The sequence below is a fragment of the Sphingomonas plantiphila genome (genome assembly GCF_046000505.1).
GTDB classification, from domain to species: Bacteria; Pseudomonadota; Alphaproteobacteria; order Sphingomonadales; family Sphingomonadaceae; genus Sphingomonas; species Sphingomonas plantiphila.
On record NZ_JBELQC010000001.1, the window covers coordinates 113,397 to 227,293 of the forward strand.

The window sequence follows — 113,897 nt, forward strand, 5'->3', positions numbered from 1 at the left end:
GCGCATCGTCCTTTTCGTTCGCACGCTGTGCCGCGGCGCGGCCCTGCACCCGTTCGACAAAGGCGACAAAGGCGTCGCGCTTGGGGATCGTGCCGAACTGCGTCCCCCAGGAGAGATGCGCCCCGACATACAGGTCCGCTGCGGTGAAGTGATCCGCCGCCAGCCAGCCGTCACCCGCCGCGGTGACCGCCGCTTCCAGCGTGTCGATCGTCCGCTCGAAATTGCCGAAGCCGAGCATTCCTTGCTTCTGCGGATCGGCATTGGCGTCCCATCCCATCGCCTTGCTCGTCACCGCCTGTTCCAGCGGGCCTGCCGCGAAGAACAGCCAGCGATAATAGGCGCCACGCGCGTCCACCGGCGGCGTCAGCTTCGCTGCCGGAAACGCGTCCGCCAGATAGGCGCAGATCGCCGCGCATTCGGTCACGACGACACCGTCATGGACGATCGTCGGCACCTTCCCCATCGGGTTCACCGCCAAGAATTCGGGTGCCTTGTTCGCCCAGTCGACCACAACCGTTTCATAATCGGCACCGGTCTCTTCGAGCATCCAGCGGGCGATGCGCCCGCGCGACATGGGGTTGGTGTAGAGCGTGAGCGTCATCGTCTTCCCTCCGAGTCGGACAGGAACATAGTAGGAACGATCCGCGCATGCGGGTCAAGCCGATTCACAGCGACTTGAACGTCTCCAGCAGGCGGCCCCACGCCTTTTCGGCCTGCGCTTGGTTGTACACCTGGCTGTCGGGCGGGCACCAGCCGTGCATGGTGCCGTCATAGACCTCCACCTCGGCAGGGAGGCCGGCATCGGCGAATGCCGTGCGCACCAGCACCTTTTCCTGCGAGTTGCGCGCGTCGTCATTCTCCGCAACCGCGACCAGGAAGCGCGCCTTCATCCTGGGCACCAGCAGATGCGGGCTGTCGGGCTTGTCGGTCGCGAGGCCGCCGCCGTGGAAGGAGGCGCCGGCTTTCACGCGCGCGGGCAGCGCCGCGGCGGTGCGCATCGTGAACGGGCCGCCCATGCAATAGCCGGTGGTCCCGGCGCCGCGCTTCGCGTCGACTTCCTTCTGCGTGTCGAGCCAGCCGAGATAGGCCGTCGCATCGCTGACGACCGCCTCTGGCGTGAGCAGCGCGCGCCATGGGCCGATCTTGGCGCGCACCTCAGGGTCAGCAAAGCTCTCGCCCGGCTTCAAAAACTGCCCCTTTACCGAACGGTAGAAGGGGTTCACGGTCAGCACCGCATAGCCCGATTGCGCCAGCCGCTCGCCCATCTGGCGAAAGGCCGGCCGCATTCCCATCACATCGGGCCACACCAGCACCGCCGGATGCTTGCCGCTCGTCGGTGCGGCGAAATAGCCGTCCGCCGTGCCATGCGGCGTCGCGAAGCTGACGTCGCGGCCCTTCACCGTCTTGGCATTGGCCGGAGCCGGCAACAACGCGGCAAGCCCCGCAGCGCCAGCCATCGCGCCGAAATCGCGGCGCGACACGCCCTTGAGGAACTTCTCGTTGTCGGCGTTGGTCAGATCATCGCACATCGCGTCGCTCTCCAGATTCGCGTCCCCGGCGGCGTGAGGCTAGCCTAGCGCGCGGCGCGATACCACCAGACGCCGTCGCGATCCTCGCGCACCGCCCGCCCCTCGACCTCCAGCCGGCGCAGATGCGCGAGCGTCTCGCCGCTGGCGAGGCCGAGCATGTCGCCCTCGATCTTGCGCCGGAACATGCGTCCGAAGCAGTCGACCGCGCGGCGCGGTTCGGTGAGATGCGCGTGCAGGATGTCGAGCCGCTTGAGATGCTCGTCGCGCAGTGCCGCCAGCCGGATATGCAGGCCGGTGAAGGGCTCGCCATGCGCGGGCAGGACGAGCAGGTCGGCGGGCAGGTCCATCAGCCGGTCGATCGATGCGAGCCAGTCGCCCAGCGGGTCGGCCTCGGGCTCGCTCACGCCGAGCGAGACGTTGGAGCTGATCCGCGGCAATACCTGGTCGCCCGCGATCAGCACGCCGTCGGCGGCGTTCCACAGGCAGGCGTGCTCGGGGCAATGGCCCGATCCTACCACCACCTGCCAGGTCGCGTCGCCGATCGCGATCCGCTCGCCATCGACGATGCGGCGATAGCCGAGCGGCAGCGGCGCGATCATCCGGCGCATCCGCCCGAAGCCCTTGCCGAACGCTGCGTCGATCTGCGCCTCGTCCCAGCCGGCCGCGCGCCAGAAGGCGATCTGTTCGTCGGGCACGTCGTCGTGCGCGTCGGCGGTCAGGACGCGGATCGTCAGCCACTCGCCGCGCGTCATCCAGATGCGCGCATCGAAGCGGCGCGCGAGCCATCCGGCGAGTCCGGTATGGTCGGGATGGAAATGGGTGCAGAGCACCCGCCCCGGCGGTCTTGTCGCCAGCGGCTCGGCGGCGAACAGCGCGCGCCATGCAGCGACCGAGGGGTCGACGTTCAGCCCGGTGTCGACAATCGTCGTCGTCTCGCCATCGTCGAGCAGCCAGCAATTGATATGGTCCAGCGGGCCGGTCATCGGGATGCGGACCCAGTCGACCCCGGGCGCGATGGCCACCGCCTCCCCGACGGCGGGGACCCGTCCGCCCAGCGGATAGGTCAATCCGCGATGGCTGGTCGCGACGAAGCTCTCGTCGTGGCTCAGCGACGCGTCGGGAGAAAATTCGGGATCGACCATACCCGAACCATTGACGGCGCGGGACCCGCTTGTCGAGTCCGCGCGCCGTCAGGATACCCAAACACCGAAAACCGGTGGCGGATCAGCTCTTGAACAGAGTGTCGCGATCGTAGTCGACGCTCGGCTCGCCCTCGCGCGAGGCCGCCTCGCGCTCGGCGCGGAGCTGCTCGAGCAGCGCCTCGCGGTCGCCCTCCAGCCGCGCATCGACCACCGGCGCCTCAATCCCTGCAGCCTTCGCCGCCTTGGCGACCGCAGCGTCCAGCTCGCGCTGGCTCGTCAGGCCCAGCGTCACCGGATCCTTGGGCACGATATTGGCGATGTTCCAATGGGTGCGGTCGCGGATCGCGGCGATGGTCGTGCGCGTGGTGCCGATCAGCTTGCCGATCGCGCCGTCGCTGATCTCGGGATGGTTGCGGATGATCCAGGCGATGCCGTCGGGCTTGTCCTGACGCTTGCTGACCGGAGTGTAGCGCGGACCCTTGGTCCGGCGCACCTGATCGGGCCCCTTGCTCATCTTGAGGCGGTAATCGGGGTCGGCCTGGCCCTTCTCGATCTCCTCCATCGTCAGCTCGTGCGCGCGGACCGGATCGCGACCGGTCAGCTTGGTCGCGGCGGTATCGTCGGCGATCGCCTGCACCTCGAGGATGTGAAGCCCGCAAAACTCGGCGATCTGGTCGAACGAGAGCGCGGTATTGTCGACCAGCCAGGAAGCGGTCGCGTGCGGCATCAGCGGCTGGGCCACGTCAAAGTCTCCAGAAACAATAAGGGCCGCCCTCAACGGGCGGCCGATCACACCCTGTGATTTAGGCGCATGGGGGCCGCTAGGCAAGCCTTTTGGCCCCGGAACCGCGTCCGGTTGCCCTGCGGAAGATCGGAACCTAGACTCGGCTCGGGCGTCCTGAAGCGCACCAATGGATTATTTCAGAGAGGAGCATCCATGAAACGAGTCTTTCTTCCGCTCGCCGCAGTTGCCGCGCTCGGCCTCGCCGCTTGCAGCGACAAGGCACAGAACGAGACGGCTGAGGCAGCCGAAGCGATCGGTGCAGACGCCAATGCGACGATGAGCGAAGCGGCCGACGACGTCGAGACCGCGACCGACAGCGCGCTGGGCGCCGCCGAGAATGCCGCCGACAGCACGGGTGCGGCGATCGAGCAGGGTGCCGACAATGTCGGCAACGCGGCGGACGCCGCCGAAGACGAACTCGACAACTGATCCGTTCGGGGCCGCCCGCCGGCGGCCCCGTTCACACCCCGGGGGGTTCCATGCGCGCTATTCTGATGTTGCCGCTGCTGGCGCTTGCGGCGTGCAATTCGACCGACGATACGACCGCCGTCACCTCCGGAGAGGCTGCCGAACTCAACCAGGCGGCCGCCACGCTCGACATCAACGCTACCGAGCCCGACCCGCAGGACGGTCCCGCAGCGCCCGACGATCCCGAATAATTGGACACGCCGGACCGGCTTGACGCCGCCAGCGGGCGGTGAAAGCCTCGTGCGTGCGCGTCGTGCGCGTCCGGAGGCCGTGATGAACCATGTCGCTGCGTATCGCGATCGGGGCTATGCTATCGTTCGGGGCGTTTTCTCAAAAGACGAAATCGAGCGGATCGGCGACGCCGTCGATGCGGTTCATGCCGAGGGGGTCGCGCATGGCCGACCGTTCCGTCACGGCAACCTGTTCTACAACGTCCGCGCCAATGACGACGGCACGCCGATCGTGCCGATGGTGCAATGGCCGTCCTATCACAACCGCGTGCTCGATTCGGTGCGGCTCGATCCGCGCTGGCTCGACCTGCTCGCCCCGCTGATCGGCACCGATCTCAAGCAGATCATCAACCAGCTTCACTGGAAGGCGCCGGGATCGAAAGGCGATTTCGCATGGCACCAGGATTCGCGTTTCCGCAAGCCGGACGCCGCGTACCGCAATCTGGGCGAGTCCTACATCCAGACCGGTCTCGCGATCGATCCGCATACGCGGGAGAGCGGCGCGATGCGGATGATCCCCAACAGCCACCGCGCCGGCCCGCTCGCGCTCGATACCTCGACCGAGGTGCTGGGGACCGAGATGAGCGACGACTGGCTGCGCGACGCCGGGATCGACCCGTCCGATGTGATCGACCTGGAGATGGAGCCGGGCGATATCGCGATGTGGAACCCATATCTGGTCCATGGATCGGGGCGCAACAGCGCCGACCACCAGCGCCGCCTGTACATCAACGGCTATGTCCGCGCACGCGATTGCGACCGCGGTGAATGGGCGTTTCGCGATGGCAAGCCCGTCCCGCTCGGCCCCGAACCCGCGCTCGTCCATTACGAAGATTTGCGCGCGAAGCCGGAGCCGCATTATGTCTAGAATGGTGCGCAGCTGCGCTGAAGCGGTACCGGCCCGCTCCCCCACCCGGCCACCCCTCGACAGTGTATTCTATGGGTGGCCGGGTGGGGGCGCGGGTCGGTGCCGAGTCACGCTATCGGCATAACGCGATGCGCTTGCGCCAGTTCGAGATTTTCCACGCCGTCTATGTCCACGGGACGATCAGCGCGGCCGCGCGCGCGCTCGGCGTATCGCAGCCGTCGGTGTCCAAGACGCTGCACCATGCCGAGGACAATCTCGGGTTCCGCCTGTTCCAGCTGTCGCGCGGGCGACTGGTCCCGACCGATGAGGCGCACGCGCTGATGCGCGAGGCGGGCGACGTGTTCGACCGGTTGAACACGCTGCAGCAGACCGCGCGCAACCTCTCCCACTCGGGCGGGGGGCATATCCGACTCGGCATCGTTCCCAGCCTGGCGCTCGACATCGTACCGCAGGCGATGGCGCTGTTCCGCCGCGACTGGCCGCGCGTGACGTTCGAGGTCCACACCCATCACCATGACGACCTCGTCCGATCGCTGATCGAGCGCGAGCTCGATCTCGCGATCGCCTACACCCCGCCCCCGCATCCGCGCCTGACCCGCCAGGTGCTGGCGGAGGGCGAACTGGTAGTCCAGTTCCCCGAGGGCGAGTTTTCCAATCCGGGCCCACGCTTCCCGCTGGAGCTGCTCGCGGACCGCGACGTCATCGGCGTTGCCGCAGCCGGCCCGATCGGCGCGGTGCTGACCGAGGCGGCGCGCACGCGCGGCATCGTCTTTCGCGAATCGGTGTCCGTACAGACGTTTTTCATTGCCGCGCGGCTCGCGCAGCTCGAGCGCGGGGTTACCGTGATCGACGAGTTCACGGCCCGCGCCTGGCGCGCGCCGGGGTTCACGTCGCTGCCGACCAACCCGCCGCTGCGCTTCACGATTTCCTGGGCGACTCTGGAGGAACGCCAGCCGTCGCGCGCCGCTCGCCAATTCCTGCGCACGCTCGAGCAGGTTCTGGTCGAGAATCGCGAAAAAGCATAAACGCAGTTTATACCCATCGGCTGTTTCGATGATTTTCTTGCGCAGCGCGCACGATAACTTCCCCGAATGCGCCGCGATTGACATTCTCGTTCAGCTCGCGCCGGGGGAGAACCAGTCTGACTACGCGCCGCACCTTTGCGAGGGCCACCAGCATGAATGCTGCGCAGGAGGTGATCGTCCTTGGCGCCGGGGTGGTCGGCATGGCGACGGCGCTGACGCTCGCCGATCGCGGGCATCGCGTGACCGTGGTCGATGCGGCGCGCGGCCCCGGCCTCGGCACGTCCTTCGCCAATGGTGCGCAGCTCAGCTATGCCTATACCGACGCGCTGGCGAACCCGGCGACCTTGTCGCAGGTGCCGCGCATGCTGTTCGGCCTCGACAGCGCGTTGCGCTTTCACCTGCGGCTAGACCCCGACTTCCTGCTGTGGAGTCTCGCCTTCCTCCGCAATGGGTCGGCTGGGCGCTTCCGGCAGAATACGATCGCCGGGCTGGAACTCGCAGCAAGATCGCGGGTCGCGCTTCAGGCGCTGACGGCGCGGCACGGACTGGATTACGGCCATGCCGTCCCCGGCAAGATCCACCTGTATCGCACGCAAACCGCGTTCGCGGCGGCACGCGCGATGATGACGCTCAAACAATCGAACGGCATCGACCAGGCCGTGCTCGACCCCGAAGATACGGTCGCGCTGGAACCGATGCTGGCGCCGGTGCGCCATGCGATCGTCGGCGCGCTGCACACCCCGGGCGAGGCGGTGGGCGACCCGCATCGCTTTTGCGTCAGCGCGCACGAGGCGTTGATGCGGGCCGGTGGCAGCGCCTGTTTCGACACCCGCGTCGCGACGCTCTCTGCCGATGGCGCACGCCCGGCGATCGTCACCGGCGATGGCAGCCGGATCGCCGCCGACCGCATCGTGATCGCCGCCGGGGTGGAGGCGCCGCGCCTTGCCCGCCAGCTTGGCGTGCGGCTGCCGGTGCAGCCGATGAAGGGCTATTCGATCACCGCGCCCCCCGGCTCGGCAGCGCCGAGCGTCAGCGTCACCGACGTTGCCAACCGGGTGGTGTTCGCCCGGCTGGGCAACCGGATGCGGATCGCGGGGCTGGCCGAACTGGGCAATCGGGACACGCGCGTCGATCCCAAAAGGCTGGGTGCGCTGATCGAGAGTGCGCGTGCCGCACTGCCCGATGCGGCGGATTATGGCGCGATCGAATCGAGCTGGGCGGGACTGCGCCCGATGACGCCGAACTCGCTGCCGATCACCCGGACGATTGCGCCCGGCGTGATCGCGAATGCGGGCCATGGCGCATTGGGCTGGACCTATGCGGCCGGTTCGGCAGAACGCGTCGCGGAGTTGGTCGAGGGGAGCGGCTGAAGGCGCACAGACGTCCGGCCAATACAACTGGGACTTCAGGGAAGGGGTACAACAATGAAATCGATCCGGATTGCCAGCTTGATGGGGAGCATCTCGCTGCTCGCCACCGCCACTGCCGCCATCGCGCAGGACGCGCCGCAGACCGCCGCCGACGTTCAGGACCAGACGACCGAGGAGGTCGTCGTGATCGGATCGCAGATCAAGGGCGCCGATGTCGCCGGCGCGCTGCCCGTCACCGTGCTCAACGAGGACGATATCGCCGCCGTCGCCGCGACCAGCGGTGACGAGCTGTTCCGCTCGATCCCGCAGGCGGGCGACGTCGCCTTCAACGAAAGCCGTGACGCAGGCGGCATCAACGATGCGCGCGGCGACACCGCGTCAATCAACCTGCGCGCACTCGGCACCGGCAACACGCTGGTGCTGCTCAACGGCCGCCGCATGGTGCTGCACCCCGGCACGCAGAGCGAGAATCTGGTGCCCGTGCAGAGCGTCAACACCAACGCCATCCCGGTGATGGGCGTGCGCCGGGTCGAGGTGCTGCTGGACGGCGCGGCCGCGATCTACGGCTCGGACGCGGTCGCGGGCGTGATCAACACCGTGCTCAAGGACAATGTGAAGGGCATCCGCGCCACCGCGGAGCTGGGCTTCACCGAGAATTCGGGCCAGATCGAATATGAATTCGCGTTCGAGGCCGGGCACAGCTTCAACGGCGGCAATTCGAACATCTCGCTGTTCGGATCGTACAACCATCGCGACCCGCTCTATGCCCGCGAACGCCGCAACTCGCGCTCGGCGGACATGCGCCCGCTGTTCGTCGGCACGCCGTGGGAAGGCAATACCGATTTCGACAACACATCGGTCGATACGCCCTGGACCGAGGTCTATTATCTGCGCCCCGACCTGTCGCGCGCGGCATCGGGCAACACGGTCACCATCCCGCGCATCAACGGGACCGCGCTCGCGACCTCGACCACCGGATCGTTCCATGTCCAGCCCGACACCAACGAGGGCTGCATCGCGCCCGGCCAGGCGCCCGGCACCTGCTGGGACAACAGCACGCTCGCGACGACCGGGTCGGACCGTAACCTGCGCTATGACGTCAATACCGAGCGCACGATCCAGGGGCGCAACGACCGCATCAACCTGTTCGGCTTCTTCAACCACGATTTCGGCACGGGCATCGAGCTGTTCGCCGAAGCGGGCTGGTACCGCGCCGACTATCAGGCGTTCCGCGACCAGGAGACCAACCTCACCAGCCAGCGGCTGATCCTGCCGGCGACGGCCTATTGGAACCCGTTCGGGCCGGTCGGCAGCCCGAACCGCATTCCCGGCCTGACCGGCGTTCCGGCCGCGGGCGCGGCGGTCGAGATCAACGACTATCGCCCGATCGATGCCGGGCCGCTGCGCGTCAATGTGCGCAACGATACGATCCGTGCGCTTGCCGGGCTGCGCGGCGAGGTGCTGGGCTTCGATTTCGACAGTGCGCTGCTCTATTCGCGGGCGCGCACCAACGACACCATGTACCAGCCGAGCATGACGCTGTTCCAGGAGGCGCTGTCGCGCACCGATGCGTCGGCCTACAACCCGTTCAACGGGGGCGATCCGCTCAATCCGTCGCGCTATGACAGCACGCGCAATCCGCAGAGCACGATCGACAGCTTCATGGTCGATGTGTCGCGCATCAGCACCACCGAGCTGATGATGGCCGACCTGAAGCTCAGCAAGAACGACCTGTTCACGCTGCCCGGCGGGCGCGTCGGTATGGCGACCGGGGTCGAGGTGCGGCGGGAGACCTTTGCCGACGATCGCGACGACCGGCTCGACGGTACGGTGTTCTTCACCGCGCTCGACGGGTCGAGCAACGGTTCGGACGTGATGGGCGCCAGCCCGACGCCGGACAGCTCGGGCGCACGCAACACCATTTCCGCCTATCTCGAATTCGCGGTGCCGCTGGTGTCGCCCGAGATGGACGTGCCGCTGATCCGCTCGCTCGACCTGCAGCTGGCCGGGCGCATGGAGGCGTATCAGGGCTTCAATACCGTGGCGAAGCCCAAGGTCGCGCTGTCCTGGTACCCGGTCCGCAATCTCCAGCTGCGCGGCAGCTGGTCGCAGGGCTTCCGCGCGCCCAACCTGCCGCAGCTGTTCGAACAGGGCATCCAGCGGTCGAACACGCGTACCGACTGGGTGCGGTGCGAAGCCGATCTGCGGCTCGGCCGGATCACCACCTTCGCCGACTGTACCGACCTGTCGGGCCGCAGCCAGGGCGTGGTCAGCAACCGGTCGGGCAGCCAGGACCTGACGCCGGAGGAATCGGACAACCTCTCGCTCGGCGGCACGTTTCAGCTCAACATGGGCAAGCTCGGACGTCTGACCTTCACCGCCGATTACTGGGAAATCCGCCAGAAGAACGTGATCGGCCTGCTCGGCGATTCGAACGCGATCGCGCTCGACTATCTGCTGCGTCTGCAGGGATCGTCCAACCCCAACGTGCAGCGCGCCGCGCCGACGCAGGAGGATGTCGACGACTTTGCCGGCAGCGGCATCGCCCCGGTCGGCGAGATCATCCAGGTGATCGACAACTATACGAACCTCGCGCCGCGTTCGGTGCGCGGCTATGACCTCGGCGTCTATTATCAGGTCAAGAATACCGGGATCGGCGATTTCAGCGTTCGGCTGAATGCGGCACGCCTGCTCGAATTCTACCAGACCCCGGGCGAGGGATCGGCCGTCCAGGCGTTGATCGAGGCGCAGGAAGCGGGCAACATCAACGGCTTCATCAACATTACCGGCGGGCAGAATCTGATCGAGGAGAATGGCCGTCCGAAATGGCGGGCTTCGGCCAGCGTCACCTGGCGATACAACGGTTTCGGTCTCGGCTATTATGGCGGCTATGTCGGTGAGGTCACCGACACGTCGGCGTCGCTCGCCGACGGGACGCGCTATCGGGTCGACGACTATATGACGCACAGCCTTTATGCCCAGTATCAGGTCGATGGCGGGCCGATGGACAGCCTTCGCCTGCGCGTGGGCGCGCGCAACATCTTCAACACGCTTGCCCCGCTCGCCGACAACAGCAATGGCTATATCGGCGATCTGTACAGCAACCGCGGCCGCCAGATCTATTTCTCGGTCAGCAAGAAGTTCTGATGCGCCGCGCCGTTCGCGTCCTCGCGGCCCCGCTCCTGCTCCTGCCGCTCGCGGCAGGGCACGAACGGGCCCCCGCCCCCGCCCCCCGCATGATCGACATGATCATCGCGGGCGGGCAGGTCATTGACGGGACCGGTGCGCCGGCACGGGTTGCCGAGATCGGCGTGAACGGCGACCGCATCCTCTATGTCGGCGAGCGTCCGGAGGGGGTGATCGCGCGCCGTACCATCCTCGCCCGGGGGCTCACCGTCACCCCCGGCTTCATCGATCCGCATACGCATAGCGGCGCCGACGCCCGCGCGCCGGAAACTGCCCGGCGCCAGCTCGCCAACCATCTGCTCCAGGGCGTCACCAGCATCGTCATCGGCAATGACGGCGGCGGCGACACCGATATTTCCGGGCTGTTCGCCCGGCTCGCCGCCAACCCGACCGGACCGAACGTCGCCAGCTTCGTCGGCTTTGGCGAGATCCGCCTCAAGGTCGTCGGCACCCGCGACCGCCCCCCCGCCGGGGTCGAGGTGCGCCGCATGCAGCTGCTCACCCGCCGCGCGATGTGCGACGGCGCGCTCGGCCTCTCCGCCGGGCTCTATTACGCGCCGCAGAGCTTCGCCAAGACCAACGAGGTCGCGCTGCTCGCCCGCATCGCGGCGCGCCATGGCGGCATCTACGAAACGCATCTGCGCGACGAGGGCAGTTCCTCGATCGGCCTGATCCCCGCGATCGACGAGGCGATCGCCATCGCCCGGATCGGCAAGCTCCCGCTGCACATCGCGCATATCAAGGCGCTCGGCGCCGATGTTCAGGGCATGGCGCCCAAGGTCATCGCGCATATCCGCGCGGCGCAGAAAACGGGGGTGAAGATCACCGCCGATCAATATCCGTGGGAAGCGTCCAGCACCTCGCTCGCCGCCGCGCTGGTCCCGCGCTGGGCGCAGGATGGCGGTGCGCCCGCGATGGTGGAGAACCTCAAGAGCCTCGCCCCCCGCCTGCGCACCGGCATGGCCGAGCAGTTGCGCATCCGCGGCGGCGCGAATGCGATCCTGCTGGTGCGCGGGCCGCATCAGGGGAAGCGGCTCGACGCGCTTGCCGCGCAGTGGAAACTCGATCCGCTCGACGCCGCCGCCCGCATCCTGATCGCGGATCCGGGGACCAGCATCGCAAGTTTCAACATGACCGAGCGGGACATCGACGCCTTCGCGCGCGAGCCGTGGGTCGTCACCTCGTCGGACGCCACCAACGGGCATCCGCGCCGCATGGGCAGCTTCGCGCGCGGCTGGCGCCTGTTCGTCCGCGACAAGAAGCTGATGACGCCCGAACGCTTCGTCCAGCGCTCCTCGGGCCAGACCGCGGCGATCCTTGGCCTTCCCGATCGTGGCATCCTTGCCCCCGGCAAGTTCGCCGACATCGCGATCCTCGATTCCGCCGACTATTCCGAACGCGCCACCTATGACCGGCCCGACGAACCCTCGGCAGGGGTCCGCTATGTGCTGGTCAATGGCCACCTTGCCGTGGACAAGGGCAGGCTGACCGGCACGCTTGCCGGACGCCCGTTGCCAAAGCCGCGCCAACCCGAATGGAACTGCCCCGCATGACCGAGACGACCGCACCCGAAGCGTCCGAAGTCCCCGAGCGACGCGGGCCCGTCCGCCGCGCGTTCGGCTGGTGGTTCGGCGTCGCGCTGTGGAAACGCATCCTCGCCGCGCTCGTTCTCGGCGCGGCGGTGGGCGTCGCCTGGGGTGAGGGCGCGACCGCGATTGGCTGGATCGGCACCTTGTTCGTCCGCCTGATCCGCATGCTGGTGGTGCCGCTGGTATTCCTCACCATCGCGTCGGGCGTCGCCGCGCTCGCCGATCCCAAGCGGCTCGGCAGCATCGGCGTGAAGACGCTGGCGATGTACGTCTTCACCACTGCGCTGGCGGTCACCACCGGTCTGATCGTGGCCACGCTGATCGCCCCCGGCCTTGGCGCCAGCTTCGCCGGGGCGGTGCCCAAGGCGATGGGCACGCCGCCCGACACGGCGCAGATGTTCATGGAAATCATCCCCGACAATCCGATCGGCGCGATGGCGGAGGGCAAGACGCTCGCGGTGATCTTCTTCGCCGTGCTGGTCGGCGCGGGCGTAATCGCGGCGGGCAAGGGCGCGGAGCCGGTGCGCCAGTTCCTCAACGCCGGGTCCGAAGTCATGCTGCGCATCGTCGGCTTCGTGATGGAGACCGCGCCGTTCGGCGTGTTCGCGCTGATCGCCGTCGTGATGGGCACCACCGGCCCGTCGAGCTTCATCGCGGTGCTCAAGCTGGGCCTGTGCGTAGTCGTCGGCTCCGCGATCGTCACATTGCTGATCCACGGCCTGATCGTGGTGCGGCTGATGGCGTGGCTTTCGCCGCTGCCTTTCTTCCGCGGCATCGCCGATGCGATCATGGTCGGCTTCTCGACCTCGTCCAGCTCTGCCACCCTGCCCGTCGCGATCCGCGTCGCCGAGCGCAATCTCGGCGTGTCGCCCCCGGTCGCCTCGACCGTGCTGCCATTGGGCGCGACCATCGGCATGGACGGCGCGGCGATGTATGTCGCGATGCTCACGCTGTTTTCGGCGCAGGCGTTCGGCGTCGACCTGTCGATGGCCGATTATCTGGTGATCGCCGCCACGACGACGATCGTCGCGATGGGCGTTGCGCCGGTCCCATCGGGATCGCTGTTCGTGCTCGCAGCCGTACTTCACGCGATCGGCATCACGCCCGAGCAGACCGCGATCGTCGTCGGCTTCATCCTGCCGTTCGACCGCATCCTCGACATGATCCGCACCATTCCCAACGTCACCTCCGACCTGTCGATCGCCACCGCGGTCGCGCGCTGGGAAAAGGAGATGGACGTGGCGCGGTACAATTCGGCCGATGATGTCTGAGGCAAATCCCATTCCTCCCCCAGCTTGCTGGGGGAGGTGGCAGCGCGCAGCGCTGACGGAGGGGCCGCCCCGCAGAGGGCGGAATGTGCCGAACTGCCAACGGCTGTCTGCGCAGCCGCCCCTCCACCACCCGCTACGCGGGCGGTCCCCCTCCCCTGCGATGCAGGGGAGGAATTGATAGAGATGCCTCATGCTCCTGCGTAAATTCACCCTCGCCCTCGCCGCGTTCGGCCTCGCGCTTCCCGCGCCGGTGCTGGCGCAGAGCAAGCACCTCCTCGAATATCCCTCCATCCACTCCCCCATCGTCGGCACGCGCGGGATGGTGGTCAGCCAGAACGAGATGGCGAGCGAGGTCGGCGCGCAGATCCTGCGCGATGGCGGCAATGCGGTGGACGCGGCGGTCGCAGTCGGTTTCGCGCTCGCGGTCACCCTGCCCCGCGCCGGCAATATCGGCGGCGACGGCTTCATGACCATCTATGACGCCAAGTCGAAGCAGGTCCGCGTCATCGATTTCCGCGGGGTCGCCCCGCGCGCGGCGACCCCGGCCATGTTCGTCGACAATCGCGGCAAGGAGCGCGCGATCGCATCCTATGGCTATCTGGCGCCCGCCGTCCCCGGCACCGTCGCGGGACTCGAACATGCGCACAGGAAGTGGGGCAAGCTGCCCTGGGCAAAGGTGGTCGAACCCGCGCTCCGCCTCGCCCGCGACGGGGTGAAGCTCACCGCCGACGAAGCCTTCGTTTTCGGCTGGGGGCGCGAGCGGCTGAGCAAGAGCGCGTCGGGCAAGACCGCCTTCTACAAGCCCGACGGGTCGCTCTACGCCAAGGACGAAGTGCTCAAGCAGCCCGATCTCGCCTGGACGCTCGGCAAGATCGCTGCGGAGGGCGCCAAGGGCTTCTACACCGGCGAAGTCGCCCGCCGGATCGAAGCCGACATGAAGGCCAATGGCGGCATCGTCACCATGGCCGATCTCGCCGCCTACAAGCCGGTCGAGCGCGATCCGCTGGTCGGGAGCTATCGCGGCTATCGCATCTACACCCCGCCCCCGGCCAGCGCGGGCGGCGCGACGCTGCTCAACATGCTCAACATCCTCGAGCGGTTCGACATGAAGGCACTGGGACAGGGCAGCGCCGCCTCGCTGCACATCCTCGCCGAGACGATGAAGCTCGCCTATGTCGACCGCTATCGCGTGCTGGGCGACCCCGCCTTCGTCACCGCCCCGGTCAACGGCTTCATCTCCAAGGGCTATGCCGCCGAGCGCGCAAAGTTGATCGATCCCGCGCGCGCACGCCCCGCCGCGCAGGTCGCGCCCGGCGACCCGCTGCAATATGAAAGCCCGTCGACCACGCACTTCTCGGTCGCCGACAGCGCGGGCAATGTCGTCTCGACCACCTACACGCTCGGCTCGGACTTCGGATCGGGCGTGATGATCGCGGGCACCGGCATCCTGCTCAACAACCAGATGAACAATTTCAGCCACGAACAGGCCTGGGAAGCGCAACGCACCGGCGCGCCGCCGCCGCTCAACGCGATGGCCCCGGGCAAGCGCATGCTCTCCACCCAGATGCCGACGTTGGTGTTCAAGGACGACAAGCCGTGGATCGTCACCGGCACGCCGGGCGGGAGCACCATTCCGACCACGATGGTACAGGTGATCGTCAACATGATCGACTATGGCCTCAACGTCGACGAGGCGACGCACAAGCCGCGAATCTATCAGGGCACCACCGCGGCGCTGCGGGTCGAACCCAATTTCAACCCGGACACGGTTGCGGCGCTCGAGGCAAAGGGCCATCGCATCACCTCGGACGAAACCATGGGGAGCGCGCAGTCGATCATGCTCAGCGGGGACCTGTTCCTCGGTGCAGCCGACCCGCGTCGCCCCGGTGCAAAGGCGATCGAACCATGAAGCTGACCCGCGCCCATTTCCTGATCGCGCTTGCCGCGACCGGCCTTGCCGCCTGCGCCCCGCGCGGTGCGGTCGATACCGCCGCCCCTGCGTCGGCGCCGGCGATCGCGCCCGAGCGCCAGGCGTTCGTCGCAGCGGCGCACCCGCTGGCGGTCGAAGCCGGACTCAACGTCCTGCGCAAGGGCGGCAGCGCGGTCGACGCCGCCGTGGCGATCCAGGCGATGCTGAGCCTGGTCGAGCCGCAGAGCAGCGGGGTCGGCGGCGGCGCTTTCATGGTCCGCTACGACGCGAAGACCAGGGCCGTCACCGTCTATGACGGCCGCGAGACCGCCCCGGCGGGTGCTACGCCGGACATGTTCATCGGGCCGGACGGCAAGCCGCTCGGCTTCCGCACCGCGGTCCTGTCCGGTCGGGCCACCGGCGTTCCGGGCGTCGTCCGCATGCTGGCGCTAGCGCAGGAAAAGCACGGCAAGCTCGCCTGGCGCGAGTTGTTCGGGGATGCGGAGCGCACCGCCGTCAACGGCTTCACTGTCACCGATCGGCTGGGCCGCTTCGTCAATTCGGGCGGTCCGCAGGCCAATGCGCCCGACGCCTTGGCCTATTTCCGCAATGCCGACGGGTCGAAGATCAAGGCCGGCGACACGCTCCGCAACCCCGCCTATGCCGCCTTTCTCCGCCGGCTCGCCGCGCAGGGTCCCGACGCGTTGTACAAGGGCGAGACCGCCCGCCGCATCGTCGCCCGCGTGCGCGAGGGCGACCTCGCCAGCAGCATGACCGAGGCGGATCTCGCGGCGTACAAGCCGGTGGTGCGCGAGGGTCTGTGCAACCCCTATCGCAGCTATATTCTCTGCGCGCCACCGCCGCCCTCCTCGGGCGTAGGGCTGCTGCAGCTGATGGCGATGATCGAGCGGACCGATATCGGCGCGCGCGGCCCCAACGATCCGGTCGCCTGGGTCAAGTATGCCGAGGCGAGCCGGCTGATGTATGCCGACCGCGACGCCTATGTCGGCGATGTCGCGACCGTGCCGGTCAAGGGCATGCTCGATCCGGCCTATGTCGCCAGCCGTGTCGCGCTGATCGGCGATCGCGCGGGTCCGGCGCCCGAGGCGGGGACGCCGCCGGGCGCGGTCACGGCGCGGATCGACGCCACCAACGAAGTGCCCGGAACCTCGCACTTCGTCGTCATCGACGATGAGGGCAATGCGGTGTCGATGACCACCACGGTGGAGAGCTTCTTCGGCACCGGGCGCATGGTCGACGGCTTCTTCCTCAACAACCAGATGACCGACTTTTCGTTCGTGCCGTCCGGCCCGAACGCGATCGCCCCGGGCAAGCGCCCGCGCTCGTCGATGGTGCCGACCGTCATCCTCAATGGCGACCGCAGCCTCGCCGGTGCGATCGGTTCGCCGGGTGGCAATGCGATCCTGGGCTATGTGTCCAAGGCGCTGGTCGGGATGATCGACTGGAAGTTGCCGGTCGCCGACGCCATCGCGCTGCCCAACCTGATCGCGCGCGGGAGCAGCTTCAACGGCGAGGCGGACAAGTTCTCCCCGCAGCTGCGCGCGGCGATGGCGGCACGCGGCGTCACCGTGCGCGGCGGCACCGGCGAGGATTCGGGGCTGCACGGGGTGATGATCCGCAACGGCCGTTTCGACGGCGGCGCCGACCCCCGCCGCGACGGCGTCGCAACCACCATCACATTGCCAGCAAGGAAATAGGATGCGCCACCTGCTTGCCCCGATCGCGCTGATCGCCGCCCTCCCCGCCGCCGCCCAGCAGGTGACGGTCGAGGACGTCAGCTTCCTCAGCCGCGACGGCAAGACGCAGGTGAAGGGCTATCTGTTCAAGCCCGCAAATGCGCCCGAACAGGCGCCAGCGGTGGTGATGCTGCACGGGCGCGGCGGCGCCTATTCGTCGCTCGCGAAGGGCAAGTACGATGCCGCGACCCTGTCCTCGCGGCACAAGGCGTGGGGAAAGCTGCTCGCGCAGAACGGCTATGTCGCGCTGATGGTCGACGATTTCGGCGCGGTCGGCCACCCGTCCGGCTTTGCCGCCGGCACCTACAAGGACCGCCCGCCCGAGGTCGACGAGGTCAATTTCCGTCCGCTCCATGCCTATGGCGCGCTGCGCTACCTCCAGTCGCGCGCCGATGTGAACGGCGCCCGCGTCGCGCTGCTCGGCTGGTCCAACGGCGCCAGCGCCACGCTCGCAGCGATGGCCGACGACAAGCCCGGCGACATGCGCAAGATCGGCTTCGCCGCCGGGGTGGCGCTCTACCCCGGCTGTGGCCTCAAGAAGCGTTTCGCCAAGGATGGCTACAAGCCGTATCACCCCGTTCGCGTGTTCATGGGCACGGCGGACGAAGAGGTGTCGCCGAAACTCTGCGAGAGCTTCGTCGCGCGCAGCAAGGTGCGGGGCAGCGACATCGCGCTGCGCATGTTCGAGGGGGCGACGCACAGCTACGACACCCCCACCAAGTCGCGCCAGTCGGTCGCGGCGAACGTGACGGCCAAGGCCGCGACCGAAGCGGACATTCTCGCGTTTCTGGCGGAGCGGTTGAAGAACTGACGCAGATCACGCAGCATGTGCTCCTGCGAAAGCAGGAGCCCAGGGTTTCAAAAGGGCAGCCTTCCGTAACCCTGGACCCCTGCTTTCGCAGGGGATCAGCAGCCACCATGCTCAGCTTCCTTCGGTTACCCACCGCAACCCCCTTGCCCCGACTCCCCCCGATGCGCCAAAGCCATCCGCAATGACTGCCCGCATCGACATGGGACTCGACACGCGCGGCAACCCGGTTGCCGTCGATCTGGAGGAGTTGCTCGCCACGCGTCTGCTCGTCCAGGGCAATTCGGGGTCGGGAAAATCGCATCTGCTGCGCCGCCTGCTCGAAGGCAGCGCCGGCCTCGTCCAGCAGGTGGTGATCGATCCCGAGGGCGACTTCGTCTCGCTGGCGGATGCCTTCGGCCATATCGCGGTCGACGCCGCCGAATACAGCCTGACCGAACTCGCCCGCCTCGCCACGCGCGTCCGCGAGCATCGCGCCAGCGTCGTCCTCAATCTCGAAGGGCTCGAGATCGACGGCCAGATGCGCGCCGCCGCCGCGTTCCTCTCGGCGCTGTTCGATGCCCCGCGCGAACATTGGTATCCGATCCTCACCGTCGTCGACGAAGCCCAGCTCTTCGCCCCCGCCGCGGCGGGCGAGGTGACCGAGGAAGCCCGCCGCACCTCGCTCGCCGCGATGACCAACCTGATGTGCCGCGGCCGCAAGCGCGGTCTGGCCGGCGTGATCGCCACCCAGCGCCTCGCCAAACTCGCCAAGAATGTCGCCGCCGAAGCGTCGAACTTCCTGATGGGTCGCACCTTTCTCGACATCGACATGGCGCGCGCCGCCGACCTGCTCGGCATGGACCGCAAGCAGGCCGACACGATCCGCGATCTCGCGCGCGGCGAATTCCTCGCGCTCGGCCCCGCCATCACGCGTCGCCCGATCAGCGTGAAGATTGGCGCGGTCGAGACCGGCTCGCGCGCGGTCAGCCCCAAGCTGACCCCGCTTCCCACCGCCCCGACCGAGGACATGCGCGACATGCTCTTCGCCCCGGCGGCCGAGGACGAGGCACCCCCGCCCCCGCCGCCCGCTCCGGTCCCGATGGCCGACCTGATGCGCGCGGTCGCCACGCCCGCGCCGCCGCCGGTCCCCGACATGCCGGTGCTGGAGGAGGGCGAGCAGGAAGAGATTCGCCAGGCGATCCTTGCCGAGATCGGTGCCGAAGACAGCCGCGCGCCGCTCGCCACGGTGTTCCAGGATTATGGCGTGCGCTGCAAAATGCGCGGCGTCGATCCCGGCATGGACCTCACCCAGTTCCGCTCGGCGCTCGCGCTGGCGCGCGCCGGGATCACCGACACGAGCGGCTGGGACGACGCGCTCACCCTCGCCGCATCGCTGCCCGAGGAGATGCTCGCCCCCTTCCTCGGCATCGCCAAGGCCGCGCGCACGGGCGAGCCGTGCCCGTCGGACGCGCGCATCGCCGCGCTCTACGGCACCAGCTCGCTGGGTCGCGCCAAGCGGATGATGGCACATATCGAGGAGAAGGGGCTGATCGTCGCGCGCACCGATCTGTCGGGCAAGCGCAGCGTCAGCCTGCCGCATCTCGGCTGGACCACGGCGCCATCCTGGCCGGACCCGGCCAAGCCGCCCCCCGTCGGCCGCGCAGCGGTGCGTGCGGCGGAACGCGCGCGCAACGGCTATGGCTGACCCGCGCTAACGCCGCGCGAGCACCGCGATGCGATCGGCAAGGTCGTTGTCCCGGACGACCACAGCGTCGCGCGACCAGTTGCCGACAAAGGTGGTGCTGTCCTTGAAGCCGGGCGACAGCCACGCCTTGTTGCGCTCGATCACCAGGCCGGCCGAGCGGTGCTTCACGCCTTCCGGCGCGACGGCGATGATCGTGCCGTAATTGTCCTTCGCCGGCCCCTGCTCGAACGCGTTGCCCGCGATCCGCCCGCTCGCGCCATTGGACAGATCGATCGCATAGTTGGTGTTGCGGCCCATGCTGTCGTCGAAACTGGAATCGAGAATTTCGACTTGCGGCGCGCGCGCCTTCACATAATGGCCGCCGGTGCCGCGTTCGAAGCGCGACTCGACCACGCGCAGGCTTCCGTAATTGCCGATATAGATGGCGTGCGCGCCGTTGCCGGTCGGATCCTTGCCCAGCCCGGCAAAGGTCGATCGCTCGATCACGATGGTGCCGCGCGGGTCGCTCGCGGTGAGGATGCCGCACTGGCCGTCGATGAACATCGCGTTAGTGACATGGAGGTTTCCGGTCTCAAGCCGGATGCCCGCGCCGTTGCCGTCTTCGACGAGTGTGCGCATGAAGACGATGCCGTCGACGCGCGCCGCGCGACCGCGCAGCACCAGCGTCGCCTTGCCTTCGCAGATTGCGCGGTCGAACACCGTCTTTCCCGGGACCTGCGCGACATAGGTGATCTCGCCCGCCTCCTGCACCGCGCATTCGCCATAGCGGCCGGGGGCGATGCGGATCGTACCGCGCCCCTCGCCGATCGCCGCGACCGCCTCCTGCAGGCTGGCGAAGGATTGCCCGCCCTCGACGGTGAACGGGCCCTGCTGCGCCTGCGGCACGGCGGGAGCGGTGGTGGCGAGCAGGGCGGCGGCAAGGGCGATCATGCGCATAAAAAAGCTCCGGCGGTTTGCCGGAGCTTATGAATGCAGACCGTTAAAAAGCCCCTCCCCTTTGCGGGAAGGGGCTAAGTACGGGTCAGGCGTCGGCGGTTTCCTTCACCAGCGCCGCCTTGATCGCGTCGATAAAGGCGGGGATGTCGTCGGGGTTGCGGCTGGTAATCAGATTGCCGTCGACCACCACTTCCTCGTCGACCACGTCGGCACCGGCATTTTCCATGTCGGTCCGCACGCTCGGCCAGCCTGTCGCGCGCTTGCCGTCGAGCACATCGGCCTCGACCAGCAACCACGGCGCGTGGCAGATCGCCGCGACGGTTTTTCCGTCGTCGAAGAATTCCTGCACCAGATCGACGGTGGTTTCGTCCATGCGCAGCTTGTCGGGGTTGCCGACGCCGCCCGGCAGCACGAGCGCGTCATAGTCTTCGATCTCGACATCCTCGACCGTCATGTCGGGGGTGATCGTCGCGCCCTTCTCGCCGCCCTTCTCGCCCTGGATCGGATCGGTCTTGAGCGAGGCGAGCGTCACCTTCACCCCGGCATCGATCAGCGCCTGTCGCGGCTTCATCAGTTCCGATTCCTCGAACCCGTCGGTCGCGATCATCAGCACCCGTGCATTGGATAGCTCGGCCATCATTCGTCTCCTGTCTGTGGATATGCCCGTTCAACAGGTGCCGCGTTCACATGTTCCGGAACGATGCGACGGGCCGCGCATTCATCCGCCATGACGAGGCCGAAATGAGCGGAAGACTGCGCTATTGCGACGACGGGAAGCCGGGCATCACGCGCCGCAAGGTGCGCGGCGGCTGGGGCTATTGGGACAGCGACGGCAACCGCATCACCGACCGCGACGAGATCGACCGGCTGAACGCGGTCGGGCTGCCTCCGGCCTATCGCGATGCGTGGTTCTGCCCGCACGCCAACGGACACCTGCAGGCGACCGGGTTCGACGACAAGGGGCGCAAGCAATATCGCTACCATCCCGATTTCCGCGCCGCGCAGGAGGCCGCCAAATATGATCGCTGTGCCGATTTCGGCCACCGCCTGCCCAAGCTGCGCGCGCGGATCGAGGCCGATCTGCGCAAGCGCGCGCTGAGCCGCGAGCGCGCGGTCGCCGCGGTCGTGCGGTTGCTCGATCTCGGCCATGTCCGCGTCGGGAATGAAGGCTATGCCAAGGCGAACAAGAGCTTTGGCGCGACGACGCTGCGCAAGCGTCATGCGACGCTCAGCGCGCGGTCGCTCAAGCTCCAGTATCGCGCGAAGTCCGGCAAGATGCGTGAATTACGCATCACCGACGGCAGCCTGATCGGCTTCGTCAAGAAGTGCCAGGACCTGCCCGGCCAGCACCTGTTCGGCTGGCTCGACGATACGGGGCAAGCGCACCCCGTGACATCGACCGACGTCAACGACTATATCCGCGAAGCGATGGGGGATGATTTCACCGCCAAGCATTTCCGCACCTGGGGCGCGAGCGTCATCGCGTTCGAGACGCTGGCGGGTGCCCATGGATATGTCGGGCTCAAGACGATGCTGGAGCCGGTGACGCTGGCACTGGGCAACACGCCAGCGATCGCGCGCAAATCCTATGTCCACCCCGATCTGATCGCGCTGACCAAGGATCGCGCCGCGCAGGAACTGTTCCGCGAGACGCTGTGCCTGCCGCGCACCACGCGCTACCTGACCCGCGCCGAGCGCGGGCTGATCGCCTTTCTCGAGAGCGGCGGGATCACCGCCAAGGCTGCCTGAAGGAATTCAATGACCGTAAACAATAGCGCCGCCGTGGCCCAGAGGGCCGCATCGAACACGACCGATGCAGTTGAGGAGCAGACCCGCACCTTCTTTGCCGATGCCGTCACCTGGTTCCATTCGCACTGGCTCCAGATCCTGATCGCCGCCGCGCTCGCGGTCGGCATCGTCTTCGTGCTACATATCCTGCGGCGGTGGGGCATGCGCTTGTGCGAACGCTCGGAGGGGCCGGCCGGCTGGGGCACGATCATCGGCAAGGCCGTGGCGCGCACGGGCAATTTCTTCATCATCATGACCGCCGCCAAGCTGGTGTCGGGCTACGCCGCCCCGCCCGAGATGCTCGCCAAGACGATCGATTTCCTGTTCACCGTCGCCGCGGTGTTCCAGGCAGCGATCTGGGCGCGCGAGATCATCCTGGGTGCGATCGAGAAAAAGACCGAGTCGGAAAACTACCATGGCGAGGCACTGCTGTCCGCGCTCGGACTGATCCGCCTGCTCGTCACCGTCGCGCTGTTCGCGGTCGCGCTGGTGGTGGTACTCGACAATCTCGGCGTCAATGTCACCGGCCTGGTCGCGGGTCTGGGCGTCGGCGGTATCGCCATCGGTCTGGCCGCGCAGGGCATCTTCGCCGACCTGTTCGCCGCGCTGGCGATCATCTTCGATCGCCCGTTCCGCCGCGGCGACAAGGTCCAGTATGACGACACCGTCGGCGTGGTCGAAGGCATTGGCCTGAAATCGACGCGCATCCGTTCCTTCAATGGCGAGCAGCGGATCATCTCGAACAAGAACCTGCTCGACAAAGAAATCCAGAATATCTCCAACCGTGACCATGTCCGGATCAAGCTGCCCGTCGGCGTCGCTTATGAGACGCCCCCCGAACAGCTCGAGGCGATGCCCGACATGCTGACGCAGATCGGCGAGGAGGCCGGCGCGACCGTCGCACGCGCGAGCTTCGAGGATTTCGGAGACAGTTCGGTCAATTTCCAGCTGTGGTTCGACATTCCCGGCGACGACTGGCCGACCGCGCACAAGACGCGCGACAAGGTCATCATCGGCATCCTGCGTCGCTTTGCCGCCGAGGGCATCTCGATCCCGTTCCCGACGCAGACGACCTATACCGCCGATCCGCAGGGCAAGCTGATCCTGCCCTATCCGGAGGTGCAGCCGGTGATGCGGGTGGACAAGGAAGATGGCGAGCGCTGATTCGCGCGCGGCAGGACGATTTTAGAAGATCGGGTTTGTTCGACCACCACGCTTTCCCTTACGGCGCGGTCGAATTTGGCGGACGCAGTAGGCAACCCCTTGCCGTTGGCAGGGGGTTGCGCCTAGATGCGCCCGATCACCGCCTTGGAGAGCCGTCATGGCCGACACCGAACCGCAGGAAAGCGTCACGATCCAGGAACTCGCCGGTCGCACAGGCGAGGAGCGCGTGTCGGAGTGGGTCGAGGTCACGCAGGAGATGATCGACAAGTTCGCCGATGCGACCGGCGATCACCAGTTCATCCATGTCGATCCCGCGCGCGCCGCGATGACGCCGTTCGGCGGGACCATCGCGCACGGCTTCCTCACGCTGTCGCTGATGCCGATGCTCAGCAAACTGACCCCGCAGCCCAAGATCGCGGGAATGAAGATGGGCGTCAATTACGGGGGCAACAAGGTCCGCTTCCTGACCCCGGTACGCTCGGGCAGCCGCGTGCGCGGCCGCTTCAAGACGCTCGAACTGGTCGAGAAACGCCCCGGCCAGTGGCAGCAGACCGTCGAACTGACCATCGAGATCGAGGGGCAGGACAAGCCCGCCCTGATCGCCGAATGGATCAGCCAGCTTTTCGTCTAGACAATAACCGAAGGGATCGTCCGCATGCGTTCTGCCGTCATCGTTTCCACCGCCCGCACCCCGATCGGCCGCGCCTATCGCGGCGCGTTCAACGCCCTGCCCTCACAGACCCTCGCCGCGAAATCGATCGAGGCGGCGGTGCAGCGCGCCGGGATCGACGGCGCCGAGGTGCAGGACGTCGTGTTCGGCGCGGCGCTTCAGCAGGGGCACCAGGCCGGTAACATCGCGCGCCAGGCACTGCTCCGCGCGGGCCTGCCGACCAGCGTCGCGGGCATGTCGGTCGACCGCCAGTGCGCCAGCGGCCTGATGGCGATCGCCACCGCCGCCAAGCAGATCGTGGTCGATAACATGGACGTCACCATCGGCGGCGGCGTCGAGAGCATCAGCCTGGTGCAGACGCCGCAGATGCGCGTCGCGCCCGATCCCGAGCTGCTGGCGATGCACAATGACGTGTACATGCCGATGCTCCAGACCGCCGAGGTCGTCGCCGCGCGCTACAACATCAGCCGCGAGGTGCAGGACGAATACGGCTACCAGTCCCAGCAGCGCACCGCAGCCGCCCAGGCCGCTGGCAAGTTCGACGACGAGATCGTGCCCGTCACCGCGACGATGAACCTGGTGAACAAGGAGACCAAGGAGGTCTCCCAGAAGGAAGTGACGCTGACCAAGGACGAGGGCAATCGTCCGGAGACCACGCTGGAAGGGCTGCAGTCGCTCCAGCCGGTCGTCCCCAACGGCACCGTCACAGCGGGCAACGCGTCGCAGCTGTCCGATGGTTCGTCGGCCAGCGTGCTGATGGAGGAAAAGCTCGCCGAGAAGCGCGGCCTGACCCCGCTCGGCCGCTATGTCGGCATGGCGGTCGCGGGCACCAAGCCTGACGAGATGGGGATCGGTCCGGTCTTTGCGATCCCGGCGCTGCTCGACCGCTTCAACCTCAAGATGGACGATATCGGCCTGTGGGAGCTCAACGAGGCGTTCGCGGTGCAGGTGCTGTACTGCCGCGACAAGCTCGGCATCCCCAATGAGCTGCTCAACGTCAATGGCGGCTCGATCTCGATCGGCCACCCCTATGGCATGACCGGCGCGCGCTGCACCGGCCACGCGCTGATCGAGGGCAAGCGTCGTGGCGCGAAGTATGTCGTCGTGACGATGTGCGTGGGCGGTGGCATGGGCGCCGCCGGCCTGTTCGAAGTTCTCTGACGATTAACGATCCCGCCGCCGCCTCCCACGGGAGGGGGCGGCGGAACGCGACGTGGGCCTTCAGCCGCGCACCACGCCCACTTCGCTGAACGGCTTCGGCTCGACCGGGGGCACCGCGCTGTCGTTGAGCGCGCACTGCCAGATGCCGATATCGACCCAGCGGCCTTCCTTGAACCCGATCTCGCGCAGCTGACCGGCGCGGCGAAAGCCGACCTGTTCGTGCGCCTTGATCGACTGGTCGTTGGGGAGCGAGATCACGCCGATCGCCTGGGTGAAGCCTTGCGCGCGCAGCGTATCGATCAGCGCTTCGTAGAGCAGCCGTCCGACGCCCTGCCCCTGCACCGCGCCAGCGACATAGACCGACGTCTCGACGACATAGCGATACGCCGCGCGCTCGCGGAACTTGGTGGCATAGGCATAGCCGAGCACGCCGCGCCCCTCGCTGTTGGTCGCGACGATCCACGGATACAGCCCGTCCGATGCCTCCATCCGCCCCCGCATCGCGCGGGCGTCAGGCGGGTCGAATTCGAAGCTGACCGTACCGGTCAGGACATAGGGAGCGTAGATCGCGGCGATCGCCGCCGCGTCGCCCGGTTCGGCCGCGCGAAGCTGGATCACAGGCCCAGCTTCGCCACCACCAGGTCGATCAGCCGCGCGTCCGCAGCACCGGTGCCGCCCTGTCCCGGGCCGAAGGCGGCGCATTCGAGGCAGCGTGCCTGCATCGACGATGCGCCCGCGATCCGCCGCGCGTCGCCCAGCGCCTGTGCGAACACCGCACGCCGCTCCGCCGCGATCCGCGCGTAGAGATCGCCGCCGCTCTCGGGCGTCGCCTCTTCCTCCTCGTCGCCACCGCGGAAGAAGCCCGCCAGCAACTGCTCGAACCAGCCCGGCTCCTTTTCGAGATAGACGGCGTGCGTCTTCGCGGGATCGAGCTTGGCGCGCTTCGCCGCCTCGGCGATCGCGGCGTCGATATTGCCGAAGCGGTCGACCAGACCGAGCTGACGCGCGGTGCCGCCGTCCCACACGCGGCCCTGGCCGATCTCGTCCACCCGCTGCGGGGTCATCTTGCGCGACTGCGCGACGAGACCGATGAAGCGGCGATATCCGTCCTCGATCCCCGACTGAAGCACGCGGTCGAGCGTTTCGTTGGTGCCGCCGAACACATCCGGCTGGCCGGTCAGCGGCGTGGTCTTCACCCCGTCGGAGGTCACGCCGATCTTGGCGAGCGTATTCTCGAACGTCGGCAGGATGCCAAAGATGCCGATCGATCCGGTGATCGTATTCGGCTGGGCGAAGATCACATCGGCCGGGGTCGAGACCCAATAGCCGCCGCTCGCGGCCAAGCTGCCCATCGACACGACGACCGGCAGCCCCTGGCCCTTGGCCTGCAGGATCGCCTGGCGGATATGTTCCGACGCGAGCGCCGATCCGCCGGGCGAATCGACGCGCACGACCAGCGCCTTCAGCTTGTTCTCGGCCAGCCCCTTGAGCAGCAGGCCGGAGATGGTGTCGCCTGCCGCCGTGCCCGGGCCCGCCTTGCCGTCGACGATTTCGCCCGCGACGGTGATCACGCCGATCGCGTCGCCGGTCTTCGAAACCGGATTGGCCTCCAGCCAGTTGGCGAGCTTGATCGACTTGAAGCTGCCCGCCGGCTTGCCGCTGTCGACGCCCGCGATCTCCGCGACGCGCTTGCCGAACGCCAGCCGGTCGCCGACCTTGTCGACCATGCCGAGCTGCTGGTTCATCTTGGTGAAGTCGCCCTGCGCAGCGGCGACCGCTTCCGCGGGAGTGGTCAGCAGCGGCTCGATCCGCGCCTTGGGGCGCGCGGTCTTCACCGCATCCTTCCACTGTTCGAAGATCGCGCCGTACAGCGCCTCGTTCGCCTCACGCGCCTCGGGCGATTGCTGCGTCTGGGTATAGGGTTCGACCGCGGACTTGAACTTGCCGACCTTGTAGACGTGCGTGGTGACGCCCAGCTTGTCGATCAGGCCCTTGTAATAGAGCCGCGATCCGCCGGGACCGCTGAAGATCGTCCCGCCCATCGGATGGACCCAGATCTCGCTGGCGTTGGCGGCGAGCAGGTACGAGCTGTCCGAATAGCCCGTCGCATAGGCGAGCACCGGCTTCTTCGCGTCGCGCACACGGCGGACCGCTTCGGCGACTTCCTCGACCGCTGCGGGATAGCCGCCCATGAACCGGTCGAGATCGAGTACGACCACCTTGACGCGGACATCGTCCTTCGCCGTATCGAGCGCGCGGATGAGGTCGCGCATGCGATATTCGCGCGGCACTTCGCCGCCACCGATGCTGGCGAACGGGTCGGGCTGCGCCGGCTGTTCGACGATAGAGCCGTCGATCGCCAGCACCAGCGCGCCGTCCTTGACCGCGGCAGGATTGGGCTTGGCCGAGAGGAGCGCGAACAGCGCGCCGAAGAAGAACAGCATGAACAGCAGGACCAGGGCATCCTTGATGCCGACCAGCAGCTTCCATGCGCCGCGTACCAGTTTCACGTCTGACTTCTCCGAAATGCCCCGGGCAATTGACGCACAGGTAGGGCCTGGGGGCAAGCGAGTAAAGCCGCTGTATTAATAGAGTGATACAGAGCCGATCGCGCATCGCCGAACCATCCGGCTGATTCTTTCGGTCAGGCGGTCGCGAACCCGTTGACGCCCCGCATCGTCGCGCCCATATCGCCGCTGCTGGCACTCGCCTTGAGTGAGTGCCAACATCACTCAACCATCGTTCAGGAGAGCTCCATGAACTTTCGTCCGCTGCACGACCGCGTGCTCGTCCGCCGCGTCGAGGCAGAAGCCAAGACCGCCGGTGGCATCATCATCCCCGACACTGCCCAGGAAAAGCCGCAGGAAGGCGAAGTCGTCGCCGCCGGTTCGGGCGCCAAGAACGAGAAGGGCGAGGTCACCCCGCTCGACGTCAAGGCTGGCGACCGCATCCTGTTCGGCAAGTGGTCGGGCACCGAGGTCAAGGTCAACGGCGAAGACCTGCTGATCATGAAGGAAAGCGACATCCTCGGGATCGTCGGCTGACCTTATCTAGCTCACGTTTGTCATTTTCCAGATTTTGAAAGGGTTTCCATCATGGCAGCCAAGGACGTAAAATTCTCGCGCGACGCGCGCGAGCGCATTCTCAAGGGCGTGGACATCCTCGCCGACGCGGTGAAGGTCACGCTGGGGCCGAAGGGCCGCAACGTCGTCATCGACAAGAGCTTCGGCGCGCCCCGCATCACCAAGGACGGTGTGTCGGTCGCCAAGGAAATCGAGCTCAAGGACAAGTTCGAGAACATGGGCGCGCAGATGGTGCGCGAAGTGGCCTCGAAGACCAACGACGTCGCCGGCGACGGCACGACCACCGCGACCGTTCTGGCGCAGGCGATCGTGCGTGAGGGCATGAAGTCGGTTGCGGCCGGCATGAACCCGATGGATCTGAAGCGCGGCATCGACCTCGCGGTGGGCAAGGTCGTCACCGATCTGCAGTCGCGTTCGAAGCCGGTTTCGGGTTCGAGCGAGATCGCCCAGGTCGGCATCATCTCGGCCAATGGCGACAAGGAAGTCGGCGAGAAGATCGCGGAAGCGATGGAGAAGGTCGGCAAGGAAGGCGTGATCACGGTCGAGGAAGCCAAGGGTCTCGAATTCGAGCTTGACGTCGTCGAAGGCATGCAGTTCGACCGCGGCTATCTCTCGCCCTACTTCATCACCAACCCCGAGAAGATGGCGGTCGAGCTCAACGATCCGTACATCCTGATCCACGAGAAGAAGCTGTCGTCGCTCCAGGCGATGCTGCCGATCCTCGAGGCGGTCGTGCAGTCGGGCCGTCCGCTGCTGATCATCGCCGAGGATATCGAGGGCGAGGCGCTGGCCACGCTGGTCGTCAACAAGCTGCGCGGTGGCCTCAAGGTCGCAGCGGTCAAGGCACCGGGCTTCGGCGATCGTCGCAAGGCGATGCTGGAAGACATCGCGATCCTGACCAAGGGCGAAGTGATCAGCGAAGACCTGGGCATCAAGCTCGAGAGCGTCACGCTCGGCATGCTCGGCACCGCCAAGCGCGTCACGATCGACAAGGACAACACCACCATCGTCGACGGTGCGGGTGAAGCCGATGCGATCAAGGGCCGCACCGACGCGATCCGTCAGCAGATCGAAGTCACCACCAGCGATTACGACCGCGAGAAGCTCCAGGAGCGTCTCGCCAAGCTCGCCGGCGGCGTGGCCGTGATCAAGGTCGGCGGTGCGTCGGAAGTCGAGGTGAAGGAGCGCAAGGACCGTGTCGACGACGCGCTGCACGCGACCCGCGCCGCGGTTGAAGAAGGCATCGTCCCCGGCGGCGGCACCGCGCTGCTGTACGCGACCAAGGCGATCGACGGCCTGACCGGCGAGAATGAGGACCAGACGCGCGGCGTGGACATCGTCCGCAAGTCGCTGACCGCCCTCGTCCGCCAGATCGCGGCGAATGCCGGCCATGACGGCGCGGTCGTGTCGGGCAAGCTGCTCGACCAGACCGACACGTCGTTCGGCTTCAACGCTGCGACCGACACCTATGAGAACCTGGTCTCGGCCGGCGTGATCGACCCGACCAAGGTCGTCCGCACCGCGCTGCAGAACGCAGCCTCGGTCGCCGGCCTGCTCATCACCACCGAAGCGGCGGTGAGCGAGCTGCCGGAAGACAAGCCCGCCATGCCCGCAATGGGCGGCGGCGGCATGGGCGGCATGGGCGGCATGGATTTCTGATCGCGAACGGCCTGAGCCAAGCTTAGCTTGGCTCAGGACTCGTTCCGATCCGGACGGCGGGCGGCCGGTCTCCGGCCGACCCGACCGACGCGCCCCGGCTTTGCCGGGGCGGGATCAAAAGCCCGGCACCACACCGGACGAAAAAGGGCCGGGGAGGCGACTCCCCGGCCCTTCTTCATGCTCCGGCTACACGATACGCTACGCCTACACTCTCCGGAGCAGACGGAAGGCGGCAATCGCCTGTTCCATTCCGTCGACGTCCCCACCGCGCTCGTCGGCATGCGGGGACGGCATCAATACGCACCCGACGCTGTGGCGCGGCAGCTTCGCGCGCTGCTTCGCCGGCATGCTCGCCGCGACCGGGAGCCGCCGGCCGAAATCGCTGGGCACCGCATGCCGGTGATACCCGCTGCGCCACGCGACCCGATATTTGCGGGGCACCGAACGCCACGGTCCGTCCGCGCGCATCATGTCGCGCCCGCACCGGGTGCAGCGGGTGAAGAAATACCCCTCGTTCCACACCGGGTCATCGCCCGGTTGATGCCCGATCAGATGGCAGAACTGTGCCATGTCCCCGCCCCCGCTTACTGGAGCTTCGTCGCGGAATGGGCCAGCGCGACGAGATTGGGGTCGTTCGACTTGAGCGCATCCTCGAGCGACCAGATCTCGAACGTCTCGCCCATGCCGACGAACAGCGCGGCATGGGCGATGCCCGCGACGGCACGCGCCCAGCCGGGCAGCTTCACGAATTCGTTGGGGCGCCAGAATTCCTCGCAGAAACCGAACAGGCGGCGCGACGTGGGCGGCGGCGCGGGGATTTCGCGCGGGGCCGGCTCGCCATCGAAACGATGGTCGTCGCAGGCCATGGTCAGCTGCTGCCACCACTGCACGCTCGATCCGACGAGGCAGGGCAGCGTGGCATGCAGACCCAGAAAGATGCTGGGCCCGTCATTGTTCACATTGCGGCGCACGAACGCGGGAAGCCGCACCAAGCCATTTGCCTTCACTGGTAAGATGCAATGCCCGACATAGGGCACGACCCCGCCGAGCGGACGCGCTCGCGCCGGGCGTGCCGGCGGGGCGGGGGCGAAACGACCATCGGAAGGCGCAAACAGGCTGCGGTCGTTCGCCACGGCCTGGCGAGGCCACGGCGTCATCCGACCCAGCTGGGTGGAAACCGCATTCGAACGCTCGGACGCAACATTACGCATCGACACTCTCCGTATCCGACTCACCGCATCAACAAGCACCTTTTGTCCCGATTCATGGTTAATTCGCGATATCGGGATTCTACGATCCGAGAATCTACAGTTTCGGAACAGACTAAAGCTGGCGCACCCTTCAAATAACCTTGATAGAAATAACCTTATCTTGTTGCACCTACTACGGTTACCGCAAGATTATTTATTACGCATGTTCATTGTCGAACAATTCTATTCAAGTTAATTCATACTAAAATCTAGATTTTCAGCTCAATACGAATCCGCCCGTCTGCGGCCCCGCACTCTCGCGGAAACCGTTTTCCACGCGGCGGCAGTGCTAGCTGAGTCCACGAGTCGCGACTTCTGAGCATGCGTGCGGGAGCCCCAAATCGCCCGCCCGCCAGTCACCCCGGTCCGAGATCCTCCAAGTATTAGAGGCGCCATTCGAAATGACGACCGCAGTTGCGGCGAGGCGTAAGAAAATCGATTCCGGCGGCGCCGCGCGAGCTACCGGAAATTTAACGCTTCGTCGCTAATCCGGCGCCCGTGACCCGGGCTCTGGAGTGGCGATGACTGCGGCGACTGCCATCGATCTATCGCATGCGCGCGCGCTGCCTGCGCGCCTTGTGCCCGAATTGCCGACCGCCGATGCCGAATGGCTGCGGCTGCATCCCCTCGCGCAAAAGCTCTCCGAAGAATGGGAGGCGCTGGCCGCCGACGCCGCGGAACCCGACATCTTCACCCGGCGCTGGTTCGCCCAGGCGGGCGCGAGGCATCTGGCACCCGAGCACGTCCGGCTCCTCGCAGTCCGCCGCGACGGGCGTCTGATCGGCCTGATGCCGGTTCATCAGGACGGGCGCTACGGTCGCCTGCCGCTGCGGCACAGCGTGAACTGGGTTCATTATCACTGCTTCCTGGGCGCGCCGCTCCTGCGCCGGGGGGAAGAGGTCGCCGCGTGGTCGGCGATCCTCGCCGCGCTCGACGCCGATCCGGACGCGGGCCAGTTGCTCCACCTCACCGGCCTGGTCGAAGACGGCCCCGTGCATCGGGCACTTGTCGAGGCGGCAGCCCGCGCCGGGCGCCCCTGCGATACCGTCCACCGCATCGAACGCGCGATGCTCGCCAGCGATCTGGCGCCCGACGCCTATTATGCGGCGATCGTGCGTAAGAAGAAGCGCAAGGAAATCGCTCGGCTGCGCACCCGCCTCGCCGAACAGGGGCATCTCGAGACGCGCCGCCTGGCTCCCGACGACGCGCCCGATGCGTGGATCGAGGCGTTTCTCGCGCTCGAACATGCCGGGTGGAAGGGCGCGGCCGGATCGGCGCTGGCCGGCACCCCGCAGACCCGCGAATTTTTTCGTGAGGTGGTGACGGAGGCACACCGTGCGGGGCAGCTCGACTTCCTGCGCCTGGATCTCGACGGCGCCCCGATCGCGATGCTGGTCAACCTGCTCGCCGCGCCCGGGGCATTTTCGTTCAAGACCGCCTATGACGAGCGCTACGCCCGCTTCTCGCCGGGCGTGTTGCTCCAGATCGAAAATCTGCAGATCCTCGCGCGCGGCGATATCGAATGGGTGGACAGCTGTGCCGTCCAGAATCACCCGATGATCGACAGCCTGTGGGCCCAGCGCCGCGCGATCATCCGCGTCACCGTGCCCCTTGCCGGCCGCCGTCGCCGCCTCGTCTTCACCGCCGCCCGCGCGCTCGAACGCGCCGCCGCAGCGCTGCGCGGCCTGCGCCAGCGCCGCAGCGCCTCGACCCTGGAGGATTCCGAATGAAGCCTGTGTTCGACGCCGACGCACGCGCCGCCTTCGCCGCGCTCTATCCTGAACGGCCCGGCACGATCCGTCACCGGCTGTGCGGCCATCCGCTGTTCGAACTCGACGAGTTGGTCGCGCTGTCGCAGCGCATCCGCCCTGTCGATGTCGAGCAGAATCTCGCCAACCTGCCGATCGGCATCGATCCCGCGGACATCCGGCACAATGGCCTCTCGGTCGAGGACTCGATCCGCTCGATCGAGCAGAACGGGTCGTGGATGGTGCTGAAGTTCGTCGATCAGGATCCGGTGTATCGCGCGCTGCTGGACGAGGTTCTCGATGAGATCGAGCCGCTGGTGGCGACCCGCACCGGCGCCATGCTCAAGCGCGAGGCGTTCATCTTCGTCTCCTCGCCCGGCGCGGTCACCCCGTTCCACATCGACCCCGAGCACAATATCCTGATCCAGCTGCGCGGCGAGAAGGTGATGACGGTGTTCCCCGCCGCCGATCCCGAACTCGTCCCCAGCCACCTTCAGGAAACCTTCCATGAGGGCGGCCATCGCAACCTGCCGTTCCAGGACAGCTTCGCGGCAAAGGGGACGCCGATCCGGTTGACCCCCGGCGACGCGATCTACGTCCCGGTCAAGGCGCCGCACTGGGTGCAGAATGGCGACGCGATGTCGATCTCGCTCTCGGTCACGTGGCGATCGGAGTGGAGCTATCGCGAGGCCGATGCGCACGCCTTCAACCGGTTGCTGCGCAAGGCCGGGATGACCCCGGCCGCCCCCGCCCGCTATCCGCATCAGAATCTGATCAAGTCGCTCGCGTGGCGCAGCATCGCCAAGGCAAGGCGGATGACCGGCTACAGCGAATGACCGCGCACTTCCCCCTGATCGAGCCCGATAAGGCGCACCTCGAAACGGCCCTCGTCGCTTCGCTGGAGGCGTTCGCACATGACAGCGCGGGCGTGCTGGCGCGCGGCGTCCAGGCGGGACTGTACGATCGGGTCGACTGGCTGCGCGCGACCCGCGACCATATCTGGCCCGACAGCCCGTTCGTGGTGGCTTGCGCGCGACAGGGGGCCGATGCGCTGTGGCTGCCGCTGCGCGATTGCGGCAAGGCGCGCGCACGGAGTTTCGCAAGCTGGTATACGCTGGCGTTCGCCCCCCTCGCGACGCCCGGCTGCCCGGCCGACCTGCGCGCCGATTTGCTGGCGGCGATCGCGAAGCGCCTGCGCAGCCGGTTCGGCGCGATCACGCTGTGGCCGCTCGAACCCGAAATTTCGGCGGAGCTTCAGGCCGCGTTCCGCCGCGCGGGCTGGCTGGCGATCGAACGGATCGAGGCGGCCCATTGGGTCGCGCATACGCGGGGCGAGGATTTCGACGCCTACTGGGCACGCCGCGCATCCAAGCTGCGCAATACCGTGCGCCGCCGAACCAAGAATAGCGCGGTGGCGGTCGAGATTTACGAGACGTTCGATGCCGACGCATGGGCCGCCTATGAGACGGTCTATGCCTCGAGCTGGAAGCCCGCCGAAGGATCGCCCGCGTTCCTGCGCGCCTTCGCCGAACAGGAGGGGGCCGCCGGAACGCTGCGGTTGGGCATCGCGCGGCGCGACGGGCGGCCGGTCGCAGCGCAATTCTGGACGGTCGAGAATGGTATCGCGACGATCCACAAGCTCGCGCATCTCGAGAGCGAGCGCGAGCATTCACCGGGCACGCTGCTTTCCTATGCGATGTTCCGCCATGTCCTCGATCAGGATCGGCCCGACCTGCTTGATTATGGCAATGGCGATGAGCCGTACAAGGCGGAATGGATGGACGAACGCCGCGAGCGCTACCGTTTGCGCCTGTTCGATCTGCGGAGCCTGTCCGGGATTGCGGCCTGGATGGCCGCCGTGGGCAAGGCGGCCCGGAGCCGGTTCGGGCGCTGAACTCCAAGCACGAAGCGCATGGTTAACGGCTTGTTGACCCTGATCGCTGCACAGCAGGGCCGATGCGCGCCGCCCCGACCCATCTACCGCTGATCCTGCTGCCGCTCGCGCTGTTCGGCATCTTCTTCCATTGGCAGATCCTCGACATCGGCAATGTCGGCTGGCTGCTACACGGCAGCGACAATGGCGAGAACGCGCTGGGCCTGCACGCCTGGCTGCACGATCCCGCGCCGGGCTTCCTGCGCACCAGCCTGCTCGGCGCGCCCGAGGGGACCGGGCTGCTCTTTACCGACAGCAATCCGCTGCTCGCCCTGATCGCATTTCCGCTGCGCGGCGTGCTTCCCGCCGATACCCAGTTGATCGGGTGGTGGATCCTGGCCTGTCTGATCCTGCAGGTCGTGTTGGCCTGGCTGCTGCTGCGGCGCCATGCTCCCAACCCGCTGACCTTGTGGTGCGGCGTGCTGCTGCTGGCCGCGCTGCCGACGCTGTTCAACCGCTTCATCCATGTGAACCTGATGGCACACTGGCTGATCCTGTGGGCGCTCTGGCGGTTCGACGATCCCGCACGCTCGGGATCCAATCGTGGCTGGGCGGTGCTGATTGCGGTCACCGCGCTGATCCACAGCTACCTGCTCGTCATGGTCGGCGCGATCTGGGCCAGCGCGATGCTTGAGCGGCTCTGGAAGGACCGTGCCGCCGCTCCGCGGGTGCTCGGCGAGGGGCTGGCGATGATCGCGATGGTCGCGGCAGTCGCCTGGACCATGGGCGTGTTCGAATCGCACCGGCCCTCGGGAAATTACGGCGCGTTCGCCATGCCGCTCGATGCGCTGTGGAATCCGGGGGTCGACACCTATTCGGCATTTCTGCCGGCGATCGAACAACGCCCGGGGCGCGGGTTCGAGGGATTTCAGTATCTCGGCCTCGGCCTGCTGATCCTGCTTCCGCTCGCCGCGCTGGCGATCCGCCGCCTGCCCCGCCCTGCCCCCGATGCGCCGAACAGCCTGTCGCGCTATGTCTGGCTCGTCCCCGCATTGGTCGTGCTTACCCTGCTGGCGATCAGCAGCTATCCGGACCTTGCCGGGCGCATGCTGCCGCGCTGGCATCTGCCGCAGGAGGTCGCGAACGCGCTCGATGCGATCCGCGCCTCGGGAAGACTGTTCTGGCCGGTCGCCTATGTCGCCGTGCTGGCCGCGCTGCGGATCGCGTATCGCCTGCCCGATCGCGTCGCCGGGGTGGCGCTGCTGGCAGTGACCGTGCTGCAAGCCGCCGATCTCGCCCCGATGGCGCGTGCGGTGCGCAGCCAGACGATCGCGGCGGTGGCAGCGCCGACCTTTGCCCGCACGCGCGCGCCGGAATGGGATCGGCTGGTCCGCCAGTCACGCGACATTGCGTTTGTCCCGGCCGACGTCACCCGCGACCTCGCGCTGTTTCAGGAAATCGCCTGGCGCGCGGCGCGCGCGCAGGTGCCGGTGCGCAGTGTCTATGCCGCGCGCGCTTCGATCGAAGCCGAGCGGAGACAGGCGCGCGAGACGGCAAGCTTCCGCGCCGGAACTCTCGTCCCCGGCCGCCTCTACGTCCTGATCGACGGCGAGCCGGTTCCGCCCCGGCTGGTCGGCAGCGCATATCGCCTCGACGGCGTTGCCGTCATTTTCCGGGCTGATCCTTCATCGCCTCGATGATGCGCTTCACTTCCTGGCTGCGCCCGCGGGGCAGGATCAGGACGTCGTCGCCATCGACCACCACGATCAGGTCGGTCACCCCGACCAGCGCGATCCGCTTGCCCGCGCCCGCCCGGACCAGACAATTGACCGCGTCGATCGCCACGACATCGCCACGACAGGCATTGCCCTGTCCGTCGCAGTCGCTGATCGCGTGCAGGGCGTCCCAGCTGCCGACGTCCGACCAGCCCATGGCGACGGGGACCACCGCGACCTGCGCCGCCTTTTCCATCACCGCGTAATCGATCGAGTCGGACGGCGAGCGCGCAAATTCGGCGGAATCGGGCAAGATGCGGTTTCCCTCGCGGATCGCGCGGTTCATCGATGTCTGCGCCGCCGCCACGATCTCCGGCGCATGCTCGGCGAGCGCGGCCAGGAAGATATCGGCGCGGAACAGGAAGATGCCGCCGTTCCACACATGGTCGCCGCTCGCGACCATCGCCTCGGCGGCGTCGCGCGGCGGTTTTTCGACGAAGCGCGACACCTTGTGCACGCCGTCGCCGATGGCTTCGCCGACCTGGATGTAGCCATAGCCCGTCTCGGGGTGATCCGGCGTGATCCCGAACGTCACCATCCACCCCTCGGCCACCTTGGGCATCGCCGCTGCGATCGCGGCATGGAAGGCGGGGATGTCGGCGATGACATGGTCGGACGGCATCACCAGCAGCGGCGTCGCGCCGCCCCCCGCCGCCACCGCCGCCAGCGCGATGGCGGGGGCGGTGTTGCGCCCCATGGGTTCGAGGATCACCGCCTGCGGCTCGGCGCCCGTCTGCTCCAGCTGTTCGACGATCATGTCGGCATGCAGCGCATTGGCGACGATGATCGGCGCGGCGAACCCGGCATCGGACGGCGCCCGCCGCGCGGTGAGCTGAAGCATCGTCTCTTCGGCGGTCAGCGGGAGCATCTGCTTGGGTCGCTCGGGGCGCGACATCGGCCACAGCCGGGTCCCGGCACCGCCGGAAAGGATCACGGGCACGATCGCATCGGTACGGGGCATCAATACCTCTTTTCAGTCCCGGCGTAGCGGCACGCGGCACACCCGCCAAACACTTATCGCGGCTGGGGTTTCCGCCCGTTCAGCATTTCTTCGTCAATTTATCCGACACGGTCGGCACGGTGTCGGATTTGTTTACACTCGCTGGCTAGGATTTGCGGTCATGATCCGCCTGTTCAAACACTATATCCCGAACGCGGTGCTGCTGCTCGCGCTGTTCGATATCGCGCTGCTGCTGGGCGCGGCGGAATTCGGCTGGATCTATCGCGCGCACCAGATCGGCATGGCGATCGAGCCCTTCCACACGCGCATCCCCCAGATCGTCAGCTTTGCCGCCAGCCTGGAACTCGCGATGATCGCGGTCGGGGTTTATGGCGCCGACGCGCTGCAGTCGATCCGCGTCGCCACCGCCCGGTTGCTGGTCGCGGTGTCGCTGGGGACGATCTTCCTCTCGGTGCTGTTCTTCCTCGTCCCTGCGCTCACCTTCTGGCGCTCGAACCTGCTCTACGCGATGCTGGCATCGGTGGTTGCGCTGTTCGCGCTGCGCATCCTGCTGGGCAAGACGTTGGGCAGCCAAGTGTTCAAGCGACGCGTCGTCGTGCTGGGCGCCGGCGCGCGGGCCGAACGGCTCAAGGTGCTGTCGAAAAAGCCGGGATCGGGGTTCGTCGTCGTCGGCTATGTCGCGATGAGCGAGCCCAATCGCGTGATCCCGGAGGCGATCGCGCGGGACGCGATCTACAACCTAGCCGACCACGTCGTGCTGCTCAACGCGAGCGAGGTCGTGCTGGCGCTCGAGGAACGCCGCAACGCGCTGCCGCTGAAGGATCTGCTGCGGATCAAGACCACCGGCGTCCATGTCAACGAGATCTCGACCTTTCTCGAGCGCGAGACGGGGCGCGTCGATCTCCAGTCGGTCAATCCCAGCTGGCTGATCTTCTCCGACGGCTTCTCGTCGGGACGGATGCTGTCGAGCATGTTCAAGCGGCTGTTCGACATCGCCGCCAGCCTGGTGCTGCTCGCGCTGACGCTCCCGCTGATCGTGCTTGGCGCGATTGCGGTGAAACTGGAAAGCCGGGGTCCGGCTTTCTACCGCCAGCGCCGCGTCGGCCTGTACGGCCAGGGCTTCGACATCCTCAAGCTGCGCTCGATGCGTCAGGATGCCGAGGTCGCGGGCAAGGCGGTCTGGGCCGAGAAGGACGATCCGCGCATCACCCGCGTCGGGCGCTTCATCCGCAAGGTGCGGATCGACGAGCTGCCGCAATGCTGGAGCGTGCTCAAGGGCGAGATGAGCTTTGTCGGCCCGCGGCCCGAACGCCCGCAATTCGTCGAGGATCTGGAGCAGCAGCTCCCTTACTATGCCGAGCGCCACATGGTGAAGCCGGGCATCACCGGCTGGGCGCAGATCAACTATCCCTATGGCGCGTCGATCGAGGACAGCCGGCAAAAGCTGGAATACGACCTCTATTACGCGAAGAATTACTCGCCTTTTCTCGATCTGCTGATCCTGCTCCAGACCTTGCGGGTGGTGCTGTTCCCGGAGGGCGCGCGCTAGGACGATGGCGGCAACGCTGATCCTTTGGGGCCACGCACTCGCGGCGCTGCTGTTCGGGGCGCTGGCACTATGGGCATGGCGTAGCGCCACGCCCGGGATACCGCGCGGGCCGTTCATCGCCGCGCTCGCGCTGACCGCGCTTTGGGCGCTCGCGGTCGCCGGGATCGGCGAGAGCGATCTCGTCACCCAGATCGCCGGTGGTGCACGCAATCTCGGCTGGCTCGGCTTCATGGTGTCGGTGTATCGCCACGGCCCGATCCAGCGCCCGCCCGCCGCGATCGGCACGGTCTATGGCGTCGTCGCGGTGGTAATCCTCATCGCGCTGGTGCTCGACACGATCGGTGCGACGACCGGGCTGCCCCGCCCGGTGCTCGACGCCGCGATCCAGCTCAAGATGCTTGCCGCCATTGCCGCGCTGCTTCTGGTCCAGAGCCTCGACGCTTCGCTCCGGCCGCGCAGCGGCAATGGCGCGCGCCCGATCGTGCTCGCGCTGGGGGCGATGTGGCTGGTCGATACCAACTTGCTGTGCGTCGCCTGGCTCACGGCGAGCTGGCCGCTTCAGCTGATCGCCGTGCGCGGATTCGCCATCCTGCTGATCGCGGCGGCGATCGGGGCCGGGCTGCAGCGCCGCGGCGAAGGGCCGATGCAGATTTCGCGCACGCTCGCCTATCAGGCGCTGGGGCTGGTCGCGGTCGCGCTCTACGTCGCGCTGCTCGCCGCCGCCAACAGCGCGCTCGCCGCGATCGGCGGACCCAATGCGCGGCTGCTTCAGACTGCCTTCGTGTTCGGATCGACCGCCGCGATCCTGACGCTGATTTCCAGCTCGTGGCTGCGCGCATGGATCAAGGTGAAGCTGGCCAAGCACCTGTTCCGCCATCGCTATGACTATCGCGCGGAATGGATGCGCTTCACCGAGACGCTCGGCGGTCCGGAAGACAGCGCGCCGCTCGACGAGCGCATCGTCAAGGCGCTCGCCGATCTGACCGACTCGCCCGCCGGCGTGCTGCTGGTGCCGCAGGGCTCGACCCTCACCGTCGGCGCGGGCTGGAATATCGCACGCGCCGATCTTCCGCTCGGTTACGGCGAGAGCTGGCAGGGCGACCGGATCGATTCTGCCATGGTGATTGAACTCGATACCGGCGAAGGCGCCGATGCGGTGCCGCCGTCGATCCGCGCATGGGATCAGGCATGGGTGGTCGTCCCGTTGCCGCACCACGCCCGGCTCGCCGGCGCGATCGTGCTGGCGCGCCCGCCGGTGCCGCGCGCGCTCGACTGGGAAGATTTCGACCTGCTCAAGGCCGCAGGTCGCCAGCTCGCCAGCTACTTGGCCGAGGAACGCGCGCAGGAGGCGTTGGCGCAGGCCGAACGGTTCGACGAGTTCAATCGCCGCTTCGCCTTCATCATGCACGACATCAAGAATCTGGTGAGCCAGCTCACCCTCGTCGCGCGCAACGCCGAACGGCACGCCGACAACCCCGACTTCCGTGCCGACATGGTCGCGACATTGCAGGATTCGGCCGGGCGGATGAACGATATGCTCGCGCGCCTGTCGCAGCATCATCGCGCCCAGACCGAACCGCCCGTCGCGCTTCCCGTCCTGCCGCTGCTCCGCCGCATCGCGCGATCGCGCGAAGCGATCCACCCGGTCGAGGTGACCGGCAAGGGCGATCCGATCGCGATTGCCGACCCGGTGCGGCTCGAAACGGTGCTCGGCCATCTCATTCAGAACGCGGTCGAGGCCAGTCCGCCCGGCGCGCGCGTCACGCTCGCGATTTCGACGCTCGACGACGAGATCGCCATCGACGTGATCGATCAGGGCTGCGGCATGTCGCCCGCCTTCATTCGCGAAAAGCTGTTTCGCCCCTTCGTCTCGTCCAAGTCCGCCGGGTTCGGCATCGGTGCCTTCGAGGCACGCAAGCTCGCCGAGGACATGGGCGGACGCATCGAGGTGTCGAGTGCCGAGGGACGCGGCAGCCGCTTTCGCGTGACGCTGCCCGCTGCGCGCACCGACGCCAGCCTGTTTGGAACCGCCGCATGACCGACAAAACCGCCCCGCTCCCCAAGCTGCTGGTCATCGAGGATGATCCCGGTCTGCAGCGCCAGCTGCGCTGGGCCTATGACGGCTATCACATCCTCACAGCCGGCGACCGCGAGAGCGCGATTGCGGCGCTTCGCGCGGAGGAGCCCGCCGTCGTCACGCTCGACCTGGGGCTTCCGCCCGATCCCGACGGGACGAGCGAGGGATTCGCGCTTCTCGAAACCATCCTCGCGCTCAAGCCGGATACCAAGGTGATCGTCGCCTCGGGCCATGGCGCGCGCGAATCGATGCTGCGCGCGATCGCGATGGGGGCGTGGGATTTCTATCAGAAGCCGATCGATATCGACGCGCTGGGCCTGATCGTCGCACGCGCATTTCACGTCCACGCGCTCGAGACCGAGAATCAGCGTCTCGCCGCGCATACCGCCAGCGGCCCCGCTCTGGGCGGGATCATCACGGGCGCGCCCGAGATGCTCAAGGTGACCCGCACGATCGAACGGGTCGCGCCAGCCGACGTCTCCGTGATACTGCTCGGCGCCAGCGGAACCGGCAAAGAGTTGCTCGCCCGCGGGCTGCACGAGGCGAGCGGGCGCAAAGGTGCGTTCGTCGCGATCAACTGCGCCGCGATCCCCGAAACCCTGCTCGAATCCGAGCTGTTCGGGCATGAAAAGGGCGCGTTTACCGGCGCGGTGAAGACCACCGAGGGCAAGATCGAGCAGGCGCAGGGCGGCACCCTGTTCCTCGACGAGATCGGCGACGTGCCGCTGCCGCTGCAGGTCAAGCTGCTGCGCTTCCTGCAGGAGCGGGTGATCGAGCGGATCGGCGGGCGCAGGCCGATCGCGGTCGACACCCGCGTCGTGTGCGCGACGCATCAGGACATCGACGCGATGGTCGCGGCAGCGACGTTCCGCGAAGACCTCTACTACCGCCTGGCCGAGATCGTCGTGCGAATCCCCGCGCTGGCCGAGCGACCGGGCGATGCCGGACTGCTCGCGCGCCACCTGCTCCACAAGCACGCCACGGCGATGAAGCTCGGCGGCAAGACGCTTGCAGCCGACGCGCTCGACGCGATCGATGCCTGGCATTGGCCCGGCAATGTCCGCGAGCTCGAAAACCGCGTGAAGCGGGCGGTCATCATGGCTGATGGCAAGCAGGTGACCGCCGCCGATCTCGATCTTGCGCCCGGAGACGGTCCCGAACCGATCAACCTGAAGGCGGTGCGCGAAGCGGCGGACCGCCGCGCGATCAGCCACGCGCTGCAGCGCGCAGAGGGCAATATCTCCGGCACCGCCCGCCTGCTGGGCATCAGCCGACCCACCCTGTACGATTTGATGAGGGCCTATGACCTCCAGCCCTGAACCCCGCCGCCGCCGCTCGGGCCGATCCGCGCCGCGTCGCGGACCGATGTTCCGCCGCGTCCTGGTCTTCGCGCTGTGCATCGGCGCCTTCGCGGTGGCCATCCTGGCATTCCGATCGGTGATCGCCGACCGCCCCGATCCTGCGGCCGCGCGCGAAGCACTGGCGCGCAGCGACGCCTATCTCAAGGCGAACAACGCCTCCGCCGCGCGCAGCCAGGCCTTTACCGCCGTGCGCGCCGATCCGACCTGGGGCGAGGCGCACCTCGCCCTTGCCCGCGCCAATCTGATGCTCGACGAAGGGATCGCGGCCGAGGCATCGATCCGGCGCGCGATCGACAGCGGCGTAGCGCCCGCGCGCACGCATGCACTGCTGGCCCATGCGATCCTGCTCCAGGGCGATCCGCGCCGCGCGCTGATCGAAAGCCGCAAGGCGCCGCTGGCTGACCGGCTCTATGCGCTGCGCGTCCAGACCCGCGCTTATGTGGCGGGCGGCAACCTTGCCGCCGCGCAGGAGGCGGCAATGGCCGCCGTCCGCCTGGCGCCGACCAGCGCCGACGCCTGGAGCGAACTCGGGCGGTTCCGCTTCAATGCCGGCGACATTGTCGGCGCGATCGAGGCGGGAACCCGCGCGGTCGATCTGGACAAGGGCAATACCGACGCGCTGCTGCTGCGCGCGGAACTCGTCCGGGTGCAGTTCGGACTGACCGCCGCGCTCCCCTGGTTCGAGGCGGCGCTGAAACGCGATCCCTATCGCCACGCCACGCTGATCCAATATGCCGCGACGCTGGGCGATGCGGGGCGAACGCGCGAGATGCTGGCCTATACCCGCCGCGCGATGGAAGTCCGTCCGCGCAGCCCGCAGGCGCTGTATCTTCAGGCGGTACTCGCCGCGCGTGCGCAGAAGTTCGATCTCGCGCGACAGTTGCTGCAGCGCGCCGGCCCCGGCGTGGCGCAATTGCCGGGCGGCCTGCTGCTCGGCGGTGCGCTGGATCTGGAGGAAGGCGCCTATGCGCGCGCGATCGAGAAGCTGCGCGGGCTGGTCAGCCTGCAACCGATGAACATCGGCGCGCGCAAGCTCCTGGCAACCGCGTTCCTGCGGTCCGACGCGTCGAAAAACGGCATCGACGTGCTGCGGCCAGTCGTGGCGCGCGGCGATGCCGACAGCTATGCGCTGGCGCTGGTCGCGCGCGGCTATGAGCGTATCGGCCAGCGCGCCGAGGCGGCACGCTATTTCGACCGCGCCGCCCTGCCGGTGCGTGACGACGCGGGCTGGTTCAGCTCGGACGATTCGCTTCCGGTCCTTGCCGCGGCGGCGGCGCGCGGGCCGCAGGACGATCCCGATGCGACGATCCCGCTGCTGCGCGGCCTGATCGAGGACAAGCGGGGCTCCGAAGCGCTGGCACAGGCGCAGGAGATTGCCCGCCGCAATCCCGGCGCGCCCGCCTCGGCGAGCATGGTCGGCGACGTGCTGATGCTGCTCAAGCGCCCCGACGAGGCGGTCGCCTGGTACAAGACCGCCGCCGGCATCCGTTTCAACGAACCCGCGATGCTGCGCCTCGTCGAAGCGCTCGACCGGTCGGGCCAGCGGCAGGAGGCGTCGCGCACGCTGGCGCTGTTCCTCTCGCAAAACCCGCTCAACCTCGCGGCGCTGCGCCTGTCCGCGCATTGGCAGGCGGCGGCGGGCGATTTCGACGCGGCGATCGATTCGCTGGAGGCGATCCGCCTGCGCACCGGCAACCGCGATGTCGCCCTGCTCGCCGAGCTGGCCTTCGCCTATGCCGGCGCGGGCGAACCCGACCGCGCCGCCCGATATGCCGAGGCGGCCTATCTCATCGCCCCGACCAATCCCGCGGTTGCCGGGGCCATGGGTTGGGCGCTGACGCAGGGCGGCGATCATGCCGGCGGGATCGAGCTGCTGCGCAAGGCGGTCGCGCTCGCACCGCGCCACCCGATGCTGCGCTGGCAGCTCGCGCAGGCCTATGCCGATGCCGGGCGCAACGCCGAAGCGGTGACAGAGACGCGATCGGCGCTCGCGATCCCCGGCTTCACCGACAAGGGCGCGGCGGAGGCGCTGCTAGCGCGACTGGCCTAGCCGAATCATGTCCGGATCAGCTGCACCCCCGCCCCCGCAAGAGCATTTGCGAAGGCGTCGGCATTGCGCAGCTTGAGCTTGAGCGTGCGCTCTTCGGGTCCGTAGCGGATCACGGCGTTCATACCCCAGGCCGAGGGACGAACGGTAACGCTGCGGATCCGCTTCAGTGGAATGCAATGCTCGAGCCGATAGAATTCGGGCAGAAACCCCAGGGTGAACGGAAAATATGGGGTTACGCTCAACGTGTCCTTCGTCACCGCGACCATCAGAGCGTTGTTTGCCCAGCGACCCGATGCGCGTCGCTCGCAGTAGAGCGCGTCGCTGGGCAAGCGCGGGATGATCGGCTTGCCGTTCGTTTTGCGATAGAGTGCGGAAATTCCGACGACCAGGACGATCCAGCCCCACGCACCGGCAATCATCCAGAGCGGGAATTCCTCGCCATTCATCCGCTTCATGGTGGCTCATCCAAGCGGCATTGCCAAGTCCGGCACCACCGCCTAGCCCTCGGGCCGATGACCGATCCGCTCGACCGCATCGCCGCCGCGCTTGAACGGCTTGCGCCGCCGCCGCCCGCCCCGCCGGACCTTTCGACTTACCCCGCTTATGTCTGGCACAAGGGCGTTTCAGGTGGAGTGCTCAAGCCCGCGCGCGCCTTCGCTCCGCTGCCGCTTGCCGAACTGGTCGGGATCGATTCGCAAAAGGCAGCGCTGGTCGAGAATGTACGTCGCCTGGCGCGGGGGCTTCCGGCGCATGACGTGCTGCTGTGGGGCGCGCGCGGGACGGGCAAGTCGGCGCTGAGCAAGGCGGCTGTCGCGGCGGTGCAGGACGAAGGCGACGAGATCGCGCTGGTCGAGGCGCAGGCCGATGCGCTCGACAGCCTGCCCGCGCTCTTCGCGCTGCTTGCCGATGCGCCGCGCGCCTTCGTGCTGTTTCTCGACGACCTGGGGTTCGACGCGGCATCGGACGGGCGCGCTCTGCGTTCGCTGCTTGAGGGCGGCGCGGAGGCACGCCCGGCCAACACGCGGCTGTTCGTCACATCGAACCGCCGCCACCTGATCCCGCGCGACATCGCCGAGCAATCGAGCGCGATCAACCCGCGCGACAGCATCGACGACAATCTCGCGCTCGCCGACCGCTTCGGGTTGAGCCTCGGCTTCCATGCGATCGATCAGGATACCTATGTCGCGATCGTGCGAACCTATGCGACCGACCACGATCTGCCCTTCGACGCAGCAGACGCGATCAACTGGGCGACGCGACGCGGCAGCCGTTCGGGCCGGGTGGCATGGCAGTATATCGTCGACCTCGCAGGACGAAGCGGCAAGCGATTATGAAGGGCAGGCGTCGGTGAAGGGCAGGCTGGCGATCCAGCATTTCCATCTCCACTGGGACAAGGCGACGCGCGGGATGCCCGGGGCCGCAATCCGCAACGCGCTGCCCCGCACCCTCCCCTTGTGCGCGCCCTTCGACAGCGAGCCGGGCTGGTACCACCGCATCGACTATCGCGCGGTCGATCGCTTCGCCCCGCACGAGGCAATGCACGAGATTGCCAGGACCGAGGACTGGCGCATCCCGGTCGAGCGCCGGGTCGACGGAGACTTTCTCCAGTTGCGGTTCAGCGTGTGGAACCGCGCGCCGCACCGGCCCAATCTCGCCGGCTGGATCGCCCGCCTTCCGTTCGGCCAGCGCCTGACCTTTCGCAGCAATGCCAAGTCGGACGGCGATCACGACCGGTGGTATTTCGAGGACGTGTTTCACGTCGGCTGGTCCGATACCGCAACTCTCGACCTGCCGCTGTTTCGCGATATCGACGAGCGCGCACTTCTGTTTTGAACACGCAAGCGCAACGAAGTTATTGATCCAGATCAGTTAACCGCTCGCAGTTCTTGACTTTGCAGCGGAAGTTCCAGCCATCTGCGGGCCATGTCACGGATCGGCCAACTCGACCTTCCTGATCGTCTCGCGCCTGCATTGCCGATATGGGCGACGCAGGTCGGTTGCGGGTTGGTCTGCGCCGGCGCCGGCACGATGATCCGCTCGCTGATCGATGCCTTTTCGTTCGGGGCAGGCCCGTTCGCGATCGGCTACCCGATGGTGATGCTGGCTACCCTGTTCGGCAGGTGGCAGGCGGGGCTGATCGCGGCGACGCTCACCGTGCTCTACTCGTGGTACTTCCTGTTGCCCGAGGCGAGCAGCTTCGTCTTCGCCAATCCCGCCGACATGCCGCGGACGGTGGTGAATACGGTGTCCTACGCGCTGGTCGTCGCGCTGGCCGAGCTGTTCCGCATGGCGGTTCGCGCCGCCACCGCCGAGCGCGACGCGGAGCTCGCCGCGCGCAACCTCTATCTCGCCGAATTCGACCATCGCGTGAAGAACAACTTCATGATCGTGACGTCGATGCTCGACCTGCAACGCCGCCGGTCCACCGAGCCGGCGACGGTCGAGGCGCTGACCGCTGCGCTTGCCCGGGTGGAGAGCATCGCGCGCGCGCACCGGCACCTCTATCTCGGCAGCGGGGAGACGCCGGGGACGGTCGACATGGCCACCTATCTGGCCGAGTTGTGCAGCGCGCTCTCCGACACGCTGTTTCTGGGCGCGTCGATCACGCTCGACTGCGCGTCCGATACCGTGCGGCTCCCGCGGGACCGCGCGGTGGCGATCGGGCTGGTCGTCAACGAACTGGCGACCAACGCCGCCAAGCACGCCTTTGTCGGACGCGATGCCGGGTCGATCCAGATCCGATTTACTCAGCATGCGCGCGGCTATCGGCTCATCGTGCGCGACGACGGGATCGGGATGCCGCCCGAACGGCTCGAAGCGGGACGCGACGGCGGGCTGGGCAAGCGGCTGACGGAGGCCTTCGCCCGCCAGGCCGGCGGCGAGCTGCGGATCGACAGCGGGCCGGAAGGAACGGTCGCGACACTGGAAATCGTCCAGTAGCACGGACCCGGGCGCCGTCCGGATCGTTCTGCTCCCGTGCCGAACCTTCCCATCCCCCGCCAGGCCGTCCTGATCGTCAACGCCAAATCGCGGCGGGGCGCTGCGCTGTTCGATCAGGCGCGCGAGAAGATCGAAGCAGCGGGGATCGAGCTGATCGGCGCGCATCCCGTGCGCGATCCCTCCAAACTCAACGAAAAGGTGCGCGAAGCGGTGCGCAGCGGCGCGCCGATGGTGATCGTGGGCGGGGGTGACGGATCGCTATCCGGCGTGGTCGACGATGTCGTCGGAAAGGACGTCGTCTTCGCCGTCCTGCCCTTCGGCACCGCCAACAGCTTCGCGCGCACCCTCGGCCTTTCACTGGATATCGACGGCGCGGTCGAAGCGATCGTGAGCGGCAGGCGTCGGCGCGTCGATCTGGGCATGATCGACGACGATTATTTCGCCAATGCCGCCGCGATGGGACTGTCGCCGATGATCGGCGAAAGCGTGCCGCACAATCTCAAGAAATGGCTCGGACGCGTCGGGTATCTCACCTGGGCGCTCTGGTGCTTCACCCGCTTTCGTCCGTTCCGCGTGACCGTGACCGACGACAGCGGCCCGCACCGGATGTGGGCGAGCGAGGTGCGCATCCTCAACGGCAAATTCCATGGCGGCGTGGTGATGAGCGAAGAGGCGAGCCTCGACAGCGGCGAGATGCTGATTCAGGTCGTCACCGGCCGCAACCGCTGGCGCCTCGCCTGGGACTGGTATGCCCGCTTCTTCCGCCTGCGCAGCCGCGAGAAGCTGGTGGAGGAATTTCGCGGCAAGGAGCTGAAGCTCGACGCCCGCCCCCGCCGCAGCATCTCGATCGACGGCGAGGTACTGGCACGGGTGCCGGTCACCGTACGGGTTGCCGAGCGCGCGATCGACGTGGTGGTGCCCCCCTAGGGCTTCACCCCAGCCCTTCCGCCATTTCCGCCAGTTCGAGCCAACGCAGTTCGGCCGCGTCCTTCTCGCCGCGCGCCTTGGCGATCGCGGCCATCAGCGTGTCGAACTTCTTGGGGTTCTTGGCATAGAGATCCGGATCGGCGAGCAGCGCCTCGTCGCGTGCGATCGCGGCGTCCAGTTCCTCGATCCGCTTGGGCAGCAGATCGTAATCGCGCTGGTCCTTGTAGCTGAGCTTGGTCTTCGCCTTTGGCGCCTCGGCGACCGGCGCGGCCTTCACCGCCGCCTTTTTCGCCTCGGTCCGCACCTTCCGCTTGGCTTCCCAGTCGGCATAGCCGCCGACCACCATGTCGACCGTCCCCGACCCGTCGAGGCCGACCGTCATCGTCACCGTGCGATCGAGAAAGTCGCGATCGTGGCTGACGATCAGCACGGTGCCGTCATAGTCCGCGATCACTTCCTGCAGCAGGTCGAGCGTTTCGAGGTCGAGGTCGTTGGTCGGCTCGTCGAGCACCATCAGGTTCGACGGCCGCGCGAATTCGCGCGCGAGCAGCAGGCGCGAGCGCTCGCCGCCCGACAGCGTCCCGACCTTCGCCTCGACCATCTCGGGCGCGAACAGGAACTCCTTGAGATAGCCGTGGATATGCTTGCGCTTGCCTAGCACGTCGATCCACTCGCCGCCATCGGCAACGACGTCGCGAACGGTCTTTTCCGGCTGCATCCGGCTGCGCTGCTGGTCGATGCTCACCGGGTCGAGCGTCTTCGCGCGCGTCACCGTGCCGCTGTCCGGCTCGATCTCGCCGGTCAGCAATTTCAACAGCGTCGACTTGCCCGCGCCGTTTTTGCCGACGATGCCGATCCGGTCCTTGCGCGTGATGCGCAGCGTCAGGTCGCGAATGATCGTGCGGTCGCCATAGGATTTGGACGCGTGCTTGGCGTCGATCACTACCTTGGTCTTCGAATCGGCGGCCGCGGTGGTCAGGTTCGCCGCGCCCTGCGGCCCGGTCATCGCCGCGCGTTCGGCGCGCATCTCAAGCAGCTTGGTTAGCCGCCCTTGGTTGCGCCGGCGCCGCCCGGTGACGCCACGCTGCAGCCAATGCTCTTCGAGCTTGAGGCGGGCATCGAGCTTTTCCGCTGCGCGCTGCTCCTCGGCATAGACCTGATCGGTCCACGCCTCGAACCCGCCGAACCCGACTTCGGCGCGGCGCATCGATCCGCGGTCGAGCCACAAGGTCTGCCGGGTCAGGCGGGTGAGGAACGTGCGGTCATGGCTGATCACGACGAACGCGCCGCGATACCGGTTCAGCCATTCCTCGAGCCATTCGATCGCATGGATGTCGAGATGATTGGTCGGCTCGTCGAGCAGCAGCACGTCGGGGTCCTGCGCCAGCGCGCGCGCGATCGCGGCGCGGCGCCGCTCGCCCCCCGACGCCGTTGCCGCCTCGCGCGACAGGTCGATGCCCAGCTGATCGGCGATCGCCTCCGCCTCATGCCGCGCCGGCGCGTCGTCGCCGGACAGGACATAATCCATCAGTGTGGCGCAGCCCGCCATGCGCGGCTCCTGCTCCAGCATCACCACCTGCGTGCCGGGCTGGATCGTCCGCCGCCCTTCGTCGCTGTCGATCTGGCCCGCGATCAGCTTGAGCAGCGTCGTCTTGCCCGCCCCGTTGCGGCCGATCAGCGCCAGCCGGTCGCGCGCGCCGATATGGATGTCGAGCTCGCGAAACAGCCAGCCGGAGCCTTGGACGAGGCCCAATTTTTCGTAGGAGAGAACGGGAGCAGCCATGGCCGGGGCAGGTAGGGCGGCACGGCGATCCGGGCAAGCGGCAACCGCCGCCATGCTTACAGCTGGCTTTCGGCCGCATTCACGGGCTGTTCAACGCGCCGACCCTATGCCATCCCTGTCATGAAGATGGTTGGCGTTCTTTGTCTCGGCGCGTTGCTCGCCGCCGCTGCGGCTCCGCTGCACGCTTCGCCGCAGGATCGGCGCAGCGACCAGGAAGCTGCGCGCGAGGGGCGGATGCAGGGGCGGCTGTTGCCGCTGCGCGCGATCGAGGCGCGCGTGGTCCCGTATATGATCAAGAAGGGCGCGCAATATCTGGGCTTCGACTTCGATGCGGGAACCGGCATTTACACGCTGAAGTTCCTGCGCAATGGAAATGTCATCTGGGTCGACGTCGACGGCCGCACCGGCCAGGTCATGAGCCGGTCGGGCGGTTGAGCCAGCGATAAAAAGAGGGAAAGACCGATGCGCGTTCTGATCGTCGAGGACGAACCCAATCTCCGCAACCAGCTGCAGGCGACGCTCGAAGGCGCCGGCTATGCGGTCGATACCGCGAGCGATGGCGAGGAAGGGCATTTTCTCGGCTCGTCCGAAACCTATGACGCGATCGTGCTCGACCTCGGCCTGCCAGAGATCGACGGCCTGACTGTGCTCGACCGCTGGCGCAAGGAGGGCAAGTCGACGCCGGTGCTGGTACTCACCGCGCGCGACAGCTGGTCGGACAAGGTCGCCGGGCTCGACGCGGGCGCGGACGATTACGTCGCCAAGCCCTTCCAGTCGGAGGAACTGATCGCCCGCCTGCGCGCGCTGATCCGCCGCGCATCGGGCAATGCCAGCGCCGAGCTGATCGCGGGCGACATCCGCCTCGACACGCGATCGGGCAAGGTCACCAAAGCCGGCGACCCGGTCAAGCTGACCGCGCAGGAGTACAAACTCCTGTCCTATCTGCTCCATCACAAGGGCAAGGTGGTCAGCCGCACCGAGCTGATCGAACATATCTACGACCAGGATTTCGACCGCGATTCGAACACGATCGAGGTGTTCGTGACGCGCATCCGCAAGAAACTGGGCGCCGACGTTATCACGACGATCCGTGGCCTCGGCTACAGCCTCGAGGAACCGGCGGAGGCCGGTGCCTGATCTTCCGCTCGGGCTGACCCTGACCCGCGTCTTTCCGTTCGTACACCGGACGCAGGGGGACGCGGCGCAGCCGCTGCAGCCCCGCCCCGGCGATCCCGCGCCGCGTGGCTATACGCGCATCACCGGATCGCTCGGCCGCCGCATGATCCTGATCGCGGCGGCGTGGATCACGCTGCTGCTCGCGGGCGGCGGGTTCGCGCTCGACCGCGTGCTGACCGGGGCGATCACTCGGAATTTCGATACTCAGCTCGAATATCTGCTGACGTCGATGATCGTTTCGGCCGAAATCGATCCCAATGGCGAAGTCGCGTTCAATCGCGCGCTTGGGGATCAGCGCTTCCTGGAGCCCTATTCCGGACTCTACTGGCAGGTCAGCGGCAAGGGGGTGGACATGTTCGCCTCGCGTTCGCTGTGGGATCGCCGGCTCGACACCGCGCGCACCCATATCGACCAGGAACTCCACACCTACGACTCGCGCCAGTTTGAGCAGCAGTTGCGGGTTGTCGAACGCGATGTGCGGCTTCCCGGCTCGCCGATCCGCTGGCGCTTTCAGGTCGCCGAAACGCGCGAGGTGCTCGACGCGCAGATCGCCGCGCTGCGCAAGACGCTGGTGCGCAGCTTCGTGCTGCTTGCCGCGGGCCTTATCGTCATGGCGGCGCTGCAGACTTGGTACGGGCTCCTGCCGCTGCGCAAGCTGCGGCTCGCGATCCATCGGCTGCGCACCGGCGAATCGCCACGGATCGAGGGGGCAATGCCCGCCGAGGTGGCCCCGATGGTCGAGGAACTGAACGCGCTCGTCGCGCATAACGACAAGCAGGCGGAGGAGGCGCGCCGCCACGCGGGAAATCTGGCGCATGCGCTCAAGACCCCGCTCACCGTCATCATGAATGCGGCAACGGCGCAGTCCGACGATCTTCCCACCACCGTGGTGCGCGAGGCGCGGACGATGCGGCGGCAGGTCGACCACCATCTCGCCCGCGCCCGCGCGGTCGGGCGGCGCGGGTCGGCTCACAGCCGCGCGCCGGTCTGGCTCAGCGTGGATTCGGTCGAACGCGCAGTCTCGCGGCTCTATCCCCATGTCCGCATCGACACCGACGGACCCCGTGATCTGGTCGCGCATATCGAGCGCCAGGACCTCGACGAGATCATGGGCAATCTGGTCGAGAATGCCGCGAAATATGGCGGCGGCAGCGTGTTCGTGACCGTCGGCGTCGAGGCAGGATTCGTCGAGATCATGATCGAGGACGACGGCGCCGGCATTCCCGAGGCCGACCGCATCCGCATCTTCGACCGCGGCGTGCGGCTGGATACCGGCAAGCCCGGAACTGGTCTCGGCCTCGCCATCGTGCGCGACGTCGCCGAAATCTATGACGGCACCGTCACGCTGGAGGAGAGCGAGGATCTGGGCGGATTGCTGGTGCGCCTGCAGCTGCCCGCAGCGACGGGCTGAACAGCGTCAGCCCATCACGCCGGAAAAGCGCCAGCGCCCGGTCACCGGGCTCAGCACCAGGTCGCAACCGCAGTCACGGCATTGCGTTTCATGCTCCCCGCGCCCGGGACGGTCGCGACGGCGCGGGCGATGGATGCCGAGATGACATCGGACGCCCGGGCGTGCGGAGACGGTTGACGGTGGCATCGTCATTCTCCCTTCCGGCCCCTGTTGCTGCCGTGGTGCGCTGCGATTCCGGCAGGTTTCAGGCAGCGAGATGGCGCATTGCGTCCGCCGCGATGGTCAGGCTGCGCTTGCGCGCGCCATGGTCGAAGATCGAGCTGACCAGCATCACCTCGTCCACCCCGGTCCGCTCGACGAAGCGCGCGAGGCCGTCACGGACGGCGCCGGGCCCGCCGACGACGGTGCATTCGAGGACATGGTCGAGCATCATCCGGGCCTGCGGCGGCAGGCTGTCGCGATAGCCCGGCACCGGCGGGGGCAGCGGCACTCCGGTCCCGGTGGTGCGCAGCGCAACGAACGCCTGCTGCATCGATGTGGCGAGCAGTTCGGCCTCGGCATCGGTGTCCGCGGCGAACACGTTGAATCCCGCCATCGCGTGCGGCTTCTCTAGTACGGCGGACGGACGGAAGTTGCGGCGATAGACGCTCAGCGCCTCGTCCAGCGCCCCGGGCGCGAAGTGCGAGGCAAAGGCGTAGGGGAGCCCCAGCGCCGCAGCGAGCTGCGCGCCATAGAGGCTGGAGCCGAGTATCCACACTTCCGGATTGGCCCCGCCACCCGGCACCGCGCGGATCCCGGTCTGGCCGTCATCGGCGAAATAGCTTTGCAGCTCGAGCACATCCTGCGGGAAGGCGTCCGAGCTGCTTTCGAGCGTCCGACGCAACGCGCGCGCCACCTTCTGGTCGCTTCCCGGCGCGCGGCCCAGCCCCAGGTCGATGCGCCCGGGGAACAGCGCGTCGAGCGTGCCGAACTGCTCGGCGATCACCAACGGCGCGTGATTTGGCAGCATGATGCCGCCTGCACCGATGCGGATCGTGGACGTCGCCGCGCCGACATGCGCGATCACCACCGCCGTCGCCGCGCTGGCGATCCCGGCCATGCCGTGATGTTCGGCAACCCAATAGCGGGAAAAGCCCTCCGCCTCGGCGTGGCGTGCGAGATCGGCGGCATTGGCAAAGGACTGGCTGGCAGTTCCACCCTCGAGGATCGGAACGAGGTCGAGCAGGGAATAGGCTGTCATGACCGAAAGATGGGAAGGCGCGTTGCATTTTGCCACTCAAGCAAGCCTAGCGGCCCGCCAACAAATCCTCCCCGCGGAGCGGTCGGTCTCAGCACTATTGACATATCTGTAAGTTAATTCACTCTGCCTGCCAAAGAGAAGTCGGGAGAGTAACGTCATGGCCACAGTCGCTTCGCAAGCCGCGCCCGCGGTCGATCCGCTCGACGTGACCCGCCCCGAACTCTATCGCGACGACATCTGGCACGAACCGTTCCGCCAGCTGCGGGCGGAAGCGCCCGTCTATCGCTGCGAGAACAGTGCGTTCGGCCCCTATTGGTCGATCTCCACCTACAAACCGATCGTCGAGGTCGAATCGCTGTCCGATCTCTATTCGAGCCAGGCGGGCGGAATCACCGTCGCCGACCTGATGCCCGAGGACATCAAGATGCCGATGTTCATCGCGATGGACCGGCCCAAGCATACCGGGCAGCGCCGCACCGTCGCGCCGGCCTTTACGCCGAGCGAGATGGTGCGCATGACCGGCGACATCCGCCAGCGCACCGCCGAGATTCTCGACGGGCTTCCGGTCGGCGAGACGTTCGACTGGGTCGATCGCGTCTCGATAGAGCTGACCACGCAGATGCTGGCGCTGCTGTTCGACTTTCCGTGGGAGGAGCGGCGCAAGCTCACCTACTGGTCCGACTGGGCCGGCGATATCGAGATCGCCAAGGACCCGGTGAAGAAGGAGGAGCGTCGCGCGATCCTGTTCCAGTGTGCCTCAGAATTCGGCGCGCTGTGGAACAGCAAGGTCGGCAAGGACCCGACCCCCGACCTTATCTCGATGATGATCCATTCGGATGCGATGGCGGAGATGGACCAGATGGAGTTCCTGGGGAACCTGATCCTGCTGATCGTCGGCGGCAACGACACGACGCGCAATTCGATGAGCGCCTATGCCTGGGCGCTCGAGCAATTCCCGGACGAGCGCGCCAAGCTGGAGGCCGATCCGTCGCTGATCACCAATGCGACGCAGGAGATCATCCGCTGGCAGACCCCGCTCGCGCATATGCGCCGCACCGCGACGCAGGACGCCGAGCTGATGGGGCAGAAGATCAGTGAGGGCGACAAGCTCGTCCTCTGGTACCTCTCGGCCAATCGCGACGAGACGATGTTCGAACGTCCCGACGACATCATCGTTGATCGTCCCAACGCGCGTCGGCACCTCGCCTTCGGCCATGGCATCCACCGGTGCGTCGGCGCACGTCTGGCCGAACTGCAGATCGGTGTGCTGATGGAGGAGATGGCCAAGCGGCGGCTACGTCCGAACGTGGTCGCCGAGCCGGAGCGCGTCTCCGCTTGCTTCGTCCATGGCTACAAGAAGATGCCGGTCGAGCTCAGCCGCTACTGACCGGCGCGACCGACAGACAGGCGTCCATTCCCGGATTGAAGGCAGGCGGGCGCTTGCGCCCCATCGTCCAGTTCGCCTGCATCCGCACCAGCGGATTGGGCGCGCACCAGATTTCGCCATTGTCGTCGAGCGCGGTGACCCAGATCAGGTTGTGCTCGGGTCCATAGTCGATCACGGCAAAGGCATAGCCCTTGCCCTTGTCGATCACCTGCACGGGAATGGGCGGGTCAAGCTGTTGGAACGCCATGTGTTTTCTCGCCACTGCCCCCGCCTGGCATGAAAGCGCGTGCGCGCACTTGGTTCCCGCTCCGTTTCGTCGCACGATCTGAAACCATTGGCGGCGCGGCTACGTATCTTTCGGTGATGGAAGGGAAAATCATGCACGTTCATCGCCGCCAATTTATGGGAGTCCTGGGCACGGGCGTCGTGCTGGGAACGATCGGCTGCAGCTCGGAAAAGAGCGAGGCGGCCGCCCAGCGCTTCGAATTCACGCTGACCGATGCCGAATGGCGCAAACGGCTGACCCCAGCGCAATACCGCATCCTGCGACAGGAAGGGACCGAACGGCCCTGGTCCAGTCCACTCAACAAGGAAAAGCGCGCCGGCATCTTCGCCTGCGCCGGGTGCGGCCTGCCGCTCTACGCTTCGAAGACCAAGTTCGAGAGCGGAACCGGCTGGCCGAGCTTCTGGGCGCCGCTCGACAATGCGGTGCGCACGAAACGCGACGTGTCGCTGGGCATGATCCGCAACGAGGTGATCTGTCGCCGCTGCGGCGGCCATCTCGGCCATGTCTTCGACGACGGCCCGCCCCCCACGGGCAAGCGGCACTGCATCAACGGGCTAGCGCTGACGTTCCGCCCGGCCTGACTTATTTCTGGAGCGACGTCTCGACGCCGAATTGCGAAAGGTCGACCGCGGCGATGGTAATCCGCGGGAACGCCTCATCCTCGGTCGGAGCGCCGTCGGCATAGATGAAGCCGTTGACCGGATAGGTCGAGCTGCCCAGCCCGTTGTTCGATGCGAACCACACCTTGACCCGGCTCCAGTCGCCCGCCTCGGACACGTCGACCGCGATCACGTCCTTCTCGACCCCGCCGCGGCGCGACCAGTTGGCGTGGGTGAGCAGGACCTCGCGGTCGCTCAACACCTTCGACACCATCGCGACGTGGCCGAGGCGCATGCGCTGGGTCGCCTGGAACGACATTACCGCACCCTCGACCGGCTCATGGCCGCGTGCATATTTGCCCTCGGCCTGCGCCCACCAGGTGTGCGCATTGCCGTAGATTTCGACGCCGGAGATCATGCGGGCATAGGGAACGCACTGCCAGAACTGCGCCTGGGCAGGTGCGATGGTCGCCAGGCAAAGCGCGGCCATCAGCGCGAAACGCGCTGCAAGCGTTCGGAACATCATGGAAATCCCCTTCCCCGATCTCTTAGGATGGTGATTGGCAGATCGGTCGCACCTGGCCTACCCCCACCCCGCCGATATCCGATGAACTGTTTCGTCGCGGCGACGACCTGCGGAACAGGTCTGCCCCGCCTCAATATCGTTGTGGAGGGAGGGTGTCGGACCGCGGCAAAAGGACGCCGCGTACGACCGCATCCCGACCCGATCCTCTAAGGTATATCAGCCGATTATTCAGAATGGGATCGGGGAGGTCGTTACAGCCGCGCAGCATTTTGTTGCCCAAATGCCGCGCATTTCCTCCGAACTCGAACGCATCAATCGGTTCGCCGCAACCTATGTTGCAACGCAACGGAAGCTGTGGTCGGATGCTTAACGCGGGACGACGCGGGGTTAAGGCTCCCGTTAACCATGTTGGGGCATGATCCGCATCGGGGTTCCTGGGGTGGGAGTTTGGAGATGAGTGCAAGGAGTAAACCGGCCGAAGGCGCGATGACATTGGCCGAGATGAAGGAATTTGCGGGCTTTCCCGCGGCGACGCAGCGCTATGTCCGCCGCGCGCTCGACATCGGACTGGATCGCGACGACGCGCTCGAGCGCTGGTCGCGCGACGTGGTCGAGGCAGCAAGCATTCGCGCCCAGGCGCACATGTATAATCGCCTGCCCGAAATCCGCGCGCTCATGCCCGACGATAGCGGGCTGGATGCGATGGAGCCGTTCATGGCACCGCTCATCACCATTTCCGCGTTCGACCTGTCGCAGGGGCGTCTGACCAGCTTCTCGGCGTATCGCTTCCTCTATGAGCGGCTGGTCGGTGCGGAGGTTCGCCCGTGGCTGCCCGCAGCCTTCTGCGCCGCCGCCGCGCTGCCGCATCTCCACCCGGACCTGCGCCGCAAGCTGCTCCAGTCGATCAGCGAAGCCGCCGCGACCGCGTCGGGCTGGTCCAACCGCCAGCCGGCCTTCTACCCGCAATGGGTGGAAAAGGTTGAAGCCGGCGCGCTGCCCAACTAGGCGTTCGAGCGGGCCTGGCTAACGGCAGGCCCGCCACCCCATCCTGCCCCGCTCGGCCTGGTCGAGATGGAAATGGTCGCGGTGCGCTTCATTGTAATCGGGTGACAGCACCGTTGCGAACAGATCGCAGCCGCCGTCGCGCACCGCGCGCAGGAATTGCGCCTTCTTCCCCTCCCCCGCCCAGTCGCCGACGAGCGTGATCCGCGTCCCGTCGGCAAGCCGGAACGCGGCGATATCCACTGCATCGGCCGTGGCATGCTCGCTCCAGCTCGCGCCCTCGCGATTGTACATGCGGCGGCAGTTGTAGCTTCCGAAATGCTCGATCTCGGCGACGCGCTGTCCGAAGATGCGCTGCGCAGCGGGCTGGACCACATTCCATTCCCATACCGCCAGCGCCGCGGCGACCGAGCAGGACACGCCCAGATCCGACGGCGCGAACCCGATCCGCCGGGGCCCGCCCGCCGCGAACCGTACGCCGTCGCGATAGCCGCATGCCTCGCCCCCGCTCCGCTCCGGAAGAACGGTATAGCGCACCCCAGCCTTGTCGAGCGCGGCGCGGCAGGCCGGAAAATCCTCCGTCAGCGCCGTCAGCTTGCGCCCGGTGAACATCCCGATGGGCTGGCCGAGGTCGAGCTGCGTCCAGGGCAGGTCCTGCGGCCGGTTGCGCAGCATCGCATAGGCGAGCAGCGCCAGCGTCAGCAGCAGCGCGGTCACGACGATCGCGCCGGTCAGATGGCGCAGCGCCTTCATCCGCGCAGCGCGGACGCCGCAACCTGCGCCGTGACCGGATAGCCAAGTCCTTCGGGGATGCAGAGATGCGGCACGCCGGCGCGGTCCTCAAGCCAGGGGGTGATCGTCTCGATCGGGTGCGCGCGCGCGTCGGCCACCGCATCCGCGAAACTATTGAACTGCGCCAGCCGCTCAAGGTTGCGCCGCGTGGGAAAGATGATCCGCGTCCGTCCAGCATCCGCCTGCGCCAGCACCGCCCGCGCGCTCGCCCAGAACAGCCGCACATTCTCGTTGCCGTCGACCGCCGGCTCGGGCGCGCCATCGGGCCAGCGCGCGAGATAGAAACGTGTGTCGAAGATGCGGTGCGACACGCCCCGATGCGGCAGCCATCGCGCGAATGGCACCAGCGCTGACGGATCGAACCGCGCTCCGTCAAGAACCTCGCCAAGCGACGTTCCCGCATACAGCGCATCCTGCGCCGCGCGCGGATCGGCCAGATCGACCCCGATCGCGACCCCCGCCTCCTCGATCGTCTCGCGCACCGCCGCGACGCGCGCGGCCATGTCGTCGCGCTCGCCCTCCAGCACCGCCGCAAAGGCAACGTCGCCGGGATCGACGCGCCCGCCGGGAAACACCGCCGCCCCGCCCGCAAAGCGCATCGTCGCCGACCGCTCGACCATCAACAATTGCGGCGAACCCTCCGCCCGTTCGCGAAAGAGGACAAGCGTGGCGGCGGGGATAGGGGTGAGCGCGTCGGACATCGGCGACGGGTGTATGGGGAGCGAGGCGGATGGGCAACGCTGGTTGGTTCGCTACCTGCACCTCTGCTCGTGAACCCGTTGCAGCCATCCGCGGGTTGCGCGAAACCCGCCCGATGAGAATCGTCTTTGCACTCGCGCTTTGTGGTGGCGCCGCCTGTTCGCAGCAGGGGGCCTCGCAACAAGAGCGTGTCATGCGCGCAATCGAGAAGGCGGTACAGCTGCCGGCTGGGGCGCGGCCCCTCGATCAGTATTCGCGGAATTACGCGTCGCGACCCGATGGCAAGATCGTTGGCATTTACGTCATCTCGCAGCCGGCCGATGCACAGGCGAGCGAGGATGGTTGCGAGGTCATGCTCAAGGACTTGGGATCGCGACCCTGCAACGAAGCGGAAAAGGCAGAGATCGCGGGCCAGGAAAAGGCGGCTGCTGATCTGTTCGGTCAGGCGGATCAGTCGCGATGGTTCGATGACTACCGCGACTTGCCGAGAATGCTCGACGGTGGATGCGATTTGATCGAAATCGTCTTCGATCCGAAATCGCATCGCGTTCAAAGCGCGCTTTGCAATGGGGAAGCCTGAGGGCCGCCACCGGATCAGTAGCCAAAGCGCCGTGCGCGTTGCTTGGGCTAAAGCAGGACCGCCTGCTCCGGTGCATCCAGCGGCGCTGTACGAAGCGCCGCTCCGTGATCCACCAGGGGTATGTCGGGCCGGCGTCCGCTGAACAAATCGTCCACCGTCAATATCTGCATTCGCGCATAGCTGCGCCCCGTCGCATCGCAATGAAACCGCCCCACCGATGCCGCCTCGCGCAGCATCTGCGCCGACGGGACAATCCGCGTGACGATCACGCCGATCGGCGCGCGTTCGCGCTCCATCACCGAATGCAGATCGCGCACCGCCTTCACCCCGACACGCTCGCCGCTCTTGACCGAGACGATGGCCCTTGCGGTCTTGCCCGGGCCGGACCTGAAATAGATGACGCCGTCGATGCCCCCATCCGGTCCCTTGCGCCGCCCGCCATGCGGAACCGCATCGATCATCGCCACGACCCACCACTGAAACTGGTAGGGATCGCGTCGCGCCAGATCATCTGCCGATGCGCGGTCGCGCGGCGTCCCTTCGACATTGAGCGCCAGTTGCGGAAACGCCGCGCGCATCCGCTTTTCGATCAGATGGATGGCGAGGTGGGTCACATCGATGCCCGCCCAGCGCCGTCCGAGCCGCTGCGCCGCATGTACCGCCGTGCCACAGCCGCAAAACGGATCGAGCACCAGATCGCCCGGGTTGGAAGAGGCGCGGATGATCCGCTCGAGCAGCGCGATCGGCTTTTGCGTGGGATAGCCCAGCCGCTCCTGCGCCTGCGAATTGAGCGCGGGGATGTCGGTCCATAGCGCCTGCACGGGCGCGCCCCGCGCCTCGTCCAGATAGCGTTTGAGGCGGATGCCGCCGCTGCGCGTGAAGTGCAGCCGCCCCTCCCGGTCCAGCCGCTCCATCGTCTCGACCGGCATCCGCCACAGCGACGAGACGCCCTTATAGGCATAGTGATAGCCGCCACCCGACAGGCCCTTGGCGGTCAGATTGTCGTCCATCCATGCCCGCCCGTCGGCGTCGCGATGGCGGAAGCGCGCGGCATAGGCCGCGTCATAGGGTTCGAATTGCGGGTTCCACACCGGTCGCGCACCCTTGGAATAGAACAGGATCGTATCGGTGTTGCGTCCGTACCGCCCGCCATCGCTGTGCGCCGACGTGCGCCGCCAGGTGATCTCGTTGCGAAATCGCTCCGCGCCGAACACCGCATCCATCAGCAGCTTGAGATAGTGGCTCGCGGTGGAATCACAGTGAAGATAGATGCTCCCCTCGCGCTTGAGCACGCGGTGCAGCTCGATCAGGCGGATCGCCATCATCGCCAGATAGGCCATCATGTCATTCTCACCGATCGCGCTCCGGAACGCGGCGAGCAGGTCGAATGCGCGCGAATGGCCGCTTTTCATCGCCTGGTCGAACGCGTCCTCGGCGACATCATTCCAGTGCCAGCTGTCCTTGAAGGCCTCCACCTGGGCGTCGGCTTCCCCGCCCTCGGGCGAGCGGAACAGGATGTTGTAATTCGCGCGCGAATTGAACGGTGGGTCCAGATAGACGAGATCAACGCTCGCGTCGGGGAAATACGTGCGCATCACCTCAAGATTGTCACCATAGAACAAGGAGTTGGCGAGACTCATCCGGTCCTCCCACCGCGCCGCGCGGCCAGAGAACATTACAGGAACATGATCGATGCGGGGCGCTGATTTCATCCAATGCGGACTCATCCGGAGCGGAAGGCGAGTTTAGGTGGGCAACCGCCGCACGCGCCAACTCAACCGGGTCGCATCTGGATGGTTTCCGGCCTCGCGCAGGGCCGGTGCCAGGCGATTACCGCCGATTCGGACGATCTCCCTAAAGCGGCTCAGCCACGGGGGGGGCGGTCGAGTCGCGGATCGCCAGCGTCGGTTCCACCACCACCGGCCCGTCTGGCAGCCCGCGGCCCGCCCGGGCATCGATGATCAGTTCGACCGCACGTGCCGTCACCGCGGCGATCGGCTGGACCACTGCGGTCAGCGGCGGATGGGCAAAGCGCACCACCGGCGTATCGTCGAAGCTGAGGACCGAGAGATCGTCCGGCACCGACAGACCGCGTGCGCGCGCTACTTCCAGCGTCGCCAGCGCCATCTGGTCGTTGCTGGCGATGATCGCGGTCGCGCCGGCATCGATCAGCTGCGGGGCGCACATACGTCCCGATTCGATGCTGAAATCGCCCTGGGCCAGCATCCCCTCGGTCGAGAGTCCCGCCTCGTCCATCGCCGCGCGCCAGCCATCGATACGCCAGCCGCTCAGCTCATAGTCCAGCGGCCCGGCGATCAGACCGATGCGGCGATGACCGAGCTCGACCAGATGCCGGGTCGCCATCGCCGCCGCGAGATCGTCGCCCATCGTCAGACGTATCCCCGGCCCCGCGATCACCGATCCGATCCGCGCCAGATCGATCCCCGCCGCGTCGAGCAGCGAGATGATCTCGGGATTGGCCGAGTGGGGCGGGGTCAGGATCACGCCGTCGGGCTGGAGCGCGGCGATCGCGGCGGACAGCTCACGCTCGATATGGTCGCTATGCGTGTCGACCAGCTCGACGATCAGCCGATAGCCATGTTCGGCGCAGGTCAGCATGCCACCCAGCAGCATCTGGTCGACCCAGTCGGTCCCCTCGCGTGCGCGCCAGCCCTCGATCGTGCGTTCGCGGTCGTTGAGCGCCATGATGAGGTAGGATCGCGACCCGCTCATCCGCTGCGCGGCAATCGAGGGGACATAGCCGAGCTTGGCGATCGACGCCTGCACCCGCGCCATCATCTCGGGCCGGACGTTCGGCTCCTTGTTGATGACGCGACTGACCGTCTGCAGCGAGACCCCGGCGTCCGCTGCGACATGCTTGATCGTGACCGCCTGCTTGCGTCGCGCCATCAGGCGGCCGCCGGCTCAGTCGCGCCGCAATAGCGGGCGACATAGTCGGCATGCGCGGGCAGTCCCGCCACGGTGCGCTGAACATCCTCGCGGATGCGCGCCAGCGTCCGGTCGAGCTCGTCGTCGGTCAGTTTCTCGGCGATCGGGTGCCAACTCTGCGGCTCGATCCCCTGCCCCATCATCACCTGCACCCAACTATTCTCCGCGAACAGCTCGTCATTGCGGCGGAAAACCCGCCCGGTCTCGCGGAACAGTTCGATTTTTTGGGTGAGGCTGTCGGGCACGTCCATCGCGGCGCATTGGCGCCAGAAGGGAGAATCGCGCCGGTCGGTCGCCTTGTAGTGCAGGATCAGGAAGTCGCGAATCTGCTCCATGTCCTGGAACTGTTGGTCGTTGAACTCGGCGATATCGCGTTCGCTGACCCGCCCGCGCGCGGGCATCATGCGGATCACGCGCAGCACCGCGCGCTGGATCAGGTGGATCGAGGTGGATTCGAGCGGCTCCATGAACCCGCCCGACAGGCCGATGGCGACGCAGTTGCGGTGCCATTGCTTGCGCCGCGCGCCGGTCTGGAAACGGATCTTGTTGGGCGGCGTCAGCGGCTCGCCCTCGATATTGCCGAGCAGGCGTTCGAGCGCCGCGTCATGGTCGAGATAGCGGCTGCAATAGACGATGCCATTGCCCGTGCGGTGCTGCAGGGGAATGCGCCACTGCCAGCCGGCATCGTGCGCCATCGCACGCGTGTACGGCACCGGCGGTCGCACGTTCGGCGTCTGCAGCGCGATCGCGCTGTCGCACGGCAGCCAGTGGGTCCAGTCGTCATAGCCCGCGTGCAGCGCGCCTTCGATCAGCAGCGCGCGAAAGCCGGTGCAGTCGAGGAACAGGTCGCCCGCGATGCGGGTGCCGTTGTCGAGATGCAGCGCGGCGATGTTGCCGCTCTCGCCGTCCAGCTCGACCCGGCCGATCCTGCCCTCGGCCCGCGTGACGCCGTCCTTCTCCGCCATCTGGCGCAGGAAACGGGCGTAGAGACCGGAATCGAGCTGATAGGCATAGTTGACGCGATCGTCGGGCAGATGCGCGAACTTGCCCGCCATCGCCGCGGCCAGCTCGAGACAATAGTCGTCATAGGACTGCGCATGCCCCTTGCTGCGACCGTACATCCAGAAATGCTGGAACCCCGCCGACCAATGGTCCTTTCCGGTGAAGCCGAAGCTGTGGAAATAGCGCTCGCCATCGACCTTCCAGTTGTCGAACAGGATACCCAGCTTGAACGTCGCTTGGGTCGCGCGCATGAACTCGGCCTCGTTGATACCGAGCAGCCGATTATAGGTGACGAGCGGCGGGATCGTGGATTCGCCCACCCCGACCGTGCCGATCGCGTCGGATTCGACCAGCGTCACGCTGACCGTGCGGCCCATCGTCCGCGCGATCGCCGCTGCGGCCATCCATCCGGCGGTGCCGCCCCCGGCGACCACGATGCGCTGCATTGCGTTCCCCTTCACCGGCCGAGCTGCCGCAGCAGATAGGAGCGAATGCGCGACGCCGCCTCGGGCGTCAGCGGATCGAGGATGCCGCGCCCGCCCTCCGGAATATGCGCGGTGACCCGCGCGTCCGCGTCGAACACATAATGATCGAACAGGTCGCGCCAATGCGCCTTCGCCTCGGGTGGCAAGTCGCGGATCGCGAGCATCGCGTGGTTAAGCGCGTCCTGCGGCTGGCCCAGCCACACCGGTACGTCGCGCCACCAGTAGTTCAGCAAGATGTTGAACGGCTCCAGCCCCTCGACATGGTGATACCACATCGACGGGATATGCAGCGCGTCGCCCGGCTCGAGCTCGGCCACCTGCGCCTGTTCGAGCGCGTGGCGGAAAGCGGGATGCGCAGCGAAATCGGGCGCCTGGAAATCGACCATGCTGATCGCGCGCCCGGCCGGCGTATTGTCGACCGGGCCGAGATAGAGGTTGCGGAACTGCTCGGGCGGAAACAGCGTGAAGCGCCGCCGCCCCGCGGCGACACAAGCCAGGTTGGCGGGGAAGTCGTTATGCGCCGCGATGCGGGTACGCGTGCCGATCCAGATGCTCGCCAGGCACTGGCGATCCCCCAGATCGACATGATTGGCTTCGTGCAGTCCCTGGAAGAAATCGTGCACGTCGATCGAGGCGAGATAGATTGGCGGGGCTGCAGGATCGCCCTCGTCCGCGTCGATCTTCGCGAAGATCTCGGGCAGCTTGGCGCGCAGCGTGCGAAAGTTCATTCCCATCGCGGCATCGTAGAACAACCGCCCGTCGCTGCCCGGCGCGCCGACCGCGACGGTGAATTGCGCGTCGCGGCGGTGACGCAGCAGATAGTCGCGCGCCGCGCGCGCCGATTCCAGTCCCGCCTGCACCAACGGCCAATCGCGCACCAATCCCCGCACGACGAAGGGTGCGGTCGCTTCGCGCAGCAGCGCGTCGAGCGCCGGCGCGTCGGCCGCCTCGACCTCGCGCACTTGCGCCAGCCCGGCCAGGGTACCCGGATCCGCGTCAGCCATCCGCCATCCGCCGGTTCTTGCGCGCGATCAGCGTCGACAGCTTGCCGACCGACGCCACCGCCATGAACAGCGGCATCAGATATCCGTCGCGGTGAAGCTCGCCCAGCGCATCGGCATCCAGCGCGCGCAGCCGGTCCTCGTCGATCGCGTGGAAACCGACCAGCCGGTTGGTCGATCCGTCATCCAGCGTGATCTCGAGCGTCAGCGGCTCGAGCAGTTCGTGACGCCGCAGCGCCGCGAAAAAGCCCTCGCAATCCTGCCACCCCTGGTCGAGCGTGCCGAGTTGCTCGGCGATCGTCTCCAGATAAGGCGTCGGTCGCCCCTGCGCGTCGAATACCCGTACGCCCTCACCGCCATTCGCGGCGATGCGCGGGCTCGCCATGTCGATGTGGACCTGCTTGGCCGCGCCCTGCGCAGGCGGCGCCCCGATCAGGAACGGCTGGATCGCCAGCGCAAGCGGCACATAGTCCGCATCCCAGCGCCCATCCTCGAGGAACAGGTTCTCGCCATCCTCGAACCCGAACAGCGCCAGCGCCATGAAGGCGTCGCGTCCGACATCGCGACGGAACAGGATCGGATAATGCGCCTGCACCCGGCGAAACTCTTCGGGAACCGTGACGCACGACATCACCGCGTCGCCGAGCGCAGCATCGCGCTCCATGCGGACGCGCAGTTCGGCGTGGTCTTCGGCGGTCAGAACGGCGTGATCGGTCATAAACTCTCCAATGCGCCCACTCTCGCAAGGTCGCGCAGCGCGTCAAGATAGGCGCGGTTGGTGGGCAGGCTTGCGGCGAGCGCGCGACCGCGCTGCGCAACCTGGGCTAGTCCGCGTGCCACCGGGTCGGTATCGATCGCGATCGCACCACGCGCGGGCGCTGGCATCCCCATGCCATACAGCACATATTGGTGGCTCGCGGCGGGAAATATCTCGTCCCGCATGGGGAAGTCCGCGGTGCCGGGCGGCTGGTGCTGCCACAGCGCGAGCAATTCCTTCAGTCGATCGGGGATCGACGCCGGATCGCGATGGGCTTGCCAATAGGGCTCGGTACGGCGGCTCGGCACATAATGCAGCTTGAGGAAGTCGACGATCCGGTCCCAGCGATAGCGAAACAGCGTGTTGAAGCGCTCCGCATGGATCTGCATGGCGCCGCGTGTCGCCGGAAACCCGTCGAGCAGCGCTTCGAGCGACAATTCGATCAGCACGATCGCCGATGCCTCCAGCGGCTCGAGGAAACCCGCCGACAGCCCGATCGCCAAGCAATTGCGTTCCCAGAACCGCGCCCGGTGCCCCGACCGGAAGCTCAGCTTGCGTGCGCCCAGATCGTCCGGGTCGCGTCCGACATACGCAGCCAGCACCGATGCTGCGGCCTCGTCGTCCATATGCGCCGAGGAATAGACGCACCCGATCCCGCGCCGCGTCGGCAGGCCGATGTCCCAGATCCACCCCGCCGCATGCGCGGTGGCGTCGGTTTGCGCGGCGATCGGGCTGCCCCGCTCGACCGGGAGCTGCACCGCCAGCGCCCGGTCGTTGAACAGCACATCGCCGCGGTCGGTGAACGCGACATCGAAATGGTCGCCGATCAGCATCGCGGCACGGCCGGTGCAATCGATGAACAGGTCCCCAGCAACCGCATCGTGCGCGCGCGTCCGCACCGCCGCGATGTCCCCGGTCGTGTCGGCCTCGACACCCGTCACATGGTCGCGCACATGGCGCACGCCCAGCCGCTCGGTGGCATGGCGCGCCAGCAATGCTGCAAGCTTCGCGGCATCGAGGTGATAGGCGTAGTTCAGCGCCCCGGCATAGTCCGGCATCGCCCGCTGCCGCGGCGCGAGGCGCAGGTCGCAGATATGCGGCTGCGGCGACACCGTCGCCGCAAAGGCCTGGCCCCCTGCATGTGCGCGCCAGGCAGCGACCACCGCGCCGTCTTCGCCATCGACGGGCGGGCTGAACGGATGGTAATAGACGTCATCCGGCGCGCCGTCGGCCCAGCCGATGAAGCGCGAGCCTTGCTTGAACGATGCATCGCAGGCGCCGAGAAATTCGATTTCCGAAATGCCGATCTGCTGCAGCGTGCGCCGCATCGTCGGCCAGGTCCCCTCGCCCACGCCGATCGTCGGAATGTCGGGGGATTCGATCAAGGTGACCGACAGCGGCCGATCGCAGGTGCGATCGGCGCGCGCGGCGATCAGGCACGCCGACAGCCACCCGGCGGTTCCCCCGCCGACGATGACGATCCGTTGTACCGCTTCATCCACGCCTGTCATTCCGGTTGCCGCAAGTACGCTTCCTCGCGGCTTCGACCCAGCTTGGCCTTCCCCCGAAAAAAAGGCCACCCTCACGAGAGGGTGGCCACGGGGAGGTGCCTCTTAGAAGCTGAACCGCACGCCAGCCGCGTAGCGGGCAAAGCCCGGCGAGGCGAAGTAGACGTTGCGATCCGAGCGGCGATGTCCGCGCCGGTCTTCACCGGTCAGGTTGATGACTTCGCCGAAGACCGTCAGGCCCTTGGTGAACTCGTAGCTCGCGCTCGCGTCGACCTGACCATAGGCCTCGACATAGAAGGGGTTAGCCCCGGTGCCGGCCAGGAACTGGTCACGCCAGTTATAGGCGACACGCGCCTGGAACCCTCCCTTGTCATAGAACAGCACCGCGTTGGCGCTGTCGCTGAGGCCGGTCAGCGCGAACTGCGTCACGGTCGCCGGCTGGGTGTTGTCGAACGTCGCGTCGCCGCGGACGATCGTATAGTTCAGGATCGCGCCGAACCCGGTGTCCCAGAAGCTGTGCTGTACGGCGAATTCGAAGCCGTAGAGCTTGCCGGTCTGGTCGCTGTTGACCGGCGTGTTGACCTGGAAGTTGAGCAGCGGATCTTCGGGCAGCGCGAAGATCTGGCCGATCGGACATCCGCTCGGATCCGTACCCGTCTGCGTCGACGAACCCGGATAGTTCGCGAAGATATATCCGCGAATGCCACAAGTGGTGTTGGCCGCACCCGCTGCGACCGCAGCGTTGTAGCGCGGCCCGTTGGCCACCGTGCGCAACCCGAAGGCGCTCTGGTTCACACGATCCTGCGAGATGAAGTTCTCGACATTCTTGTGGAAGAAACCGGCCGAGATGTAGCTGTTGCGCCCGTAATACCACTCCGCCGACAGGTCGATATTCTTCGACTTGTAGGGAAGCAGGCCCGGGTTGCCGCGGCTGCCGGTTCCGAACCCGATGCGGAACTGAGCGTCCAGCGTCAGGCCGCCCTGAAGGCTGCCATAGTCGGCACGCGCGATCGTATGGCTGTACGATGCGCGCAGCTTGACGTTCTCGAGCGGCGAGATGTCGAAGTCGACCGCGGGCAGCCAGTTCTCGTACGAGCCCTTGAAGGTCGAGAAGTCCTGATCGCCCGAGTAGATGATGTAGAATTCGTTGGCCGCATTCCACGAGGTACCCGTCGGGATCGGCACCAGCGCCGCCGAATTGATGTCGGTATGCTCGTAGCGAAGGCCCGCGACGATGTGCCCGTCGTTCCCGAATGCGCCGAACTTGCCGCGGAACTGGAAGTAGGGCGAAACGGTCTTTTCGGTGATCCGGCGGTCGACGGTATAGTCGGCCAGGCAGGTGCCCGGTGCCGCGCTGCCGATCTGCGGATTGCTGCAGGTGCCGTACAGGCTTTCGATCAGGCCAACCATCCGCTCGAAATCGAACGTGTAGAAGCTCGGGATGATGCTTCCCGCGCCATCCATGTTGCCGAACTTGTCGGGCAGGCTGACCAGGGTGAAGATATCGTCCGGAATGTCCGAAGCCGGGCCGGCGCCGCTCCAGGTCTCGTTCTGGATGAAGCCATAGGCCGACCGCACCTTGTTCTCGGTATAGGCCATGCCGAAATCGATGCCGTCGAGGAACCCGCCGTCATGATCGTAGCTACCGCGCAGCTGGATCTGGTTGATCTCGTCGCGGAAATAGGCGTTGCGGAAGGCGTTGCCGCCCGGGGTGATCAGCGACGCGTCGAGCGCGTCGATCCCCGGGTGCATCGTGTAGGAGATGGCGGGCAGCGTCGTATCGTAATTGATCGTCTGCGACGCCACGCCGAAGACCGCGTTGCCGACCGAGACGCTCGAACCGAAGTCGTTGGTCGGCTTCGACTCCGCGGTCGAATGATGCGCGTCGAGGACAACGGTCACGCCACCCGGCGCTTCCCAGGTCAGATTGCCGCCGAACGAATGGTTCTCGCTCTGGTTGGCAACGAGCGAGCCGCTGTACGAAAGGTCCTTTCGTTCGGCCGCGGTGAACGCTTCGGAATAGAAGATCGGGCCAGCGACCGGACCGTCGGTCCAGTTGCTCGACACGTTGTTGAAGTTGAACCAGATGCCGACGCTGTTGTTCCGCACCTCAACCTTGTTGCGCGAATAGGTGTAGTCGAGCGTCGCGGTCAGCGAATCGGTCGGACGGAATTGCAGGACGGCCTGCCCGTTGATGCGCTCGCGATCAATGTCGTTGAGGTTGTACGAGCCGTTCTGCGGAACTTCGTAGACGTCGTTGCCCTCGGGCCGGTTCTGCTGCGCGCCGTTGCGCGGCAGCGATCCCCAGTTGTTCTCCGAACCGAGATAGCCGTCGCGCCAGTCGGTGTTGTAGCTGTTGTTGCTCGCCTTGCGCCGCTGGTACGACCCGGCGATCATGATGCCGAAGCGATCGTCCATCGCGGTGGTGCTGAAGATGCCCGAAACTTCAGGCGTGATCTCGTCACCCTGATTGTATGAGCTGTCGAACACGCCCTTCACGGCGATGCTGCCGCGCATCCCCGGACGGTCGAGCGGACGCGGCGTCTTGATGTTGATCGACGAACCGATGCCGCCCGACGGAATCGATGCACGGCCGGTCTTGTACACCTCGACCGCAGCGATGCCTTCGGACGCGAGGTTGGCGAAATCGAACGAGCGCGAGGCCGGCGGGCTGGCGCCGTCACCAAGCGTCGACGTCGGCATCTGGCGCCCGTTGAGAGTCACCAGGTTGAATTCGGGACCGAAGCCGCGCACGGTGACCGTCGAGCCTTCGCCGTTCGAGCGGTCGATCGACACGCCGGTGATGCGCTGAAGCGATTCGGCAAGGTTGGTGTCGGGGAACTTGCCGATATCCTCGGCCGAGATCGCATCGACCACACCCTGCGAGTCGCGCTTGATGTTCATCGACGCCTCGAGGCTGGCGCGAATGCCGGTGATGACGATTTCCTCGCCGCCATCCGCCGGTGCCGGCGCTTCAGACTCCTGTGCAAATGCGGGCGCAGTTGCGATCGCCAGCGTCGAAACGCCGATCACCAGTCGCGAAAGCGCGCGCGCCTTAAGGTCACGCATCCCCAATCCTCCCCATTTAACGGCGCGCCATTCGCGCTCGCTTTGAGAACGTTCACTTGAACCCGTTGTACAACGTTGTCAAGCGCAGTCTGAAACGGCTATGAAAACGAATACCGACGCAAATCCGCTATTGTGAACGTTCTCAATATATGCTGTCTGCGTAAGCAAGGGGCACGGCGCATAGCGGCGTACGCGCCCGATTCAGGAGAGGAAACGCATGTCGAGGTTCATCGCCGCGCTCTTGTCGGCGGCCGCAATCGGCGCCGTCGCGACCGGTACCGGGATGGCGCAGCAGGCGCCAAAGGCCGCTGCAAAGTCGGCCCCCTCCGCACAGCAGGCGCGTGCCCGCGCCGAGGCGATCGTCGCCAAGCTCACGCTCGATGAGAAGATCATGCTCGTCCACGGGCTGTTCCCGCCGATGGCCGATGGCAAGACGCAGAACGCGTTGATTCCTTCGGCAGGACATATCGACGGCGTGCCGCGCGTCGGCATTCCGATCGTGCGCGAAAGCGATGCCTCGCTCGGCGTCGCCAACCAGGTCGAACAGCGCAAGGGCGATGTCGCCACCGCCCTGCCCTCCAGCCTCGCCACCGCCGCGACCTTCGATCCCGAGATTGCCCGCGCCGGCGGCGCGATGATCGGCAGCGAAGCGCGCGCCAAGCGCTTCAACGTCCTGCTCGCGGGCGGCGTCAACCTGACGCGCGACCCCTGGGGCGGGCGCAATTTCGAATATTTGGGCGAGGATCCGCTGCTCGCGGGCGAGCTGGCCGGCGCGCATATCGCAGGCGTCCAGTCGAACCGCATCGTCTCCACGATCAAGCATTTCGCGCTCAATGCGCAGGAGACTGGCCGCATGGTGCTCGACGCGCAGATCGGCGAGGCCGCGCTGCGCGAGAGCGACCTGCTCGCCTTCCAGATCGCGATCGAGAAGGGCAAGCCCGGATCGGTGATGGCAGCGTACAACAAGGTCAATGGCCATTGGGCGTCGGAGAATGATTTCCTGCTCAACCAGGTGCTCAAGCGCGACTGGAACTATCCCGGCTGGGTGATGAGCGACTGGGGCGGCGTGCACTCGACCGTGAAGGCCGCCAAGGCCGGACTCGACCAGCAATCGGGACAGGAACTCGACAAGGCGATGTTCTTCGCCGCGCCGCTCAAGGCAGCGGTCGAAAAGGGCGAGGTGCCGATGAAGCGCCTCGACGACATGGTCGCACGCTACCTCACCGGCCTCATCCTCACCGGCGCGTTCGACACGCCGATGCCCGCTGCCGCGCAGCGGATCGACTATGCCGCCAATGCGCAGGTCGCGCAGCGCGCCGCCGAGGCGGGGATCGTCCTGCTCAAGAATGACGGCGACCTCCTCCCGCTCGCCTCCACCGCGGAGAAGATTCTCGTCATCGGCGGCGGCGCGGATGTCGGCGTGATCTCGGGCGGCGGATCGAGCCAGGTGCGCTCGGTCGGTGGCGCGCCGATCGAGATTCCGCTTGCTTATGGCGGTTCGGCGTCGTTCGCGCGCATCACCTACCACGCTTCGTCCCCGCTCGCCGCGCTGCGCAAGGCGGCACCGGGCGCAAGGATCGAATTCACCGACGGCCGCAACATGAACGCGACGCTGGACGCCGCGGCCAAGGCCGACATCGCCATCGTCTTCGCGACGCAATGGGCGACCGAGGCGGACGACGTTCCCAATCTGCGCCTGCCCGATCATCAGGATGCGCTGATCGCCGCCGTGGCGAAGGTGCAGCCCAAGACCGTCGCAGTGCTCACCACCGGTGGCCCGGTGACGATGCCGTGGATCGAGGCGGTCCCCGCCGTGCTGCAGGCCTGGTACCCCGGCCAGCGCGGTGGCGAGGCGATCGCCAACATCCTGACCGGCAAGGTCAACCCCTCGGGCCGCCTGCCGATCACCTTCCCGGCAAGCGAGAGCCAGGCCCCGCGCCCGACCCCGGTCGGTCTCGACCTGCTCACCGGCCTCGCCCGCGACGCGGCGTCCAATCCCGCCGCCGGCGGCGATTTCAGCCTCAAGACCTTCCCGGTCAAATATCAGGAGGGCAGCGATGTCGGCTATCGCTGGTACGAGCGCCAGGGCAACAAGCCGCTCTTCGCCTTCGGCCACGGCCTCAGCTACACGAGCTTCGCCTATGCGCAGCCGCAGGTGAGCGGCGGCAAGAAACTGACCGTCAGCTTCACCGTGACCAATACCGGCAAGCGCGCAGGCGCGGACGTTCCCCAGCTCTATGTGATCCGCGAAGGATCGAACAAGCCGATGCGCCTTGCCGGGTTCCAGCGCGTGACGCTCAAGCCCGGCGAATCGCGCCGCGTGACGCTGACCGCCGAGCCGCGCATTCTTGCCGACTATGACACCAAACTCCCTGGCTGGCGCATCGCGGGCGGCACCTATCGCATCGCGATCGCCAAGGATGCGACGGATCGCAGCATGACGCTGACCACGACGCTCGACGCCGCGACGATGAAGCCCTAGCGTCCCGCCGACCGGCGGAGGACGCGTCGGCAAAGGCGGGGGGATGACGGCAAGCACCGGAGGCAGCGATGGCGGACGGCGCTCGACCGGGTTCATCCTGCTCGTGGCGCTCGCCAATGCGGGCGGCGTCATCGCCTTCCTGCCGCTGCTCAGCCTCTTGCTGCCGGTCAAGGTTGCGGAAATCGCGGGCGAGGACGCGCGGATCGGTCTGTTCACCGCCACCGTCATCGCCGGCGCGCTCACCGCCAGCGTCTCCAACATCGCGTTCGGCTGGGCGAGCGACCGTGCCCGCGTACGCGGCAACGGACGCCGTCCCTGGGCGGTGCTCGGCCTGATCCTGCTCGCCCTGTCCTTCGCGGCAGTCGCGCTCGCCAGCACCGCCACCGGCATCATCCTCGCGATCGTCCTGTTCCAGGTCGCGGTCAACGCGCTGCTCGCGCCGCTGTTCGCGATCATGGCGGACGAGGTGCCGGGGGAGCAGATGGGGATCGCCGGGGGGTTGATCGCGCTGGGCTCACCGCTCGCCTCCGCCGTAGCCGCGCTGATGATCGCACTCGGCATCGCCGGGGAGGGGCTGCAACTGGCCTTCGTGTTCGCGGCGGTGATGCTGTGCGTCCTCCCGCTGCTCCGCGCGCCCTCGCGCCGCACCGAGCCGACAATCGCTGCGCCCGTGCGCCTGCTCGGGCGCGATCTCGCCATCGCTTGGGCCTCGCGCCTGTTGGTGCAGGTCGCCGGCTGTGTGCTCGGCCTCTACCTTCTCTATTATTTCGCCTCGATCGAACCCGATGCGCCGACCTCGACCCATGTCGGACCGATCGGGCAGCTGATGACGATCGCCTATCTCATTCCTCTCCCCGTCGCGGTCCTGCTCGGGCGGTGGTCCGACCGGATCGGGCGACGCAAGCCGTTCCTGGTCACCGCCGCAATCATCGCCGCGCTCGGTCTCGCGGGCCTCGCCGTGGCACGCGAGTGGAATGCGGCAGCCATCACCTTCGCGCTCTATGCGCTCGGCTCGGCGGTGTTCCTGTCGATCCATTCGGGTTTCGCGATGCAGCTGCTGCCGAGCGCGCAGCATCGCGGCCGTGACCTCGGCTTGATCAACCTCACCAATACCCTGCCCGCATTGCTCGGGCCGCTGCTCACCTGGCTGCTCGCCACGCCACGCGATTTCGGGGCGGTGATGCTGGTGCTGGCGGCCCTGACGCTGTGCGGCGGCCTGCTCGTGCTCGGCATTCGCCAGCAGCGCTAGGGGGTTGCCGCGCCTTCCGGCACGCTGCACCCTCGACGCATGAGATGGATCGCCGCCGCCCTCGCCCTGCTCGCCGCCTTCCCCGCCGCGGCGCAGGATCGCCCGCCCTGCCGCGAGGTCGGCGACGCGCCGCACATCGTCATCGATCCCGCTGCCGCCGCGCAGCTCGCCCATATCGGCCTCGACCGCGCCGCGATCTTCGCCCGGATGCGCGAGACCTCGATCCCCGAAACGATGGGCTGCTGGGCGATGCCGGTCGGCAATTTCGACAGCCAGCTCGTCTCGGTCGGCATGGCGCAGCGCAATTACGGCACCGGCAGCCTCCAGCCCCAGCTGATCGCCTGGCGCGACGGGTTTCGCAGCCGCAGCCGCTTCCGCCGCGCGCTCAAGGCGATCGCGCCGACCTATGGCAAGCTGTTCTTCTCGAGGGACTGCCTGAAGATCCCGGTCGGCGACAAGTGCCGCACCGGCATCCTCGCCGCGCACCAACCGGACGGCAAGCTCAACCCGGTTGCGCTGGCCGAACTCACCCGGCTGTTCGAGAATGACGCGATGCTGCAGGTGCAGACGAACACCTATATCGACCTGCTGCTCGAAGTCCGCGCCGAGCTGTTCCGCCTGTGGCCCGCCGGCCCGATCACGCCGCGCAAGGTCAAATGGGCGATCGACACGCGCGTCCAGCAAAAGACGCTGCCCGGCGACGAGGACGTCGCGCGCCTGCGCCGCAAGCTCGGCAATGTCCCCAGCAGCGAGCGCGCTGCGAAGCTCAAGGCGATCCTCGTCTGGTATCAAGGGCTGAGCGAAGCGGTCGATCAGGACGGCGTCGGACGCGATTACGCCTGGAACATCCGGCAATGGACCTGCCTGATCGACGCCGGACAAATCGACGACGAGCAGTTCGAGCTGCTCCACCTCAGCTATCTGCGCAGCCGCACCGCCACCGGCAATTCGGGTCGCTGGCAGGCGCTGACCTTCTCCCGCCGTGCCAAGATCATCCTCGGCACCGGCAGTGTCAGCGGGGTCAGGGATGGCGGATGTCCCACCATGCAATCCTCCCCCGGAGGGGGAGGGGGACCGCCGAAGGCGGTGGAGGGGTAGCTCTCCACAGGTGACGCTGCCTGCCGAAACTACCCCTCCGTCGCCGCAAGCGGCGCCACCCCCCCCTCCCGGGGGGGGAAAGGCCCGTCAGAACCGCATTCGAACGCCCCCCGTCACGCTCCGTCCCTCGCCCGGATGAAAGATCGCGCTGGCGGCCGTCGCGGTGATCGCCGCCGACTGGTCCGACACATAATGTTTGTCGGTCAGGTTGCGGGCATCAACGAACAGCGTCACCCCGCCCAGCGAAATCCCGGCGCCGACGCCCAGCAGCGCATAGCCCGGCACGCGCATCGTGTTGCGGTAATCCGCCCAGGTTTCGCGCGGCCGCCAGTCGAGACTGGGCTCGACGAACAGGCCACCCCGCCCCTCATAGCGCAGGGCTGCGCGATACTGGTGCACCGGCGCAATCGGCAGCCGGTTGTCGCCGTACACCGGGTCACCGTGGAAGCGGAAATCCGACCAGCCATAGGTCTGGCGCAGTCGGAGCCTCCCGTCCGGCCCGTCGACCAACCACCAGTCGAGGCTGGCTTCGATCCCCTGATGCAGCGTCCGGTCGGCGTTGAAGATGGTCGAGGGAATGGTCGGCGAGGTCTGGAAGCTCAGCAGTTCGCCCCGCACCCACGCCCGATACGCGGTGACGTCCCACGCCACCGCTCCGCTGCGTCCGCGCGTCCCGATCTCCGCGGTCCACGCCCGCTGCGGATCGAGCGGTACGAAGACCGCCCCCAGCAGGTTGGTCTGCGCCAGCGCCCCGAAATGCGGCGGCTCGACCGATCGCGTGACATTGGCATAGACCTGCGCGTCGCCGGTCTCGTAGAGCAGCCCCACGCGCGGCGCGAACCACTCATAATCGCGCGACTCGCTCCGCCCGTTCAGCCGGTTGAGATAATCGCGCCCGGCATGGCCCCAGCTCGCGCCGCCGACCAGCGCCAGCCCGTCGCTCACAAATACCCGGCCCTCGGCGAACAGGTCCAGCGCATCGGCCTGCTGGCGCGCGTCGCCGATCCGTGGCCCCTGCGCGCTCGCCGCATTGACGAACAAATCCTGCTCGGTCCCGCCCTCGCGATAGAAGGCGCCGAAGAACAGGTCGGCCTTCATGCCGCCAAGCTCGCCCTCCCAGTCGAACCGGCCGAACGCGCCCTGCGTGTCGGTGTCCTGCAGGATGAAGATCCCGACCGGATGGTACAGGTCGGTCTGCGTCGCATAGACCCCGCCCTCGAACGTCAGCGCATCGGTCAGCCGCAGCCGCGTCTGGAGCGTGCCGCGAAACGTACCGAGGTTGCGCCGCTGGTTCTGCGATACCGCCGTCGCTCCCGGCGCGCGCGGATCGATCAGCGCCTGGTCCAGCGTCACCGTCCCCGGCACGCCCTGATAGAGATCGGCGGCATAGAGGATCGCGCGCACCTCATTGTCGTCGCCGAACGACCAGCCAAGGTTGAGCGTGCCGCGCACCTGCTCCTGATAGCTCTGCACGCGATAGCCGTCGGTGTGGAACGCATTGACCCCGGCGTAATAGTCGAACGCGCCCGATCGGCCCGCGAGCTGCGCGACGCCGCGGATCGTCTCGTCGCTGCCGCCCTCGACGCGGACAAGCACCGGCGACTGCGCGGTCTTGCCGTTCGGCGTCACAAAATTGATCGCCCCGCCGAGCTGTGCCCCGCCAAAACGCAGCGCGTTGCCACCCTTGTACACCTCGACGAAACGCGCGCCGAGCGGGTCGATTTTCTGGAAGTCCGAAAAGCCGTCGGCATCGGCGAACGGGACGCCATCCTGCGCCAGCAGCACTCCGCGCTGGTGGAAGCTCTGGTCGAGCCCCGACCCGCGGATCGACAGCCGCCCCTCCTCGCCATAGCGTTTCTGCGCGAGCACGCCGGGCACGTCGCGCAGGATGTCGGGAGTGCCGACCGCGAAGCGGTCCTCATAGGCTTCGGCGGCGACGACCGAGACCGATCCCGGCGTCCGCGCCAGCCGTGCGCGGGCCTCGGCGACGACGGCGGGGTCTTCGGGATTGGCCTTGGCGGTGACGATGATGACAGGGTCCTGCTCGCCGTCATCGGCAAGCGCGGGAGTCGCAAGACAAGTGGCCGCAAGCAGCGCGGCGGAATAGTGGATGTTCATGAAAGGCAATTCCTGATCGGCGCGGCCCAGCCGCGCGCGTGACCTTTGATCCCCGTTCTCCTGCGAAAGCAGGAGCCCAGGGCCACAAGCGAGACCGTCGCCACCCTAGGCTCCTGCTTTCGCAGGAGAACCAGGATTCAAGGACGGCTCTAAACTGTCAGGAAAGAGCGGGCGGACCGCGCAGGGGTGGCCACGCGTGCCGCGCGCGCGCGACACGCGGCAGCGCGAGCGCGAGGAAGCCCAGCGCCAGGATGAAGACCAGCGCCGCCGCGAGCAGCAGCGGGTCCGCGCCCGGCAACATCGGCATCGCCAGCCCGGCAAAGGCACAGGGCTGGCCGGCGGTGCGGGTCGCCCCGTCCTCCTTGGCCGGCATGCCGGGGACGTCGATCTCCATCTGCTGCTGACCCATGCCGGTGCAGACCATCACCAGGATCTTGCCCGACTGCGCGACCGGCATGAACCCGGCCGGAACCGCCAGCTTGACCGCCAGCGCGAGCAGCACCAACGCCGCCGCGATCCGCGGATGGGAAAGGATCAGCCCCCGAAGCACACCGCGCCGTTAGCGGCTGGAAAGCGCGCTGTCATCGGCTAAAGGGTGGGTCAAAATGACCCAGGGACAGGCAATGGTACCGATCAAGACCGACGACCTCATCGACAGCGTCGCCGACGCGCTTCAGTTCATCAGCTACTATCACCCGATGGACTATATCCGCGCGCTGGGCGTGGCGTATGAGGCCGAACAGTCCCCCGCGGCGAAGGACGCGATCGCCCAGATCCTGACCAACAGCCGCATGTGCGCCGAGGGGCATCGCCCGATCTGCCAGGACACCGGCATCGTCAACGTCTTCGTCAAATGGGGCATGGACTGCCGCCTCGACGACACCTCGCGATCGCTTCAGGATGTGGTCGATGAAGGCGTCCGCCGCGCCTATCTGAACCCCGAGAACAAGCTGCGCGCCTCGGTCCTCGCCGATCCCGCCTTCACCCGTCGCAACACCCGCGACAACACCCCCTGCGTGCTGCACGTCGACCTGGTTCCGGGCGACAAGGTGCATGTCGACGTTGCGGCCAAGGGCGGCGGCAGCGAGAACAAGTCCAAGTTCAAGATGATGAACCCCAGCGACTCGATCGTCGACTGGGTGCTGGAAATGCTGCCGCAGATGGGGGCCGGCTGGTGCCCGCCCGGCATGCTCGGCATCGGCATCGGCGGCACCGCGGAGCATTGCGTCCTCCTCGCCAAAAAGGCGCTGATGGAGCAGATCGACATGGCCAGCCTCAAGGCGCGCGGCCCGCAGACCGATCTCGAGGCGCTGCGCATCGAGATTTTCGACAAGGTCAACGCGCTCGGCATCGGCGCGCAGGGGCTGGGCGGCCTCGCGACCATCCTCGACGTCAAGATCATGGACGCCCCCTGCCACGCCGCGGGCAAGCCGGTGGCGATGATCCCCAATTGCGCCGCGACCCGCCACGCGCACTTTACCCTCGACGGATCGGGCCCCGCCTATCTCGAAGCGCCGAAGCTCGAAGAATGGCCGGACGTCGACTGGACGCCCGACAAAGCCGCGATCCGCGTCGACCTCGACACGTTGACTCCCGAAGTCGTGCAGAGCTGGAAACAGGGCGACCGCCTGCTGCTCAACGGCAAGATGCTCACCGGCCGCGACGCCGCGCACAAGCGCATCGCCGACATGCTCGCGGCGGGCGAGGAGTTGCCGGTCGAGTTCAAGGGCCGCGTCATCTATTATGTCGGTCCGGTCGATCCGGTGGGCGAGGAAGTGGTCGGCCCCGCCGGCCCCACCACGGCCACGCGCATGGACAAGTTCACGCGCATGATGCTCGACCAGGGACTGCTCGCGATGGTCGGCAAGGCCGAACGCGGCCCCGCCGCCACCGACGCAATCCGCGACGCGAAGAGCGCGTACCTGATGGCCGTCGGCGGCGCCGCCTACCTCGTCGCCCGCGCGATCAAGGGGTCGAAGGTCGTCGGGTTCGAAGACCTCGGCATGGAAGCGATCTACGAGTTCGAGGTGCAGGACTTCCCGGTAACGGTCGCGGTCGATGCGGAGGGCAACAACGTCCACCAGCTCGCCCCGCTCGTGTGGAAGGACAAGATCGCGAAGGAAGGGCTGCTGCAGGGGGCATGATCGCCTCGCCGATCTGGCTCCCCGCCACGCTCCTCGCCGCGCTGTTCCAGCCGTGGCGCACCGCGGTCCAGCGGCGGGTGAGCCGCGATCTTTCGATCAACGCAGCGGGGCTGGTCCGCTATCTCTACGGCCTCCCCGTCGCGCTGGTGATGGCGGCAGCCTGTCAATGGCTCATCGCCCCCGCCGTCTTCCCTGCGCTCGGCCCTTGGTTCCTCGTCTATTGCCTCGGCGGCGGGCTCGCGCAGATCGTCGCCACCAACCTCCTCCTGATGGCGTTCGACCAGCGCAACTTCGTCGTCGGCACCGCCTATTCGAAGACCGAGGCCGCCCAGAGCGCGCTCCTGTCGATCGTCCTGCTGGGTGAGCATCTCAATCTGCTCGGCTGGCTCGGCATCGCACTCGGCGTCGCCGGGGTGATGATCCTGTCCGCCGGCGGCAAGCGCATGACGCCGGGCGCGCTGCTCCGCGCGCTCGGCGAAGCCGGTGCGCGTTTCGGTATCGCCTCGGGCTTCTTCTTCGCGCTCACCGCCATCGCGATCCGCAGCGCGACGGTTCAGGTCGACACCCCCGATCCGATCCGCGCCGCGCTGATCGTGCTAGCCGTCACCGTCGCGCTCCAGACGGCGATGCAGGGTGCATTCCTCGTCTGGCGCGAACGCGATCAGGTCGCTTCCGTGCTGCGCAGCTGGCGCGTCTCGGGCCAGGTCGGTCTGCTCTCCGCGCTCGGCTCGGCCTGCTGGTTCACCGGCTTCGCCACCGCGCCCGTCGCGCTCGTCCGCGTGGTCGGCCAGATCGAGGTCGCCTTCACCATGGCATTCGGTCGTTTCTATCTCGGCGAACGCGTCTCGCGCAGCGAGGTTACGGGACTCGTACTGGTCACCGCCGGGGTCGTCGCCGCACTGGCGGGAACGCTGTAGAAACGCTACGAAGGCCATAGTTCGCGGGCTGGGGGAAAGCGACATGCGACAACCGATTTCGGAGGCACTCGCACCCGGCCTCTCCAGCCTCGTCTTCATCGCCATCCCGGTCGGCATTCTCATCGCCAAGGGATCGCTCGACTGGGTCGGCTGGTTCGCTCTCGCCTTCGGCACGCTCGGTCTGGTCGCCAGCGTCGCGCTGGTGATGGGCTGGACGATCGCTCCCCGGTCGCGCACCCGACGCAGCGCCCCGCGCGGTCAACGCATCAAGCCCGTCCACCACAAGGGCCCGCTTCCCGAGCTCTCCGTCAACAAACAGGTACAGGTTCGCCGCGTGGTCAAGGTGATGGCCCAGGCGGGCGTCTTCGCGACCACCCCGCCCGACCCCGCTTTGCTCTACGCGGGCGCAGCGGAAATGGGGTGGTCGATCCAGCCCGACGTCATCCTGCTCGCATTGCAAGAGGCCGACTATTACCATCCGGGCTTCGACCCCGCGCCGCACTTCGCCACCCTCGCTTTCCACGACATTCAGGTCGAAACCCCGGCTGAGCGCATCGAAGCGATGATCCGCGACCTCGAGCGGCTGTCCGTCGGCGCGCTCGTGATCGCCGACCTTCGAGTCGCGCAGGACATTGTCGACGCCGACGCGCGCACCGTCCGCACCAGCGCGACCCTGACGATCAACGGCATGCCTCTGTCCGTCACCGAGGATCATCATTTCAATTATTTCCCGCTCGGCCTCCACCGCGCCCTCGCCGCGCACATGCCGCCCGACCGCCGCTTCGCGTGGCTGTGGGTCGATCAGGGCGCGTTCGTCACCGCTCTGCCCCCCCGCGCGGTCGAGGCGATGAACGAGGCGCTCAAGCTCACGCCGAAAAGCCGCTGTTTCTGGGACTGGATCACCGACATCGACCCCCCCGCTCCGCTTCCATGAAGATCGACCTGGTCTCCCCGCACGCGCCGATCGCCTGCGCCACGCGGCTCAAGGATGCGGTCGATCCCGTGCTGCACTTCGCCTCGCCACGGCGGGTTACCGGCAACGGCACCGAGCATGAGATGGTGCTGTGGGTCCATCGCCCCAATTTCCGAAACGACTTCAAGACGATGCTTCGTGCGACGATGGAGCCGCATGCCGGGGGCACGCGCATCCGCGGACGCATCGGCGCGCCGCGCAGCGCGTCGGTGTTCATGGGCTGCTGGTTCACCTTCGTCCTGCTGTTCCTGCTGGTCGGGGTAATCATGGTCGCCGCCGGGGCGCAACCGATCGGCTTCGCGTTCGTGGGGGTCCCCGCCCTGATGCTGGTCATGGGCGGCATCATGCTCGTTGGCGGCCGCCGCAACGGGCGCGCGGATCGCGATGCGATCCTGGAGTTCCTGACCGCCACGATCGGCGCGCGGCCCTATCGCCCGCGCGACATCTGAGCGCCACCCGCGCCTATTTTCGCGGGCGGTTTTCCTTGATGTAGTTCAGCTCGGACTTGGCGCCGGCATGTCCCGGCTCGAATTTGAGCGATTGACGCAGCGCACGCTCGGCGCCGTCCCAGTCGCCTTGCTCGATCAGCACCCAGCCCAGCCCGCGCAGCCCGAGCGCACGGACGCGGGCCGATCGCTTCTTGTCGGTCGTGCTCTCGCCCGCCTCGATCGCGCGTTCATAGTTGGTCCGCGCCTTGTCGAGATCGCCGGTCGATCGGTATGCGAAGGCAAGCTCGGCGAGATACTGGCCGTTGCGCGGCGCCAGCGCGGTGAGCTTTTCGAGCGCGTCGATGCCTTCTGAAAATCGCTTGAGGTCAATCAGCAGATACGCCCGCAGGAACAATGCCTGACAGGTCGACCCGTCCATGATCGTCGACGACTGGTTCAACTTGTCTGCCATGGCCGCGTACATGAGCGCTTCGGGCATATCGACGGCACAGAAGACGCCACCCTTGGCGCGGGCCTCTTCGATCGAACGCTCGATTCCGGGGATGACGGCGTCGATCGTGCGCAGCGCGGCGTCGGGCTGCTTGGCGCCGATCTGCCCCATCGTGCTTGCCAGCGCGGCCTTGACCGGGTCGGCCTTCTCCTGGGCGTTAACGACCGGAGCTAGGACGAGCGCCAGCGGCAACAGAAAAAGGCGCATTGAATCCCCCAGACCCGTCGTTCGACCGAATGAATGCATGGCGGTCGACCCGGCGGCAAGGTGGTTCTGCCCTCGCTTCCGCCCCTTGGCCAGCGCGGAGCATGACGCCGTGGCATCCGCATCTCCGGTCACCGACCGGCGCGGATCGGATCCGCATAGCTTTGCCCGCACCAACGATCTCCTTCTTCCCCTGCGCCCCCATCCCCCCTAAACGCGCCGCCATGCGCCCCGACCTCGCCCATATCGACGCCTGGTTGTTCGATCTCGACAACACGCTCTATCCGGGCAGCACCGATCTGTTCGCGCAGATGAACCAGCGCATCGGTGCCTATGTCGCGCGGCTGCTGAACCTCGATGCCGAGGCCGCGCACCGCGTGCAGAAGGATTATTTCATCTCGCACGGCACCACGCTCGCCGGGCTGATGGCCGATCATGGCGTCGACCCGTACGAGTATCTCGCCGACGTCCATGACATCGAAATCGACGTGCTGGAGCACAACGCCCCGCTCGCCGCCGCGATCGCGAAGCTGCCGGGGCGCAAGCTCGTCTTCACCAACGCCGACGCGCCCTATGCCCAGAAAGTGCTCGACCGTCTCGGCATCCGTGAGCATTTCGAGGCGATCCACGACGTCCACGCCAGCGCCTACCACCCCAAGCCGCACCCGCACGCCTATGCCAGCGTGTGCGAGGCCTATCGCATCGACCCGGCCCGCGCGCTGTTCGTCGAGGACATGGCGCGCAACCTCGCGCCCGCCAAGGCGATCGGCATGACCACCGTCTGGGTCGACAATGGCTCCGAACAGGCGCCCGACGCGGATCGCAGCTTCATCGACCATATCACCCACGACATCTGCCACTGGCTCGAAACCATTCAGGAGCAAGCATGACCGACCTCGCCGCCACGATCGACGCCGCCTGGGAAGACCGCGCGAACATCTCGACCGCCACGACCGGCGCGGTGCGCGAGGCAGTGGTGGAGGCGCTGAACCTGCTCGACAGCGGTGACGCGCGCGTCGCCGAACCGGTGGATGGTGGCTGGCAGGTCAATCAGTGGCTGAAAAAGGCGGTCCTCCTCTCCTTCCGCCTCAACGACAATCAGGTAGAGCATGGCGGTTTCGACAAGGTACCGCTCAAGACCGCCGGCTGGGACGATGCCCGCTTCCGCGACGCCGGCTTCCGCCAGGTGCCGGGCAGCGTCGTGCGCCACGGCGCGCATATCGGCCGCAACGTCGTGCTGATGCCCAGCTTCGTGAACATCGGCGCATTCGTCGGTGAGGGCACGATGGTCGACACCTGGGCGACCGTCGGCAGCTGCGCGCAGATCGGCAAGAATGTTCACCTGTCGGGCGGCGTCGGCATCGGCGGCGTGCTCGAACCGCTTCAGGCCGATCCGGTGATCATCGGCGACGGCGCCTTCATCGGCGCGCGCGCCGAAGTCGCCGAGGGCGTCCGCGTCGGCGAGGGTGCGGTGCTGTCGATGGGCGTCTATCTCGGCGCCAGCACCAAGATCGTCGATCGCGCGACGGGTCACGTCTATCGCGGCGAAGTGCCGCCCTATGCCGTCGTCGTCCCCGGCACGCTACCCGGCAAGGACGGCGGCCCGGGCCTTTACTGCGCGGTGATCGTCAAGACCGTCGATGCGCAGACCCGCAGCAAGACCGGGATCAACGACCTGCTGCGCGACTAGAGTTGTAATCCTCCCCCGCCAGGGGGAGGATTTGTCTCAAGGCCTACTCTCCCTTGCCGCGCCGGAAGGAGGTCGGATGGTGGAACCCGGCCTTGGCGATCTTCACCTTGTCATCGGTGATCTCGACCATCTTCGGCCCCGGCGCGGGCAGCACGCCGCCGACCCACATCGCGATCTCCTGATGCGCGGTGTAGGGGTCGAGCGCCTTGGCAAAGTCCATCTCGGCCAGCGTCGGTTGATCGACTGCCCAGTTCAGATGTTCATGCTCCGGGCCGGGGACATAGGGCATGTCAGGGTTTTCGCTTGCGATCGTGATCCCGGCGAGCACCACCGCATCCCGCGCCGAACCGGTCAGCTGAACGGGATCGAACCAACGGCTGAGCGGGATCATCCGGTGCGGATAGCTGATCGTCTGGCGGCGGACAGGGCTGGTCTCGCGCTGATCGCGGGCAAATTCTTCGCCCTCGTGCAGGGCCAGGCCATGCTCGGCGGCGAACTCGGCCATCGCGTCATAGGTCCAGAACCAACGCGCATGCTCGGTCGGCCGCCCCCGCGCGAGCCGCACGCCGTTATACAGCGTCCCGCAGAACAGGACCCGGCCTGCGTCCTGTAGATGCCTGATCCCGCCGATCTCGATATCGTTCAGCGGCCGATATCGGTTAAGTGCCCGCTTGCGCGCCGCCGCCGTGTCAGGCTCGGGCGGAACCAGCCCCCCGGCGCACGAGATGAACGGCACGCCCAGCGACCCGTAGACCTCAGCGCTCGACAAGCCCCGCTTGCCGTTGCGCATGAAAACCACGGTCTCGTCCTGCCCCCAGGCCGCACCCGCGTCGTAATAATCCTTGCCGCCGATGATCCGCATCGCGCGATCTTCCCCCGCAACCGCAACACGTCAAGTCGCATCCCCTGACACTTTCCGACGCCCGCCTGCCGAAAGACGTTTCCTACAGACCCCTGCCTGGGTTACCCGTATCCCATGCAACCAACTCCCTCGACATCGACGTGTCAGACATCGCTCACACACGCATTTTTTGTCAGCATTGTCGTCAGTTTTGTCTGGGCACGGCGCGCATGACCGATCCGATGACCTATGGCCGCTACCTCGCGCTCGATCAGTTGCTCAGCGCGCAGCACCCGATCTCGGACGAGCATGACGAGCTGCTGTTCATCGTCATCCACCAGACCAAGGAGCTCTGGCTCAAGCAGATGATCGCCGAGCTTGAGGTCGCACTCGGGCTCGTTCGCGACGACCGGCTGGTCGAGGCGTACAAGGGCCTGGCGCGGGTCAGTCGGATCCAGGCGGTGATGACGCTGTCCTGGGAGATCCTGACCACGATGACGCCGAGCGACTATACCCGGTTCCGCGACGTGCTCGGTACCAGCAGCGGGTTCCAGTCGGATCAGTTCCGCGCGGTCGAAACGATGCTCGGTCTTCGCGGGGGCGGGGTGCCCGGGCCGCTGACCGAGCTTCATGGTGCGCAGAAGAGCCTGTGGGACGAGGCCAACGCTGCGCTCGCCCGCGCCGGGTTCGACGTCCCCGCCACCGCGCTCGACCGCGACTGGGCGCAGCCTTACGAAGCCGACCCCGCGGTCGAGGCGGCATGGGCCGCAGTCTATCGGGCTCCCGAAACGCATTGGGAATTGTACCAGCTCGCCGAAAAGCTGGTCGATATCGACGATGCGCTCGCCACCTGGCGCCACAAGCATGTGCTGACGGTCACCCGCGTGATCGGCATGAAGCCCGGCACCGGCGGCACCCCCGGCGCATCCTATCTTCAGTCCACGCTGACCAAGCGCGCCTTCCCCGAACTCTGGTCGCTCAGGACGCTCCTATGAGCAGCTACAAGCACCTCTTCCAGCGCTCGATCGCCGCCGCACCCGACCGGCTGCACTTCGCCGCGCACAGCCACCACCTGTGGCCCGATGCGTCGTTCGTCGGCCATCACGCCGCATGGCAGGACGCCGCCCGCCTCGCCGACCGCAAATGGGACCGGGTGATGGGCGAGATCTGGCCCGCCGCGCAGGCGCATGTCGCCGCAGAGCTCGGCCTCCCCGATCCCGCAACCGTGATGTTCGCCGGCAATACCCATGACCTGATCCTCCGGATCGTCTCGGCCCGCGAAGAGCGCCCGCTGCGCATCCTCGCAAGCGACGGGGAATTCCACAGCTTCCGCCGCCAGGCGCAGCGCTGGATCGAAAGCGGCCGGATCGGGCTGGAAACGGTCGCGCGCGGCCCGGACTTCGACGCGCGCTTCGTCGCCGCCGCGCGCGGCGGCGAGCACGATCTGATCTTCGTCAGCCAGGTGATGTTCGAAACCGGCGCGGTGCTGGACGCCGCCACGCTTGCCGACCTCGCCGCCTTGGCCCGCCCGGACGGCCCTTGGGTGGTGGTCGATGGCTATCACGGATTCATGGCGATCGAGACCGATCTGTCAGCGGTGGCCGACCGCGTCTTCTACCTCGCCGGGGGCTATAAATATGCGATGGCGGGCGAAGGAGTCGCCGTTCTCCACTGCCCGCCGGGTTTCGGACCGCGCCCCGAAATCACCGGCTGGTACGCCGAATTCGCCGATCTCGAAGCGCCACCGCCGGGCCGGATCGGTTATGCCGCCGATGCGATGCGCTTCATGGGATCGACCTTCGACCCCAGCGGCCTCTACCGCTTCGTCGCCGTGCGTGACATGCTCGCAGACGAAGGACTGAGCACCGGAGTGATCAACGCGCATGTCACCCCGCTGCGCGAACAGCTCCTCGCCAGCCTGCCGGACACCCCGCTCGCCTCAGCCGAGCTGCTCAACCCCGGCGGTGACCCACGCGCAAGGTTCCTAGCCCTGCGCGCACCCCAGGCCGCAGACTGGAAGCAGAAGTTGATGGAGCAGGACATCGTAACCGACGTTCGCGGCGACGTGCTGCGGATCGGGTTCGGCCTCTACCACGACGCTCGCGACGTCGAGCGGCTAGTCGGCGTCCTGCACGATCTTGGCGACGCCTAGCCGCGGAATCTCGATCGCCGGACAGCGGTCCATCACGACCTGAAGCCCCGCCGCCTCGGCGCGCGCGGCGGCTTCCTCATTGATCACGCCCAGCTGCATCCACACCGCCTTCGCGCCGACCGCGATCGCCTCGTCCACCGCCTCCCCGGCCGCCATCGGCCTGCGAAAGATATCGACGATGTCGATCGGCTCGCCGATCTGGCCAAGCTCGCGGAACACGAATTCGCCGTGCAGATGCTCGCCGGTGATCTGCGGATTGACCGGGATGACGCGATAGCCATGCTCCTGCAGCATCGCCATCACGCGATAGCTCGGCCGGGCGGGCCGGTCGCTCGCCCCGACCATCGCAATAGTCCGTGCCCCTTCGAGCAGCGTCTTGAGTTCCGCGTCCGTGGCGATGGGCATGGTTCAGCCTTTCTGGGTCTCCAGCCAGGCATTCACCTTCCCGGCCACCTCAGCAAACGCCGCGGCCTCCGCCCCGTTCCCGGCGGCGGGCGGCGTCCCGGCATCCGATGCGGCGCGAATCGCGATGTCGAGCGGGATGCGGCCGAGGAACGGGATGCCCAGCCGCGTCGCCGCCGCCTCAGCCCCGCCGGTGCCGAAAGGATCGGAAATCTCGCCGCAATGCGGGCAGGCATAGCCCGCCATGTTTTCCACCAGCCCGATGATGGGAATGCCCGCCTTTGCGAACAGATCGATCGCCCGCGTCGCATCGATCAGCGCCAGATCCTGCGGCGTCGACACGATCACCGCGCCGGTCGGCCGGTGCTTCTGGATCATCGTCAACTGCACGTCGCCCGTCCCGGGCGGCAGATCGAGCACGAGCGTATCCGCCGCGCCCCAATTGGCGTCGACCAGCTGCGTCAGCGCCCCCGCCGCCATCGGCCCGCGCCAGGCGATCGCCTGCCCCTCCTCGACCAGCCCGCCCATCGACAGCATCGGCACGCCGAACGCCGTCGCCAGCGGGACCAGCTTCTTGTCGTGCGCCGCCGGCTTGCGCCCCTCGACGCCCATCAGCCTGGGCTGGGAGGGGCCATAGATATCCGCGTCGACCAGGCCGACCTTGCGACCGGCCCGGCTAAGCGCGATCGCAAGGTTTGCGGAAACGGTGGACTTGCCCACCCCGCCCTTGCCGCTCGCCACCGCTATTATCCGGCGTGTCACCCGCTGCGCCGTGCGCGCGACCCGCACCCCCTCGATCCCCGGCACACTCGCCGCCGCGCGCAGGTCGGCTTCGAGTGCGTCCTGCGCCGCATCGGGGAGCCCCGTCACATCGAGGATGATGCTGGCGCGCGTTCCCTCGACGCGCACCGTGGCCCGCCCGGCGGCGATGGGTGCAAGGATGGCCTGGAGTTCGGTCTGATCGATCATGCGCGGCACATAGGACGGCTTTCGCGCGCTGCCACTGTAAATCCGCCGCGCGGTCCCTATAAAGACCTGCATGGCGAGAATGACTGGATGGATCGCACGCGCTCCCGGCCTTTGGGGCGCGCTGTGGAACGAGAACAAGGGTCCCTGGGGCGGCGGCAAGAGCGGCGGCGACAATGGGGGCAAGGATGGCGACGGAAATGGCAGCGGTCCGCGCAATCCCTGGGCCTTCCCGCCCGAGGGCAAGCGGGGTGGTCGCGGCAATGTCAGCAGCCTCGACGATTTCCTGAAGCGCGCGCGCCGCAGCGGCGGCGGTGGTGGGGGCGCCAACAATGGTTTGCCGGGCGGCATGCCGGGCAAGCCCGTGGTCCTGGTGGCGATCGGCCTGCTGGTGCTTGCCTGGATCGTGTTCACGAGTTCGCACGTCATCGCCCCCGAACAGCGCGGCGTGGTCAAAATGCTCGGTCGCTACTCGCACACGATGGAGCCGGGCATCCGCTTCACGCTTCCCGCTCCGATCACGACGGTCGAGAAGGTCAACGTTCAGGCGATCCGCAACGAGGATTTCCCGGCGAACAGTGGCGAAAACCTGATGCTGACCCAGGATCAGAACATCGTCGATCTCGCCTATTCGGTGCGCTGGGACATCGCCAATCCGGAAGATTTCGTGTTCCAGATCGCCAAGCCTACCGAAACCGTTCGCGCGACCGCGGAAAGCGCGATGCGCGCCGCGGTGGCCGGCGTGTCACTCAACGACGCGATTGGCCCGGGTCGTACGGTGATCGAGGCGCGCGTTCAGCAGACGATGCAGGCGATCCTCGACGATTATAATTCCGGCGTCCGCGTTCAGGGCGTATCGATCAAGAACGCCTCCGCTCCGGCCGCCGTGGACGAGGCATTCAAGCAGGTCACCGCCGCGCAGCAGGAAGCCGAAGGCGAGCGCAACCGTGCCCGTGCCTATGCGCAGCAGGTGACCGCGCTGGCGCAGGGCGCTGCCACCGAGTTCGACAAGATCTACGAACAATATCGACTGGCGCCCGAAGTTACCCGTCGTCGCCTCTATTACGAGACCATGGAGGCCGTGCTGGCCAAATCGAACAAGACCATCGTGGAGGCCCCGGGGGTAACCCCCTACCTCCCGCTTCCCGCCGCGCGCGGGGGATCGACCACTCAGCCGTCGGTGCAGCAGGGCCAGCAGGCCCAGCAAGGCCAGCAGCAGGGAGGTCAGCAATGAACGCGATCATAAGCCGGCCGATCCTGTTCGGCGGCCTCGCCCTCGTGCTGCTCTTCGTCCTGCTCAACACGGTGTTCATCGTTCCCGAGACGAAGCAGGCCGTAATCCTGCAGCTCGAACAGCCGGTGCGGACGATCAACGCATACAGGCCGGGCGAGCAGTTCGGGCGCAGCACCGACGCTGGCCCCAAGGTCAAAATCCCGTTCCTCCAGCGCGTGGTGTGGGTCGACAAGCGCGTGCTCGACATCGACCTGGAAAACCAGCCGGTGCTCTCGACCGATCAGTTGCGGCTCGAGGTTGACGCCTTTGCACGCTTTCGCGTCGTCGATCCGCTGCGCATGGTGGTGACGGCCGGGAGCGAGACCCGCGTCGCCTCGCAGCTCAGCCCGCTGTTTGGCTCGGCGCTGCGCGCGGAACTTGGCAAACGACCGTTCGCATCGTTGCTCAGCCCCGAACGGACCGCTGTGATGGACAATATCCAGGCCGGGCTTCAGCGCTATGCCAGCCAGTATGGTGTCGAGATCGTCGATGTGCGGATCAAGCATGCCGACCTGCCCGACGGCAGCCCGCTGCAATCGGCGCTGAACCGCATGGCGACCGCGCGTCAGCAGGAAGCGACGACGATCCGCGCGAACGGGCAGAAGGATGCGCAGATCATCCGCGCCGAAGCCGACGCGAAGGCGGCGGAAATCTATGCGACCGCGTTCAACAAGGATCCGCAATTCTACGATTTCTGGCGCGCGATGCAGTCCTATCGCACGACGTTCATCGGCAATGGCCGCGACGCGAATGGCGAGACGTCGATCATCCTGTCGCCGGACAACGACTATCTGCGCGAATTCAGGGGGCGTAGCAGGTAAACGAATGTCAGGAACGGACCGGACCCCGATGGCTTTCGGTTCGTTCATATTCAATCGCCGTTCAGCTATCCTAGGCGAGTAATACACATGACCGATCCCATGCCCGCCAAGGGCGACATGACCAAAGGCCATATGACCAAAGGAAAGACCCCCGTGCGCTACGCTTATGCGATCACCTCCGCTCTTCTAGTCGGCGGCGCGAGTGCCGCGCTGGTGCTCCAGAATCCGGCAGGCGCGCAGACAGCGCAGAACGAGCCGGGCGCGATCCAGGCGGCCAGTCCGCGCGTCGGCGCACCGATGAGCTTTGCCGACATGGTCGCGAAGCTCCAGCCTGCGGTGGTCAACATCTCGACCACGCAGCGCGTGCAGGTCCAGACCAATCCGTTCGCGGGCACGCCGTTCGGCGATCTGTTCGGCGGACAGCAGGGCGGTGGCCGCCCCGTGACGCGCCAGGCCGAATCGCTGGGTTCGGGCTTTATCATTTCCGCTGACGGCTATGTGGTGACCAACAACCATGTGATCTCGGCCGGCCAGCGCGGCGCGGTGGTGGAATCGATCAAGGTCACGCTGTCCGATCGCCGCGAATATACCGCCAAGCTGATCGGTCGCGATCCCGAATCCGATCTCGCCGTGCTCAAGATCGAAGGCGCCAATCTCCCCTTCGTGAAGTTCGGCGATTCGAATCAATCGCGCGTCGGCGACTGGGTCGTGGCGATCGGCAACCCGTTCGGCCTCGGCGGATCGGTGACCGCTGGCATCATCTCCGCCCTGCATCGCGTCACCGGCCAGGGCGGCCCGCTCGATCGCTTCATCCAGACCGATGCCTCGATCAACCGGGGCAATTCCGGCGGCCCGATGTTCGATCTCAACGGCAACGTGATCGGCATCAACTCGCAGATCCTGTCGCCCACCGGGGGCAATGTCGGTATCGGCTTTGCAATTCCCGCGACCGAGGCGAAGCCGATCATCGACACGCTGATGAAGGGGGACAAGATCGAACGCGGCTATCTCGGCGTCGGCATCCAGCCGCTGACCGAAGATCTCGCCAAGTCGTTCGGCGTGCCCAAGGGCAGGGGCGAACTGATCAGCCGGGTCGAACCGGGCGAGGCCGCGGCCAAGGCCGGGATCAAGCAGGGCGACATCATCATGAAGGTGGACGGCAAGGAGGTCACGCCCGACACCACCCTGTCCTATCTCGCCGGCGCGCTCCGCCCCGGCAGCCGCGTGCCGATCGAGCTGATCCGCGACGGGAAACCGGTGACGGTCCAGGTAACGGTCGGAACCCGCCCGCCGGTCGAACAGCTTCAGGGTTTCGACCCGGACGCCGACGAAGGCGCGCCGGGTGAAGACGACACCCAGCAGAGCGCAACCGCGTCGCTCGGCCTCAACGTAGCCGCGCTGACGCCACAGATCGCGCGCAGCATCGGCGTCGATCCCGACATGAAGGGCGTCGTCATCGTCGGCGTCGACCCTTCGAGCGACGCCGCCCAGAAGCAGTTGCGCCGCGGCGACGTGATCGTGTCGATCAATCGGACGCCGGTTACGACACCTGCGGATGTCGCACGGATCGTCGGCGAGGCGAAGCGCAGCGGCTCGGGCCAGGTGCTGCTCTATGTCACCCGCCGCGGCGGCGCGGGCGGCTATTTCGCGGTCGATCTCGCCGACTGATTTTCGCTGACCTCATGTCCTTTTGCCCTTAATGCTGCGCTCCTGAACACCGGGAGCGTGGCATGACGGGGGAAGACGATCTGTTCATCGGGGTTGGCGGCGGCGAGCCGCAGGCGCTCGTGCTCAAGCGCGCCAACCGGCACGGGCTCATCGCCGGCGCGACGGGCACCGGCAAGACCGTGACGCTGCAGGGTCTTGCCGAAAGCTTTAGTCGCGCTGGCGTGCCGGTCTTCGCCGCCGATGTGAAGGGCGACCTGTCCGGCGTCGCCATGGCGGGATCGCCTACCGCCAAAACGCACGAACCCTTCAGCAAGCGCGCGGCCGAGATCGGCTATACCGAATGGCACTATGCGGCCGTCCCGGTCCAGTTCTGGGACCTGTTCGGCGAACAGGGTCACCCGATCCGCACCACCATCTCCGAAATGGGTCCACTGCTGCTCGCCCGACTGATGGGCCTCAACGACACGCAGGAAGGCGTGCTGACGATCGCCTTTCACGTCGCCGATGACGACGGATTGTTGCTGCTCGACCTCGACGATCTCCAAGCGATGCTGGTCCATTGCAGCGAGCGCGCCGACGAGATCAGCGCCCGCTACGGCAATGTCGCCAAGGCGTCGGTCGGCGCGATCCAGCGGCAATTGCTCCAGCTGCGCAGCCAGGGCGGCGAGCATTTCTTCGGCGAACCGGCGCTCAGCATTCAGGATTTGATCAAGACCGACGAAAATGGCCAGGGCGTGGTCAACCTTCTCGCAGCCGACAAGCTGATGGCCTCACCGCGGCTCTACGCTACCTTCCTGCTGTGGCTGCTGTCCGAATTGTTCGAAAGCCTTCCGGAGGTCGGCGATCCCGACAAGCCGAAGCTCGTCTTCTTTTTCGACGAGGCGCATCTGCTGTTCGACGAGGCGCCGAAGGCGTTGCTCGACAAGGTGGAGCAGGTCGTGCGCCTGATCCGGTCGAAGGGCGTCGGCGTCTATTTCGTCACGCAGAATCCGATCGATATTCCCGAGGACGTCGCCGGACAGCTTGGCAACCGCATCCAGCACGCGCTGCGCGCCTTCACCCCGCGCGAGCAGAAGGCGATCAAAGCGGCCGCCGAGACCTTTCGCGCCAATCCCGATATCGACGTCGAAACCGCGATCACCGAGTTGAAGGTGGGCGAGGCGCTGGTGTCGGTGCTGATGGCGGACGGCGCGCCCTCCCCGGTCCAACGCACGCTGATCAAGCCGCCGCGCGGCCGCGTCGGTCCAGTGACGCCAGACGAGCGCCGCGTGCTGATCGATACCGATCTGGTCGGGGACAAATACGACACCCGCATCGACCGCGAGTCGGCCGAGGAACTGCTCACGGCAAAGACGATCGAGGCGACCGCCGCAGCCGCCGAGGCCAGGGCCCAGGACGAAGCCGAAAAGGCGGAACTGGCGCGCGCCAAGGAAGATGCGCGCGCCGCCAAGGAGGCCGAGCGTCAGCGACTCGCCGCCCAGCGCGAGATGGATCGTCAAGCCCGGCTGGAAGAGCAGGCCCGACGCAAGGCGGAGCGCGAGGCAGCTAACAGTCCCTGGAACCGCGCGGTCAGATCCGCCACCCAGTCCGCCTCCAGCGCCGCCGGCCGTGCCGTTGCGGGCGAAGTCTCCAAGGCGATCTTCGGCAAGAAGAGCGGCGTCGGCGCCAGCGTGATCGGCGGCGTGGTGCGCGGCATCCTGGGCGGGCTGTTCAAGGGGCGGTGACGCCCCCTACATCACCGCCAGCAGCGACTTGATCGACACGAACGCAAACGCGACCGAACTGTCCGCGACGCCATAGGGGATAAAAATCGATTCCCCGTGGCGCAGCGCGCCACACGAATAGACCACGTTGGGGACATAGCCCTCGCGGTCTTCGCTCGCCGCGGCCAGGATCGGCTCCCTCGTCCGGCCGATCACCTTTGACGGATCGTCCTTGTCGAGCAGCGCTGCGCCGATCGAATATTTGCGCATCGCACCCACGCCATGCGTGAGCATCAGCCAGCCTTCGTCGAGCTCGATCGGCGGACCGCAATTGCCCATCTGGACCAGCTCCCACGGGAATTTCGGCGTGATGAGCTTCACCCCCTCGTCCCAATGGGTCAGGCGGTCGGATTCGATCAGAAAGATATTCTCCCCGTCCTGCCGCCCGATCATCATGTACTTGCCGTTCACCTGGCGCGGGAACAGCCCCATGCCCTTGTTGCGCGAGGCACTCCCGGTCATCGGCACCAGATCGAATTCGCGCCAGTCGCGCGTGCGCAGCATCTCCGACTGAATCTGCGACCCGTTATAGGCGGTATAGGTACCCAGCCACTCCTCGCTGCCGTCGTCATGTCGGAAATGCGTCAGCCGCATGTCTTCCAGCCCGTTCGACTGAGCGTGGGTGATCGGAAACAGCAGGGTGCCGGACAGCGTCGAATCGCGATGGCGATAGATCTTTACCGGGCCCTCGGGAACCCGCTCCTCATCCCCGCGCGCATCGGCAGCGGTTGCGAAGGGAGGCTCGGGCGCGAGCTTCATCTCGTTCTTGTTGGTGATGATCCCTTCGCGGAACGCCACCGACGAAATATGCCCCTCGCCCACCGCACGCAGGCTCATCAGGATCCGCAACGACCCTTTGGGCATGCCCGTCTGGTCATAATGCGGGACCGCGCTGGGGTTCATCAGCGCCGCGGCGGCATAGCTGTATTCGTGACAGAAATAGGCGCCGATCAACTGGCGCTTCTCGTCGCCGATCGTCGCGCCGTCGAGGCGCATCTGCGTCTCGATCTCGTCATATCGGGTCATGAACACGCGGCGCGTCTGCCAGTGGCGAGCCTCGAAATCCTTGAGCACCGCGGCAAGCTGAGCGCGCGCTTCCCCGGGCGACATGTCGAGCACGGCCTGGACCAGGCGTTCGGTCCGGCTCGGCGCGCCGTTGGTCGACTGCCAGCCGATATGAAACGGACGGACCACCACGCGCGACGGATCCGCATGAAGGCGCAACGGGTGATGATACAGATCGAGCAATGCGTCCCCCGGGACTGATAACAGACCGAGCTTGTTAAGCTGCGGCCGGCTCCGGGTCTGCCACGTTTTGGGCGCGCCGCGAAAGTGCGGATATCGCGCAATTGGCGAGTTGCAATGCCAGGATCGACTCCGCCCCCTGATTTCGATTCAGGCCATGCGGATTGAGCCCGTCGAAACATCCCCCGTCGGCGACACTGGCGAGCGGGAGGTCGAGGTCGTTCTGCCCCAGATACCAGCGATAGGCACGGTTCGCTTCCCGTTCCCAATGTCCGTCGCCCGTCGCCGCAAATGCGGCGGAACACGCGTCGATCGTCGCCTGTGCCTCCAGCGGCTGCTGGTCGAACTGCGCCGGCTCCGCATAGGCACGGCCGAAGCTTTCGGTGCCGACGGCGCGAAACCGCCCCTCGGGCGAGGTTTGGCGTGCGACGATCCAGTTGAGGGTCGACAAGCCGCAGGCCAGCAGGTCGTCACGCTCGAGCGCATGACCTGCGCGAATCAGCGCTTCCGGCAATCTCGCATTGTCATACGCCAGCACGATCTCGAACCATTCCCATTCGGGACGTCGCGCTTCGTCCAGCAACGCCATTAACTCGCCGCCGAATCGCTCCAGGATACGCGTGGAAAGGCCATGACCGGGATGCGCTTCGAGCATCGCCGCCGCTCCCAGCATCGCGAAGGCACAGGCGCGCGGGCTCTGGAATTCGAGGCTGATCGACGCGGTTTCATCGAACAGGATTCGCGCCCAGTCGCGATATTTGCGGTCGCGCGCTTCGGATGCGGTGACACCCAATGCCCATAGCGCCCGGCCGTTCGAATCTTCCGACCCCTGGTCCTCGCACCAGGTGCGGTCGAAGCGCATGAAATTGCGGAACCGTCGATGATCCGGATTCCACGCATATTGCACGAACGCCGCATAGACGCTGGTCCAGCGGTCGCGCGTGCTCTCGTCCAGCGGGTCGATACGATGTATCAGGATCAGCGCGCGGGCATTGTCGTCGATGCAATAGCCGTGGCGCCGATCCGGAACCGCGTGGATCGAATGCTGCAGCATGCCGGTCGCATCGCTCATCCGTTCGACGGCGCGAAAATCGGGAGTGAGATTAGCGGCAGGGGCTGGCGCCGCGCCGATCCGCTGGGGACGACTGTCGCGCACCTTCGCCAACAGGCCGGCCACCGCCTCGGCAATTCGCGGCCAGATCATCGTCCGGCCGCGCGCATAAGCCCGCTGGGCCAGCGCAGAACGTTCGGCGGAATCGTCCAGCAATCCGATGATCGCCTGCGCGAATGCGGCGCTGTCGTTGAACCCGACGAGGACGCCATGATTATCCGACAGGATTTCGGTCGCATGGACATAGGGCGTCGAAACGACCGGCTTACCCATCGCCACTGCATAGGACAGCGTGCCCGACGTGATCTGCGCGGGATTGGGATAGGGCGTCGCGTAGACGTCCGCCGCCTGAAGATAGTCGAGCAGTTCCTCCTGCTCGACAAAGGCGTCGACGAAGGCAAGGTTCCGCTCGATCCCGAGCGTTGCCGCGAGCGCATGAAGCCGATCGCGATACGCCTCCCCCTCGTGCGCGACCAGATTGGGGTGTGTTGCGCCCAGGATAACATACAGCGCATCGGGATGACGCGCGACGATGGCGGGCATCGCCTCGATCATCGTCTCGATGCCCTTGCTCGGCGCCAGCAGGCCGAAGGTCAGGATGACCTCGCGCCCGCTCCATCCGAACCGGGCCTTCATCGTGTCCGGCTCCACCAGCATGCGATCGGGCACGCCGTGCGGAACCACCGCAACCTTGCGCATGTCTGCGCCATGCGCACGGCGCAGGATGTCGCGGCCCTTTTCCGCCATGACGATCACCCGCGCGGCGCGGCGCAGCAGCGCCTCCATCACGCGCCGTTCATCGGCGCTCGGCCGCTCCAGCACCGTATGAAGCGTGGCGATGACCGGCAAAGTCGTCCGGTCGAGCAGCGCGATCAGATGCTCGCCCGCAGCGCCGCCATAGATGCCGTATTCGTGTTGAACCCAAATCGCCTGCGCACCCGACGCCTCGATCGCACGTGCGGTATCGAGATAGGCGGCACGATCGTGTTGCGGGATCGTCGCGGTCACTTCGGGCGGATAGGCATAGCCTTCGGCGCGGTCGTTCATCGCGTAGACGTCGACGCGCATACCCGGATAGCGGTTTCGCATCGCAGCGAAACTATCGGTGGTGAAGGTCGCAAGCCCACATTTGCGCGGGACGAAGTTGCCGATCAGGGCGATATGATCGACTAGGCGTGGAAGCTGCGACCCGTGCTCCATTCCGTGTTCCTTCGCATCGGCAACATCTGCCAGCCCGGCATTTCGGGCGATGACTCTCCAAACGTTGATGTTTCACTATGGTTGCATCGTTGCTGCAATGCAACATCGCGACTCGCGATAAAGGGTCTGAATCGCGCGCTCAACCGCGTCCGCGATACCCCGGAACATCTTGGGCGGGCACCCAGACGCCCTCAGGCGGCGAACCCGATTGCCAGAAAACGTCGATCGGAATGCCGCCGCGCGGGTACCAATAGCCGCCGATGCGCAGCCATTTGGGCTTCATCTCGTCGAACAGGCGCTGGCCGATGCCGACCGTGCAATCCTCATGGAATGCGCCATGGTTGCGGAACGCGCCGAGGAACAGCTTGAGCGATTTCGATTCGACGATCGTGTCACCCGGCACATAGTCGATCACCAGATGCGCGAAATCGGGCGCGCCCGTGATCGGACAGAGCGAGGTGAATTCGGGCGCGGCGAACCGGACCAGATAGTCGGTTCCGGCGCGCGGATTGGGGACATAGTCGAGCACTGCCTCTTCGGGAGTGGCGGGGAGTGCGCTGTGCTGGCCAAGATGCTTGGGTGTCATGCGCGCCATTTAGGCATTTGCCGGCGATTCGGAAACTCGACGCGGGCAATGTCGCGGATTAGGGTGCCGCGATGGACGCGCTGGTAACCCCGCAATGGCTGGCCGATGCGCTTCACGCGCCGGACCTCAAGATTCTCGATGCCTCCTGGTTCCTCCCCGACACTCGGCGCGATGCCCGCGCGGAGTTTGAGGCGGCGCATATCCCCGGCGCCGCGTTTTTCGATATCAACGCCATTGCCGACACGGCCAGCGCATTGCCGACGATGCTGCCCGGGCCGGACCCAGTTCGCACGGCAGCTGGGCGCGCTTGGCGTCGGCACCGGCGACCGCATCGTGCTGTACGATAACGCGCCCCACCATACCGCGACGCGCGCGTGGTGGATGCTGCGCGCCTATGGCATCGATGCCGCGCTGCTCGATGGCGGGTTCGCACGCTGGCTGCGCGAAGGATTGCCGGTCGAGAGCGGGGCTGTGACGCCCGCCCCCGCAGAGGCCCGGGTCGAGCCGATTCCCGGCCGGGTTAGGTCGCTCGATCAGGTCCGCGCCAATCTCGCCAGCCACGCCGAGCAGCTGGTCGATGCGCGTTCCGCCGTCCGCTTCACCGGAGAGGAACGCGAAACGCGCCCCGGCCTGGCCAGCGGCCATATCCCCGGGGCGGCGAACATTCCCTATTCGGCCTTCTTCAATCCCGACGGAACCTGGAAACATCCGGCGAGCCTGCGCCAGCTGTTCGAGGACGAGGGCGTCGAGGTGGAGCGGCCGGTCATCGCCACCTGCGGATCGGGGATCAGCGCGGCCGTCATCGTCTTCGCGCTGCACCTGCTCGGACATCCGGCAGCGCTGTACGATGGCAGCTGGGTCGAATGGGGCGCGCATCCCGATACCCCCAAGGCGACGGGCGCGGCATGAGCAAGGGCGATGGAACCAAGGTCGTCGGTGCGGGGCGGCGCGCGGAATGGACCCAGGGCATCGTCAGCCCGCCGGTCTGGCGCGCCTCGACCATCCTCTACGATACTGTCGACGAGCTGCGCGCAGCCGCGGGCAAGGACACCCACCACCGGCTGTTCTACGGACGCCGCGGCACCCCGACGCAATGGAGCCTTGCCGAAGCGCTGACCGAACTCGAACCGGGGGCCGAGGCGACGTTCCTCTACCCCTCCGGCGTCGCCGCGATTTCCGCCGCGCTCCTTAGCGTGCTGTCCCCCGGCGACGAATTGCTGCTACCCGACAGCGTCTATGATCCGACGCGCAGCTTCGCGACCGGCTTCCTCGCGCGCCTGGGCATCACGACGCGCTTCTACGATCCGCTGATCGGGGGCGGCATCGCCGACCTGATCGGCGAGCAGACGCGCGCGATCTTCATGGAAAGTCCCGGCAGCCTGACCTTCGAGGTGCAGGATGTCCCCGCCATCGTCGCCGCGGCGAAGGCGCGGGGGGTGACCACGATGATCGACAATACTTGGGCCACGCCCTTGCTGTTCCCGGTGATCGAACTTGGCGTCGACCTCTCGATCCTCGCCTGCACCAAATATGTCGTCGGCCATTCCGACGTGATGCTGGGCAGCGTCACCGCCGCGCCGTCGCACTGGGCCAAGCTTCGCGACACCAGCTTCGCACTGGGCCAGACCGCCAGCCCGGACGACGCCTGGCTGGGATCGCGCGGCCTGCGCACCATGGCCGTCCGCCTCAAGCATCACGGCGCCGCGGCGCTGGAGATCGCGCGCTGGCTCGAGACGCGGCCGGAAGTCGCACGAGTGCTGCACCCCGCGCTCCCCGCCTGCCCCGGCCACGACCTGTTCCTGCGCGACTTCAATGGCGCAGCGGGGCTGTTTTCCTTCGTACTCAACGGCGGAAACGATGCGGCGCGCGCGGCGCTGATCGACGGGCTCGACCTGTTCGGGATCGGCTATAGCTGGGGCGGGTTCGAAAGCCTTGCGCTCCCGGTCGATCCCGGCCGCATCCGCAGCGTGACGCGCTGGGATGCCGAGGGGCCGGTGGTCCGACTCCAGATCGGTCTCGAGGACCCGGCGGATCTGATCGCCGACCTCGCCGCCGGGCTCGACCGGTTCCGGGCCGCGTCGTGATTCCCCCCGCGCTCGCCCGCTGGCTCGCGGCCAACGACCTGACGACCCCGACCACGCCCGAACTGATCGAGGCGGCGGTGGCGGGCAGCTTCGCCATCGTCGCGCTCGCCGCCGGGTGGCTCGCAGGCCGCCGGATCGGGCCGAAGATCGCCGAAATCTGGCACCGGCGCGTCGGCAGCCATGCCGGCGGGCTCGCGCACCGCATGCACACGCTGGTCCGCCACGGGACCGCCGCGCTGCTCCTGGCGATCGTCGCCAATGTCTGGCCCTGGTCGCCGCTCGCGGCCGCGGTCCTGGGCTTCGCGCTCGCGTCGGCCAGCGCAATGACGATGCTGGTGTTCATGCGCGGGCTGCACATGCCGCGGTGGAGCGCATGGCTGGCCGCCGCGGTGGTGTTCGTCGCGATCCTGAGCCAGGCGATCGGTGGGTTCGACGTCATCACCACCACGCTCGACCGGATCGGCATGGATGTCGGCAAGCGGCGCCTGTCGCTGCTGGCGGTGGTGACGGTGCTGGTCACCGCAGTCGCACTCTACGCCGGCGCGCGGCTCGCCAATCGGATCATCGGCCACTCCATCGCCGAAGCGCGCGGCTTCGACGCGACCCAGAAACTGCTGTTCCAGAAGCTGGCGAGCATCATCGTCATTGTCATCGCCTTCTTCTTCGGCATCGACCTGCTCGGGATCGACCTGACCAGCTTCGCGGTCTTCTCCGGCGCGCTCGGTCTTGCCGTCGGCTTCGGCCTGCAAAAGACCGTCGGCAACCTGATCGCCGGGATCATCCTGCTGATGGACCGATCGATCAAGCCGGGCGACGTCATCGTCGTCGGCGAGAGTTTCGGCTGGGTCAACAAGATCGGCGTGCGCGCGGTCAGCGTCATCACGCGCGATGGCAAGGAGCATCTGATTCCGAACGAGAATCTGATGACGCAGGAGGTGGAGAACTGGTCCTTCTCCGACCGCAACGTGCGCGTCCGCATCCCGGTCGGCATCGCCTATGAATCCGACGTCAAGCTGGCCCAGAAACTGATGCTGGAGGCGGCGCTGGAAAGCCCGCGCGTGCTCGATTCGCCGCGTCCAAATGTGTGGCTGGCCTCGTTCGGCGACTATGCGCTGGAGCACGAGATCCTGGCCTGGATCAGCGATCCCGAAGGGGGCGTGGGCAATGTGAAGTCGGACGTGCTCAACCGGCTCTGGGTCAAGTTTCAGGAACACGGCATCGAAATCCCGTTTCCGCAACAGGTTCTCCATTTCCGCAGCAGCAAGGGCGACCGCATCGGCAGCATCGCCGGGGTTCGCACGACGGGACCGGTTGGCGGGAACGAGGAGGCTCCCTAGATCGGGTCCGTGCCGGAGACCGTTTCAGCCCGCATTGCCGATGGAGTGGCGTCGATCCCGGCGGCGCAATGGGATGCGTGCGCCGGCGCGGACAATCCGTTTCTCGGTCACGCCTTCCTCTCCGCGCTCGAAACATCGGGATCGGTCGGCCCGGGCTCGGGTTGGCAGGCGCTGCCGATCGTGATCGACGACGCGCGCGGCGTTCCCGTTGCCATCGCCCCGGCCTATGCGAAGAGCCACAGCCAGGGGGAATATGTGTTCGACCATAGTTGGGCCGACGCATATGAGCAGGCGGGCGGGCGCTATTATCCGAAAATCCAGGTGGCGGTTCCGTTCACCCCCGTGCCCGGCCCGCGCCTGTTGCTGCGCGACGCCGCACTGGCACCGGCGCTGATCGCGGGCATTCAGGCGCTCACCGACAACAACCAGCTGTCGTCGGCGCACGCGACGTTCGTCGATCCCGCTCAGCTTGCGCTGTTCGAAGACGCCGGCTGGCTGATCCGCGCGGGCACGCAATTCCACTGGCACGATCGCGGCTATGCGACGTTCGACGATTTCCTCGCCGATCTGTCCTCGCGCAAACGCAAGGCGATCCGCAAGGAACGCGAGCGCGCGGTCGAGGGCCTGACGATCCGGCACCTGACCGGCACGGAGATCACCGAAGCGCATTGGGACGCCTTCTGGGCATTCTATCAGGACACCGGGAGCCGCAAATGGGGGCGGCCCTATCTCACGCGCCCGTTCTTCTCGGTCCTCGGCGAAACGATGGGCGATCGCATCGTCCTGATGTTCGCGGAACGCGACGGCCGTCCGATCGCCGGCGCGCTCAACCTCGTCGGCGGCGACGCGCTCTACGGCCGCTATTGGGGGTGCGTCGAGGACGTCCCCTTCCTGCATTTCGAGCTATGCTATTATCAGGCGATCGACGTCGCCATCGCGCGCGGATTGTCGCGGGTGGAGGCCGGGGCGCAGGGCGAGCACAAGCTGGCGCGCGGCTATGCGCCGGTGACGACCTGGTCCGCGCACTATATTCCCGATCCGGGATTTCGTCGCGCGATCGCGGACTATCTGGTGCGGGAGCGCGAAGCAGTGGCGCAAGAGCAGGAATATCTGGGCGAACTCGCGCCCTTTCGGAAGGGCGGCTAGACCTCCTTCTTCGCAGCCTCCCACGCCTCGAGCTGCTCGCGCTTGTCCCGCTCCAGAAACTCGCGCATCTGCCTGATCTGGCGGCGATACGGGCCCAGATCGCCCGGATTCAGGATCGCCGCCGGCTTGCCGTGATCGATCTTGAACAGCGCGCTGTTGCCGTCGCGCCAGATCGGGATCAGCCCTTCTTCCAGGCGCTTGTCATAGGGCGGCGGGCTGATGACCCACAGATAGTCATAGGCATGGCGCGGGAAGCGCGCGAGGCTGACGGCCACCGGACGCCACCATTCGCGCGGACATTTGGTGTCGGTCACGATCTGCGACGGATCATGGCTGAATCCGCGCGCCTGCGTGTACCGAACGGTGAGCAGCTGTCCGCCGGCCATCGACCATTGGTCGTTGGTATAAGCGAGTTTCCGCACCATCGCCATGCCGGGCAGATGCTGCAGCCGCGTCATCGTCCATTCGTTGTAGCAGGTCTCGCCGACGAAGCTCAGCAACCGGGCGCCCTGCGGCACATGCTCCAGTGCGGCCAGCTCGCGGTCGTAGGACTTGTCGTAGAGATAGTTGCTCCACGTCGTCGCGCCCATGCGGACGAGGAAGAAGGCGAGCCCCGCCATCGCCAGCACCTTGGCGCCGCGGATGGTCATGCCGGGCTTGGGTCGCAGCGAGATCACCGCGATGGCGATCATATAGGGGGCAAGCCGCATGTCGGCATAGGCCGACCCGAAGACGACGCGCGGCAGCAGGACGAATACCGCGATCAGGAACAGTGCCGAAATGCCCAGGTGCCGCGAATATTCGATATTGGGATCGCGCAGTCCCTTGAGCAGGACGAGGAACAGGACGCCCAGGCACGCGATGTCGAACAGCTGCCACCGGTCGCGCAGCACCATCAGCACCCACCAGATCTTGGCGCGCCAGTTGAACCAGTCGCCGGTCTGGCCGCTGACATCGCCCGCGCTCCGCCACATCAGCATCAGCACCGCGGCCGGCACCAGCGAAAGGCAGTGGATGCCCGCCATGAACCACGGCACGACCCAGCTCTGCACGAAATTGGCATGCCAGGGCCCGGTCCGGGGACCGCGCATGTCATGCTGGCGGATCAGCTCGGCGGCGAAGCAGAGTACGCCCAGCGTTCCCCAGCCAAAGGTGTGCGTCACCCAGATCAGCATCCCGATCGGTACGAACAGGATGGCGCGCAGGCGGATCTTGCCCAGCCGCGCCAGTCGCAGCCACAATGCGAAGGCATTGAGCGCGAGCGCCATCGACAGCGCGAAGTTCGCAAAACCGAAGTGGAACGCGTAGTTATAGGCGAGCGGGAGCGCGAACAGCGCGGTCGCCGGGATGCGCCCGTGCACCTCGCGCGCGATCCATAGCAGCCCTGTCACGGTCAGCACGGGAATCGTGATGACGATCAACTTGACCGCCAGTTCGAGCCCGAAGATCGGCTCGAGCGGGATGATCAGCAGATCGAGTCCCAGATTGCCGATCAGGCTCCATTCGAAATTATACCAGTCGTTGAGCCACGGCACCGCCGTGTGGCTGAGCTGGACGCGATAGCGCGCCATATGCCCGGGCAGGTCGACCTGGGGCGGGATATCCGGCCACAGCAACGGAATCGCCGCCGCGAGCGCCGCGAACAGCACGAACCAGCGTGTCTGCCACCAGCGCAGATCTTCGGAGCCCCCCTGCATCCGACCGCCTTTACTGCGGCGCGGCGCCCCCGGGCAAGCGGGTTGGCGCACCGTCCACCGCATACAGCGCCGAAACGCCGTTCGACCAGATCAGCCGCACATCCGGCGCCAATCGCCTGCGCGCGGGAAAGTCGAGCGTCCAGACATGGGTGAAGGTGGATCGGTCGAAGTCGCGGATCGCCGTGGCGAACTCGGTCGTGCGGTATTCGCACTGCGCCGGATAGACGAGTTGTGACGGGTCGGACGTGTACGGCGCGGCGCCGGGATGGCGATGGTCCAGCGCTTGCTGACCCGCCAGCGTCCATTGATCGTTGGTGAAGAGGTCGCGCCGCGCGATGGCAATTCCCGCGATATGTCCCAGTCTGCGCGTACTCCATTGCGACGAACAGGGCTCGTTCACGAGCACCAGCACCGCCGCGCCGCGGGGGATCGCTTCGACCACCTCCAGCGCCCTTTGCTGCGGCTGCGCGACGAGCAGCATCGCGACGGTGCTGGTGAGCGTCCGCATCAGCAGGAATGCCGCGGCAGCAATAGCCAACCCGCGTTCGAAGCGTTCGCTGCCCGGGCGCACGCGAACCGCCACCAGCGCCAAGGCGGTGGCCGGGCCAACGATTCGCATGTCGACATAGGCCCCTCCCAGGGCGAGCCGGGGCAGCAGCAAATACGCGACAAAGGCGATCGCCGCGCTCGCACCGATCACCGGATCGAACCGCACGCGCCGGTCGCGGATCGCCATCCACAGGACGGAGGCCACGACGATTGCGCTCGCGACGTCGTATAGCTTCCAGCGTTCGCGCAGCAGCGACGCGATCCAGGCTAGTTTCGCCGTGAAGTCCCAGGACGGGGGCTCACCGGCCGTTCCGCTGCCGAGCATCGCCGCTACCGGCAGGGCGAGCGGCACGCAGCGGAGCGTCGCCCGCACCGCGGCTGCGCTCCAGCTGGTGCCCGTCGATCGCAACAGCTGAACTTCGCTGGCAAAGGCGAGGAGGCCGAACAGGCCCCATCCCGAGCTATGCGCCAGCCACAGCACGCAGGAGACCGGGATCAGCAAAAATGTGCGCAGCACCACCCGCCCGGTCCTGCCCAGCCAGATCCACAGCGCGAGCGCGTGGAGCGCGAGCGCCACCGAGAGCATGAAATTGACGAAGCCGAACTGGAAGGGGAAGCAATAGGCCAGCGGAAACGCAAAGCCGGCCGCAGGAGACAGCGGCAGACCCGTGGCGCGCGTGACGAGGATCAGTCCGGCGACGAACAGCGGCGGGATCAGCGTGACGATCAGCCGCGTTGCCCCCTCCACCCCCAATAAAGGCGCGAGGGCATGAACCAGAAGATCGACGCCGAGATTGCCGATCAGCGCCCATTCGAAGCGCCAGTGGCGCGCCAGATCCGGCGACCCGTCGATCGCCTGGGCAATGTGATAGCGACCGACATGCCCCGGCAGATCGGCCAGCGGCGGGAACGTGGGAAGCAGCAGCGGAACGGCGGCGAGAAGGATCGCCGCCAGCGCGAACCATCGCGACTCCCACCACCGTGCACGCATCATTCTGCCTCCACGCGGTACACGGTGCTGCCGGGGGCGACAGGGACCAGCCAGGCGGGTGCCCTTCCCGCCCGCAGCGCGGCCAGCAGCGATCCCGGCGATGGCGTGCCGAGCTCTTGCCACGCACTCCCGCAGTCGGCGAGGTAATCGAGCTCGAGCCGCGCCGCTTCGGCGCGCGCCGCCGCCACCGGCATCAGCATCAAGCGATAGACCGCCAGATTACCGTCCGCATTGCGATGATAGGGTGCGGCGAGGACGCGGTGCGGGCCGGTCGCAAGTGCATAGGCACCCAGGTCGATCGGCGCTGCAACCGTTCCGGCAGGCAGCACCGCAAGTCGGCCGAGCAGCGCCCCGCCATCGCATTGTGCGACGGGCGGCTCGGCCGCGGCGAGCCTGCCCAGCGCGGGATAGACGAACCCCGCCGACGCGATCCACGCGCCGGCCAACGCAACCGGCCCATGCTGTCGCGCCCGCGCGATCAGCGCCGCCAGCCCCGGCGCGGCCAACAGCGTCCCGGCATAGACCCCACGCAGCTGAACCACCGCCAGCGTCATAGCGATCAGTTGAAAGGCGGCCAGCGCCGCCCAACCCGCTCCCCGCGTCCGCCACCACTGCCAAAGCGTCGCCGCCAGCCCGACCGCCGCCAGCCCGACATAGCCGATCGCGTGGTCCAGCGGCGCGGCGAACAGCGGCTGCGCCTCCGCGACCTGCGCCAGCCACAGCCTTTCGAGCAGAGGATCGACCCCGCCATAGGGCGACAGGCAGGCCGGCGAGAGCGCGAGCGCCACGGCCAGCGCGATTGCGCCCACCAGCGCGCCGCCCACCAGGCGGAGGCGTGGCGTGCCGAGCCAGCGCCCCGCCAGCGCAAGGACGAGCGGCGCCACCGCCGCAACCTGTGCCGCCCGCCACAGCGGCGCGGCGAAGGCATCGCAGCTGGCCACGCTCCACCCACTGGTGCGAAATACGAGCGCGGAGGCGCCGAGCCCAATGACGAGCGACACCGCATAACCCGCGAACCGAGCGCGCTCGTCCTCTTCAGCGACCACCCATCGAAGCGCCAGCACCCCGCCGCCCAGCGCAAGAAACGGCGCGGTTTCCATGCCCACCACCAGCGACGCGACGCTCGCCAGCCCCGCAGCGATCCCGCTCCGCCACCCGCCGCGTCCGATCACCGCGTGGACCAACGCGAGCAGCAACACCAGCTGCAACCCGTGATGGTCGATCCGCCCCGGCAGGAACAGCGCATTGGCCGGATAGGCGAGCGCGGCGACGACGATCGCGACCGGTGCCGAACCCGCCAGCCGCCGCGTGATCGATCCGATCAGCATCAGCGCCATGGCGAACAGCACCAGCGGCCACAGGATCACCGCCACCAGTTCGGCCGCATGCGCGCCCGTCACCGGCGTCAGCAGCGCGATGATCGCGCCCGGTACCAGATCGGGCAGCCGCGACCAGTGCATCTCCAGCCCAGACAGGCCCAGCCGGTGCTGCGCCAGATCGGCAAAGCCCTGCCCCGCCAGCCAGTCGCGTATCTGCTGGAGCCGCATCACATCGTCGGTATCGGGCAATCGCAGCGCCGCCAGCGCCGCCCAATCGCGCCACGCCCAGACCGCGCCCAGCAGCGCCGCCAGCGCCGCCGCAACCGCGCTATCGCGCCAGACCGTGGTTCGCGCCGCCCCCATGCGATGGCGCTATCCCATCATGGTTAATTTTCGTCGAGCGGTATCAGCCTCAGACCATCGAGCAACGTCTCCAGATGCGCCCGGCTGATCCGGCTCCACACATTATAGGTGCAGGTCTGGCCGTGGATGCGGACATAGGCGACCGAATGGTCCCCCTCCCCGCCCGGATTGTCCGCACGGTACGGCTCTGCGCCATTCAGGCCATAGCCGGCGAAGGACGGGGCCTGCAGCGCGCTCAGTTCGCGGAACTCGGGCCATTGCTGCATCAGCCGTCGCGTCTGGCGATAGGGCGGCTGATCGTCGATCGGGATCACCCCCGGTCCCGCCACGCCATAGGCACTGCGCGTCCCGGGTATGTCGAACGCCACCGCCCAACCGCCCGAGAAATTGGCACGCCGTGGTGTCCCGTCCGCCCCGCCATCGCTGGTGAAGGCGACCGGCGCGCACTGCGCGCGATTGTCCGCCTTCGCCCATTCCTGCCGGACCAGATCGGCGGCGACGAAGTCGGGCGCGGCACCCGGCGGCGGATCGCCGACATGCGGCGGCGGCGGCGTGGCGGCCCCATCTGCAATCGGTGTCGCGACCGGCGCGGGCGATGGCGTCGCGGAGGGTTCGGGGGCCGGATCGCACGCCGCCAGCATTGCCAGCGGCAGGATCGGGATCAGGGAAAGTCTGGACATGCAGGGACGACGCCCCGCACGCCGATGCGTTCCCGCGAACGCCGAAGCGCGATTGCGGACACTGGTGGATTCGCTAGGCTCGAACGATGAAGCGCGTCCTGCTCGTCGGCATTGCCCTCGCCTTCCTAATGCTCGGCTATGGCTATCGGGGAGCGGTCCGCGATCCGATCGTTCGCCGAGCCACCGTCACCCTGCCCGATTGGCAAAGCGGCGGCAGCCTGCGCGTCGCGTTGCTCAGGGACGTGCACGTTGCGGGCCCCGACATGTCGCCCGCGCGCCTGGCCCGGATCGTCGAACAGGTGAACGCGCTCAAGCCCGATTTAGTGCTGATCGCGGGCGATCTGGTCAGCGACAAGCGCGTTTCCACCCATCGCTATAGCGAGGACGAGGCGATCGCACCGCTCGGCGGGCTGCGCGCGCGGTTCGGGGTGGTCGCGGTGCTCGGCAATCACGACCATTGGCGGAGCACTGTGGCAATCCGCCGCGCGCTCGAGGCGAACCGCGTCACGGTGCTGAGCAATTCGGTTCTTCGCCGCGCCGGGCTGATCATCGCGGGCGCCGATGACGATTTCACCGGCCGCGCCGACCCCGCAGCGCTCGCCCGCGCGGTCGCGCCGCTGGCCGGCCCGGTGGTGGCGCTCAGCCACTCGCCCGATATCGTGCCGGCGCTGCCGCCGCGCTTCAGCCTCGTGCTCGCCGGGCATACGCATTGCGGGCAAATCGCATTGCCGCTGATCGGCCGCCCTGCGACGATGTCGCGCTATGGTGATCGCTTCGCCTGCGGCCTGATTCGCGAGGGGGAGCGGACCATCGTGGTCGGCGCGGGGCTGGGCACCAGCCTGCTGCCCCTGCGCATCGGCGCCCCGCCCGACCTGTGGCTGCTGACGCTTAAGCCCCGCGCCGCCCAACAGGCGCAACCGTGATCGCTTTATTTTGAGACTGGAGGTTCCGACATCCAAAAAGGCAAATCGAAATACTCACAATCTTTATCTTTTGGCGGCGGCCCAGGTTCTGAAAAGAACCCATCTTCCCATCCCGCGACTCTCCCGACGGTAATACGCGATACAGAGAATCCTTCGGGAAACTCACGAAATCCCGGCTTGGCCGCAATTCTCTCCTGTGCCGTTCGGGCATCTTGCTCAGACGAGAAGTAACCAATCGTTATCTCTGTATCCTCACGATAATCATATTCTCTCTCGTAGATCAGCAAGTATATTTCGCGGATGCCACTCGACGGCGCGGGCTGCGATTTTTTGATTTGTGACCCCGGCACGACAGTGTCCTCGTTCGTAACTTGATTCGAACGGCTGCAGGTACAGCGTCCGGTTCCGACAAAGACGTCAGTCCCCGCGCCGCCCCAGCAGGCGCAACCGCAGCGCATTGAGCTTGATGAAGCCTGCGGCATCACGCTGGTCGTACGCGCCCTGGTCGTCCTCGAACGTCACCACCTTCTCGCTGTAGAGCGAGTAAGGCGACTTGCGCCCGACGACATAGACGCCGCCCTTGTACAGCTTGAGCCGCACGGTCCCGGCGACCTTCTGCTGCGAATAGTCGATCGCGGCCTGCATCATCTCGCGCTCGGGCGCGAACCAGAAGCCGTTATAGACCATCTCGGCATAGCGCGGCGCCCATTCGTCCTTGAGGTGCGCGGCGCCGCGATCCAGCGTGATGCTTTCGATCCCGCGATGCGCGAGGTGATAGATGGTGCCGCCCGGCGTCTCGTACATGCCGCGCGACTTCATTCCGACGAAGCGGTTCTCGACCAGGTCGAGCCGGCCGATGCCATGCTTGCGCCCCAGATCGTTGAGCGCCGCGAGCAGCGTCGCGGGCGACATCGCCTCGCCGTTCAGCGCGACGCCGTCGCCCTTCTCGAAATCGATCGTGATATATTCGGGCGTGTCAGGCGCATCCTCCGGGTTCACCGTGCGCGAATAGACATAGTCGGGCGTCTCGTCCCACGGATCCTCGAGCACCTTGCCCTCGGACGAAGTGTGCAACAGGTTCGCGTCGGTCGAGAACGGCGATTCGCCGCGCTTGTCCTTGGTCACCTGGATCTGGTGCTGTTCGGCGAATTCGATCAGCTTGGTGCGGCTCGTCAGGTCCCATTCGCGCCACGGCGCGATGACCTTGATGTCGGGGTTAAGCGCATAGGCCGACAGTTCGAAGCGGACCTGGTCATTGCCCTTGCCGGTCGCGCCATGGCTGACCGCATCGGCATTCACTTCCTTGGCGATCTCGATCAGCCGCTTGGAAATCAGCGGGCGCGCGATCGAGGTGCCGAGCAGGTACAGTCCCTCGTAAAGCGCATTGGCGCGCATCATCGGAAAGACGAAATCGCGGACGAATTCCTCGCGCAGGTCGTCGATGAAGATATGCTCGGGCTTCACCCCGGCATCGAGCGCCTTCTTGCGCGCCGGCTCAAGCTCCTCGCCCTGCCCCAGATCGGCGGTGAAAGTGACGACTTCGCACTGATATTCCTGCTGCAGCCATTTCAGGATCACGCTGGTGTCGAGACCGCCCGAATAGGCGAGAACCACGCGATTGATCTTGTCGGCCATATCGAAAGCTCCAGAGAAAAGTCGGTTGCGCCTCTAGGACCGGGGCGCCGCTTCCGCAACCGTGGCGAACAGGCGCGGCAGATGGATCGCGAGCAGCCCGGCGCGAAAGACATAGCTCGCCAGCAATGCCAGCCACAGACCGGTCGCGCCGAGCGGGCGCAGCAGCAGGTCCGTGCCGACATAGAGCGCGGTGGCGAGGATCGCGGCATTGCGCAGCGTCCGCCCCTGCGTCGCGCCGATGAACACCCCGTCGAGCAGCCAGGCGGGGACGCCGACGATTGCGGCGAGCGCGGCGAGCGGAAGGACCGCGCGCGCCGCCTCCCGCACCGCCATATTGGTCGTCAGCAGGTCGATCAGCGCGCCGCCGAACGCCAGCGTCGCAAGCGTCGCGAACAGGCCGAAGCCGAGCGAAAATTCCCCGGTCAGCCGGATCGCGCGCCCGAACTCCCCCCGATGTCCCCGCCCGATCGCCTGCCCCACGCGCGATTCGGCGGTGAAGGCAAAGCCGTCGAGGACGAAGGCGAAGATGCTGACCAGCTGCATCAGCACATGGTTTGCGGCGAGTTGCACCGCGCCGAGCCGCGCCCCGGCATTGGCGAGCCACAGGAACAACGTCAGCAACGCGATGGTACGGACCATGATGTCGGCATTGACCGCGAACAGCCGCCGCCATGCCGCGCCGTGGAAAAAGCCAGCACGCTGGCCGAGCAATGCACGCGGCCCGGCGATCCGCACCACGATCGCGAGGCCGGCGATCAGCCCGACCCACTCGGCGATCGCGGTGCCGAGGCCGACGCCGCGCGCGCCCATGCCGAACTGCCATACGAACAGCAGGTCGAGCACGCCGTTGACTAGGTTGACGAGGATCTGAAGCGCCAGCGTCTCGCGTGTCCGACCCAGACCGAACAACCAGCCATTGATCGCATAGAAGCCGAGCGCGGCGGGCGCGCCGAGGAAGCGCGCGGTGACGAATTCCCGCGCCGCCGCGTCGAGCGCCCCACCGCCCGCGAGCAATGCGAAGGCAGCGGGGACTAGGACGATCTGGAGCGCGACCAGCACCACGCCGATGCCCAGCCCCGCCGCCACGCCGCGGACCAGCAGCCCGTCGACCTCTTCGCGCGCGCCGCGTCCGTGCGCCTGCGCGGTGAGCCCGGTCATCCCCATGCGCAGGAAGCCGAACGCCCAGAAGATGAAGCTGATGATCGCGGTGCCCAGCGCCACCCCGGCAAGCGCCGCCGCATCGCCGGTCCAGCCAATCACCGCGGTATCGACCAGCCCGACCAGCGGCACCGTCGTCTGGCCGAGCATGATCGGCCAGGCCTGCGCCAGGATCGATCGGCGGGTGAGCGGGGCGGATTGCATCCGCGCCCTCTGCGGCTAGACTGGCGGAAAATCCAGCGAGGTCATGCCGTGGCCGAGATCAAGACCAAGCCGACCCCCGTCGACGTCTCCACCTTCATCGATGCGGTCGAGCCGGCGGTCCGCCGCGACGACGCCGAGACCCTCTGCACGATGCTCGAACGGGTCACCGGCGAGAAGCCGGCAATGTGGGGTCCGTCGATCATCGGCTTCGGCAGCTATCACTATCTCTACGAGAGCGGGCATGAGGGCGACATGTGCCGCCTGGGCTTCAGCCCGCGCAAGGCGGAATTGGTGCTGTATGTCCTGACCGACGATCCCGGCCAGGCGGACAAGCTCGCACGGCTCGGCAAGCACAAGACCGGCAAGTCGTGCCTCTACATCAAGAAGCTGGCAGACGTGGACATGGCCGTGCTGGAAGAAATCAGCCGCGACGCATTGGCCCATATGAACGCAAAATATCCGCAGTGAGATAGCGTCGGACAACTCGCCTCGCCCCGGCGGATATGGGGCGCACCCTGTCTATTCGCGCCATTGCCCCGATCCGGTGCATCGAGGATAGGGGCATATGACAGATCCAAGACAGGCACCGCCCGCGCTCGAGCGGGTCCAGCAGAACTGGCTGGCGGCAAGTGAGCGGCGCATCCTCAACTGGCTGTGCGCACACATGCCGTCGGCGATCACTCCGGATATATTGACGATGACCGGCATGATCGGCGCGGTGATGGTGTTCGCGGGCTATGTTGCCAGCAACTGGGGCGGCGCCTGGCTGATTATCACCCTCGTCGGCTACGCGGTTCAGTGGTTCGGCGATTCGCTCGACGGCAGCCTCGCGCGCTGGCGGCGGATCGAGCGCCCCTCCTACGGCTATTTCATCGATCATAGCTGCGACGGGCTGGCCAATTTCCTGATCGTGGCGGGGATCGGGCTCAGTCCGTTCGTCACGATGGATGTCGCGATGATTGCGCTGGCCGGCTATCTGCTGATGTCGATCCACGCCTTTCTCTCCGCGCGCGTCGTGGGTGAATTGCGCCTGTCCTATTTCGCGGCGGGGCCGACCGAATTGCGGCTGATGCTGGTCGCCATGACCGTGATGATGATGGTGCTGGGGCCGGAACGGGGGCT

Annotated in this window: 100 protein-coding genes and 1 pseudogene (2 of these 101 cut by a window edge); 59 read left to right on the top strand and 42 right to left on the bottom strand. The window is 66.9% G+C overall.

Going from position 1 to position 113,897, the window contains the following annotated elements; genetic code table 11:
* From ABS767_RS00540 to ABS767_RS00555, 4 genes are all read right to left on the bottom strand, one after another.
* Positions 1-601 carry the 5' portion of a glutathione S-transferase family protein gene (locus tag ABS767_RS00540; RefSeq protein WP_408076413.1) on the bottom strand. The gene continues 26 nt to the left of window position 1, outside the view, so only the first 601 of its 627 coding nucleotides appear in the window; its start codon is at positions 599-601; its stop codon lies off the left edge, out of view.
* 64 nt (positions 602-665) lie between these two features.
* Positions 666-1,529 (bottom strand): dienelactone hydrolase family protein, encoded by an 864-nt coding sequence (locus ABS767_RS00545; RefSeq protein ID WP_408076414.1) that lies wholly within the window; start codon positions 1,527-1,529, stop codon positions 666-668.
* A 44-nt stretch (positions 1,530-1,573) separates the two neighbouring features.
* Complete coding sequence (locus ABS767_RS00550; protein ID WP_408076415.1) at positions 1,574-2,671, bottom strand: MBL fold metallo-hydrolase; 1,098 nt, start codon at positions 2,669-2,671, stop codon at positions 1,574-1,576.
* A gap of 82 nt (positions 2,672-2,753) precedes the next feature.
* The gene (locus tag ABS767_RS00555) at positions 2,754-3,398 is read right to left on the bottom strand and encodes a cell cycle transcriptional regulator TrcR (RefSeq protein ID WP_408078625.1); all 645 of its coding nucleotides are present in this window, start codon (positions 3,396-3,398) and stop codon (positions 2,754-2,756) included.
* A 210-nt stretch (positions 3,399-3,608) separates the two neighbouring features.
* On the opposite strand from ABS767_RS00555, the gene ABS767_RS00560 reads away from it, so the two are divergent.
* From ABS767_RS00560 to ABS767_RS00615, 12 genes are all read left to right on the top strand, one after another.
* The gene (locus tag ABS767_RS00560; protein ID WP_408076416.1) at positions 3,609-3,884 is read left to right on the top strand and encodes a hypothetical protein; all 276 of its coding nucleotides are present in this window, start codon (positions 3,609-3,611) and stop codon (positions 3,882-3,884) included.
* Positions 3,885-3,934: 50 nt separating this feature from the next.
* The gene (locus ABS767_RS00565; RefSeq protein ID WP_408076417.1) at positions 3,935-4,114 is read left to right on the top strand and encodes a hypothetical protein; all 180 of its coding nucleotides are present in this window, start codon (positions 3,935-3,937) and stop codon (positions 4,112-4,114) included.
* Positions 4,115-4,196: 82 nt separating this feature from the next.
* The gene (locus tag ABS767_RS00570) at positions 4,197-5,021 is read left to right on the top strand and encodes a phytanoyl-CoA dioxygenase family protein (protein ID WP_408076418.1); all 825 of its coding nucleotides are present in this window, start codon (positions 4,197-4,199) and stop codon (positions 5,019-5,021) included.
* A 128-nt stretch (positions 5,022-5,149) separates the two neighbouring features.
* A complete protein-coding gene (locus tag ABS767_RS00575) occupies positions 5,150-6,046 on the top strand; it encodes a LysR family transcriptional regulator (RefSeq protein ID WP_408076419.1) in 897 nt (298 codons plus the stop codon).
* A gap of 152 nt (positions 6,047-6,198) precedes the next feature.
* The gene (locus tag ABS767_RS00580; protein WP_408076420.1) at positions 6,199-7,416 is read left to right on the top strand and encodes an FAD-dependent oxidoreductase; all 1,218 of its coding nucleotides are present in this window, start codon (positions 6,199-6,201) and stop codon (positions 7,414-7,416) included.
* Between the two features lie 54 nt (positions 7,417-7,470).
* Positions 7,471-10,563: a TonB-dependent receptor domain-containing protein gene (locus tag ABS767_RS00585; protein WP_408076421.1), complete on the top strand. Its 3,093-nt coding sequence runs from the start codon at positions 7,471-7,473 to the stop codon at positions 10,561-10,563.
* Positions 10,563-12,155 (top strand): N-acyl-D-amino-acid deacylase family protein, encoded by a 1,593-nt coding sequence (locus ABS767_RS00590; RefSeq protein ID WP_408076422.1) that lies wholly within the window; start codon positions 10,563-10,565, stop codon positions 12,153-12,155. Before ABS767_RS00585 ends, ABS767_RS00590 begins: the two co-directional genes overlap by 1 nt.
* Complete coding sequence (locus tag ABS767_RS00595) at positions 12,137-13,462, top strand: dicarboxylate/amino acid:cation symporter (protein ID WP_408076423.1); 1,326 nt, start codon at positions 12,137-12,139, stop codon at positions 13,460-13,462. Before ABS767_RS00590 ends, ABS767_RS00595 begins: the two co-directional genes overlap by 19 nt.
* Before the next feature lie 190 nt (positions 13,463-13,652).
* Positions 13,653-15,371, top strand: coding sequence for a gamma-glutamyltransferase (gene ggt / locus ABS767_RS00600; RefSeq protein ID WP_408076424.1), 1,719 nt, complete (start codon positions 13,653-13,655; stop codon positions 15,369-15,371).
* Positions 15,368-17,089, top strand: a complete 1,722-nt coding sequence (locus ABS767_RS00605; protein ID WP_408076425.1) for a gamma-glutamyltransferase family protein — start codon at positions 15,368-15,370, stop codon at positions 17,087-17,089. Before ggt ends, ABS767_RS00605 begins: the two co-directional genes overlap by 4 nt.
* Before the next feature lies 1 nt (position 17,090).
* Positions 17,091-17,939, top strand: a complete 849-nt coding sequence (locus tag ABS767_RS00610) for a dienelactone hydrolase family protein (RefSeq protein WP_408076426.1) — start codon at positions 17,091-17,093, stop codon at positions 17,937-17,939.
* A 181-nt stretch (positions 17,940-18,120) separates the two neighbouring features.
* Positions 18,121-19,623, top strand: coding sequence for a helicase HerA domain-containing protein (locus tag ABS767_RS00615; protein WP_408076427.1), 1,503 nt, complete (start codon positions 18,121-18,123; stop codon positions 19,621-19,623).
* 6 nt (positions 19,624-19,629) lie between these two features.
* Here ABS767_RS00615 and ABS767_RS00620 read toward each other — a convergent pair whose 3' ends face one another.
* Together ABS767_RS00620 and ABS767_RS00625 are read right to left on the bottom strand one after the other, a co-directional pair.
* The gene (locus ABS767_RS00620; protein ID WP_408076428.1) at positions 19,630-20,559 is read right to left on the bottom strand and encodes a right-handed parallel beta-helix repeat-containing protein; all 930 of its coding nucleotides are present in this window, start codon (positions 20,557-20,559) and stop codon (positions 19,630-19,632) included.
* An 85-nt stretch (positions 20,560-20,644) separates the two neighbouring features.
* Positions 20,645-21,196 (bottom strand): type 1 glutamine amidotransferase domain-containing protein, encoded by a 552-nt coding sequence (locus ABS767_RS00625; protein ID WP_408076429.1) that lies wholly within the window; start codon positions 21,194-21,196, stop codon positions 20,645-20,647.
* A 104-nt stretch (positions 21,197-21,300) separates the two neighbouring features.
* Here ABS767_RS00625 and ABS767_RS00630 point away from each other — a divergent pair, with 104 nt between their 5' ends.
* The 4 genes from ABS767_RS00630 to ABS767_RS00645 all read left to right on the top strand — a co-directional run bounded on the left by ABS767_RS00630 (position 21,301) and on the right by ABS767_RS00645 (position 25,342).
* Entirely contained in the window at positions 21,301-22,308 is a 1,008-nt protein-coding gene (locus tag ABS767_RS00630; RefSeq protein WP_408078626.1) for a DNA topoisomerase IB, read from the top strand.
* A 9-nt stretch (positions 22,309-22,317) separates the two neighbouring features.
* Positions 22,318-23,511: a mechanosensitive ion channel family protein gene (locus ABS767_RS00635; protein ID WP_408076430.1), complete on the top strand. Its 1,194-nt coding sequence runs from the start codon at positions 22,318-22,320 to the stop codon at positions 23,509-23,511.
* Positions 23,512-23,668: 157 nt separating this feature from the next.
* Positions 23,669-24,142: a MaoC family dehydratase gene (locus tag ABS767_RS00640; protein WP_408076431.1), complete on the top strand. Its 474-nt coding sequence runs from the start codon at positions 23,669-23,671 to the stop codon at positions 24,140-24,142.
* Positions 24,143-24,166: 24 nt separating this feature from the next.
* The gene (locus tag ABS767_RS00645; RefSeq protein WP_408076432.1) at positions 24,167-25,342 is read left to right on the top strand and encodes an acetyl-CoA C-acyltransferase; all 1,176 of its coding nucleotides are present in this window, start codon (positions 24,167-24,169) and stop codon (positions 25,340-25,342) included.
* A 60-nt stretch (positions 25,343-25,402) separates the two neighbouring features.
* Here the strand turns inward: ABS767_RS00645 and ABS767_RS00650 are convergent, their stop codons facing one another.
* Positions 25,403-25,960, bottom strand: coding sequence for a GNAT family N-acetyltransferase (locus ABS767_RS00650; protein ID WP_408076433.1), 558 nt, complete (start codon positions 25,958-25,960; stop codon positions 25,403-25,405).
* Positions 25,957-27,852 carry a signal peptide peptidase SppA gene (sppA, locus tag ABS767_RS00655; protein ID WP_408076434.1) on the bottom strand — a complete coding sequence of 632 codons (1,896 nt, stop codon included), beginning with the start codon at positions 27,850-27,852 and terminating at the stop codon, positions 25,957-25,959. Before sppA ends, ABS767_RS00650 begins: the two co-directional genes overlap by 4 nt.
* Before the next feature lie 246 nt (positions 27,853-28,098).
* Between sppA and groES the strand changes: the two genes are divergently transcribed.
* Together groES and groL are read left to right on the top strand one after the other, a co-directional pair.
* Positions 28,099-28,386 (top strand): co-chaperone GroES, encoded by a 288-nt coding sequence (gene groES / locus ABS767_RS00660; protein WP_066660780.1) that lies wholly within the window; start codon positions 28,099-28,101, stop codon positions 28,384-28,386.
* 51 nt (positions 28,387-28,437) lie between these two features.
* A complete protein-coding gene (gene groL, locus ABS767_RS00665) occupies positions 28,438-30,084 on the top strand; it encodes a chaperonin GroEL (protein ID WP_408076435.1) in 1,647 nt (548 codons plus the stop codon).
* A gap of 204 nt (positions 30,085-30,288) precedes the next feature.
* On the opposite strand, the gene ABS767_RS00670 is transcribed toward groL, so the two are convergent.
* Positions 30,289-30,654 carry a hypothetical protein gene (locus tag ABS767_RS00670; protein ID WP_408076436.1) on the bottom strand — a complete coding sequence of 122 codons (366 nt, stop codon included), beginning with the start codon at positions 30,652-30,654 and terminating at the stop codon, positions 30,289-30,291.
* A 14-nt stretch (positions 30,655-30,668) separates the two neighbouring features.
* Entirely contained in the window at positions 30,669-31,295 is a 627-nt protein-coding gene (locus ABS767_RS00675; RefSeq protein WP_408076437.1) for a hypothetical protein, read from the bottom strand.
* Between the two features lie 560 nt (positions 31,296-31,855).
* On the opposite strand from ABS767_RS00675, the gene ABS767_RS00680 reads away from it, so the two are divergent.
* The 4 genes from ABS767_RS00680 (at position 31,856) to ABS767_RS00695 (ending at position 36,655) form a co-directional block, all read left to right on the top strand.
* Positions 31,856-33,064 carry a GNAT family N-acetyltransferase gene (locus ABS767_RS00680; protein WP_408076438.1) on the top strand — a complete coding sequence of 403 codons (1,209 nt, stop codon included), beginning with the start codon at positions 31,856-31,858 and terminating at the stop codon, positions 33,062-33,064.
* The gene (locus ABS767_RS00685) at positions 33,061-33,918 is read left to right on the top strand and encodes a cupin-like domain-containing protein (protein ID WP_408076439.1); all 858 of its coding nucleotides are present in this window, start codon (positions 33,061-33,063) and stop codon (positions 33,916-33,918) included. Before ABS767_RS00680 ends, ABS767_RS00685 begins: the two co-directional genes overlap by 4 nt.
* On the top strand, positions 33,915-34,976 hold the full coding sequence (locus tag ABS767_RS00690; RefSeq protein ID WP_408076440.1) for a GNAT family N-acetyltransferase: 1,062 nt from the start codon (positions 33,915-33,917) through the stop codon (positions 34,974-34,976). The genes ABS767_RS00685 and ABS767_RS00690 overlap by 4 nt, the downstream gene beginning before the upstream one ends.
* Before the next feature lie 62 nt (positions 34,977-35,038).
* Complete coding sequence (locus tag ABS767_RS00695; RefSeq protein ID WP_408076441.1) at positions 35,039-36,655, top strand: DUF6311 domain-containing protein; 1,617 nt, start codon at positions 35,039-35,041, stop codon at positions 36,653-36,655.
* Here ABS767_RS00695 and ABS767_RS00700 read toward each other — a convergent pair.
* Positions 36,621-37,691 (bottom strand): mannose-1-phosphate guanylyltransferase/mannose-6-phosphate isomerase, encoded by a 1,071-nt coding sequence (locus ABS767_RS00700; protein WP_408076442.1) that lies wholly within the window; start codon positions 37,689-37,691, stop codon positions 36,621-36,623. The two genes, ABS767_RS00695 and ABS767_RS00700, sit on opposite strands and share 35 nt — an antisense overlap.
* 160 nt (positions 37,692-37,851) lie before the next feature.
* Between ABS767_RS00700 and ABS767_RS00705 the strand changes: the two genes are divergently transcribed.
* From ABS767_RS00705 to ABS767_RS00720, 4 genes are read left to right on the top strand one after another with little or no spacing between them, the layout of a single operon-like run.
* A complete protein-coding gene (locus ABS767_RS00705; protein WP_408076443.1) occupies positions 37,852-39,240 on the top strand; it encodes a TIGR03013 family XrtA/PEP-CTERM system glycosyltransferase in 1,389 nt (462 codons plus the stop codon).
* A gap of 4 nt (positions 39,241-39,244) precedes the next feature.
* On the top strand, positions 39,245-41,278 hold the full coding sequence (gene prsK / locus ABS767_RS00710; RefSeq protein WP_408076444.1) for an XrtA/PEP-CTERM system histidine kinase PrsK: 2,034 nt from the start codon (positions 39,245-39,247) through the stop codon (positions 41,276-41,278).
* On the top strand, positions 41,275-42,636 hold the full coding sequence (gene prsR / locus ABS767_RS00715) for a PEP-CTERM-box response regulator transcription factor (RefSeq protein ID WP_408076445.1): 1,362 nt from the start codon (positions 41,275-41,277) through the stop codon (positions 42,634-42,636). The genes prsK and prsR overlap by 4 nt, the downstream gene beginning before the upstream one ends.
* 46 nt (positions 42,637-42,682) lie before the next feature.
* Complete coding sequence (locus ABS767_RS00720; protein WP_408076446.1) at positions 42,683-44,728, top strand: tetratricopeptide repeat protein; 2,046 nt, start codon at positions 42,683-42,685, stop codon at positions 44,726-44,728.
* 5 nt (positions 44,729-44,733) lie between these two features.
* On the opposite strand, the gene ABS767_RS00725 is transcribed toward ABS767_RS00720, so the two are convergent.
* Positions 44,734-45,183 (bottom strand): hypothetical protein, encoded by a 450-nt coding sequence (locus ABS767_RS00725; protein ID WP_408076447.1) that lies wholly within the window; start codon positions 45,181-45,183, stop codon positions 44,734-44,736.
* 57 nt (positions 45,184-45,240) lie between these two features.
* Here ABS767_RS00725 and ABS767_RS00730 point away from each other — a divergent pair, with 57 nt between their 5' ends.
* From ABS767_RS00730 to ABS767_RS00745, 4 genes are all read left to right on the top strand, one after another.
* Positions 45,241-46,062 (top strand): ATP-binding protein, encoded by an 822-nt coding sequence (locus ABS767_RS00730; RefSeq protein ID WP_408076448.1) that lies wholly within the window; start codon positions 45,241-45,243, stop codon positions 46,060-46,062.
* Between the two features lie 13 nt (positions 46,063-46,075).
* Positions 46,076-46,561, top strand: coding sequence for a hypothetical protein (locus tag ABS767_RS00735; RefSeq protein ID WP_408076449.1), 486 nt, complete (start codon positions 46,076-46,078; stop codon positions 46,559-46,561).
* Positions 46,562-46,651: 90 nt separating this feature from the next.
* On the top strand, positions 46,652-47,668 hold the full coding sequence (locus ABS767_RS00740; protein WP_408076450.1) for a sensor histidine kinase: 1,017 nt from the start codon (positions 46,652-46,654) through the stop codon (positions 47,666-47,668).
* Positions 47,669-47,704: 36 nt separating this feature from the next.
* Positions 47,705-48,595 carry a diacylglycerol/lipid kinase family protein gene (locus ABS767_RS00745; RefSeq protein ID WP_408076451.1) on the top strand — a complete coding sequence of 297 codons (891 nt, stop codon included), beginning with the start codon at positions 47,705-47,707 and terminating at the stop codon, positions 48,593-48,595.
* Between the two features lie 4 nt (positions 48,596-48,599).
* Here the strand turns inward: ABS767_RS00745 and ABS767_RS00750 are convergent, their stop codons facing one another.
* Positions 48,600-50,378, bottom strand: coding sequence for an ABC-F family ATP-binding cassette domain-containing protein (locus ABS767_RS00750; RefSeq protein WP_408076452.1), 1,779 nt, complete (start codon positions 50,376-50,378; stop codon positions 48,600-48,602).
* 126 nt (positions 50,379-50,504) lie between these two features.
* On the opposite strand from ABS767_RS00750, the gene ABS767_RS00755 reads away from it, so the two are divergent.
* The 3 genes from ABS767_RS00755 to ABS767_RS00765 all read left to right on the top strand — a co-directional run bounded on the left by ABS767_RS00755 (position 50,505) and on the right by ABS767_RS00765 (position 52,965).
* Complete coding sequence (locus ABS767_RS00755; protein ID WP_408076453.1) at positions 50,505-50,813, top strand: hypothetical protein; 309 nt, start codon at positions 50,505-50,507, stop codon at positions 50,811-50,813.
* A gap of 27 nt (positions 50,814-50,840) precedes the next feature.
* Positions 50,841-51,515, top strand: coding sequence for a response regulator transcription factor (locus tag ABS767_RS00760; RefSeq protein ID WP_408076454.1), 675 nt, complete (start codon positions 50,841-50,843; stop codon positions 51,513-51,515).
* Between the two features lie 73 nt (positions 51,516-51,588).
* Positions 51,589-52,965 carry a sensor histidine kinase gene (locus tag ABS767_RS00765; protein WP_408078627.1) on the top strand — a complete coding sequence of 459 codons (1,377 nt, stop codon included), beginning with the start codon at positions 51,589-51,591 and terminating at the stop codon, positions 52,963-52,965.
* Positions 52,966-52,971: 6 nt separating this feature from the next.
* Here the strand turns inward: ABS767_RS00765 and ABS767_RS00770 are convergent, their stop codons facing one another.
* Together ABS767_RS00770 and ABS767_RS00775 are read right to left on the bottom strand one after the other, a co-directional pair.
* A complete protein-coding gene (locus ABS767_RS00770) occupies positions 52,972-53,151 on the bottom strand; it encodes a hypothetical protein (protein ID WP_408076455.1) in 180 nt (59 codons plus the stop codon).
* Between the two features lie 58 nt (positions 53,152-53,209).
* A complete protein-coding gene (locus ABS767_RS00775) occupies positions 53,210-54,205 on the bottom strand; it encodes an LLM class flavin-dependent oxidoreductase (RefSeq protein ID WP_408076456.1) in 996 nt (331 codons plus the stop codon).
* 157 nt (positions 54,206-54,362) lie between these two features.
* Between ABS767_RS00775 and ABS767_RS00780 the strand changes: the two genes are divergently transcribed.
* A complete protein-coding gene (locus ABS767_RS00780; RefSeq protein WP_408076457.1) occupies positions 54,363-55,592 on the top strand; it encodes a cytochrome P450 in 1,230 nt (409 codons plus the stop codon).
* On the opposite strand, the gene ABS767_RS00785 is transcribed toward ABS767_RS00780, so the two are convergent.
* A complete protein-coding gene (locus ABS767_RS00785; RefSeq protein ID WP_408076458.1) occupies positions 55,579-55,839 on the bottom strand; it encodes a hypothetical protein in 261 nt (86 codons plus the stop codon). The genes ABS767_RS00780 and ABS767_RS00785 overlap by 14 nt on opposite strands.
* A 131-nt stretch (positions 55,840-55,970) precedes the next feature.
* Here ABS767_RS00785 and msrB point away from each other — a divergent pair, with 131 nt between their 5' ends.
* Entirely contained in the window at positions 55,971-56,459 is a 489-nt protein-coding gene (gene msrB, locus ABS767_RS00790) for a peptide-methionine (R)-S-oxide reductase MsrB (RefSeq protein ID WP_408078628.1), read from the top strand.
* 1 nt (position 56,460) lies between these two features.
* Here msrB and ABS767_RS00795 read toward each other — a convergent pair whose 3' ends face one another.
* Complete coding sequence (locus ABS767_RS00795; protein ID WP_408076459.1) at positions 56,461-57,003, bottom strand: CHAP domain-containing protein; 543 nt, start codon at positions 57,001-57,003, stop codon at positions 56,461-56,463.
* Between the two features lie 453 nt (positions 57,004-57,456).
* Here ABS767_RS00795 and ABS767_RS00800 point away from each other — a divergent pair, with 453 nt between their 5' ends.
* A complete protein-coding gene (locus ABS767_RS00800; protein WP_408076460.1) occupies positions 57,457-58,008 on the top strand; it encodes a hypothetical protein in 552 nt (183 codons plus the stop codon).
* A gap of 18 nt (positions 58,009-58,026) precedes the next feature.
* Here the strand turns inward: ABS767_RS00800 and ABS767_RS00805 are convergent, their stop codons facing one another.
* A complete protein-coding gene (locus ABS767_RS00805; protein ID WP_408076461.1) occupies positions 58,027-58,758 on the bottom strand; it encodes an extensin-like domain-containing protein in 732 nt (243 codons plus the stop codon).
* On the bottom strand, positions 58,755-59,498 hold the full coding sequence (locus tag ABS767_RS00810) for an NUDIX hydrolase (RefSeq protein ID WP_408076462.1): 744 nt from the start codon (positions 59,496-59,498) through the stop codon (positions 58,755-58,757). The genes ABS767_RS00805 and ABS767_RS00810 overlap by 4 nt, the downstream gene beginning before the upstream one ends.
* A 29-nt stretch (positions 59,499-59,527) precedes the next feature.
* Between ABS767_RS00810 and ABS767_RS00815 the strand changes: the two genes are divergently transcribed.
* Positions 59,528-60,076, top strand: coding sequence for a hypothetical protein (locus ABS767_RS00815; RefSeq protein WP_408076463.1), 549 nt, complete (start codon positions 59,528-59,530; stop codon positions 60,074-60,076).
* Positions 60,077-60,123: 47 nt separating this feature from the next.
* On the opposite strand, the gene ABS767_RS00820 is transcribed toward ABS767_RS00815, so the two are convergent.
* The 7 genes from ABS767_RS00820 to ABS767_RS00850 form a co-directional block, all read right to left on the bottom strand.
* Positions 60,124-61,716: a DNA methyltransferase gene (locus ABS767_RS00820; RefSeq protein ID WP_408076464.1), complete on the bottom strand. Its 1,593-nt coding sequence runs from the start codon at positions 61,714-61,716 to the stop codon at positions 60,124-60,126.
* 214 nt (positions 61,717-61,930) lie between these two features.
* Positions 61,931-62,986, bottom strand: a complete 1,056-nt coding sequence (locus tag ABS767_RS00825) for a LacI family DNA-binding transcriptional regulator (RefSeq protein ID WP_408076465.1) — start codon at positions 62,984-62,986, stop codon at positions 61,931-61,933.
* On the bottom strand, positions 62,986-64,473 hold the full coding sequence (locus ABS767_RS00830) for a tryptophan halogenase family protein (protein ID WP_408076466.1): 1,488 nt from the start codon (positions 64,471-64,473) through the stop codon (positions 62,986-62,988). The genes ABS767_RS00825 and ABS767_RS00830 overlap by 1 nt, the downstream gene beginning before the upstream one ends.
* 11 nt (positions 64,474-64,484) lie before the next feature.
* On the bottom strand, positions 64,485-65,516 hold the full coding sequence (locus ABS767_RS00835; protein WP_408076467.1) for a cupin-like domain-containing protein: 1,032 nt from the start codon (positions 65,514-65,516) through the stop codon (positions 64,485-64,487).
* Entirely contained in the window at positions 65,509-66,231 is a 723-nt protein-coding gene (locus tag ABS767_RS00840) for a SapC family protein (protein ID WP_408076468.1), read from the bottom strand. The genes ABS767_RS00835 and ABS767_RS00840 overlap by 8 nt, the downstream gene beginning before the upstream one ends.
* The gene (locus tag ABS767_RS00845; protein WP_408076469.1) at positions 66,228-67,781 is read right to left on the bottom strand and encodes a tryptophan halogenase family protein; all 1,554 of its coding nucleotides are present in this window, start codon (positions 67,779-67,781) and stop codon (positions 66,228-66,230) included. Before ABS767_RS00845 ends, ABS767_RS00840 begins: the two co-directional genes overlap by 4 nt.
* Positions 67,782-67,883: 102 nt before the next feature.
* A complete protein-coding gene (locus ABS767_RS00850) occupies positions 67,884-70,847 on the bottom strand; it encodes a TonB-dependent receptor (protein WP_408076470.1) in 2,964 nt (987 codons plus the stop codon).
* A gap of 217 nt (positions 70,848-71,064) precedes the next feature.
* Here ABS767_RS00850 and ABS767_RS00855 point away from each other — a divergent pair, with 217 nt between their 5' ends.
* From ABS767_RS00855 to ABS767_RS00865, 3 genes are read left to right on the top strand one after another with little or no spacing between them, the layout of a single operon-like run.
* Positions 71,065-73,329 (top strand): beta-glucosidase, encoded by a 2,265-nt coding sequence (locus ABS767_RS00855; protein ID WP_408076471.1) that lies wholly within the window; start codon positions 71,065-71,067, stop codon positions 73,327-73,329.
* A gap of 43 nt (positions 73,330-73,372) precedes the next feature.
* Entirely contained in the window at positions 73,373-74,578 is a 1,206-nt protein-coding gene (locus tag ABS767_RS00860; RefSeq protein WP_408076472.1) for an MFS transporter, read from the top strand.
* Between the two features lie 39 nt (positions 74,579-74,617).
* Positions 74,618-75,676, top strand: a complete 1,059-nt coding sequence (locus tag ABS767_RS00865) for a hypothetical protein (RefSeq protein ID WP_408076473.1) — start codon at positions 74,618-74,620, stop codon at positions 75,674-75,676.
* Between the two features lie 87 nt (positions 75,677-75,763).
* Here ABS767_RS00865 and ABS767_RS00870 read toward each other — a convergent pair whose 3' ends face one another.
* Positions 75,764-77,794 carry a TonB-dependent receptor family protein gene (locus tag ABS767_RS00870; RefSeq protein ID WP_408076474.1) on the bottom strand — a complete coding sequence of 677 codons (2,031 nt, stop codon included), beginning with the start codon at positions 77,792-77,794 and terminating at the stop codon, positions 75,764-75,766.
* Positions 77,795-77,951: 157 nt separating this feature from the next.
* Entirely contained in the window at positions 77,952-78,344 is a 393-nt protein-coding gene (locus ABS767_RS00875; protein WP_408076475.1) for a hypothetical protein, read from the bottom strand.
* Between the two features lie 73 nt (positions 78,345-78,417).
* On the opposite strand from ABS767_RS00875, the gene ABS767_RS00880 reads away from it, so the two are divergent.
* The 4 genes from ABS767_RS00880 to ABS767_RS00895 are packed head-to-tail and all read left to right on the top strand — an operon-like array spanning position 78,418 to position 82,277.
* A complete protein-coding gene (locus ABS767_RS00880; RefSeq protein ID WP_408078629.1) occupies positions 78,418-79,938 on the top strand; it encodes a fumarate hydratase in 1,521 nt (506 codons plus the stop codon).
* Complete coding sequence (locus ABS767_RS00885) at positions 79,935-80,855, top strand: EamA family transporter (RefSeq protein WP_408076476.1); 921 nt, start codon at positions 79,935-79,937, stop codon at positions 80,853-80,855. Before ABS767_RS00880 ends, ABS767_RS00885 begins: the two co-directional genes overlap by 4 nt.
* A 43-nt stretch (positions 80,856-80,898) precedes the next feature.
* Positions 80,899-81,789 carry a hypothetical protein gene (locus ABS767_RS00890; protein WP_408076477.1) on the top strand — a complete coding sequence of 297 codons (891 nt, stop codon included), beginning with the start codon at positions 80,899-80,901 and terminating at the stop codon, positions 81,787-81,789.
* On the top strand, positions 81,786-82,277 hold the full coding sequence (locus ABS767_RS00895) for a hypothetical protein (protein ID WP_408076478.1): 492 nt from the start codon (positions 81,786-81,788) through the stop codon (positions 82,275-82,277). The genes ABS767_RS00890 and ABS767_RS00895 overlap by 4 nt, the downstream gene beginning before the upstream one ends.
* Before the next feature lie 13 nt (positions 82,278-82,290).
* Here ABS767_RS00895 and ABS767_RS00900 read toward each other — a convergent pair whose 3' ends face one another.
* Positions 82,291-82,974, bottom strand: a complete 684-nt coding sequence (locus tag ABS767_RS00900; protein WP_408076479.1) for a tetratricopeptide repeat protein — start codon at positions 82,972-82,974, stop codon at positions 82,291-82,293.
* Between the two features lie 221 nt (positions 82,975-83,195).
* Between ABS767_RS00900 and ABS767_RS00905 the strand changes: the two genes are divergently transcribed.
* A complete protein-coding gene (locus ABS767_RS00905) occupies positions 83,196-83,861 on the top strand; it encodes a pyrimidine 5'-nucleotidase (RefSeq protein ID WP_408076480.1) in 666 nt (221 codons plus the stop codon).
* On the top strand, positions 83,858-84,661 hold the full coding sequence (dapD, locus tag ABS767_RS00910) for a 2,3,4,5-tetrahydropyridine-2,6-dicarboxylate N-succinyltransferase (RefSeq protein ID WP_408076481.1): 804 nt from the start codon (positions 83,858-83,860) through the stop codon (positions 84,659-84,661). The genes ABS767_RS00905 and dapD overlap by 4 nt, the downstream gene beginning before the upstream one ends.
* 43 nt (positions 84,662-84,704) lie before the next feature.
* On the opposite strand, the gene ABS767_RS00915 is transcribed toward dapD, so the two are convergent.
* Positions 84,705-85,523, bottom strand: a complete 819-nt coding sequence (locus ABS767_RS00915) for a hypothetical protein (RefSeq protein ID WP_408076482.1) — start codon at positions 85,521-85,523, stop codon at positions 84,705-84,707.
* A gap of 209 nt (positions 85,524-85,732) precedes the next feature.
* Here ABS767_RS00915 and ABS767_RS00920 point away from each other — a divergent pair, with 209 nt between their 5' ends.
* Both ABS767_RS00920 and ABS767_RS00925 read left to right on the top strand, forming a co-directional pair.
* A complete protein-coding gene (locus tag ABS767_RS00920) occupies positions 85,733-86,497 on the top strand; it encodes a tryptophan 2,3-dioxygenase (RefSeq protein WP_408076483.1) in 765 nt (254 codons plus the stop codon).
* The gene (locus ABS767_RS00925) at positions 86,494-87,654 is read left to right on the top strand and encodes a kynureninase/PvdN C-terminal domain-containing protein (RefSeq protein ID WP_408076484.1); all 1,161 of its coding nucleotides are present in this window, start codon (positions 86,494-86,496) and stop codon (positions 87,652-87,654) included. The genes ABS767_RS00920 and ABS767_RS00925 overlap by 4 nt, the downstream gene beginning before the upstream one ends.
* On the opposite strand, the gene ABS767_RS00930 is transcribed toward ABS767_RS00925, so the two are convergent.
* Both ABS767_RS00930 and ABS767_RS00935 read right to left on the bottom strand, forming a co-directional pair.
* A complete protein-coding gene (locus ABS767_RS00930; RefSeq protein WP_408076485.1) occupies positions 87,619-88,059 on the bottom strand; it encodes a CoA-binding protein in 441 nt (146 codons plus the stop codon). The two genes, ABS767_RS00925 and ABS767_RS00930, sit on opposite strands and share 36 nt — an antisense overlap.
* Positions 88,060-88,062: 3 nt before the next feature.
* Entirely contained in the window at positions 88,063-89,025 is a 963-nt protein-coding gene (locus ABS767_RS00935; protein ID WP_408076486.1) for an Mrp/NBP35 family ATP-binding protein, read from the bottom strand.
* Positions 89,026-89,095: 70 nt separating this feature from the next.
* Between ABS767_RS00935 and hflK the strand changes: the two genes are divergently transcribed.
* The 4 genes from hflK to ABS767_RS00955 all read left to right on the top strand — a co-directional run bounded on the left by hflK (position 89,096) and on the right by ABS767_RS00955 (position 94,508).
* A complete protein-coding gene (hflK, locus tag ABS767_RS00940; RefSeq protein WP_408076487.1) occupies positions 89,096-90,256 on the top strand; it encodes a protease modulator HflK in 1,161 nt (386 codons plus the stop codon).
* Positions 90,253-91,116 (top strand): protease modulator HflC, encoded by an 864-nt coding sequence (gene hflC / locus ABS767_RS00945; RefSeq protein WP_408076488.1) that lies wholly within the window; start codon positions 90,253-90,255, stop codon positions 91,114-91,116. Before hflK ends, hflC begins: the two co-directional genes overlap by 4 nt.
* A gap of 153 nt (positions 91,117-91,269) precedes the next feature.
* Positions 91,270-92,784 (top strand): DegQ family serine endoprotease, encoded by a 1,515-nt coding sequence (locus ABS767_RS00950; protein ID WP_408078630.1) that lies wholly within the window; start codon positions 91,270-91,272, stop codon positions 92,782-92,784.
* A gap of 62 nt (positions 92,785-92,846) precedes the next feature.
* Entirely contained in the window at positions 92,847-94,508 is a 1,662-nt protein-coding gene (locus ABS767_RS00955; protein WP_408076489.1) for a helicase HerA-like domain-containing protein, read from the top strand.
* Positions 94,509-94,514: 6 nt separating this feature from the next.
* Here the strand turns inward: ABS767_RS00955 and ABS767_RS00960 are convergent, their stop codons facing one another.
* The 3 genes from ABS767_RS00960 to queF form a co-directional block, all read right to left on the bottom strand.
* Positions 94,515-95,795 carry a glycoside hydrolase family 130 protein gene (locus ABS767_RS00960; protein WP_408076490.1) on the bottom strand — a complete coding sequence of 427 codons (1,281 nt, stop codon included), beginning with the start codon at positions 95,793-95,795 and terminating at the stop codon, positions 94,515-94,517.
* Positions 95,796-95,829: 34 nt separating this feature from the next.
* Entirely contained in the window at positions 95,830-98,103 is a 2,274-nt protein-coding gene (locus ABS767_RS00965; RefSeq protein ID WP_408076491.1) for a glycosyltransferase family 4 protein, read from the bottom strand.
* Positions 98,104-98,242: 139 nt separating this feature from the next.
* The gene (queF, locus tag ABS767_RS00970; protein ID WP_408076492.1) at positions 98,243-98,689 is read right to left on the bottom strand and encodes a preQ(1) synthase; all 447 of its coding nucleotides are present in this window, start codon (positions 98,687-98,689) and stop codon (positions 98,243-98,245) included.
* 71 nt (positions 98,690-98,760) lie between these two features.
* Between queF and sseA the strand changes: the two are divergent.
* The 4 genes and pseudogenes from sseA to ABS767_RS00990 all read left to right on the top strand — a co-directional run bounded on the left by sseA (position 98,761) and on the right by ABS767_RS00990 (position 103,256).
* Positions 98,761-99,598: pseudogene (gene sseA / locus ABS767_RS00975) on the top strand (3-mercaptopyruvate sulfurtransferase).
* Positions 99,595-100,773, top strand: coding sequence for a cystathionine beta-lyase (gene metC, locus ABS767_RS00980; protein WP_408076493.1), 1,179 nt, complete (start codon positions 99,595-99,597; stop codon positions 100,771-100,773). Before sseA ends, metC begins: the two are co-directional and overlap by 4 nt.
* Positions 100,770-102,110: a mechanosensitive ion channel family protein gene (locus tag ABS767_RS00985; RefSeq protein ID WP_408076494.1), complete on the top strand. Its 1,341-nt coding sequence runs from the start codon at positions 100,770-100,772 to the stop codon at positions 102,108-102,110. The genes metC and ABS767_RS00985 overlap by 4 nt, the downstream gene beginning before the upstream one ends.
* Positions 102,111-102,119: 9 nt before the next feature.
* Complete coding sequence (locus ABS767_RS00990) at positions 102,120-103,256, top strand: GNAT family N-acetyltransferase (RefSeq protein ID WP_408076495.1); 1,137 nt, start codon at positions 102,120-102,122, stop codon at positions 103,254-103,256.
* Here ABS767_RS00990 and ABS767_RS00995 read toward each other — a convergent pair.
* The 4 genes from ABS767_RS00995 to ABS767_RS01010 are packed head-to-tail and all read right to left on the bottom strand — an operon-like array spanning position 103,253 to position 108,855.
* Entirely contained in the window at positions 103,253-104,953 is a 1,701-nt protein-coding gene (locus ABS767_RS00995) for a hypothetical protein (RefSeq protein ID WP_408076496.1), read from the bottom strand. The two genes, ABS767_RS00990 and ABS767_RS00995, sit on opposite strands and share 4 nt — an antisense overlap.
* A 10-nt stretch (positions 104,954-104,963) precedes the next feature.
* Positions 104,964-106,496, bottom strand: coding sequence for a hypothetical protein (locus ABS767_RS01000; RefSeq protein WP_408076497.1), 1,533 nt, complete (start codon positions 106,494-106,496; stop codon positions 104,964-104,966).
* Complete coding sequence (locus ABS767_RS01005) at positions 106,493-108,175, bottom strand: hypothetical protein (protein WP_408076498.1); 1,683 nt, start codon at positions 108,173-108,175, stop codon at positions 106,493-106,495. The genes ABS767_RS01000 and ABS767_RS01005 overlap by 4 nt, the downstream gene beginning before the upstream one ends.
* 23 nt (positions 108,176-108,198) lie before the next feature.
* Complete coding sequence (locus ABS767_RS01010; RefSeq protein WP_408076499.1) at positions 108,199-108,855, bottom strand: hypothetical protein; 657 nt, start codon at positions 108,853-108,855, stop codon at positions 108,199-108,201.
* A gap of 86 nt (positions 108,856-108,941) precedes the next feature.
* Here ABS767_RS01010 and ABS767_RS01015 point away from each other — a divergent pair, with 86 nt between their 5' ends.
* Positions 108,942-109,778, top strand: a complete 837-nt coding sequence (locus ABS767_RS01015) for a metallophosphoesterase (RefSeq protein WP_408076500.1) — start codon at positions 108,942-108,944, stop codon at positions 109,776-109,778.
* Positions 109,779-109,783: 5 nt separating this feature from the next.
* On the opposite strand, the gene ABS767_RS01020 is transcribed toward ABS767_RS01015, so the two are convergent.
* The 3 genes from ABS767_RS01020 to ABS767_RS01030 form a co-directional block, all read right to left on the bottom strand.
* Positions 109,784-110,065: a hypothetical protein gene (locus tag ABS767_RS01020; protein WP_408076501.1), complete on the bottom strand. Its 282-nt coding sequence runs from the start codon at positions 110,063-110,065 to the stop codon at positions 109,784-109,786.
* Between the two features lie 130 nt (positions 110,066-110,195).
* Positions 110,196-111,413 (bottom strand): argininosuccinate synthase, encoded by a 1,218-nt coding sequence (locus ABS767_RS01025; protein WP_408076502.1) that lies wholly within the window; start codon positions 111,411-111,413, stop codon positions 110,196-110,198.
* A gap of 33 nt (positions 111,414-111,446) precedes the next feature.
* The gene (locus ABS767_RS01030) at positions 111,447-112,775 is read right to left on the bottom strand and encodes an MATE family efflux transporter (protein WP_408076503.1); all 1,329 of its coding nucleotides are present in this window, start codon (positions 112,773-112,775) and stop codon (positions 111,447-111,449) included.
* 48 nt (positions 112,776-112,823) lie between these two features.
* On the opposite strand from ABS767_RS01030, the gene ABS767_RS01035 reads away from it, so the two are divergent.
* Together ABS767_RS01035 and ABS767_RS01040 are read left to right on the top strand one after the other, a co-directional pair.
* Positions 112,824-113,243 (top strand): DUF1801 domain-containing protein, encoded by a 420-nt coding sequence (locus tag ABS767_RS01035; RefSeq protein ID WP_408076504.1) that lies wholly within the window; start codon positions 112,824-112,826, stop codon positions 113,241-113,243.
* Positions 113,244-113,340: 97 nt separating this feature from the next.
* On the top strand, positions 113,341-113,897 hold the 5' portion of the coding sequence (locus ABS767_RS01040; RefSeq protein ID WP_408076505.1) for a CDP-alcohol phosphatidyltransferase family protein. It continues 136 nt past the right edge of the window; the window shows 557 of its 693 coding nt (coding positions 1-557); the start codon lies at positions 113,341-113,343; its stop codon lies off the right edge, out of view.

What these genes read in the sequence shown, in the direction of transcription:
- ABS767_RS00545 (WP_408076414.1), bottom strand. Translation starts at nt 1,529, where the DNA reads ATGTGCGATGATCTGACCAACGCCGACAACGAGAAGTTCCTCAAGGGC.
- ABS767_RS00550 (WP_408076415.1), bottom strand. Translation starts at nt 2,671, where the DNA reads ATGGTCGATCCCGAATTTTCTCCCGACGCGTCGCTGAGCCACGACGAG.
- ABS767_RS00555 (WP_408078625.1), bottom strand. Translation starts at nt 3,398, where the DNA reads ATGCCGCACGCGACCGCTTCCTGGCTGGTCGACAATACCGCGCTCTCG.
- ABS767_RS00560 (WP_408076416.1), top strand. Translation starts at nt 3,609, where the DNA reads ATGAAACGAGTCTTTCTTCCGCTCGCCGCAGTTGCCGCGCTCGGCCTC.
- ABS767_RS00565 (WP_408076417.1), top strand. Translation starts at nt 3,935, where the DNA reads ATGCGCGCTATTCTGATGTTGCCGCTGCTGGCGCTTGCGGCGTGCAAT.
- ABS767_RS00570 (WP_408076418.1), top strand. Translation starts at nt 4,197, where the DNA reads ATGAACCATGTCGCTGCGTATCGCGATCGGGGCTATGCTATCGTTCGG.
- ABS767_RS00575 (WP_408076419.1), top strand. Translation starts at nt 5,150, where the DNA reads ATGCGCTTGCGCCAGTTCGAGATTTTCCACGCCGTCTATGTCCACGGG.
- ABS767_RS00580 (WP_408076420.1), top strand. Translation starts at nt 6,199, where the DNA reads ATGAATGCTGCGCAGGAGGTGATCGTCCTTGGCGCCGGGGTGGTCGGC.
- ABS767_RS00585 (WP_408076421.1), top strand. Translation starts at nt 7,471, where the DNA reads ATGAAATCGATCCGGATTGCCAGCTTGATGGGGAGCATCTCGCTGCTC.
- ABS767_RS00590 (WP_408076422.1), top strand. Translation starts at nt 10,563, where the DNA reads ATGCGCCGCGCCGTTCGCGTCCTCGCGGCCCCGCTCCTGCTCCTGCCG.
- ABS767_RS00595 (WP_408076423.1), top strand. Translation starts at nt 12,137, where the DNA reads ATGGAACTGCCCCGCATGACCGAGACGACCGCACCCGAAGCGTCCGAA.
- ggt (WP_408076424.1), top strand. Translation starts at nt 13,653, where the DNA reads ATGCTCCTGCGTAAATTCACCCTCGCCCTCGCCGCGTTCGGCCTCGCG.
- ABS767_RS00605 (WP_408076425.1), top strand. Translation starts at nt 15,368, where the DNA reads ATGAAGCTGACCCGCGCCCATTTCCTGATCGCGCTTGCCGCGACCGGC.
- ABS767_RS00610 (WP_408076426.1), top strand. Translation starts at nt 17,091, where the DNA reads ATGCGCCACCTGCTTGCCCCGATCGCGCTGATCGCCGCCCTCCCCGCC.
- ABS767_RS00615 (WP_408076427.1), top strand. Translation starts at nt 18,121, where the DNA reads ATGACTGCCCGCATCGACATGGGACTCGACACGCGCGGCAACCCGGTT.
- ABS767_RS00620 (WP_408076428.1), bottom strand. Translation starts at nt 20,559, where the DNA reads ATGCGCATGATCGCCCTTGCCGCCGCCCTGCTCGCCACCACCGCTCCC.
- ABS767_RS00625 (WP_408076429.1), bottom strand. Translation starts at nt 21,196, where the DNA reads ATGGCCGAGCTATCCAATGCACGGGTGCTGATGATCGCGACCGACGGG.
- ABS767_RS00630 (WP_408078626.1), top strand. Translation starts at nt 21,301, where the DNA reads ATGAGCGGAAGACTGCGCTATTGCGACGACGGGAAGCCGGGCATCACG.
- ABS767_RS00635 (WP_408076430.1), top strand. Translation starts at nt 22,318, where the DNA reads ATGACCGTAAACAATAGCGCCGCCGTGGCCCAGAGGGCCGCATCGAAC.
- ABS767_RS00640 (WP_408076431.1), top strand. Translation starts at nt 23,669, where the DNA reads ATGGCCGACACCGAACCGCAGGAAAGCGTCACGATCCAGGAACTCGCC.
- ABS767_RS00645 (WP_408076432.1), top strand. Translation starts at nt 24,167, where the DNA reads ATGCGTTCTGCCGTCATCGTTTCCACCGCCCGCACCCCGATCGGCCGC.
- groES (WP_066660780.1), top strand. Translation starts at nt 28,099, where the DNA reads ATGAACTTTCGTCCGCTGCACGACCGCGTGCTCGTCCGCCGCGTCGAG.
- groL (WP_408076435.1), top strand. Translation starts at nt 28,438, where the DNA reads ATGGCAGCCAAGGACGTAAAATTCTCGCGCGACGCGCGCGAGCGCATT.
- ABS767_RS00670 (WP_408076436.1), bottom strand. Translation starts at nt 30,654, where the DNA reads ATGGCACAGTTCTGCCATCTGATCGGGCATCAACCGGGCGATGACCCG.
- ABS767_RS00675 (WP_408076437.1), bottom strand. Translation starts at nt 31,295, where the DNA reads ATGCGTAATGTTGCGTCCGAGCGTTCGAATGCGGTTTCCACCCAGCTG.
- ABS767_RS00680 (WP_408076438.1), top strand. Translation starts at nt 31,856, where the DNA reads ATGACTGCGGCGACTGCCATCGATCTATCGCATGCGCGCGCGCTGCCT.
- ABS767_RS00685 (WP_408076439.1), top strand. Translation starts at nt 33,061, where the DNA reads ATGAAGCCTGTGTTCGACGCCGACGCACGCGCCGCCTTCGCCGCGCTC.
- ABS767_RS00690 (WP_408076440.1), top strand. Translation starts at nt 33,915, where the DNA reads ATGACCGCGCACTTCCCCCTGATCGAGCCCGATAAGGCGCACCTCGAA.
- ABS767_RS00695 (WP_408076441.1), top strand. Translation starts at nt 35,039, where the DNA reads ATGCGCGCCGCCCCGACCCATCTACCGCTGATCCTGCTGCCGCTCGCG.
- ABS767_RS00700 (WP_408076442.1), bottom strand. Translation starts at nt 37,691, where the DNA reads ATGCCCCGTACCGATGCGATCGTGCCCGTGATCCTTTCCGGCGGTGCC.
- ABS767_RS00705 (WP_408076443.1), top strand. Translation starts at nt 37,852, where the DNA reads ATGATCCGCCTGTTCAAACACTATATCCCGAACGCGGTGCTGCTGCTC.
- prsK (WP_408076444.1), top strand. Translation starts at nt 39,245, where the DNA reads ATGGCGGCAACGCTGATCCTTTGGGGCCACGCACTCGCGGCGCTGCTG.
- prsR (WP_408076445.1), top strand. Translation starts at nt 41,275, where the DNA reads ATGACCGACAAAACCGCCCCGCTCCCCAAGCTGCTGGTCATCGAGGAT.
- ABS767_RS00720 (WP_408076446.1), top strand. Translation starts at nt 42,683, where the DNA reads ATGTTCCGCCGCGTCCTGGTCTTCGCGCTGTGCATCGGCGCCTTCGCG.
- ABS767_RS00725 (WP_408076447.1), bottom strand. Translation starts at nt 45,183, where the DNA reads ATGAAGCGGATGAATGGCGAGGAATTCCCGCTCTGGATGATTGCCGGT.
- ABS767_RS00730 (WP_408076448.1), top strand. Translation starts at nt 45,241, where the DNA reads ATGACCGATCCGCTCGACCGCATCGCCGCCGCGCTTGAACGGCTTGCG.
- ABS767_RS00740 (WP_408076450.1), top strand. Translation starts at nt 46,652, where the DNA reads ATGTCACGGATCGGCCAACTCGACCTTCCTGATCGTCTCGCGCCTGCA.
- ABS767_RS00750 (WP_408076452.1), bottom strand. Translation starts at nt 50,378, where the DNA reads ATGGCTGCTCCCGTTCTCTCCTACGAAAAATTGGGCCTCGTCCAAGGC.
- ABS767_RS00755 (WP_408076453.1), top strand. Translation starts at nt 50,505, where the DNA reads ATGGTTGGCGTTCTTTGTCTCGGCGCGTTGCTCGCCGCCGCTGCGGCT.
- ABS767_RS00760 (WP_408076454.1), top strand. Translation starts at nt 50,841, where the DNA reads ATGCGCGTTCTGATCGTCGAGGACGAACCCAATCTCCGCAACCAGCTG.
- ABS767_RS00770 (WP_408076455.1), bottom strand. Translation starts at nt 53,151, where the DNA reads ATGCCACCGTCAACCGTCTCCGCACGCCCGGGCGTCCGATGTCATCTC.
- ABS767_RS00775 (WP_408076456.1), bottom strand. Translation starts at nt 54,205, where the DNA reads ATGACAGCCTATTCCCTGCTCGACCTCGTTCCGATCCTCGAGGGTGGA.
- ABS767_RS00780 (WP_408076457.1), top strand. Translation starts at nt 54,363, where the DNA reads ATGGCCACAGTCGCTTCGCAAGCCGCGCCCGCGGTCGATCCGCTCGAC.
- ABS767_RS00785 (WP_408076458.1), bottom strand. Translation starts at nt 55,839, where the DNA reads ATGGCGTTCCAACAGCTTGACCCGCCCATTCCCGTGCAGGTGATCGAC.
- msrB (WP_408078628.1), top strand. Translation starts at nt 55,971, where the DNA reads ATGCACGTTCATCGCCGCCAATTTATGGGAGTCCTGGGCACGGGCGTC.
- ABS767_RS00795 (WP_408076459.1), bottom strand. Translation starts at nt 57,003, where the DNA reads ATGATGTTCCGAACGCTTGCAGCGCGTTTCGCGCTGATGGCCGCGCTT.
- ABS767_RS00800 (WP_408076460.1), top strand. Translation starts at nt 57,457, where the DNA reads ATGAGTGCAAGGAGTAAACCGGCCGAAGGCGCGATGACATTGGCCGAG.
- ABS767_RS00805 (WP_408076461.1), bottom strand. Translation starts at nt 58,758, where the DNA reads ATGAAGGCGCTGCGCCATCTGACCGGCGCGATCGTCGTGACCGCGCTG.
- ABS767_RS00810 (WP_408076462.1), bottom strand. Translation starts at nt 59,498, where the DNA reads ATGTCCGACGCGCTCACCCCTATCCCCGCCGCCACGCTTGTCCTCTTT.
- ABS767_RS00815 (WP_408076463.1), top strand. Translation starts at nt 59,528, where the DNA reads ATGGGCAACGCTGGTTGGTTCGCTACCTGCACCTCTGCTCGTGAACCC.
- ABS767_RS00820 (WP_408076464.1), bottom strand. Translation starts at nt 61,716, where the DNA reads ATGAGTCTCGCCAACTCCTTGTTCTATGGTGACAATCTTGAGGTGATG.
- ABS767_RS00825 (WP_408076465.1), bottom strand. Translation starts at nt 62,986, where the DNA reads ATGGCGCGACGCAAGCAGGCGGTCACGATCAAGCATGTCGCAGCGGAC.
- ABS767_RS00830 (WP_408076466.1), bottom strand. Translation starts at nt 64,473, where the DNA reads ATGCAGCGCATCGTGGTCGCCGGGGGCGGCACCGCCGGATGGATGGCC.
- ABS767_RS00835 (WP_408076467.1), bottom strand. Translation starts at nt 65,516, where the DNA reads ATGGCTGACGCGGATCCGGGTACCCTGGCCGGGCTGGCGCAAGTGCGC.
- ABS767_RS00840 (WP_408076468.1), bottom strand. Translation starts at nt 66,231, where the DNA reads ATGACCGATCACGCCGTTCTGACCGCCGAAGACCACGCCGAACTGCGC.
- ABS767_RS00845 (WP_408076469.1), bottom strand. Translation starts at nt 67,781, where the DNA reads ATGACAGGCGTGGATGAAGCGGTACAACGGATCGTCATCGTCGGCGGG.
- ABS767_RS00850 (WP_408076470.1), bottom strand. Translation starts at nt 70,847, where the DNA reads ATGCGTGACCTTAAGGCGCGCGCGCTTTCGCGACTGGTGATCGGCGTT.
- ABS767_RS00855 (WP_408076471.1), top strand. Translation starts at nt 71,065, where the DNA reads ATGTCGAGGTTCATCGCCGCGCTCTTGTCGGCGGCCGCAATCGGCGCC.
- ABS767_RS00860 (WP_408076472.1), top strand. Translation starts at nt 73,373, where the DNA reads ATGACGGCAAGCACCGGAGGCAGCGATGGCGGACGGCGCTCGACCGGG.
- ABS767_RS00865 (WP_408076473.1), top strand. Translation starts at nt 74,618, where the DNA reads ATGAGATGGATCGCCGCCGCCCTCGCCCTGCTCGCCGCCTTCCCCGCC.
- ABS767_RS00870 (WP_408076474.1), bottom strand. Translation starts at nt 77,794, where the DNA reads ATGAACATCCACTATTCCGCCGCGCTGCTTGCGGCCACTTGTCTTGCG.
- ABS767_RS00880 (WP_408078629.1), top strand. Translation starts at nt 78,418, where the DNA reads ATGGTACCGATCAAGACCGACGACCTCATCGACAGCGTCGCCGACGCG.
- ABS767_RS00885 (WP_408076476.1), top strand. Translation starts at nt 79,935, where the DNA reads ATGATCGCCTCGCCGATCTGGCTCCCCGCCACGCTCCTCGCCGCGCTG.
- ABS767_RS00890 (WP_408076477.1), top strand. Translation starts at nt 80,899, where the DNA reads ATGCGACAACCGATTTCGGAGGCACTCGCACCCGGCCTCTCCAGCCTC.
- ABS767_RS00895 (WP_408076478.1), top strand. Translation starts at nt 81,786, where the DNA reads ATGAAGATCGACCTGGTCTCCCCGCACGCGCCGATCGCCTGCGCCACG.
- ABS767_RS00900 (WP_408076479.1), bottom strand. Translation starts at nt 82,974, where the DNA reads ATGCGCCTTTTTCTGTTGCCGCTGGCGCTCGTCCTAGCTCCGGTCGTT.
- ABS767_RS00905 (WP_408076480.1), top strand. Translation starts at nt 83,196, where the DNA reads ATGCGCCCCGACCTCGCCCATATCGACGCCTGGTTGTTCGATCTCGAC.
- dapD (WP_408076481.1), top strand. Translation starts at nt 83,858, where the DNA reads ATGACCGACCTCGCCGCCACGATCGACGCCGCCTGGGAAGACCGCGCG.
- ABS767_RS00915 (WP_408076482.1), bottom strand. Translation starts at nt 85,523, where the DNA reads ATGCGGATCATCGGCGGCAAGGATTATTACGACGCGGGTGCGGCCTGG.
- ABS767_RS00920 (WP_408076483.1), top strand. Translation starts at nt 85,733, where the DNA reads ATGACCGATCCGATGACCTATGGCCGCTACCTCGCGCTCGATCAGTTG.
- ABS767_RS00925 (WP_408076484.1), top strand. Translation starts at nt 86,494, where the DNA reads ATGAGCAGCTACAAGCACCTCTTCCAGCGCTCGATCGCCGCCGCACCC.
- ABS767_RS00930 (WP_408076485.1), bottom strand. Translation starts at nt 88,059, where the DNA reads ATGCCCATCGCCACGGACGCGGAACTCAAGACGCTGCTCGAAGGGGCA.
- ABS767_RS00935 (WP_408076486.1), bottom strand. Translation starts at nt 89,025, where the DNA reads ATGATCGATCAGACCGAACTCCAGGCCATCCTTGCACCCATCGCCGCC.
- hflK (WP_408076487.1), top strand. Translation starts at nt 89,096, where the DNA reads ATGGCGAGAATGACTGGATGGATCGCACGCGCTCCCGGCCTTTGGGGC.
- hflC (WP_408076488.1), top strand. Translation starts at nt 90,253, where the DNA reads ATGAACGCGATCATAAGCCGGCCGATCCTGTTCGGCGGCCTCGCCCTC.
- ABS767_RS00955 (WP_408076489.1), top strand. Translation starts at nt 92,847, where the DNA reads ATGACGGGGGAAGACGATCTGTTCATCGGGGTTGGCGGCGGCGAGCCG.
- ABS767_RS00965 (WP_408076491.1), bottom strand. Translation starts at nt 98,103, where the DNA reads ATGGAGCACGGGTCGCAGCTTCCACGCCTAGTCGATCATATCGCCCTG.
- queF (WP_408076492.1), bottom strand. Translation starts at nt 98,689, where the DNA reads ATGACACCCAAGCATCTTGGCCAGCACAGCGCACTCCCCGCCACTCCC.
- metC (WP_408076493.1), top strand. Translation starts at nt 99,595, where the DNA reads ATGAGCAAGGGCGATGGAACCAAGGTCGTCGGTGCGGGGCGGCGCGCG.
- ABS767_RS00995 (WP_408076496.1), bottom strand. Translation starts at nt 104,953, where the DNA reads ATGCAGGGGGGCTCCGAAGATCTGCGCTGGTGGCAGACACGCTGGTTC.
- ABS767_RS01000 (WP_408076497.1), bottom strand. Translation starts at nt 106,496, where the DNA reads ATGATGCGTGCACGGTGGTGGGAGTCGCGATGGTTCGCGCTGGCGGCG.
- ABS767_RS01005 (WP_408076498.1), bottom strand. Translation starts at nt 108,175, where the DNA reads ATGGGGGCGGCGCGAACCACGGTCTGGCGCGATAGCGCGGTTGCGGCG.
- ABS767_RS01010 (WP_408076499.1), bottom strand. Translation starts at nt 108,855, where the DNA reads ATGTCCAGACTTTCCCTGATCCCGATCCTGCCGCTGGCAATGCTGGCG.
- ABS767_RS01015 (WP_408076500.1), top strand. Translation starts at nt 108,942, where the DNA reads ATGAAGCGCGTCCTGCTCGTCGGCATTGCCCTCGCCTTCCTAATGCTC.
- ABS767_RS01025 (WP_408076502.1), bottom strand. Translation starts at nt 111,413, where the DNA reads ATGGCCGACAAGATCAATCGCGTGGTTCTCGCCTATTCGGGCGGTCTC.
- ABS767_RS01030 (WP_408076503.1), bottom strand. Translation starts at nt 112,775, where the DNA reads ATGCAATCCGCCCCGCTCACCCGCCGATCGATCCTGGCGCAGGCCTGG.